A 115,343-nucleotide genomic window follows, 5' to 3' on the forward strand; every position below is an offset into this window, starting at 1 on the left:
TTTTTTGTGGCCTTCTTGCAGGTGAACGAAATCTACTAGATCATCACCCGATACTTGGTATGCCTGACCAAAGCCTTTAACGAACAGGCCGTTCTCTGCTTTAAGGTTGAACAGAGAGAAATCTTGAAGCTGGCTCAAACCATCGATGATCTCGCCGAAACGCTCTTGCATCTGGCCGATCACTTGAGTCCAAAGCTCTGTTTCACGTTCTACAACGCTCGCTTGCGCATCAAACGTTAGACGCTTACGCGCGTAAAGCTGCTTCGAGCTCTCTTCGTCTTCAATCATCATCAAAGACACTTGAGGGTTAGCTTTCAAGTTACGAGCATGACGAGCAATATCAGAAATTAGAACAAAGTAACCTTCTTGGTTCTGAACGAAAGGTGCATAACTTACGTTTGGGCGACCTTCTTCATCAACTGTTGCAAGTTGAAGGGTACGGCGCTCTTGGCGAAACTCTTTAATTTCTGGACCTAGGCGACCTTGTAGACGTTCTTGTTTTACTTGCTGTTCCATGGGTAATTCCTTTATTCACTTTCTCTGATTTATTATTTTTGCCCGAGGTTGAGCGATCATTAGCGAACTAAACGATCCTCGAGCATCGATGTCTATTAACTATTACTGCTGATTCTGTTTAAGCTTGTGCTTTTAGCGCTTTGAAGCGTTCTACTTGGTCGGCAATAAGCTCACGCTTTTCATTGCGGCCTAGGTAGATCTTAAAAATGTTCTCGCCCGTTTCACTGAAGAAACCGAAGTAATGACTTTCACGGCCCATGAATGCTTTGCTCACCAAACCGATCTGTTTCACGTTGTCGAGTTTCAGGTGACCATGAAGCTCGCCTTCTTTGCCCATAAGGTTGTAGTAACCACGTGCTACTTTGCCTTTAGGGAACGGCGCTTTTACTTCGAAGATTGAGCCGAATGAATGCACGATAGTGGTCACTGGGCCCCAGCCAACTAAACCTTCAAGAATTTCTTGAGCACGGCTGCCATCTAGCATCACTGCCATGTCGTTTGGAAAAGCAGCAACCACTTCAACCTCTGAAACACCGAGCTTCTCAGCAATTGCAGTAGGAAGCAGTTTTGGCTCTTCTTCTAGAATGCGAGCGACACGTTGTTCTAGAGTTTCTGTCATTTCTAATGTTGTATCTGTCATTGAATATGTTTCCGTATAAACGAGTAATTTACGTAAGTTCTAAATTTAAAATTCGATATTAAGCGTGCTTCAAGCTTGCATGCGGGTGAACGCCCGAACCTGATGCTTTCGGCGCTGGGTGCATCGCTTGATATTCAGCGTTAAGCACTTGAATCACACTCTGAGCCAGGCTTACTGCCCAGAAGCTGCCAGCAATAGTCAGGCTCAAGTAATCTTCCGAAAGCTCAACCAAGCCATTCTTTTCCCAATGTGAAAACAGAGGCTTCAAGTAATCAAACGTGTCTTGTCCCATAAAGGTCGGCAACGTACTTCTTCTAACAACACCAGAATCAAAGCCTGCCTTTAATGTCGAGAAGATTGGCTCTAATGAGCTTTGCTTCGTCATCATCGCAATCGGCAACTGACCTTGTTTTATAGACTCCATGTAGCTGTCTAAAGTTCGATGTTGCATCACACCGTGGCCGCCAATATTGCCACCAGCACCACAACCAATTGGAAGCACCTCGGCATAAGTTTTCGCTAAGCTGTTGTAAATGCTGCGTTCGCGGTTATCGCGAGTCCAGTGATTCACACTCAGTTGTTTAACTTTGTGCTTGGCCATGAACTCAACACCCGCCAAGTACATGCTCGCCTTATCAGGCGTATTGGCCGGCGGTGGGATTCTTCCTTTCTCAACAAGATTAAGCATAGGAGCATTGCCCCCAACAATCAGTTGGTAGAGGTCGATACCGTGTGCACCAGTAGACATGTAGTCTTCTAAATCTTGTTGGAACACTTCCATAGATTGGTATGGTAATCCGTACAGCAAATCCAGAACGATGGGCGCTTGCTCAGTACGACTCAAAGCACTGATACGTTCCAACACAACCTCTCGGTCGTCTAAGCGCTTGGCACTGCGTCGAACTTGAGTGTTGAAACTTTGAATACCAAAGGAGAAACGGTTGAAACCACCTTCAAGCGCACGATCAAACATCTCATCGCCAAAGCGATTGATGCGCCCTTCCAAGGTCATTTCCACATCGTTCGCTAGAGGGAAGTATTGGCGAATCGCTTTACCTAATTGCTCTACCTGCAGAGGCGATAGATCGGTAGGTGTTCCACCACCAATGTAGACGGCGTGAAATAATCCAGACTGAGCCCAAGGCGTTTTGGCTTTTTGCTTCAACTCAACCATCAGAGCATCGAAGTACTCATCCACTAATTTGCGGCTTGCGGCATTTTGGAAGAAGTTACAGAACGTACAGCGCACACGGCAGAAAGGAATATGGATATACAAGCAACGCTTATCCTGTTTCTTCCCTTCGCTTAGCATCAGTTCATCAAAGAGCTCCAACTTCTTGCTCGGGTCGACCGGAATTGAACTTCCTCCGGCATGTGCAGAATGCTTTTTCGCAAACGCAAAACGAAGCGGATCAGGGCTAGAAACACCCAAGATTGATTCGTCAAATTTATAAATATTAAGACTCATATAATCTCTCTAAACACTTACATAGCAAAGTCTGGAAGACTATTCGCTAAAAACTGAGAGAATCATAAATAGAGCCAAATGATAATGCAATTGATAATTGATCTTATTTAGATTCTAAGCAATAATCCGATACAGAATTTTGATTTGGTAAAGGATTGATTGTGAACGTTCCTAGATATGTTATTGCAGGCGGTGCATCGTTGGTGATTCATGCGGCGCTGTTGTTTGTCGCTCAAGAATCCAAAGTATTTGCGATGCCTGCAGGTAGCCAATCGAACACGGTATCGATCAACTTCACGCCTAAAAGCGCTCCTTCGCAAGCTCAGCAAAAAACGGTTACAGAACCCGTTGAACCAAAACCAATTGAGGAGACGGTTTCACAAGCCGAGCCTAAACCTGTCGAGCCGAAGGCCGTTGAGCCAAAGCAAGCCAAACCGACACCAAAGAAAAAAGCGATCACCAATAAGCCTCAACCGAAGAAAGTAGAGAAAAAGGTTGTTGAAAAGAAAGTCGAGAAGAAGCCGGTTCAAAAGAAACCTGTGACTGAGAAAAAGGTCGTGAAGAAAGAACGCCCAGAACCAGCCACTCAACCAGAGAAGCTGGCCGACAAGAAAGTCGATAAGAATATGGACGAGTCTGCCAACCAACCTCAGGAAGTAAACCAAGGCGTATCAAACCAAGAGCCGGTGCTAGTGACTAAGCCTTCTTTCTCTGCACGCCCTACACCGCCGAATTATCCTCGCCAAGCCAGACGTCGTGGCGTTGAAGGTGTCGCAACTTATGAGATCTGGTTAGACGCAGAAGGCAAACAAATTAAACAAGCATTAGTAAATTCATCAGGCGCACTAATGCTCGATAACGCCGCTTTAGATGCCATTAAACAATGGAAATTCTCACCTCATACTGTCAATGGTCGAGCGATTGCTCACCGAGTACAAATACCTGTTCGTTTTAGGTTGGATTAATCATGCAACAAATCAGTTACTTACAAGATCAACTGGGCTTAATGACTTGGCCTCTTCTTATCTGCTCTGCATTAACAGCAATGATCATCGCAGAACGTGTCTTCCAAGTTATGTTAAGCATTGGCGTTGGCAAACGTGCTATTCGTCGTGAGCTCAATCAGATCTCACCAACCAATAGCAAAGAGATTGAAGCGCTCGCTCAGTCGATTTCAGGTAAACGACCGCTACTGTACAAGGGCGTTTCGATGTTGCTTGCTCACCACTCTTTCTCAAAAGGTTTACGTGAAGATGCAGCGGGGATCTGGCTACAAGAGAAACGCCACCAATTGCATGCGGGCCTAAGATTGCTTGGTTTAATCGGTGTGATTAGCCCATTGATTGGACTGCTTGGTACGGTACTTGGCCTTATTGAAATGTTCAAAGGTGTTGCCGCGACTACTGGCAGCATCACACCGAGCGATCTGGCCGACGGCCTTGGACTAGCAATGAGAACGACAGCTGCGGGCTTGATGATCGCACTTCCTGCAATTTCAGGCGCACAGCTATTAGGCCTTTGGGCTGACCGAGTGCTTGCTCAGCTAGAACATACCCTGAACTATGTGAATGTGTGGCTAGAAGGCATGTCGATTCAAACCAATCAATCTGATGATACTCAAGGTAAGCCTGTCAACAAAACCTCTATCGGTGATGTGAGCCAAGCATGATTAAGACGCCCCACTCATCTCACACACAGAGCCTAGCGCCGGACTTAACACCGCTGCTCGACATCATTTTTATCGTGATGGTTTTTCTATTGCTTACGGCATCAGTAAAGCTGGAGTCACTAGAAGTTGAACTGCCTAGTTCTGACGTTAAAAACGTTACTGAAGTCCACAAAGACTCGATTAGCGTCAACATTCTAGACCATGAACCTTACTGGGCGATTAACGGCCAAGAGTACATCGACTGGGAAAACTTCAAGATTGCCTTGTTAGAAGAGACAGGCTCAACAGATAAAAAGCCGATCATCATTGGCGCGGATAAAGCTGCCAACGTTGAAAACTTAGTGAAGCTGCTTTCATTCCTTCAAGAGAACGGAATACCAGCGACTCAATTGCTCACTGACGATGGCTAGAACAAGACTCAATTTTCACGAGGTTTGGCTTCTGACCGATAAGACTAAACAATCAGAGTTAAGCCTCTCTATCGACTCGAACTCACAATGCGAATGGACTGCTCACTGAGTATCTTCGCGATACAAAAAGAATCTATAAAGAACTTATTATGAACAACTTAAACGTGCTCAATAAATTAAAGACCAAGACACATTTCCTTTCAGTAGCCGCTATGAGCTTGGCATTGACTGCACCAACTGCGATGGCAAACGACGTTGAACAACCCCGCATCATCAGTGCAGGTAGTGCAGTTACCGAATTAGTTTTAGCGCTTGGCGCAGAAGAACAGTTAGTAGGTATTGATGTAACTAGCCGCTTCCCTCAATCTGAAAACCTGCCAAAGATTGGCTACCACAGAAACCTGTCAGCTGAAGGTTTGCTTGCCCTAGAACCAACCACATTGATTGGCTCTGATGAAATGGGACCAGACAACGCTATCTCTCAATTAAAATCGGCAGGCGTCGATGTCGAGATCGTGAACACTGAAGCAAACGTTGAAGGGCTGTTAAAGCGTATCGACCAAATCGCAAAGATCACTCATACCGAAGACCACTCTCAACAAGTGAAAGCCGAAGTGAATCAAAAGATCGCAGCACTGAAAGCTAATCAGGTACCGAGCAACGAAGCGAAGAAAGTTCTGTTCCTGTTACTGCATGAAGGTCGCCCTGCGAACGTTGCTGGCGGTGAAACATCACCAAACGCAATCATCGAATTAGCTGGCGGCATCAACCCTGCAGCTCAGAGCTTAACGTCTTACAAGCCACTTTCAATGGAATCACTCGTTGAGATGCAACCTGATGTCATTTTAGTCAGCGGCCGTAGTTATCAAAAAATGGGCGGCGCAGATGCCATCCTGAAATCACTACCTATGCTAGCGGCAACGCCTGCAGGTATGAACAAGCAAATCATTACCGTAAATGGCAGCGCTTTGGTTGGCGGGCTTGGCCTAGAAAGTCTCTCTGAAGCTAAGCGTTTAAACGCACTTATCTACCCGCTATAACTCAACCACCCTATTTCTGCTATCGCTAATTCACTTCCCTTCACCAACTGACTCATGCTGTTGGTGAAGGTGATTAAAGTTAGCGATAGATATTGAGGCCCTTTATGTTGTTACGATCCGTCCCACTGAAAACGTCGATGTTAGGCCTAGGAGCTACCCTAGCCTTTGTCGCACTGTACTCGATCACTGTTGGGCCAATGAACATTAGCTTAGCGGACAGCGCCACAAGCTTAATTCAACCAAACAATGACTTAGCACCTCACATCAACTTAGTCATTCAAGAAATTCGCTTACCTAGAACCATCTTGTGCATGCTGATTGGTGCAATCCTCGCCTTATGTGGCGCGGTAATGCAGGGTCTGTTTCGAAACCCACTTGCCGAACCTGGCATCATCGGTGTGTCTGCGGGCGCAGCATTAGGTGCTGCACTGGCTATCGTTCTGTTCTCTGAACTTTCACTTCAATACCCGGCCTTCATGAACTTTGCAGCAGTACCTGTGTTTGCCTTTTTGGGCGGCGCTTTAACCACGCTGCTGGTTTACAAGCTTGGTACTGGCAAATTCGGCACTTCAGTAACCATCATGTTGCTTGCAGGTGTGGCAATCAGTGCACTATCAGGCGCAGGTATTGGCTTCTTAAACTTCATTGCTGATGACCAAATGCTGCGTGACCTTTCACTATGGTCGATGGGTTCACTGGCAGGCGCAAAGTGGTCGGGTATTTTGCTTGCTGCAGTTACGCTCGTTGGTCTGTTTGTTGTGTTCTACCGCCAAGCGATGTCTTTGAATGCTCTATTACTGGGTGAATCAGAAGCGCAACACCTTGGTATTCCGGTACAAAAGTTAAAACGAAAGCTGATTCTACTGACGGCTGCGGGCGTTGGTATCACAGTGAGCCTGTCAGGCATGATTGGCTTTATCGGGCTTGTAATCCCTCATTTAGGCCGCATGTTAGCGGGGCCAGATCATCGAGTGCTGCTTCCCCTGTCAGCGGTTCTAGGCGCATTACTACTAACGGCTGCAGACATGTTCTCACGCGTGGCTTTGGCACCAGCTGAGTTGCCAGTAGGTATTGTCACCGCAATCATCGGCGCTCCATTCTTCTTGTATCTATTATTCCAACAGAAAGGGAGAATCCTTTAATGTTTCCTGCAGCGTTAAAAGCAACCGACATCGAAGTGAAGTTCGGCAGCAAAGTGATTTTAGATGGCGTTTCTATTGAGATAGAAGCAGGAAAGGTAACTACACTGCTTGGGCCAAACGGCGCAGGAAAAAGCACGTTACTTAAAGCCTTATGTCAGGAGATATCGAGCACGGGTGATATCCAGTATTTTGGACACACCAAGGACAAGTGGCCTTCACAGAAGTTGGCGAAACACCTGGCGATGCTTCCTCAGCACAGTACCTTGACCTTTCCATTTCTGGCGCACGAAGTTGTCGAGCTTGGTGGTATTCCTCTACAAGAATCTAACAAACAGCTCACGAGCATCGCTAGCCAAAAAATGGAAGTGGCTGATGTCACTCACCTGAGTGAAAGGCTCTACCCTTCCCTATCTGGCGGTGAAAAACAGCGTGTTCACTTAGCTCGAGTGTTAACCCAGCTTCACCACTCTGGTGACCAATGCATCTTAATGCTTGATGAACCGACATCAGCACTGGATCTCGCCCACCAGCACAACACCTTAAAAATTGCGAGAGAGTTAGCCGACAACCACAATGCCGCCGTTATCGTGGTTTTGCACGACCTAAACCTAGCCGCTCAGTATTCTGACCGACTGGTAGTATTAAAAGACGGTAATTTGGTTTGCGATGGTAGCCCTTGGGAGTCGCTTGAACCTTCTATGATCGAGGATGTGTACGGCTACAAAAGTATTGTAGAAAAGCACCCAACCATGAGCTTCCCTCAAGTTCACCCAGCCCAATAGTCTCGATTTAAAACCTATTCGTTGTGAATATTCGCTCCTAATAACAATTAAGTCATTATAAGCCTCGATTTTCTCGAGGCTTTTTATTGGCTCATAGCCTCTCTCACGCCTTAAACTTAATTTTACTAGCAACCATAGCAATGAACCCCAAAACGTCTCACCCTGAGCGTTTGAGGCTCTATAAGTGAACATTATCAATTAGGGCTACTTAGCTTTTCACCGTGAGAGTGAAGGAAGGGCATGAATGTAAGCGGTTAAAAAGAATAGAAATAACGCCGCTGTACACAAACAAGCAGATGAGAAAGAGCAGTAAATTCGATAGAAAAAGAGCAAAAGCACAAACGATAGGCACAAAAAAAGCCCCCTCAGGAGCTTCTTTCATTGTGTGTTGATTATTGGCTCATACGAATCAATGACTTACCAATCAACCACTCTAGTTCTTTACCGCTAGTATCGCCAAACTGAGTTTCAGTCAGTTTGTATAGACGATCAATACCGTTTGCCGCGAACTCATGTGCGCTTTCAGCAGTAACGATATGATGGAAAAGTAAACGTAAGATTGCTAGGAACTCAGCGTCTTCAAGTGCTGTAACCCAGCTAGCAGAGAATGCATCCAGACCGTTTTCGAAATCAATGTGTTCCATGAACATCTTGAAGATTCGACCGTCTAGAGCAGCTGTGAAATCTGTTTTCTTTGGAAAGTGGTGGCTTATACCTGTACGAGAAACGCCCGTTTGCTGACTTAACGTCGTGTATGACATCTTGTCGTAACCCAATCTTAGTAGCTGGTCTACAACGGCATCCATGATTTTCTGGATAGTGATTTCTGTATCTTCTTTACTACGCTTTGGCATATTCAGGCTCTTCTCTTTGTAAATCCATCTAACTCAATCAAATGAAGTCAGAATGAAAATCGTTATCAGCATTATGTGAGCAAGGTATTTTTTCGCAAGTATTTCCATTAAATACCGACAAATACTTTGTACGAACAATTTTACAGTGCTGCCTCTTTGGGCACTTTGTCTAATTATCCTTCGAAAGTCACCTTACCGCTCTAAGTGGTTAATCTAAAATAACTACTTAGAATATCAAATACCCAACGATAAATTCATTGTATAAATACCTATCAAGCAATAGATAGTCTTATAAAATCAGTTACGACGCAACTAACTGAATGATATTCTGACAAATTAATGACACTGCTTTTCAACAAAACATGAGATAGATCACATACATATTTGTCGGCGCGAATGTACATATTCATTTAACCCCTTAACAAACAACATAGCATACCAGTATAAATTAGTTCAAAGATTTTAATTTTTGTAGATACAGTTCAAATTGCTCGTTAGAATAACCTCAGACTTTGTAAGAGGATTATTTATGAGCCAAGATATGGGTAACAACGATGTATGTGAGGCTTGCGGATGCGCAGGTGAAATCGGGTTCATCATTAAAGAAGGCGACGATGTTGCTGAAGTAACGGTTTACGGTAACTCTAAAGCAATCATTGAAACTGAGTTTGCTAAGTACGTTGAACTTGCTAAACAAGTGTCTAGCAACGTTGAATTTGAAGCGTCAGAGATGACAGAAGAAAGCACGGAATTGCATGCTCGCTTTAAATTTGAAGTCAGCGCTGAAAAGATTATTTTTGAACTTAAGACTCGCTCTCTAGCGCGTTAATATAAGCATTCATATTCTTATTAAAAGACGAGTAACTTTACTCGTCTTTTTTTATTTCAATCCAAGCCAGTGAACCGTTTTGCTCAAAATCGTTTTCTGCAGCGCACCGAATCACGACACCACCAACCGCTAACACTGCACCAACGCTATAAGCCTTATCATCGTAATAACAAACTCGTTGCTGTTGTCCGCCTTGAGTCACCAACACTGCAGCCTTTGCGGGTGTTGAAATTACTTTGTTCGCACTTACAGACATAGAGCCAAACAGCGAAGCTGTAACCAGAAAGACCTTAATTATTTGTGTGTTTACTCTAATCATTGATTTACCTGCCATTATCGCTTAATTCCTCTTTCACCTACCGCCAAATGGGTAAAACACTATGCGAGAATAATTTTTCCATTATAGTGTTAGCGTCTATCGTAATAAGAAGCCCGTTATGCTCAGAATAATTGCACTTATTATTGGTTCCCTAACCATAACAAATGTCAGTGCTGAACCACTCGATCACTATCAAATATTGAACCATCTCGATAATTACGGAAACTTATATCTACGTAATAAGCCTTATACCTCGCTTCCTACGGGCTTAGTGGTCGATGGCAATCTCAATATCGAAAACACAGCGATCACTCGCCTACCTAAAGGCTTAGAAGTTAACGGCAGCCTTAAAGCGTCTAACAGCCAGCTAGCAAGAGTTCCAACTGGGGTTAAGATCAAAGGTTATGCCGATTTGATTGGCAGCCAAATCACTAGCTGGCCAAGAGGTGTACGAGTGGGCGGGTTTATCAACCTCACCGACACCCCACTGCAAAGGCTACCAAACGGCTTTAGAGTAAAGGGTGACTTGAGCGTGATTCGTACGCCTTTAACAGAGCTACCCAACGGAATCGTGATTGACGGTGATTTATACATCGGAGGCTCAGCTATTACAGCGTTTCCCGATACAATGACAGTCAGAGGCAACATCTATCTGGGCGGCAACACTGTAACTACATGGCCAACCAATTTAGATCTGGGTGGCGCAGTCGCTCGCTAATCTATCCGACAGTTCATCCTCTTTAAATGCAAAGATAAAGCAGCAAAAACAAAAAAGGAGCCCAAGGCTCCTTTTTCAATTCAATCAATCAATTAATCAACTGATGCTTATTAAGCAAGATCTTCGCTAACCAATATTCTTCACTGGGTTCGCATAGCTATCAATCAGATACTGACGCGCACCTTTTGGCAAGCTCGAAAGTTTCTCTTCAAACTCTTGCTTAACCGCAGCAGTAATCGACTCGTCTTCTTTTTCTGCCGCCAATAGGTTTACTGGGAACAGTTTGTAGTTCTCGTGGATCTGACGATCGATCTCTTCAGCCAATGCTTCTGGAGTATCAAAATCTTGGTCGATAACCTGACCGAAACCAACATGCACGCGACCTTTATTACCGATGATGCCCTGAATGATACTTTCGATATCTTCAAACTCACCTTTTTCGTAGCTGCCGTTAACGTCTTTTTCAAAAAGTTCGATGGCTTTAGCCGTATCACACGGATCATTTTCGTAAGAAATAGCGACCGGTACAATCTTCAATGATTTCACATACTCAGGGAAAGCGATCTTCTGCTTACGCCCTTCAACGTGGAACATTTTCAAGATAGCAGGCTCTGTAAAATCATTACCGTCTTTCGCTCGGCCTTCTTTTTGAGCGATCCAGATAGAGTTACCAGTATCTAGAGAGTGCTTAATGTAAGAAGACAACTGGCCTAGTGCTTTCATCATTTCACGCGGTCCTTTCAAAGAACGCTTAACGATGAAACTCTTGTTCAGACGCATCAATTCAGTCGCACATGGCTTCTTCAACAGGTTGTCACCAATCGCGATGCGACAGGTCTGATGATTATTTTGATGCAGAGCGTAATTTACTAACGCCGGATCCATAGCAATGTCACGATGGTTTGATACAAACAGGTAAGCTTGATTCGCATCCAGTGATTCTACACCCGTGTACGTCACACCGTTTGTAGTTTTAGCAAGCGTGTCACGTAAGTACTTTTTCACTTCAATCTGAATGGACTCAACGCTAGTCAGCTTGCTCCACTTCATTTTTAAGTACACACGTAAAATTGGACTCATTAATGCTTTGAACCAAGACGCATGGTTTGAAAAACGGTAGTGCAGTATCGCACTGATAAATTCTTCATCATTAATAAGGCGGTTTAGTGCCGCTGGAATTTCATCATCGCCGTAAGGACGAATATCAACATATGGATCGGTTGGAGAGGTCATTTTTTAATTCATATAATAAAAAGCTGGCTCATTCTACGCGTTGTTTTGACTTCTCGCAGCTACAGAGCCCATACTTTTGACAAGGTCAGACCAGAAACATTGAAAATCCCCTGTTATTGTTGGCATTCTTTGAGATTAACGGTAATCTTGACGCCCCAAAATTAAGGTACTATCTATGAATTTCGCTATTGAATATACATCGGCTTACTTTTCACACTTGGTGATCACACCACGCAAGAAAGTACTTAAACATAGCCTTGTATCCGTTCAAAGTGGCTTGGTTTTGATAAAGCTGGGTAAACAAGAGTACGCCGTTGAACCAGGGCAAAGCATCTGGATCCCATACGACTGCTTAACATCACTGACCTACTTTCCAAACACTCAGATTAATCGCGTCGACTTCTCTGTACGCTTGACGGATTCATTCCCAAGACAAGCGGGTTACATCACTCAAACCAACCTATCTTTGGCACTACTCGAAAAACTAGAACTGACTAAGTCTCGTACTTCAAGTGCCAACAATACCGAGCAAGCCTGTAAAGATATGCTGTCTGTATTGAAGCAAGAAGTGTTGTCGTTTAAGCCACTGCTTTGTGAAAGTGCCCTGTCTCAGCGATTCAATCAATGGAACATTGATGACTCTAACCTGCCACAAGAGCACACCTTGGTGATGGTCATGCGTGAAGCGAAGAAGCGTATGCAGTCAGGTCAGAAGCGAGCTGCTGTGATCGATGATTTGTTCTCAGGTAAAGAAGAAGAGTTTGAACAGCTGTGCATGCTTGTTTTTGGTGACGACCTATAAGCGCCAAAAGACTGAAAAGACTGAGAAGACTGAAAATCTCGTCCATGACCCGTCCTGATATGGGTTGACACTTGATTGACTAAAACGCTCGATGTATTTCATCGGGCGTTTTGTATTTTAGAGCTGTGTGAGGCCTATATTCATTATATATTTTTACTGATTCAGCGACCATTTTCTTTGCTTCATCTAAATCATTCGGTTTATTCAACAGATACTCCATCTTCAATATTCCGTTGATCCTCTCTGCCAACGCATTCTGATAACAGTCATAGCCATCAGTCATTGAGCAAGATACATCATACTGCCGATGCAACTCTTGGTATTCCACCGAGCAGTATTGAACACCTCGATCTGAGTGATGTACAAGCTCACCTGTATTCTTCCGCTCTTTCAACGCGTTTAAAAAGGCCAGCTTGATCGTGCGAGCTTTCATATCATCACCTATGTGATAGCCCACAATTTTTCTTGAGTAAGCGTCCGTCACTAAACTGAGATAAGTACTACCACACCGCGTTGCTAGATAAGTAATATCGGCAACCCATAATTGCTCTGGTCTTTCCGGTCTTAAGCCTTCTTTGATTCGATTTGGATGACAGTAAAAGCGATGATTACTGTTGGTGGTTCGATGATAAGCCCTTCGATTCTGCACTAACAATCGATTCATTCTCAGCAGAGAGAATAAGCGGTCTCGCCCGATTTCAATATCGTTCTGAGCAAGTAAGTACTTGAGCTTACGAGTTCCTATACGAGGGTGCATCATCCTTTGCTCCTTCACAAAACCGAGTACTGATTCATCTTTCTTTGTCTGATGAATTTCTGCAACACAGCGCTTGTAGAAAGCTTGTCGTGTAATACCGATGAAGTGACAAGCCTTAGTGACGGTCAACTTTCTGACCGTTTTTTCCTTAATAACTCGGCCTTGCGCTTCTTTGAAATTCGGACTCCGAAATCTCTATCCATGACTTTTACAACCGCTTCAAAGAACTCAGCTTTGAGCTGAGTCTCTTCTAATTGCTGCTCGAGTTCTTTGATTCGTTGCTCTGGGGTTTGAGTTGAGGAAGAGTTTGACATAGTCGCTCCTAACGCTCTCGATTGTTCTGTTCCTTTAGACCAATCTAGTTGACCATGTTTGCGAAGCCAAACTAAAACGGTAGAGCGACCTTGGATCCCATAACGTTCTTGAGCTTGCTTATAAGTCATTTCGCCTTTTTCAACTTGGCTTACGACTGACAATTTAAAGGCAAGAGAATAATCTCGTTGAGTACGTCTACTTGTTGTTTTCATGACACTCTCCAATTTCATGTTGGAAATGTGTCAACCATATTTAGGACGGTACACCAGATACTAAAAAGCCGCAAAAACTGAGTCTTTGCGGCTTTTTTAATTCTTTAACATCTGTTTTAGGTTCAGAGCAAACCTTCGGTTTTTTCCCTTAAAAAGGCAATTCAACCTGCATCATTAGGTCGGCATCACGCGAGTCGTGCCAACGGTAGTCAAAGCGCATACGAGGTTGCCCTTCGACCTTCTCACCAAAACCAATGCTGAGTTGTAAGCCGTGGTTTAGCAGCCACTCCTCTGTAGACATATCATACTGCTCATCTTCCAGATCTTCAGGAAACCACATCCCCAAACCTACATAGTTTGATTCAATGCTTTGTGTCAGTAGCGGTGCGTCTTTACTTTGAAGTACCCAGTCAGACCAATAATCAGGTGTACTCTGCGCTTCTTCATCGCTGAGCCCACTGATTTCCATCATACGTTGGCCGAAAGACTCAATGCTCGAAGAAAAATCCAAACAGTTGTCGTCATCAGAAGTCAGCATGATCGAATCTAAGCTAAAAAAATCACATTCAGCATAAGCAGGCATACTGCATGCTGCCATGATCAACGTCGCTGGTATCGCGCTCTTTAGCATAGTCCTCTGACCTCTTGATTAGTGAACTCACATTATCTGATACAGTCCACTATCTTGCAACATCTTTGTAACTGACTTAGTACTCAATTTTGTAACATCGCTTCCACTTATCAGCGCATTACGTATGTCAGTACTACGTATTTTCACTTTTTCAGGGCAAGCCATTACAGACCAACGTTCAGTAATCTCATCGGATTTATAGAAAGATGAGAACTTAAAGAAGTTATCCGGCCCAATCACAAACGTCAGTTCAGCGTCACGATGTAACTTTTGCAGTTCACTGAGCACTGCATATGTGGTTACGCTTTCACCAGGTGTAAATAGGCTCTTTTCGATCAAAGAAAGCTCAACTTGATCCAATGAAAGATCACTGATAAATGCGTTAACTAACTGACATCTCGTATCAAAGTCTAGCATCTCTTTTCCCCAAGCATGGGCAATACTTGGAACGAGTAGAATTTTGTCAAAGTGAGCCAACGAATCAATCACACTTTTATGCCCTAGGCTCGGTGGATTAAACGCACTACCGAAAATGGCTATTTTTTCCATTATTTATTACTGCCTTCTCTTTCTAAGCTTGTGCAAAGAGGTTTTTAAATCGGATGATTTAGGTATGATAACACTAGATTTTTAATTTGCTTGCAGGAAAGGAATACGAATGGAACAGTTAATTCGTGACGAAATGCGCGTACTACCTTCAATTGACCCTCACTTCGAAGTGACTCGTCGTGTGGACTTTATTAAAACGAAACTTCAGCAGTCAGGCTGCAAGTCTCTCATCCTTGGTATCAGTGGCGGTGTAGACTCAACGACCTGTGGCCGTTTGGCACAGATGGCCGTTGATAGCCTGAATGAAAACTCTGGCAGCAACGACTACCAATTCATTGCGGTTCGCCTACCTTATGGCGAGCAAAAAGATGAAGACGAAGCACAGCTTGCTCTCTCTTTCATCCAGCCTTCTCAATCTGTTTCTGTAAACATCAAAGCGGGTGTTGATGGGCTTCACGCTGCATCTCACGTTGCACTTGAAGGTACAGGTTTACTACCAACAGACTCAGCAAAAATCGACTTTGTGAAAGGTAATGTGAAAGCTCGCGCTCGCATGATCGCGCAATACGAAATTGCTGGTTACGTTGGCGGTCTTGTAATTGGTACTGACCACTCAGCAGAAAACATCACTGGCTTCTACACCAAACACGGTGACGGTGCCTGTGATTTAGCGCCTTTGTTTGGCCTAAACAAGCGTCAAGTTCGTGAACTTGCAGCAACGCTAGGTGCGCCAGAACTATTGGTTAAGAAAGTTCCAACTGCCGACCTAGAAGAGCTTGATCCACAGAAAGCCGACGAAGCAGCATTGAACCTTTCTTACGATCAAATCGATGATTTCCTTGAAGGTAAAGAAGTCCCTCAAAATGTGTCTGACCGCTTAGTAGGTATCTACAAAGCAACACAACACAAGCGTCAACCGATTCCAACGATCTACGATTAATTTACTGAATTAGTCTCAGAATCAAAAAGGCCGGAAGTTCATTTCAGTGAACTTCCGGCCTTTTCTATTAAATGCGCTTTTCTTTCCGGTCTTCCGGCCTAACGAGTTAGTCTACGACTTCGATATCAGTTTGAGGCACACTGCAACACGCTAGTATTTGCCCCATGTTGCGTTCATGCTCTTGCAACGCCGGTACATCCGGTTGATGAACTTGCCCAGACTCAAGGGTCACTTTACAAGCACCACAGAAACCCGCGCGACAGCTTGATGCGATAGACACACCCGCCGACTCTGCTTGCTCTAGCAAGGTTGACTGGTTATTACCTTCGAACAAGTAGCCATTCACACTCAACTGAAGTTGCTTCACAGCTTCCTCGGTCAATTGAGCAACACCAAACGCTTCTTGATGGTAATGCTGAGGGTTCAGCCCCATTTGAATCAGCAGTTTCTTGGCATTATCCATAAAGCCGTCAGGGCCACACACGAACGCTTGGCGCTTATGTAACTCATCAATTTTTGCAACATGAGACACGCTCAAACGACCAGACAGACCATCCCAATCTTTCGTTGGTTGGCTTAGTGAATAAATCACGCGAAGCCCAGCATGTTCGCGAGCGATCTTATCAATCTCAGCTTGATAAGGGATATCTTCTTCACTGCTGCATTGGTGATAGAACACCACATCATCAATCTGACCATGGTCGGCTAAGTAACGAAGCATCGACAACATTGGTGTGATGCCACTTCCCGCTGACAACAGTAGTAATGGATGAGTTGGGTTATCTTCCAAATAGAACGCGCCATCTGGATTTTGAGCGACTAGCGTGTCACCCACTTGAAAGTGATCATTTAACCAATTAGAGATTTGGCCATCATCGACACGCTTCACTGAAATCGCTAAGCGACCCGCTCGTGACGGACTAGAAGATAAGGTGTAACGACGAGAGACCTTCTCGCCATCAATCACCATTTCAATCGGTAAATGTTGTCCCGGTTGATAACTTGGCAGTGAGTGGGTTTCTTTTGTAGGTTCTAACCAAAACGTTGTAAAGTCGCGAGCGATCTCTTCACGTTCAACACAAGTTAAGTGCAGCGACTCAACCCATGTGTCTTCGTAGTGCTCTTTCTCTTTGGTTTCGAGCACCTCAACCACATCACCGGCTTTGATTAAACCTTCATTTTTTGCCACTAGGTTTTGACCAAAGAACACGCCACCGCGCTCATTGGCTCTGAAAGTCGAGAAGGTATTCAGCGGCTCTTTTGTTGCTCTAAATTCGCCACGCTCAACATCTACCGTCGTCAGAATACAGCGCTCACAAGGTTTCACTGCTTCAAATTCAACCTCGCCGATTCGTATGCGCTTCCAACCATCTTCAGCAAAGGCTTCTGTATTAGAGACAACAAAGTTAGTGCGGAACTGATCCATAGAATGGACTTCAGGGCTTCGGCGATTCAGCTCATCAAGGGATGCTTGGCTGATCACCAACATTGGATAGCCATCAGCGAAACTTACGTTCTGGCCGAGCTTTTCACGAACACGATTCGATTGCTCGCCTGAGAACAATAACTCAACACGAACACCCAACACATCACTGAACCAATCATCGGCTTCATCGTTAGTGGTGTAAGCGGTGAAGCTGTCTTTCCAAACCGTTGCTGGCGCTTCTTGCATCTTGAAGTTCGCGTATTTTAGTCGCAGCGGTTCTTTGCCTTCATAAGTGAAAATCAAACCGTCTGGTTGCAAGCTTGAAGATACCTTAACCATCTTCGGGTACTTACGTGCCGTGACCATTGAACCGTCAGCCAATGCCAACATAAAACGTCTGTCGAAGGTAAGGCCTTGTTTTTCGACCCAAGCAGAAGAGAGCGAGATGCCGCCCACAGATTTTACCGGAAACACATTGATTTGAGATAAGGAAGGCTGTTGACCTGAAGATAGCTGCGACATAACGATTCCAATGTTTTGTTGTTTGTCCCAATGCTAACAAATGGTTATAAATAGATAAACTGGCAGGCATTAAACACTTGATACTAAGCTAATATCTTGAGATGTTTAAACGACTGTCTTCTATACATAAAAACAGCAATGCATTAACACTCTCCGGACGTTCTATAATATGATCACGGTTACCGCATTGAACTTTCATTGAATAAAAAGGATTTATCATGAACAAACTCGTCATTATCATTTTATGTGTACTGCTTCCGCCTGTTGGCGTGTTTTTCGCTCGTGGCGCAGGTAAAGATTTGCTGATCAACATTGTCCTTACCTTCTTCTTCTGGGTACCAGGAATGATCCACGGGTTGTGGGTAGCGACTCGATAATCCATCTTCAAAAATAAATACCGAATAAAATACCCAGAAAAACAAGCTCCTAACCCTGAAGAGTTAAAAATAGGATGAAATGAAAGTGCTTTTCCACTATCATCCTGTCGCCTAAACGTAAGCGATTGCTTTCACAGATTTCGCCGAGTTTAGGCTCCAACTACATAACACTTCAAATGGTGGGAGCCTTCAATGACACAACTTACGATTACTCGTCCTGACGACTGGCACGTTCATCTACGCGATGGCGACGTATTAAAAGATACAGTGCGCGATATCAGCCGCTACAATGGTCGAGCGTTAATCATGCCAAACACCATCCCACCGGTAACCGATACCGAAATGGCTCTTGCTTACCGTGAACGCATCATGGCAGAGCAACCAAGTGAACAGTTCCAGCCTCTAATGGCACTTTACCTAACAGACAACACGACACCTGATGAAATTCGCAAAGCGAAAGAGTCTGGCGCAGTGGTTGCAGCTAAACTTTACCCAGCTGGCGCAACAACAAACTCTGATTCAGGCGTAACCTCTGCTAAGAACATCTACCACGTACTAGAAGCAATGCAGGAAGTTGGCATGCTACTTTTGGTACACGGTGAAGTAACAACTCACGATGTTGATATCTTTGACCGTGAGAAGCAGTTCCTAGACACAGTACTAGCACCGATTGTGAACGACTTCCCTAATCTGAAGATTGTTCTAGAGCACATCACAACAGCAGATGCTGCGACTTTCGTGAAAAACGCAAACGACAACGTTGCTGCGACTATCACCGCTCACCACTTGCTTTACAACCGCAACCACATGTTGGTTGGCGGCATCAAGCCACACTTCTACTGCCTACCAATCCTTAAGCGTAATACTCACCAATTAGCACTGATTGAAGCGGCAACAAGCGGCAGCAAGAAGTTCTTCTTGGGTACAGACTCAGCACCACACGCGAAAGGCGCTAAAGAGTCAGCATGTGGTTGTGCGGGTTCTTACACTGCGCACGCAGCAGTAGAGCTGTACACAGAAGTATTCGAGCTAGAAGGTAAGCTTGAGAACCTAGAAGGTTTCGCGAGCCACAACGGCCCTGACTTCTACGGTATCCCACGTAACACAGACACCATCACGCTAGTTAAAGAAGAGTGGAATGTATCTGAGACGATGCCTTTCGGTTCAGACATTGTTGTGCCAATCCGTGGCGGCGAGACGATTGCTTGGACTGTTAAATAACACAGCACCGTTTTAAACGAGATTTCTTGTTTAAATCAAAAACTTCAAAGCCCTTCACATTAAGTGAGGGGCTTTTTTAATTATGTCTTAATTCCCTTGATTCTAGGCCATTAGCGCCTAATCTTATTCCATACAATGCATAAATTTACATGGATAGTGATGAGTTTAGGCTTAGACGTTCGTACTCTATGTTTAATTATGGTGTTCCTTTCTGGGACCTATTGCATCGGGCTAATAATTAAACAAAGAAATCAAGCACCGGCTCAAGGTACTCGGAGCCTGTTCTATGCCGTATTTTTTTTAATGGCAGGATTTTCCCTGCTCAGCTTTGGCGATGATATTTCCTTCTGGCTTTCAAAAGTCGCTGCCAATTTCTGTATTGCTTTAGGGTTCGCTTTGGTCGTACTCAGTTTACATCAAATCAGACATGCTCCCTTAATCTACCCACTGGCTGTTTTCTCTTGTTTACCATTGGCGTTAGCTGCGTTGATCTATTATTCCGTCATCGAACCTTCTACGAATGCGCGTGTGGTTGTCATCTCTGTGTATGTCACTCTTTGTACAGTTTCAAGCGCGATTGTCGTCAATAAAAGCCAAGTAGAAGACCTAAAACTGCCGATCATGCTGCTCACAGGCGTGCTTGTCATCCACTCTCTATTTATGCTGTTTAGAATCTGGTGCACCCTACGAGAACCTAATATCGGCGACTTCCTTCATGCCGGTAATGTCCACCAGCTCGCTATCATCATGACTGCGGTTCTTCTAAGTACTCTTGGCTTTACTTACAATTGGATTCTTAATGCTCGACTGATGGAGTCACTCTATAGCTCTTCATTAAAAGACAGTCTCACACAGCTTTATAATCGAAGAGCGATGAACGAAATGACCAGCCGAGAATTGACACGTAGCCTGCGGCATAAACACGCTCTGTCGGTGATCATTTTAGACATCGACCACTTCAAGCAGGTTAATGATGTTTATGGCCACCAAGTCGGTGATCGTGTTTTACACAACCTTGGTGAGATACTCATCAACAATCTAAGAGCACACGATGTGGCATTTCGTTACGGTGGTGAAGAGTTCTTAATCATGTTGCCAGACACAGCAATCAATGATGCATGTACAGCAGCAGAGAAACTAAAAGTACTAATAGAAAGTCACACCTTCTGGAAACAGCAAGAAAAGCCATTAACGGCGAGTTTTGGGGTCGCTCAATTACACCCTAATGACCAACGAACGAATCTGATTGAACGTGCAGATAAAGCCTTGTACCACGCAAAAGAACAAGGTCGGAATACCGTGTGCAAAGGTGAATTCGAAGGAACAGTCTCCGCTTAACCCAAACATCTTCATCAAACATATCAAGGGCTCCTCTCACTTAACCATCACCTGACTTGTACTGACATATGTTATTTGGAATGTTGGCCGTCATTTACATACACAGGTTCAATAAGAGTTGCACGATGCCATTCTGCTGATTATTCTCACTTCATCACAACGTACCCCACAGAGATAAAACAATGGAAAGTACCTACACCTACCCTATTGGTGAGCCAGGAAAAAAATGGCAAGAAGCAGAGCGTCAAGCATGGTTTGCGAAAAGAACGGTTAAGCGTGAATACCAACAAGAAGTCGTGCCAAAGATTAAAGCACTGGCAGACCGCTTTGACATCGAGCAATACGGCGCACTGAGCTACGACGAAGCTCGCTTCCCACTCTTCGCTATCAAGAGCAAAAACTGGGATGCATCAAAGCCAACTATCCTCGTGACAGGTGGTGTTCACGGTTACGAAACCAGTGGTGTACATGGCGCGATCAAATTCGCTGCAACTCAAGCGGGAAAGTACACTGCGCACTTCAACATTGTTGTAGCACCTTGTGTGAGCCCATGGGGTTACGAAGTCATCAACCGCTGGAACCCAAATGCTGTTGATCCAAACCGCTCTTTCTATGACGGTACGCCAGCTGAAGAATCAGCAAACCTACGGGCATTAGTGGCGTCTTTGCCAGAAGTCTTGGTTCACGTTGATCTTCACGAGACAACCGATTCTGATGAAACTGAATTCCGCCCTGCACTCGCTGCACGTGATGGTATTGAATACATCGAAGGTATGATCCCAGACGGTTTCTACACAGTGGGTGACACTGAAAACCCTCAGCCTGAATTCCAAGCAGCGGTCATCGCTTCAGTTGAAAAAGTAACGCATATTGCACCTGCGGATGACGAAGGCAAGATCATTGGTTCAGACGTCACTCAACACGGCGTGATCAACTATCCAATGAAGAAGCTTGGCTTATGTGGCGGTGTGACGGATTGTAAGTACGGTACGACTACTGAGGTTTACCCAGACAGCGACAAAGTAACAGACGAAGAGTGTAACGATGCTCAAGTTGCTGCTGTTGTTGGTGCTTTAGATTACGTTATTCAGCACGAATTGAACGCATAAGCGCACACCCGCTAATTAGTACCTAATAGCAAGAACTAAGAACTAAAAGAGCCACAAGTGACTACTCACTTGTGGCTCTTTTTTGTTTCTCTTTCGTTGATTTCTTCACGGCATAAAAAAGCTCCCTTGCACGCGGTGCCAGGGAGCTTTGAATCTGCTGATTAGAGTAACCCCCTATCTAGAGACTTACTGAGTTCACTATTTACTTGGTTGCCGGAGTAACCGTTTCTTGCCCTTTACCGACTTCAGTCAGTAGGCCTTTCAGCAAGCTTACACAGCCAAGCAGAAGAATGATCGTAAACGGCAGTGCTGCAATAATCGTAATAGATTGCAGTGCTTGAATTGATTGAGTACCACCAATCCACAGCATCACCATTGCGATAGCGCCTGAGATAACCGCCCAAACCACTTTCTGTTTCACTGGTACTTCAAGTTTACCACCCGCAGTCATGCCATCGATAACGATAGAACCAGAGTCTAGCGTTGTAACGAAGAACACGATGATCAGCGCGACTGCGATAACAGACAGGATGCTACCAAACTCGTAAGCATCTAACATGTAGAACAAGCTTAGAGATACGTCTGTGATGCCTTGGTCAAGGCCAAGTTGCCCCACCTGATTAATCACTTGTTCGATAGCCACGCCACCGAAGATAGACATCCAAGCTGAAGTAACTAACGTTGGAATGATCAGTACGCAAAGTAGGAACTCACGAACCGTACGGCCTTTAGAAATACGTGCTACGAACATACCGAAGAATGGTGCATACGCTACCCACCATGCCCAGTAGAACACAGTCCAACCGTGCAGCCATGTTGTGTCTTCACGACCCGCACTTTGGCTCAGCGCTACGATATTTTTCACATAGCCAGTTACAGCCGTTGCCATCGAATCAAGCACAGTTGTGAAGTTCAATACTGCGATAAGACCAAGGAATACGAACGCAATAACCATGTTCAGGTTACTTAGGAACTTAACACCGCCGTCCATGCCACGCAGAACAGAGATGATCGCCAAGCCCATGATCAGAACAATGATCGATTGCTGTAGGAAGATGTTGTTGTCCAAGCCGAACACGTGGCTGATACCACTTGCTGCTTGTGTGCCACCTAAGCCCAATGAAGTCGCAAGACCGAACAGAGTAACTAATACAGTTAGTACGTCGATAACATCACCGGTTTTGCCCCATACTCGCTCACCCAAAATTGGGTAGAACACAGAGCGCATAGATAGCGGCAGACCTTTATTGTAAACAAAGTACGCTAGGCAAAGTGCCGTCATGCCATAGATAGCCCATGCATGAAAACCCCAGTGGAATACGGTTGCACCCAATGCTAATTCACGACCAGCGGCTGTGAAAGGTTCTGCGTCTAATGGTGTTCCGAACCAGTTAGTGAAGAACGCTGTTGGTTCTGCAACACCCCAGAAAATAAGTCCAATACCCATACCTGCTGCGAATAACATCGCAATCCAAGATGCCATTGAATAGTCCGCTGTCGCGTCTTCACCACCTAAGCGAACTTTGCCTAGAGGTGAGAATGCAAGAACAACGGCAAAAACTAACATGATGTTGGCTCCCCACATAAACAGGAAGTCAAACTTTGATAGAACAGCACCCTTAATAGAATCAATTGCAGCTTTAGCGTCTGCAGGAGGAAGAGCAAGAAGAGTGATGATGAAAAGAAGAGATAAGCCAACTGAGGCTACGAAGACGGTGTTATGGACATCCATGCCCCATTTACTGACGTTGTCTTGACCAACTTGATAGTCAGTAGAATCGATACTGTATTTTTTTGATTTAAAACTCATAAATTATGATGTTCGCATATCCGGTTCAACGAATATAAGGACGCTCTCCATATCCAACTACTACTTGATTGGCTCGCCATTTCACTAAAATAAAACGTGATAAAAACCACCGAGCAAGGTGATAAATGGACTTACTGGCTCAATCCCAGGACGCGCATTATAGCACAGCACGAAGCATTTTGACTGAGTTTTTGCTCAATAGTCACTCAACGCCCTGTCATTTATGGTCATTAAGCCTATAAAAAACCAACTCAAGACAACATAAAAACCATTAAATTACAAATACTTAAACACACAAACCTGTCAGCGTGAGTTTTTGAAAACTTTTGTGAGATAATTTTAAGAACCGCTTAATTTACTTATAGCTCTAACAAAAAAGCCCCGCTATAGGGCGGGGAAATTACCAAAGGTAAAAGAGAAATCGATAGTGCGATTTTAGCGCCACGTATCGCAGCGCTAAGATATTAAATCGCTATAGAGAGCGTTAGATTGCGAAGCAAAAACCTAGGTTGTAGTCTTCGCCATTTTTCGCTGTGAACTCTTTGTCTTCACTCGATGCATTCGGGCGGCCACTTTCATCGCCTTTTACTAAGCTCACCCAGTGACGGATTCCTGAAGAACGGCTAGCCTCAGTTTGGCCAAATGTAGTACACGTCTCTAGCTGAATATCTTCAATATCAACCAATTCCAAGTGACCCGTGCCTTTACGAGCGCCGATTGTCACTTCAACGTGTGTGCCGCTCTCATCACGGAACAGAATTGAAGCAGGTTTAGACTTATCACCCGTGTAAGCCACAAAGTGTTTAGCGCGTTTCAGACCTGTGTGTTCACCGTTTTTGAAGTAAACCTGAACGTGTCGGTAATCAATCTCGTAGCTCACAACATCTTCGTGAGAGCCCGACTCAAGAGGGAATAGAGTATCAAGCAACTGTTTCGCCATTTTCTGCTTTTCGAGTTGCTTGTCTGCTTTCACCATTTCGACGGCAAAGACAGCTTCAGCAATAAAAGTTGAATGGTTTCTGTGAAGTTCTGTTTTGTCTAGTGTCAGCATATTCATAGTCTATCCCTCGTACGGCTTTAAATTTCATTAAGGTCAAACATCCCAATTGACCCTTTTCAAAATTGTTCTTTACTGTGTGGTTTCCATGTTTTTCATACTACTTGTATTTTTGTCACAATTTCACAACAAAAATTTCACAGTGTGAATTTTACTAAATTGCTTTTTTACACACTCCTATTTTCAGGGGTTAAATGAGTCGTAAGTTATTAATTTAAATAGACTTACGAATATCAAATACTCGTATTTACGTCTTGTTTGAATTTGTGTAATAACCGACCCCAACTAACTTATTGTCGATAACACGGTAATAAGTGTGCTTGGTTTCGACTTTACTCGACAGCGGATTCAACCAACGATAAGTGTAAACACCTCGGCCGTTTTCTTTGGCAAGGTTCAACATCTCAGTAAGAATTGGTTTGTCGTCAGGGCTTAAAATCTCATTGTGTGAACGCCCAACAAGCTCAGGAGAGACTCCATGCGCCAGCAGTTTTCCAGAGCTCATATCCATCACAAACACATATAAATCCCCTTCTACAAAGCTGCCATCGGCATCATTGAACTCATTTAGGCTCTCTTGTTCTGACTCCACTATCGCGGTCATCGCTCTCGCCAGTAAATTCTTAGCCTCAGCCGCACTCGAACGTTCTGGGTAATAACCGACAGCGACAATCACATCGCCTACTCGCTCAAAGAACGTGGTTTTCGGCTCACCCATGCGGTCGGTCGGGTTGGTCCAGTGATACTTCACTTCACCAAAACCGTTATGTACTGCTTTGGTGATCATTTCACGGAAAAAAGGATTACCATAGACGTCTTGCGTATCTAAAACACTGTCACCCACCAGCACCATTGACGAACCGCCGCTAGCGAGGAATTGGCCATCAATGCCCAACGCAAACACATAAAGCTCACCATCGATATATTCAGGGTCACTCATGAAGTCTTTGACGCTATCGTCACCCTCTTTTTGAACGTGGACCACTGCCTTGGCAAGCAAGGTTTTAGCTCTTCTTTCAGCCTTGCTGACAACATGTGGTTCAGAAATATCGAGCACATTAACAGGCTTAGCTTCTTTCTCTGTTTCAGAATGTTCGGCACGTAAACCTATGCCATTCACTACAGCAAACACGGCACAACCAATGAGGATGATTCTGGCTAAATTCATGGTTATCTCTCCTAATAGCCGACTAAGGACGGTAGCCAAAGTGTAATTTGTGGGAAGAAAGCGATAACGAAAACGCCCACAACAGAAGCAAGAACAAAGGGATGGATCTTCGCGGTGATTTGCTCAACCGTGGAGCCCCCTATTCCCGATGCGACAAAGATATTCTCGCCAAGTGGCGGCGTTGCAAAACCTATCGATAAGGTACACACCACCACGATGCCCACGTGAGTAGGATCAGCACCTAGCATGTACATGATTGGTAGTAACACTGGCACGATGATCATGATCGCCGCCAAGGTTTCCATGAACATGCCGATGAACAACAACAAGGTAATGGTTAGCGCCCACACCATGTACATGTTGTCGGTAAAACTAAGCAGCGACTCAGCCACGACTACTGGAATTTTTTGTTCAATCAATAGACGACCAAATACGGTAGCGGCAAAGAGGATCAACAACACACGTCCGGTGATCCATGTCGTAGTCGACAGAGATTTCATCACGCTTTTGAACGACAGTTCTCGGTGAATGAAAAGCCCCACAAACAATGAATAGAATATCGCTACAACCGCGGATTCTGTTGGTGTGAACATGCCGCTGTAGATACCGCCAAGAATTAAGAACGGCGCTAATATCGACCATAGTCCGCGGCGTAGATAATGCCTTACATCGCCAAACGACCACGTTTCAGTCAGCCCTTTATAGCCTTCTCGCTTAGCAATGAAGTAGTTGGTCACTACCAGCGTCGACGCCATGATGAAGCCAGGTACAACCCCAGCGACAAACAGTTTTGGAATCGACAAAGATGCAAACTGGCCGTGTTGAGCAATGGCTTCTGGTGGTGCCATTAAGCCCATTGCTGAGATACCAAAGATAACCAAAGGAATGGACGGCGGAATGATAATCCCTAGCCCTCCGGATGCTGCCGTAACGGCCGATGCGTAGCTCTTATCGTAGTCACGCTTGACCATCGCAGGCACCATTAGCATGCCTACCGCGGCGGTGGTTGCAGGGCCTGAACCCGAGATAGCACCAAAGAAAAGACACGCCATTACCGTTGCCGCGCCAAGGCCGCCTGTTACCGGCCCAGCTAAGCTTTCGGCGATATCCACCAGACGTTTGGAGATACCCGCCGCCTCCATTAATGCGCCCGCAAGAACAAAGGCTGGCAGCGCCATTAACGGGAAGTTACCCACCGAGGTAAACGCGATTTGTACTAAAGCGATGGGATTTTTGTCGAGCAACATATAGGCCGCCATCGAAGCGCCGGCCAGTGATACTGTGATTGGTGCGCCTAGGATTAACAGGGTTAAAAAGCCACCAAATAAAATTAGAGTTAAATAGGATTCCATTATTACATCTCTCTATTACGACTATTCTCTGTGATAACTATTGCGCGGACTTTTGTGCCGTCATTTTGCGCAGCTCTTTGACTTCTGGATCTTCGTTGGTTGCGCCTTTGAATAAACGCTCATAGTTGTTCCAGATAATTCGAATCATCATCAGTGAAAACGCGATAGGTAAAATCATGTAGAAGTACTTCATCGGTATACCTGTGGTTTGAGACTTCCAAAATAGATTCATTTTGTTGAATACGAAGTCGTAGCTGAGGTAAACGAAGTAGCCGTTGAAACAGAGCCATAAGAAGTCAGCGATGGTTTCACTCACGGTCTGCACGATTGGCGGAAAGAATTTAAAGTGAAAGCTCACTCGGTTGTGCGCCGACATCTTGGCCGCAACAACAGCCCCTAGATAGGCAAACCAAACGAACATGTAAGTAGCGACCTCATCCCCCCAAGGGATAGAGTAATCAAAGAACTGACGAGTAAGGATTTGTGTGAACAGCAATAGGACAAAGCTTGCGAGCAGCAGACAACATGTATATTCCTCAATGTTGTTTAAGTGCTTTTTTATTGTTTTAGCGACTGACATATAACCTCCAATGTTGATTTCCACATGACAACCAGTCGCTCACGGTCCTAAAAAGATCAGGTACAGAACAGATCAACGAGTACAGCCATGTAAATGCCCTATCTCACTGTTCTATCGCTAGGTGATTAAGTAGCGGAGAACAGCAGATAGGGCGAATCTAATCGTTACTTTCTACCTAGTAACTCAAGAACGTCGTCTAGCTTGTCTTTGCCTCCAATGCTTGAGTAGAACTTAGGCCAAACTGACTTAGTCACCTTGCTGATCCACTCTTGCTCGTTATCTGCTGGGTCTGTGAATACCATGCCTTTCGCTTGTAGTTCTTCGCGGATCTTGTTTTCCGTATTTTCTAGATAAGCAAAGCTGTGCTCTGTCGCTTCCTGACCCGCTTCAAGAATGATCTTTTGCATTTCAGGTGTCTGTTGTTGGAAGACCGTTTCACTCACGATTAGAGGTTCTAAAGAGAAAATGTAGCGAATGTTGGTCACGTACTTTTGTACTTCGTTGAACTTCATCGCGTGGACTGTGATGTAAGGGTTATCTTGTCCATCTACCACGCCTTGTTGCAGGCCAGTGAAAGTCTCAGACCACGCCATTGGCGTTGGGTTTACACCCCATGCTTGATAAGACGCGATCATGATTTCGTTACGAGGAACACGAATCACTAGCCCTTTCAAATCTTCTGGTGAAGCAACAGGCTTTTTCGAGTTAGTCAAAACCCTAAAGCCAGAATAAGCCCAACCGACAATACGAACACCAGCATCACGAATCGTGTTATCGACTAAGTCTTGGCCTACTTGACCTTGAGTCAGTAGCACTGCTTCTTCTGCGCTTTGAATCACATAAGGCATGGTCAATAGACCAACAGTTGGAGAGAAAGGCGTCACGTTGTTGATCGCCAGTACAGAGAAGTCGAGAAGACCGATTGCCGCATCGTTTACGGTGTCTTGTTCATTGCCTAATTGGCCGTTCGGGAACAGATCGATTTTCACTTTACCGTCTGTTTTTTGCTCCATCAGCTCAGAGAATGAGGTCGCTAATTCCCATTGCGTACCACCAGCAGCATCGCCGATAGCCATTTTAAAATTCGCTGCTGCCGCGGTGTGAGATAACACCGCTGTTGCTACAATAGTGACACCAGCAATAATTTTATTTTTAATCAATTTCATAGTCTTAACCTTTCCTATCATACAGACTTCCTGCCTGTACTTTGCTCACAAGGTGACCTGGTACAACTTTCCTGGTCGTAGTTCTATTTCCCTATTTTGGAAACAATGTTCGGGTAGTTACAGCCTTTCATCCTTTAACGAATACCACTGATAAAGGAACCGCTGCCCCATTCTTCGAAACGGTGCAAACATCTCTGATTCCACCACTTCCCTCACGTTGGGGAACGGAAGTTTTGATTCAAATATTGGTAGGTCGAGCTTGTGACCTTCACCTGCGATCCACTGAGCAAGGCGTTTACCTGCTTGAGCGGAATACATCACACCATTGCCGCCATAACCCAGTGCGTAGAAGATGGATTGTTTTGGATTCGGCTGATAAATTCTCGGCATCATGTCGTGGCTAACATCCACCCAGCCCCACCATGAATAATCGATTTGGATCTGATCGAGAGACGGGAATTTTCGGGTTAAATCCGCTCTCAACATGTCTTCATATTTCTTTTCAGGTGCGTTCTTGCCACTGATGGCACTGCGTGTACCAATCTGCACTCGGTTGTCCGGTAACAAACGGTAGTAGTGGCGCAAAATTCGAGTATCAGTAATCACTTGATTGGTTTTGAAATTACACGCGGCGATTTCGTCTTGAGTTAAGGGACGTGTCACCATCGAGTTAGAAAGTACTGGTAACAGGCGATTCTTTAGCTCGGAATGCAAACCTTGGCTGGTATACCCACCCGTACAAACACCAACAGAACGCGCCTTCACAACACCACCTGGCGTTTTCAGGTAATGCACACCGCCACGAGTTTCCCAACCCATAACCGGGCTAGATGGGTGAACTTTAACGCCGAGTGCTCGCGCCTTTCTTAGGTAACCAAACGCCAACTTCCCTGCATGGATGCCAATCCCTTCGGGTTCATGCATCGCGCCTGCCGCTTCTTGGTCGCCAACATAATCACGCTTTACGGTTTCCGCATCTAAGATCTGCGCATCGTAATCGAACGTGTCACGCAGCAACTTGGCTTCTTTTTCTAGTGTTGCCATCACTTTTGGACGGTGAGCCACATATAGGTGACCACCCGGCTGTGGGTCACAATCGATGTCTTTGATCAGTGACTTGAACGTTTCCATACCATCCACACACTCGCGGTGCATTTTTAGCGCCGTTTCTAGGCCCCAGCGTTCAATCCACTGAGAACGCTTCAAACGCCCAGAAGCACACTGTGCTTGGCCACCATTTCGGGTACTGCAGCCCCAACTCATACGGTTAGCTTCAATCACAGTCGCTTTAATGCCGTACATTTCAGCAAGGTGAATCGCGGTACTCAGACCTGTGTAGCCCGAACCGATAATCGCCACATCGACATCCATGTCTGACGTGATTGGGCCATCATCTTCAGGTGGTGCGCCTGCGGTATCTACCCAATAAGTCGGGGCGTATTCCTTGCCGTGACCAGGGCTCTTGTCTTTAAGTGGATCGTATTTTGGATCGTATTTATCTTTTGCTTGGGTACTTTCTTTTACTTGGGTGCTTTTCACCTTTGGCGACACATCGGCTGCCGGTTGTTCCATTACTAAACTCATAATTCGACTCTCCTAGTCATAACACGTGAACGGATTGTGGTTTCGTGTCTAGCTCTTGGGAGTGTTGTTAGGAGTCAAAAGAGGTCGTGTTTTGCGGAAGGCATTTTTTACGCTGATTTTTCCATCTTTCAGGGTAAACACGTCGACCATGCGAGCTTCGATGACACTGCCATCTGGGTTCGTCGCAGAAAACGTTGATTCACTCACAGCGCGGTCACCGCACACAAAGTGGACAGGATCGCTCCAAGCCGCATCTGGAAAGTTCTGCCAAACCAATTCAAAGCTATTTCGAACCGCTTCGTACCCTTCGATAGTGTTTCCAAGCAAGCCTTCTCCTGCCACCGTGTGGAATACACAGTCTTCAGTCATGAAAGACATCAGCGCTTCAATATCATGGTTATTCCACGCATCACTAAAAGACTGTAAAAAGGCGGTGTCGACTTGGTTTTCCAGCACGAATGTCGCTGCATTGGTTTGCATATTCATATTCCAGAATCCTTTATGTTTTCGTTATTGGTTTAAATTTCAGTAGCTTTGCGCCACTTTTTTATTAGAGTGTTTAAACTAGATCTGTGAAAATTTAACAACTTGATAACAAGGTTCATCACTCTAACTTCGAGTTAGGTTATAAACAATCTCTAAGCTCACAGATTTCATCTTTTTATAAATTAATTAGTGTTCTAATTTTATTTACCCGATTTTTCACTCACGATATAAGAGGTATAATTAAATTAGAACGTGTTAGCCTTTAGTCGAAATCAAAGTCTTGATGATACTTTCGACCATACTGTTCAAGTTGACGATCATGAATATTAACTTGCAATTCGATATTGCCGTCACCTTTATTTATGACTTGGTTATTATCTGCATGTGCTTCGTTTTTTAAATCCGTTAGTTTCTCTTCGACATACTCTGTCGGTTCATTTAAAACGTTCATGGATATTAACTCCTTTATCAGGTTTACTTTCACTGATGGAAGAATATGAACGGACACTAGACCGTTTGAATATTCTTTCTCATCGTACAAAGGCTGAATGGCATCATTGCCACCTTCCTTAAATGGGTGAATGGAATACCACTTGTCCTTACGTGGCTCTTGCTTATCGCAATCCGCCACATTAAATATCTGAGTTTTGTTGAGATCACACGGCGAGCGAAAAACACTAACCCGCTGATAATCAATAGCTTTAATTATGTTTATGCAGTCTTTACTTTGGCTGTGACACACCGACCAAAGCGCATTTAACAGGTTATCAGTCCATTCCAGTAAACGGGTGGGAAAGCCCTTCTTCTTGGCTAAACACATCAATAACCAGTCGTTTATGTCGTGTGAGCTCAGCGAGTGACCACCGTAAACTCTCACAGTTGAAAGCAGCTCTTGTTCGACACGGCGTATGTTCTTACGATTAGAAAGGCCTAAACTTGGCATTAGATTATTATTTTCATAATCACACACGTTATACATCAAACCACGTTGGTCACTGCATTCAGCCATTAATGAATCAATTATTTTATACAGTTCTTCGAGTGTGCTGATATAACGTTTATTGTTCATATTTGGTTCCAACCACTCGACAATATAAATAACTAAATTAAAATTTATTCGTTAAAAACTGACATGTAATAAAATACACAGACTAAAGTCTAATAACTCCATCGACTTATCGGTAATTACTATTTAAAAGCAACTCATAATAATTATTGATAAGTCTCTATTAATGAAACCGAGCACCTATTCACCTTAGTCATTTCATTAGGGCTCTAATATTTAGAGCTAAATAATAGAAATATATGACCCAATACTTAGATATCAGTACTATTAAGAGTCTTTGAAAAAAACACTATTAAGAATCTTTAAAAACAACTCGCTCGTTGAGCCATTCTGTTTCATCATCCAATTTGCCACTAATAGCTAGTTTTGGATCCTAATTTGTTTGCCCGACCACATTCTCAATAACTCTTTATCTAGCGCTCATGAGACTGTTTTGGCCAGGCAAACTTCCTATGACTTATACGTAGTCTTTGTACTTATCTAGGAAACGAACCGGCGTTGATAGTGCATCTCGGCGGAACGGGTCGCCCAGCTCCTGAGTACACATGATTTCAATGATGGTTGTTTTGCCTTCGTTCATTTGCATGTCGATGGCTTTTTGCAGAGTTGGGCCTACATCTTCTAGCTTATCAACCGTGATACCTTCAGCGCCCATTGCTCGTGCGATTTCCGCAAAGCTTTGGTTGTCCAGTTCACCAGCAACAAAACGTCGGTTGTAGAAGTCGACTTGGTTCTTCTTCTCTGCACCCCATTGACGGTTGTGGAATACCACCGCAGTCACTGGAATGTTATGACGAACACATGTCATGGTCTCCATCAAGCTCATGCCCCACGCACCGTCACCTGCATAAGAGATAGCAGGACGATGAGGTGCTGCCGCTTTAGCACCAATGATGGTAGGGAACGCGTAACCACAGTTACCGAAACTCATTGCCGCGAAGAAGCTGCGTGGTTTTTCAAAGCGTAAGTAGCTGTTTGCCACTGAGTTGATGTTACCGATATCCGTTGAGACCATTACGTCTTCTGGCATCGCTTTTTCTAGTTCACGCAATACTTGGCGAGGGTGTAAATATTCACCACCAGAGAACGGAGTCTCATGGGAGTTTTCTTCAATCATATCCAAGCTGAACGAGTCACGTTCGTGCGTCCACTCATCAAGCTCTTTTTCCCACAACGCTTTTTCTGTTGCTACTGTGTCTTGACGAGCGCCTTTGTTGTCATCACACAACAGTGCACGACCTTCTAGTCTTTCAGCTAATGCCACAGCCGCTGCTTTTGCGTCGCCACAGATACCAACAGAGATCTTCTTAACGAGGCCAAGCATCTTGTTGTCTGCATCGATCTGGATGATTTTCGCGTCTTTCGGCCAGTAATCCATGCCATGTTGAGGCAAGGTACCGAATGGACCAAGACGTGTACCCAAAGCGATAACCACATCCGCTTGAGCCATCAACTTCATTGCTGCTTTCGAACCTTGGTAGCCTAAAGGACCACACCATAATGGGTGACTAGCAGGGAAAGAGTCATTGTGTAGGTAGCTGTTTACTACCGGTGCGCCTAGTCGTTCTGCCAATGCCGCACACTCTTGGACTGCATCAGCCATTACTACGCCACCACCAGAAATGATGACTGGGAATTTCGCTTCAGCAATCAGGTCTGCCGCTTCATTCAGAGACTTCTCACCACCCGGACCACGGTCTAAACGCGCTGGTTTAGGGATCTCGGTTTGAGTTTCACCGTAGAAATAATCACGTGGGATATTCAGTTGAGTCGGACCCATTTCGCTCATTGCTCGGTCAAAGCATCGGCCCGTGTATTCTGCCATACGGTCTGGGTGCGTTACGTGTCCTTGATACTTAGTAAACTCTTGGAACATTGGAAGTTGGTTACACTCTTGGAAACCACCTAAGCCCATTGTTTTAGTGCCAGTCTCTGGCGTCACAATCACGACCGGGCTGTGTGCCCAGAATGCCGCTGCAATCGCAGTTACACAGTTACTAATACCTGGGCCATTCTGCCCGATAACCACACCATGGCGACCAGATACACGAGAGTAGCCATCTGCCATGTGAGCAGCACCTTGCTCGTGTACCACTGGGACCAATCGAATGCCAGCAGGAGCAAAGATATCCATTGCGTCCATAAATGCTGACCCCATGATGCCGAACATGTCGGTAACATCATTAGCAACCATAGTTTCAACGAACGCTTCTGATGGTGTCATTGTTACTGTGCCGGAAACAACCGTACGTTTTTCTTGCTCACTCATTCTTCCATTCTCCTTGAGTTAACCAAAATTTCATTTTTCGGAATGAATTGTCTCTTTTTCGAATTCATTTTCACCTTAGTAGTAGATTTTTTGCGCGTCAACTTTTTATATTAAATTGGAACAATTCATTCTAATTAATAAAACCAGATCACATTATTGATAGTTTTTCGTACAAAAAGTGCCGTTAACTTAGAGTGAGCTGTTAATAATCGATGACATACCGCCCATCGCGGCAGTCAATGGAAGCTATTAAGAGGGATGAAAAATGAATGATGCGGAATTGATACCAACGCAACCAGTAAGTGTGAGAGAGTGTTTTGGCATCGACAGCAACCTAACGGTATTGGCGTTTCAACATGCGGGAGAGTATGTACCCAAGGTCGATCCTAACTACTGTTTTGATCCTGAAGTAACACTAGCGATATTGGCGGGTTTCACCTCTAATCGCCGCACGTTGATACAAGGTACACACGGAACAGGTAAGTCTTCCCACATTGAACAGATTGCTGCGAGATTGAACTGGCCGTGTTTGAGGATCAACCTAGACGGACACTTAAGCAGATTGGATTTCATAGGAAAGGACAGCATCGTCATTAAAGATGGAATGCAGGTGACAGAGTTTAAAGAAGGCATTCTTCCGCAAAGTATCCAGCAACCCATCGCTCTGGTATTAGACGAATACGATGCAGGACGACCAGATGTGATGTTTGTGATCCAACAACTCTTAGAGCAAGACGGCAAATACACCTCTTTAGAGCAAAACCGAGTGATTACGCCTCACCCTTCTTTTCGCCTATTTGCCACCTGTAACACGTTGGGGTTAGGTAATTTCTCGGGTTTGTATTCCGGTACTCAAGTGCTTAACCATAGCCAGCTTGACCGATGGAACATCATCGCTACGCTTAACTATTTAGATCCGCAACATGAAACCAAGATCGTGTTATCCAAGCGCCCAGAGCTGAACAATGAAAGTGGTCAGCAGTTAGTTGAGAAAATGATCGCTACTGCTGGTTTAACGCGAAATGGTTTTAGAGCAGGCGATCTGTCGACGGTAATGTCTCCGAGAACCGTGATCACATGGGCTGAAAATATCCGAATATTCGATAACGTAGCCACAGCATTTAGGCTTTCATTCCTTAACCGTTGTGAAGATGAAGAGAAAGAGTTGGTGAGCGAATATTACTTCCGCTGCTTTGGTGAGGCCCTAGAAACGCCTACTCAGAGTTATGCGCAGTCGGAGTCGTAAACCATGGCCAATGTTTCTTCTCAGCAGAAAAAGATCCTCGACCTTGGTGTGTCTGTCGCTAGAGCGATCAGTGGTGAATTGAACCTAAATTATCGGGGAGAGCGTCTCTATAACGGCAATAGCCCCTGCTATTATCAGTCTGCACACACCAACGATCTCACCTTTGTGTCTCGCCACGAGCTGACAAACAGCAAGCTCTCAATGCAAGGCAAGATCGATTCATCGGCGCTGCGACTCTTGCTGTCTGACTCTGCTCTTCACTGTTCATTGCGACCGAAAAACGAAGTCGAACGTCTGTTATATGATTTCTGCGAACAAGTACGAATCGAATCACAAGTCCCGTCTTATCTAAAAGGCGTGACTAAGAGCATTCAGTTCAACTTTGCGTATTGGAGCGAGCAATATCATCAGAATGGCTTCACCGAATCACGAATAGGCATGTTGCTCTTCACACTGATGCAGGTCATCCATACCCGCTTAACCGGTGTTCCAGTTTCAGAGCCGATTGCTGAAACCATTGAATCAACTCGTGCAGGCATCGTGCCTATTTTCGGAAGCAGCTTGAAGCGCTTGAAGGAGCATCGAGCCGACCAACTACATTTTGCTCACTGCGCCAATGAACTCGCCTCTGTAGCGCAAGAGCTCATCAACCAAGAACAAGAGAGTAATAACTCGCCGACACCTACGGTTGAAGAAGACATCAAGATCCTTGCTCAGCTGGCTCTTATCGTTGATGGCGACATTCAAGATGAAGACGTCGATACCGACATAACAGGCAGCAGCAAGGTGTTTGAACTTTCGGGCGCCAATTATCAGGTCTTTAATTCCGAATTTGACCAAGTGGTCTCCGCAGATAAACTCGTCAGGCGCGCCTTATTACTCGAACTTAGGCAAAAACTCACCGATGACATCATGGCGAGACAAGTAAACACTCGCCGCTTGGCCGCTATGCTCACCCGCTTTGTTGCGACGCCACAAAGGAATCGACGTCAGGATCATTTGGAAGAAGGCATTGTTAACGCCACCGCCATCACTAAGCTCGTCACTTCGCCGTTGGATCGTGCTGTCTTTTATCAGCCAGAGATTGGCGCATCCCATCAATGTGCCATCACGTTTTTGATGGACTGCTCAGGGTCAATGCAAAAACACAGTCATAAGCTCAGCCTACTGATGGATACTATTCTCAAATCCGTCGGGCTAGCCAACGTCCCTTTCGAGATTATCGGCTTCACCACCAACAACTGGAATGGTGGCAAGGTCTATCGACAGTGGCTCAAGCAAGGTCAACCGAAACACCCAGGTCGTTTAAACGAAGTTCGACACATTGTGTTTAAGGATTTTGATACCCATTGGAGACGGTCTCGCCTTGGCATTGCAAGCCTTCGCAAAGCAGACATCTTTAAAGAAGGGATTGATGGCGAAGCTGTTCAGTTCGCTAGCCAGCGATTGCAGCAACATAGCGCACCGCGAAAGGTGTTGATTGTATTCTCAGACGGCTGCCCGATGGATACCGCCACCAGCACAGCCAATGATCAGTTCTATTTGGATAACCATCTCAAACAAGTGATTGAACGCGAGTCGGCCAAAAACGGTATCGAAATTCATGGCGTGGGGATGGGCGTCGATTTAAGCCCGTACTACCGCAGTAACATAACTTTAGATGTGCAAGAGAGCTGCTTATTTGGGTTATCTAGGAGTATCTTTGAGATGCTAAAGCGTGTTTAAACAGAAAGGCTTAGGCTAGCGAATCACTAGCCTCCTTTGCCGAAAGTGGTTTTACGAAAAGCCAAACAACGCCCACGCAGAAACAGCCATCAAATACCCACCAATCAACATCAACACCATAAATACTAACTTTCTGAGTTGGTCATTCGACAATGGCGGCGGGAAGCGCCGAGCAAACATAGTGACAAGCGCCACCAAGGGAACGGCAATCGCAGACAACCACAGTATGCTCGCTTCCATGTCACCTGCCGCGTAGACATTGACGGTACGAGACATCGACGTACAAGCGAACACCATCAGCAATGTACTTCGTACCAGATCGAGCGTAAAAGGCTGTCGATAGAGGTGATACACAATCGGTGGACCCGCCATCCCAAACAACCCGCCCGCTAGACCAGAACTAAAACCAGACAACAAGAAAGATACGGTTGCCGAGCGGTCTTTTCTGGTTTTAGGTTTGAACATAAAGCTCAGACCTGCGAATAACACCATTGCCCCCAATAGCCCTCGCAGAATATGCGTCGCCGACACACTCAACTCGTCCAGTAAAAACACTCCCAACGACACGCCGGGGATAATACCGATCACTAACACCACCAGAATTTTGAGTTCCCCAAGCAATGGCTTGCCCATCAACGCGACCAAACAATTAAACAAGGTCACGATACTGACCACGGCGGCAATCACGGGCAACGAAACCAGATTCAGGCTGACCGTAAGACCAATCACAATGATACCAAGCCCAAACCCCGTGACTGTTTGGAAATAGGTACCTACCGCAATAGTGGCAAGAATGGCGAGTAAAACAGGTAACTCCATTGGCAATCCTAATTAGCTGTTCTTTACTTAGTATGAGTGCGAGCTTTAAGTGTGAGCCTTAGTACCTAAACTCAAATTCCGATTCTGCTCTTTCTTTAGCTTCTTGATCCTCCGAAACTTTTTGATCTTCTGGAGCTTCTTGAGCATCAGCGTCAACATCCGTCGTTGGGTTTGCCGTTTTACTTTGTTGTGCTTGCACGGCAGTCACCGCGATTACGTTAAAGATATCTTCGGCACTGCACCCTCTGGATAAGTCATTGGCTGGTTGATTCAGCCCTTGCAACAACGGACCAATCGCGACTGCACCACCTAGCCTTTCAGCAAGCTTGTAACCGATATTGCCAGCTTCTAAGTTAGGAAATATCAACACGTTAGATTCGCCCTTCACCTCGGAATCGGGCAGTTTTTTCGCCGCAATTTCAGTCACAATCGCCGCATCGAGTTGAACATCCTGATCAACCGCAATCCCCGGGCAACGCTGCTTCACTAACTGGGCGGCATTACGCACCTTATCGACCGATTCATGCTTAGCACTGCCATTGGTAGAAAACGAGAGCATTGCCACTTTCGGCTCTTCCATCAACAGCGTTTGTGCACTGTTTGATGCCGCCACTGCAATTGATGCAAGTTCAGTTTCATTGGGGTTAATCACCAAGCCACAATCACTGAAAATCATGCCACCTTTAAGGTTATGGAAAGGCTCGCACAACATCATTAAAAAGAAGCTCGATACCAATTCACTGTCTGGTGCTGGCCCAATGATCTGCAACGCAGCTCGCACCACATCAGACGTGGTATAAACGGCGCCATTGACCGTGCCGTCAACCAGCCCTTCCCTTACCATCAAGTTGGCAAACATCAGTGGGTCTTTAACCTTCCCCAATGCATCTTCATAAGTCATGCCTTTGGCTTTTCTTAACTCATACAGTCGTTCAGCCAACACAGCTTTCAGTGCTGATGTTTGTGGTGAAACAATATGAATGCCCGCGAGGTTAATATGATGCAACTGAGCGGCTTCGATAATCGCCTTTTCATCGCCCACCAGCGTGATATAAGCGAGCTGTTTATCTATCGCTAATCGTGCAGCCTTGAGTACACGAGGATCTTCAGCTTCACTCAAAACCACACGCTTACGATCTAAGTGCGCCTTATCAATAATCCGTTCAATTGCTTTCATCTTAAATTTCCATTTATTGAGATTAATTGTTCCATAATTTATATTTATATTATTGGAATAATAAAAAAGGTCAAATACACGCGTAAGATCGTCGGCAGCGTCAGATGTGTATAAGAGACAGATATTGATTTGGTATGTACACTCTTACACATAGACATATCGCAAGGATGAATCACTGTATGCAAACAGAAACACCACAAGTTCAAGGAGATACGCCCACTCTCCGACTTTTTGCACTATTAGAGGTGATAGCGCAAAAAGACGAGTTTATTTCCCTTCAAGGGCTCGTTGAAGAAACAGGACTACCGAAACCCACTCTGCACCGTATGCTGCAACAATTAGAATCCGCAGGCATCATTCAAAGAGACGGTGACGAAAAGCATTACAGCTCTGGCATTCGACTCAGAAAGCTCGCTGAAAACCTTTTGTTCAACAGCACCATGCACAGTGCTAGACGCACGATTCTCGAAAACCTTCGAGCGGAAGTCGGCGAAAGCTGTAACCTAACCGCACTATCGAGCGGTGAGATCATCTACCTTGACCGTGCAGAAACCGAAGCACCCCTTCGCTTCCACCTGCAACCCGGCTCTCGTGTTCCTGTTCACTGCTCTGCGACAGGTAAACTGTTTTTGGCTCACATGTCGAAATCACAACGTAGAAGACTGATTGAAAACGTGCCACTGACTCAGTACACAGTCAAAACCATCACCGACTACTCAGTGTTAGAACAAGACATCGAAGAAGCGAAGATCCAAGGCTTTGCAATTGATGACGAAGAGTTTCTGCCGGGTTTGGTGTGTATTGCGGTACTCATTCCATCGCCAACGGGCCAATCTAATCTTGGCTTAGCAATTCAAGCACCTGTGATTCGAGTAAAGCCGGACGAGGCGATCAAATTCCTACCTGCTCTACAAAAAGCCGCGAAAGCACTGGCGAAGATAGAAGCAGACAACTGGGCGCAAGAATAACCTTGGTAGGCTAAAGCGAATCATCAGCACTGCCATAGACATCAACTCAATAACAGCACCAACACGTGTTAAGTAATCATCGAGAAGGAATCACATGCTAGAAATTAATAACCAGCGCTTACTCTCTTTTATGGTGACAGAAGCGAATAACGCGGTTGCCGTGTCCAATCCAGCAACAGGTGAGCTTATTGGGTATGCGCCTATCTCATCTGAGGCGGAATTGGACAGTGCTATCGAGCGAGCTCATATTGCGCAAAAAGAGTGGGCGAAAATTCCTGCTAAATCTCGCGCTGCGATACTGAAGGCTTGGCATCAACTGCTCCTTGAAAACAAGGATGACCTTGCTCACTTAATGACGATAGAACAAGGCAAGCCATTGGCAGAAGCTGCAGGCGAAGTGGTTTATGGTGCAAGTTTTATTGAATGGTTCGCCGAAGAAGCCAAGCGCACTTATGGCGACTCGATTCCAAGTGCCGCTGGGGATAAGCGTTTAGTGACAATCAAGCAGCCCATTGGCGTCGCATGTGCCATCACTCCGTGGAACTTCCCGATTGCGATGATCACTCGTAAGGCTGCGCCTGCTCTAGCGGCTGGCTGTAGTTTTATTGTGAAGCCTTCTGACGAAACGCCACTTTCTGCGTTTGCTGTTGTTGAGCTGGCTTACCAAGCGGGTGTCCCTAAAGATCTGCTTCAAGTGGTATTAGGTGACAGCCCAGAACAGATTGGTGAGCTATTCACATCACATCCATTAATCAAGAAGATCTCTTTTACTGGTTCTACTCGCGTCGGCAGTATCTTGATGGCTCAAGCGGCAAAAGGCATCAAACGTACCTCGATGGAGCTTGGCGGTAATGCTCCGTTTATCGTATTTGACGATGCCGATATCGATGCTGCGGTTCAAGGCGCAATGGCTTCGAAATTCCGTAATGCAGGCCAAACCTGTGTTTGTGCTAACCGATTCTATATTCACAGCAAGGTGCACGATGAGTTTGTGGCTAAATTCGACCAAGCGGTGCAACAACTAAAAATTGGCAACGGCTTAGACGCAGGCGTCAACATTGGCCCTGTGATCAGTGAAAGAGCGAAACAGAACATCCAAGGTTTGATTGACCGCGCCATTGAACAAGGTGCACAGCCTGTCACCCCAACTCAAGAGCTTGCGGGATTGTTCATTCAGCCTGTCATTCTTAAAGACGTGAAGCACAATATGGACATCGTTCAACAAGAGATCTTTGGCCCTGTCGCTCCGGTTATGAAGTTCGACAGCGATGAAGAGCTGATCGAAATGGCGAACGACACCATTTATGGTTTAGCGTCTTACTTCTACAGCCAGAATATCCACCGTGTGTGGAAGGTAGCAGAAGCACTAGAGTACGGTATGGTTGGTATTAACGACGGCATGATCTCTACTGAAGTAGCACCGTTTGGTGGGGTGAAACAGTCGGGCATTGGTCGTGAAGGGGCAAAAGAAGGTATCGATGAGTACATGGATATTAAGTATCTATGCTTCGGTGGCAACTAAGCTTCGGTCGGAACTAAGGTTTTGGCGAAAATTAGGTTTGATGATAGATAAGATAACTGCTTTTCATTTCTAACCTCTGATTCCGCATCTAATCTCAGACCCTCGCACTAACTAACAGCTAAAAAAAAGCCGCGCTATAAAGCGCGGCACCTTGGGCTCGGTTAAAGGGGGTTTCTTTTTTTAGTATTTTTCTTTCTCTGTTTTTATTATTAGATCACTTTGCTATTTCAGTGATTTAGGCTTTTTGTGCTTTCGCTTATCTGCGATTTAGCACTTTCCGACTCAAGCACTCTGCGCTTTCAGCTTTAGACGCATCGCGTGTAACACTGGCTCAGTATAACCACTCGGCTGAGCGCAGCCTTCAAATACCAACTGACACGCTGCTGAAAAGGCAATGCTGTTTTCGAAATCAGGCGCCATGTTTTGGTAGCTTGGATCCCCAGCATTTTGCTCATCAACCACAGCTGCCATGCGCTTCATGGTTTTCATTACCTGGGCTTCCTCGCAAATACCGTGACGTAACCAGTTAGCGATGTGTTGGCTTGAAATACGCAGCGTTGCACGGTCTTCCATTAGTCCTACATCGTTAATATCAGGCACTTTCGAACAACCTACGCCTTGGTCAATCCAACGAACTACGTAACCAAGAATGCCTTGCGTATTGTTGTCCAGTTCATTTTGGATATCTTGAGCTGTCAGCTTTTGATTGCCTAACAGTGGGATAGTAAGAATATCGTCAACATTTGCTCTCACACGCTCACGAAGCTCTTTCTGACGGCTAGGAACACTCACCTTGTGATAGTGCAAGGCATGCAGAGTCGCCGCAGTTGGAGAAGGAACCCAAGCGGTATTGGCACCCGCTTGTGGGTGTCCAATTTTCGCGTCCATCATCTTGGCCATGTTATCTGGCTCTGGCCACATACCTTTACCAATCTGGGCTTTACCTTGCAGGCCACAAGCTAAGCCAAGATCAACGTTTTGATCTTCGTATGCGCCAATCCATGTCATGGTTTTAAGCTGTGTTTTAGGAGCAAAAGGACCCGCTTCCATACTGGTGTGGATCTCATCTCCCGTTCGGTCTAGGAAACCTGTGTTGATAAACACAACACGATCTTTGGCTGCGCGAATACACTCTTTCAAGTTCACAGAGGTACGACGCTCTTCGTCCATAATACCGACTTTGATTGTGAAGCGGTCTAAACCTAGTGCATCCTCAATGCGACCAAACAACTCATTGGTAAAAGCCACTTCTTCAGGGCCATGCATCTTAGGTTTTACAATATTGATGCTACTTGCGGTCGAGTTTTGGTAAGGGCTATTCCCCTTTAAATCGTGCATCGCGATCAGCGATGTCACCATGCCATCCATGATACCTTCAGGCACTTCATTACCTTCGGCATCAATAATCGCAGGGTTAGTCATTAGGTGGCCCACGTTGCGTATGAACAACATGCTGCGACCTTTAAGGGAAATTTCACCACCCGTCACACTGGTGTATTGACGGTCTGGATTCAGGTTACGAACAATGGTCTTGCCGTTTTTCTCTAGCGACTCTTGCAGGTCACCCTTCATTAAGCCTAACCAGTTGCGGTAAGCCAATGCTTTGTCTTCACCATCAACGGCGGCTACAGAATCTTCGCAATCCATAATCGTGGTCAGTGCCGATTCCACCAATACATCTTTAATACCCGCCACATCGACGCTACCAATTGGCGCGCTCGGGTCGATTTGAATTTCGATATGGAGATTGTTGTGTTTAAGCAGGATACAAGAAGGCGCGCTTGCGTCTCCTTGGTAACCAATAAACTGGTTGCGATCAATGAGAGTGACTTCTTCGCCATTATCTAGCGTTGCTGTCAGCGTGTTGCCAATACTCACATTACTGATGCTATATTTCGTCACGTCTTTATGAGAAACACCATTCAGCGGTGCGGCGTCGTCAAGGAAACCGCGAGCATAGCTCACTACTTTAGCGCCACGAACAGGGTTAAAGCTTCCACCTTTCTCGGCACCGTCGCTTTCACTAATCACATCAGTGCCGTAGAGCGCATCGTATAAACTGCCCCAGCGCGCGTTTGCTGCGTTAAGTGCAAATCGCGCGTTCATGATAGGCACCACAAGCTGCGGCCCAGCTTGTGTTGCGATTTCAGGCTCTACGCTTGCGGTAGTGACTTGGAAGTCCTCGCCTTCAGGTACAAGGTAGCCAATCTGCTGTAGGAACTGCTTATACTCTGCTGCATCCAATGTTTGACCAGCACGCTCTTGGTGCCACACATCGATTTGATGTTGAAGATCTTCACGCTTGATAAGCAACGCACGATTCTTTGGTGCCAGATCTTTAAGGATGGCTGCGAAAGATTGCCAAAAGTCCTCTGCGACAATGCCTGTTCCAGGAATGACCTGCTCATTAATTAATTGGTAGAGGGTGCTATCAATGCTCAAGCTTCCCTGTTGAATACGACTGCTCATAAAATCTCTCTCAAATTAACCGCTGACTACTAAATAAATTTACGTAACTGACGAAAATTTAGCTAATTTATGCCGTTTATATTGGATATTCACAAAAGAAATACCACAAAAACTGTGTTATCCCGTCACACCACTTTCGATTTCATTGGCGACACTTTTGATTAAGCGACGCATCCACTGGTGGTCTGGATTGGTTTGTAACAATGGGCTCCACGCCATCTTCACCTCAAAAGGTTCAATCGCAAATGGGGCTGGTTTGATTAACAAATTAGGATTGTTGCGCTGCAACTGCGCGGCTTTGGTTGGAATAGTAAGGATAAGGTTTTTCTGTTGAGCGAAGAGAATCGCAGACAGGTAATGTCGGGTAAATACCGTGATGTTGCGGGTTTTACCAATGCGCATTAATGCTTCATCTATCCAACCGAGCTTTTGTGCTTCACTTGGGTTGATCCCCACTCCGGTTCCCATTCCCGTCTTACTTACCCAAATATGTTGCGCCTTTAAATAAGACAAGATATCAAAGTTATCGGCTATCGGGTTATCACAGCTAAATAGGCAAGAGAACCCGTCGTGCCATAGGCTCATCTGGTGAAAGGACTGTGGAATGTCATCAAAACGGTTGATGATAATGTCAACGGTGCCTTGTTCTACATCTTGATAGCTCACATCACTTGGCGTCATTATATCCAGTCGTATTTTCGGCGCTATCTCGCTCAATTTTTTCAATAGCGGCTGAATAATAGTCGACTCTGCATAGTCACTCGCCATGATACGAAACACGCGTTCACTGTCTTCTGCATTAAACTCTGTGGTCGGTTGTAGTGTCTTTTCTACATTCGCCAAGATGTTGCGAATCAGTGGTTGCAACTTTTGCGCACGCTCGGTCGGCACCATCCCTTCACTGGTTCTCACCAATAGTGGATCTTCAAACAGATCACGCAGTCGGCGCAGTCCATTACTCATGGCTGGTTGAGTTATTCCTAATTGATTTGCCGCTCGTGTAACGTTTCTTTCACGTAGCAACATGTCTAAATACACAAGCAAATTAAGGTCTATACGAGCAATATTCATAAGAAAAATACCGAATATAATAACTATAAATTAACAAAATTATCACATGCGTGGTTATTCTTTGTCCATAGCAAAGTTTTAATCCAAGCCAATTTGGCAACCATACCCCACGTGAAACTAAGGAATAGTTATGTCGCAAATTACACAAGATATCGAAATGATAGAAGTTGCAAAAAGCGCTGCAGGTGCTCCATGGGATGCAATCAATGCTGAATCTGCTGCTCGTATGCGAGCTCAAAACAAATTCAAAACAGGTCTAGATATCGCGCAATACACGGCAGATATCATGCGTGCGGATATGGAGGCTTACGATAAAGACAGCTCTCAATACACTCAGTCTTTAGGTTGCTGGCATGGTTTTATCGGTCAACAAAAGCTGATTTCTATTAAGAAGCACTTTGATGGCAAGACAGATCGCCGCTACCTATACCTTTCAGGTTGGATGGTTGCTGCACTTCGCTCAGACTTTGGTCCACTTCCAGACCAATCAATGCATGAGAAAACATCGGTTGCAGGCCTAGTAGAAGAACTATACACATTCCTGCGCCAAGCTGATGCACGTGAACTGGGTGGTTTATTCCGTGAGCTAGACGCTGCACGTGAAGCGGGCGACGTTAACCAACAAGACCTTATCCAAGACAAAATCGACAATCACGTAACACACGTGGTGCCAATCATTGCAGATATCGATGCAGGTTTCGGTAACGCAGAAGCGACTTACCTAATGGCTAAGCAGATGATTGAAGCGGGCGCATGTTGTCTACAAATTGAAAACCAAGTTGCCGATGAGAAGCAATGTGGTCACCAAGACGGCAAAGTAACGGTTCCACACGCTGACTTCCACGCAAAACTTCGCGCACTTCGTTACGCTTTCCTTGAACTGGGCATCGACAACGGCGTTATTGTTGCTCGTACCGATTCTCAAGGTGCAGGTCTAACAAAAGAAATCGCAGTAGTGAAAGAGCCGGGCGACCAGGGTGATATCTACAACTCATACCTAGATGTTGAAGAGATCGATGTTGCAGATATGGCAGAAGGTGACGTTTGCTTTAACCGTGACGGCAAGCTAGTTCGACCTAAGCGTCTACCTTCAGGCTTATACCAATTCCGCCAAGGTACTGGTGAAGACCGTTGCGTATTCGACTGTATTGAAGCAATCAACGCGGGTGCTGACCTACTTTGGATTGAGACTGAGAAGCCACACATCGGTCAGATCAAAGAGATGATGGACGGCGTTCGTGAAGTTCACCCTAACGCGAAACTGGTTTACAACAACTCTCCATCATTCAACTGGACACTAAACTTCCGTCAGCAAGCTTACGATGCATTGGTTGCTGAAGGTAAAGATGTATCAGCTTACGACCGTGCAAACCTAATGAGCGCGGAATACGACGAAACTGAACTGTCTGCAAGTGCTGACGAGAAGATTCGTACATTCCAAGCGGACGCATCTCGTGAAGCGGGTATCTTCCACCACTTGATTACGCTACCGACTTACCACACTGCAGCGCTGTCTACCGACAACCTTGCGAAAGAGTACTTCGGCGACCAAGGCATGTTGGGCTACGTTGCTAACGTTCAACGTCAAGAGATCCGCCAAGGCATCGCATGTGTTAAACACCAAAACATGTCTGGCTCAGACATCGGTGATGACCACAAAGAGTACTTCGCTGGTGAGAATGCACTAAAAGCAGCGGGCGAAGCGAATACGTCTAACCAATTTGATTAATCGCTAACGCTTATGATTAGTCGCTAAAACTAAAGCCTCCCCCGCCCTTCTCTCTTACTTCGGTAAGATCCGGGGGAAGGCTTTGAGATAAAGCTTGTACTGCCGGCTTTATCTCAAAGTCTAAGAATTGTGTTCTACACCACGGTCAGCTAAGCAACATCTGTTTAAGCTAACTGTATTCATGTTTGTTGAAATTCCTGTTTGTTGATATTTCTTTTGATTGAGAGTGCCTATGACTTCAATACCTAAACACCTACAAGATGCAAAAACGCTGCTATCAGAAAATGGTTTCGCAACGGGTGATACTTGGTATCACGGCACGTCTTCAGCCTTGCTTGCTTCAATTAAAGGACAAGGACTGAAACGTTCTGGAGACAAAGCACTCAACGAAGCCGCTTCAAAAACCATGGCAACGATTGGCAATAACTACACCGAGTCGGTTGAACCTGTGTTCCTGACTCAGAGTAAAGAGCTGGCGTATTACTGGGCGCAACAAACCGTTCGTGAGCGCAGTGTTCGTTTCGAAGGAGAAGAACAACCTATCGTGTTAGCGGTAAACCTGTCTGAAAAGCAACTTGCCAAAGTAAGACCGGACGTGGGCGCGATGAGCCTGTTAATGATGAGTGTGGGCGAGCAGTTCATGGCTCACATGGCTAAGGTTTATCAAGAGAACAACATCGCAGGCCCAGACATTGAACTTCGCACTGCTGATCGTATGGATTACTTGAACAAGCTGGGAATGGCTTACATTGATGAAGACATCAGCCGAGCGTGTGTACAAGAACTGTCTGAGCCTAATATTTCTGAACCAGAGCTTTCTGAACCTGCGCTAACGGATTAGGAACGTCTTCTGTTGGACGTAATAAGCTAACCTTATTAGAATCAAAAATGGCTCCCAATTGGGAGCCATTTTTCTTATTCGTTAATCGAGCCTATTCAGTAATCTGACTCAACTCTCCAATCAACTTACTTATTGGCACAAACGACCTTGCTGTGCAGCCTGCATCATTTCGATATCACCTTGAAGTGAACGATAAACAACCGTATTCCACACCTGACCATTATCCATTTCAAACTCGATCGCGTAGTTCAAACCCGCGACAACCTGAGTGCGAACGCTCAAGATTCTTTCAAGCTTTGCTGAGGTATTCATTTGTCCAAGAACCACATCTAAAGCTTGCTTGGCTTCTGGGGTAATATCACTTTGTGACCAACCACCTGTCAGGTTCTTAGTGCTACAGATTGGATTTGCAGTCTCTTGTGCTTGTTCTGGAACCTCAGATTTCTGACTGCACCCTGCTAACGCAGCGACACTAAATATGGTTACCAATAGTACTTTCTTCATAATTTATCTCTACCTCTATCACTCGCGAGAGGTTACTCGCAATGATGTTTCATATGCAGACAAGCTTAAACCTCGAATGTCATCACTTCATCAGAGATTATGGTGTAACTACTCTATAAACACAGAAGATTGTCAGAAAAACAAAGCCAGACACTGATGCCCGGCTTTTATCCGTCTACTTTATTGATATTTAACCGATTAGTTTAGTGACATTGTCGTTAATACAGCTTGGGGATGCCCCCTTTTTTAATGCCAATTACCTAACGCCTATTCTGTCAGTGAAAATACACCAACATCTCGACATCATCCCCTTGCTGATCTGCACTCAATAAGAAGTGTATATAGCCTTCTTCTGTTATAGGGATTTGCAGATACTCATTGCTTCCACGGTAATCAGACGCGTAGTCATGCTGCCCAGCTGTTGGCCAATATGAGTGGCTGGCGAACAGATCAACGTTACCCGAATTCGATTGTTCGTTTTCAGCAGTGTCGCTCTTATCGCTGAGCCATACTCGCACCTCTTGTACGCCTTCCGGTACATAGACAGCGGCATAACGTCGTTGGTGCACGGTAAGCACTTGAGCCTGACCGGACTCCAATACCACAGGCGTTAAATCATCTTGCTGTTGAGTTGGAGGCGTTGGCGTTTCTGTGACTACCGATGCGATTAGCGACACCTCATTAAAATCGGTACGCCCCGTGACACTCATGTAGTAGCGACCCGACTTGATGTAACCCGAAGGTTCTTGTTCAAACGTCACCACTTCATTGCTGCCATTGCCGTACTGGCTGAATTCAAAGTCGTAGTAATGCACTGGTTTGTTGTAGCTCATGTAGAGGTCAGCATCACCTTGAGTTTGCCCCTCAATAGACACTTCAAAATGCGTCGTGTTGTCTGGAATATCGACATAGAACAACTGCTCACTATACGCTTCACCACTCAACACCACACTCTGGTTTGCTGTAAGCACTATGGCTTGGTCTGTTGGTTGCGTAGGATCTGTCGGTTCAGTGGGATCAGTTGGTTCTGTAGGCTCTGTGGGTTCACTTGAAACCGAGTCTAACCAACGCTCAAACTCCCCGTTGTATTGCTGCCCTAGCACTTTTACTTGTTGTGCCCATTCGGAAAATTGGCCAGTACGAGACAATGCCAGTAAACCTTGTACCTCTAGAGGATGCTCTTCCAGCATGAAGCGTACCGCCAAGTATCCCCAGCGATATATTCGATTAGAATCGTGAGAGTAAGTGGTCGCAAGCACATCCGACAGGCTCATCTTCCCACTGCTAATCAAACCAATCGCTGCATCGTAGCCTTGCTTGTAATGCATAAATTCGGCAAAGCCCTCTAACCACCACACCACATAGCCATGTGCTAGGTTGTCGTTGAATGAGCCATATTGGTTAAAGCGAGCATCAAGATAGTGAGTGTATTCATGCTCTAAATTGAGAATAGAAAGATCATCACCATTGGCATAGCGATAAGCCACAAAGCGAGCGACGTTACCGACTTCTGCAGGATTACCCTCTAAATACTGACCGCCATTGTCTGTGGTATTGCCAAACAAGAACGATGAATAATCAATGTAACTGCCTTTGCTGCCAAACACCGCGACTTCTACTCGCTCGTTGTTATCATCAGCGGCAGGTTGTTGACCCGTATTCACGACTTGGTGGAAGTCGGCCTCTTTGGCAGCCAACACATCACACGCCTCCATCGCTTGTGACTCCGTTAGATCTTGAGAGCGAATAATCGCAGGTCCTTGGCACTCATGACGATGGGGAAGTACACGCGTTGCCAAGTCGCGTTTCGCTTGCTCTAGGTCTAACCTATTCAAGCCTTCTGGTGCGAAGTAACTCATCATTTCGACGGCTGCTAGCCATAGTTTATCGTGCTCGGTTCCCAGTGGATTTTGCACCATCACTTGCTGCATAACCCGCATCGCTTTGTCTTTGGTTGCTTTGTCCGGACTGGCTAACAAGCGACCTGTTTCACGCACGGCGTTATAAACCAGAAAGCTCGCATCCGTATCCAACGCCCACGTGTTATCACGAGCAAAAGTCGCCAGCGTTTCGATATGTTGGGTGTGGTTTGCCATGTAATCGTAGAAATCATCTAGAGCGGCATGCCCTGCCATTGCTCGGAATAGATTATTAAGACCATCGACCCATTGTAAATCCTGCACTGTTTCACGGTTAAAGTGATTCAATGCCGCAAGTTGCGCCCCCATGGTCAGTGGAAGTTGCTTAACATTATCGACCATCAGCGTCAGGCTTTTCATCGCCCCAACTTGCTCACTGCCTTGATCGAATGCATTAGGGTTCGCCAGAAAAGCATTAATAGATTGAGCGAAGCGCTGACTTAACGCCTCAGAGAAATCCTGCGCTCGCGCGTTATAGCGAACGTAATAAGCAGCGCGAACAAATTCGCCAAGGTTTTCAAGTTTACGAGCCTGTTCAGCATCACCTCGGTAACGGGCAATTTCTAGGTTAAGTGCTACTTGAATACGGCTTAGGCTCACTTCGCTATAGATATTGTTTAACGAACTATCTTGAGCAGAGAACCAAGCGCCATAGCAACTGTTGTCTGCTGATGAGACAGCGAGAGCAAGGTCAGACGCCTGCTGAAGATCAAGCACCTCACACTGACTTTGAGCAAAGGAGAAACTGGAAACACTGGCTAGCATGCAAGCGAGAGCCAAACGATGACGTGGAAATAAACGGTTATGAGACATACAACACTCATTAGTTAATTATATATTTGGGCTCGCCGTTATATTCCTTACGATCAATAAGGTGAATTCAGTTGCGTATGATTTATGAGCTTAGTTCAAAAAATAGATATTTTACGTTAATTTATAAATTCAAAGGATTATGCTCAATTGATACAGGTCAGACTCGGGGCAAGGTTAGGCTCTAAGTGATTGAGAATATTCTAATTTAGCAACTTATAAACTAGTAAATGTTCTGTTGTTAAGGGGTAGCGCAAGTAGTAAACTTACGCTCGATTATGCAACTTGTTTTTAAAAACTATAGACACAATTAGAGTTACTCAATCTCAACAAGGTAACTTTATATCAAATAACTTAATAACAATTCGTGTCTGGTTAACGAGTGCAAATCCAATAAAAATAATTATATAAACCTAGGCTAGGTTAACACCATGGAATTAACGTCGTCTTTAGTCTCACTGTTGGCTAGCAGTCTGGCTATCGAAAAGAAACAACACGCGCTTATCGAGCTCGTGATCAACACTTATCAGCCACAAGATCGCACTGCGCTTTTCCAAACCGTCACAGACTACCGTAGACGACTGTTGGAATCGTTCTTCCCAGAACATCAACACAAAAGCCTCTCCGTTTTATTTGAATTGATGGACTATCGCGATCTCATTCAACGCTATCCAAGCAGCTTATCGACCGAGATGGCATTGTTAGAGGAAGCGGCAGGTCAGTGTTACATGCATTGGTTAGACTTTTGGTGCGAATGCGAAATTGCCGCCATCAAGGCCAAGTCGTCGCTCGATAGTCGTTCACCCTCTGGTATCGTTCTGCCGATTAAAGACAGCGCTTATTACAGTGCGATCATCGATCAAATAGAAGATGATCAACTTGTGGTACAAACACCCAGTCACCCACAAGGAATGCCTATCAGTGATGCCATCGCTTTAAGCAACCTTGAGGTTTTCATCAAGGGTGAAAAATGGTTTGAGATGCTGCCTTTATTACACCTGTCACAAACGGGTAAGCACTTTATCCTGCTCAAACACCCAGACGATGAAGCCTTCCCGACATTAGTTTCTTCCGCCTTGATTCAAGATTGGTCAAAAAATGAAACCTGGCTAAGCTACGCGCCGCCGTTCAGCAATGATCACTGGCAATACTGCTTACCAAATCATGGTTACGATTCGCTTTCAGGCTTACAGCTATTCACGCCACCAATATTGTCAAAATGTGATTCTCTGCCAAAATTCGATAATCAGTTTCAGTTACAACTATCCGAAACTCGAGCCATATGTGAAGTTCTGCGCTTAACCGTCAGTGGAAATACCCAACAAAAACTCTACTTCCTCTATCTCGCTCAAAAAGAGCTGATGAGCGTCTTACATCAAGTTGGCTACAAAATTGGCTTCACCATCATTGAACAACCTTTCATGCTTCAGTTTTATCAAGCTATTGACCCAAAAGCGTATTTCCATTCGGGATATTGCGAATTGAACGATGACGGCACCACCATTTACCGTGGCTTTTGGAATTTCGAATTGATGGTCAACGTATTTAATGACACCGATTTTAAAGGCTACAAACGCGCCGTGCGTAACAGCAGAAAGCTTAGCTCAGCAGAAAAATTAAGCTCTGTTCAACAGCCAGATCCTCTGCAACAGCCAAGCTCGGTAAATAAGGACGAACATGTTTGATTTCGGCTTAGAAGCCATCATCCACGCCAAAGCCATAACGCTTCTTGCGACGGTTGCTGTGGTCGTGATGTGGTTACTCTACTATTGCTACCGTCTGAAACTAAAGAGCGAAGCAATCGCAGGTACACACCACGTTGCCTACATCGCCTACTCGGTCTGTATTGTTGCTTGGATCAGCAGTAATGCTTACTTCCATACCGACTTATTGCCAGAGCTTGGGCCATCAGCAGCTGTGTTTGCAGCCAAATTTGCCAACCTCGCCTCTTTCTTTGCGTTTGCCTTCGCGTATTACTTCTCGTGTCAGCTTGCCGCCGAGCAACGCAACGGTAAGGTGCACCTATGGCAACAAGCGATTTTCGTCACCCTAACCGTCTACTCCTTGTTTATTAATTTAAGTCCGGGCTTAACCGTTGAAGACGTTATCATTGTTGGCCCAAGTCAGTTCGTGATTGAATTTGGCCCGCACACTTCGTACTTCTTCATCGGCATGATCAGCTTTGTGGTACTGACACTGGGTAACCTAGTGGCAATGCGCGCCAACAGTAGCAAGCTTACGCTGACCAAAACCAGCTACATGATTGCAGGTATCTTGGTGTTCATGTTGTCCACAGCAACGATCCACCTAGGTATGACTTACTTCTTGCGTGATTTCTCACTGACTTGGCTACCACCCGCCTTATCGATTAGTGAGATGTTGTTCGTTGGGTATGCTCTGCTGACTTCTCGTTTCTACAGCGTGAAATACCTCGCGTACATGAGCCTAAACGCCCTGTTGGTGTGCGCGATTTTAGTGATACCGTTTGGTGCGATATTCATCCCGCTGACCGAAGATAATCAATGGCTAATCGCCATTCCAATCTGCGCGCTGATAGGCATTACTTGGCATGTGCTCTACAAACGAGTGAGCCGTTATGCCTCCTTCTTTGTCTACGGGAACAAGAAAACGCCAGTACAGCAAATCCTTGCTCTAGAAGAAGATTTCAAGCTATCAATTGATGATGCAATGCGTCGTTTGGGTAGCCTACTGCAAATCCCAGAAGATAAACTGCGCCTTGTTAACAGCAACTACAACGAGACTTTCTACGAAGACTACTTGTCGACCAACAAGTCTGTTTTGGTCTTCGACGAACTGTCTGAAGAGCTCGATTACACTGCGCCAGCAAAACGTTCGATCAAGGCGCTCTATGAGAAGATGAGTTCGAATAACACGGCGTTAGTGATGCCTCTGTTTGGTCAAGGAAAATCGGTCACGCACTTGTTGGTGTCATCACACAAGAGTAACGATCAGATGTTCTCTAACGAAGAGATCTCCGCACTACAAACCTTGTTAACTCGTGTGCAAAGTACCATCGAAGCGGATAGGCGCATTCGCCAAAGTCGAGCTCTAGCTAACTCCATCGCCCATGAGATGCGTAACCCGCTTGCTCAAGTGCAACTGCATTTCGAAGTACTCAAACAGCACATCGATAACCAAGCGCCAGCGAAACAGATCCTACTTGATATCGAGAACGGACAAGCTGCGATCCAACGTGGTCGACAACTGATTGATATCATCTTGCGTGAAGTCAGTGATAGCTCACCTGAGCATGGCCCTGTCACTATGACCTCAATCCACAAGGCAGTGGATCAAGCGGTCAGTCATTATGGTTTTGAGAACGAAAAAATCATTGAGCGAATTCGCCTACCACAACACGCTGATTTTGTAGCAAAGCTGAACGAGACCTTATTTAACTTCGTTATCTTTAACCTGATTCGTAACGCAATCTATTACTTTGATTCGTATCCAGACAGCCAAATCGAAATCAGCACCAAAACTGGCTCTTACGAGAACGTGCTTGTTTTCAGAGATACAGGTCCAGGGATTGATGAGACCATCGCCCATAAGATCTTCGATGACTTTTTCTCTTACCAAAAGAGTGGCGGTAGCGGCTTAGGTTTAGGTTATTGCCAACGTGTTATGCGTTCATTTGGTGGCAGAGTCGAGTGCAAATCCAAGCTTGGTGAGTTTACAGAATTCCACCTGTATTTCCCTGTTGTGCCGAATGCGCCAAAAGCCGATGACCTGCGCACGCCTTACTTCAACGATTGGAAACACAACCAACCGACAGAAGATCAAGCCGAAGCAGAAGTGCAGCCAGAGGCCCCAGCGCCAAGTGCTGATAACGCTCCTGAGTCAGCACCTGAAACTGCACCCAAAACTGAGCCAGAAAAGACACAAACAACAAATCCACCAGCATCAAACCATCTCGCGCCAACCGTGCTTATAGTGGATGACAAAGAAGTACAACGCACACTTGTTCAGATGTACTTGAGCAGGCTCGGCGTAAACAGCTTACAAGCCAAGAACGGTGAGAATGCGGTTGAACTGTTTAGGACTCATCAAGTTGATTTGATCTTGATGGATGTACAGATGCCAGTCATGAACGGCTTTGACGCAAGCCAGATCATCAAGGCACGCTCACCTAATACACCAATCATTGCTCTGTCTGGCGAATCGGGACAACGCGAACTCGATATGATCAGCAAGTTAATGGATGGTCGCCTAGAAAAGCCAACGTCATTGGATGCGCTGCAACATGTACTCGACAACTGGTTGAAGCAAGGCAAAACATCCAACGCTTCTAAGCAAACAGAAAACGAGTAGCGACTCGCTGATTTACCGTTAACTGTCAGCCATTGGCAATAAGATAAACGCAAAAAGTCCCCTCAAGAACCTATCTTGAGGGGACTTTTAATTTAGGCATGTACCGCTATAACGACTTAGCTAACGACTCAAAAGCTTCCACTCTCACTTTTGACTCTTCACGCGCTGCATTCGAAGCGCTCTCTGCTGAAGAGAAAGTTGCGATGACGACATTCTTGTCTTGGTTGATATACAAGAACTGACCAAACACCCCACGGTATGTCGCAATGTTTTTGTCTGAGTCATGTACCCAAAGGAAGTTTTTGTAACCCTCTAAGTGTGCATCAAAAACTTGAGCCTCAGTATCTTTGTAGACACTGTTCATCATGTGTCGATTTTCTTCTGGCGTGATATTGAAGCTGTCTTTGACCCACTTTTCAGAGAAGACTTGCTGGCCGTTGTATTCGCCATTGTTGACCATCGCCAGCCCAACACGTGCAAAATCTCTTAGCGTAGTATTGAAACCGCCAGTTGCGACTGGGTTGTAGTTCATGTCCGTCATGAAGAAGGCATCATGCTCCGTACCAAGCTTGTTCCAGATGTTGTCAGCAATAAATTGGTCAAGCGTTTGACCGGAAACGCGCGCGACAACCCAGCCAATAACATCAACGTTCGGGCTGTGGTATTCAAACTTATCGTTCACCTTTAAATCTTCATTCTGTTCAAACATCGCAGAGAAGCTCAGCAAGTCACGAGGCTTATCTGTCTTTGTTGGATCCAATGCCAGCAAGTCATACGCTGGAATAAACCCTAATCGGCGGAAGTATTCGAAATGCACATCACCCGGTGCCATGTTGACGTAGTCTTCGCTGTAATCAATCGCAGAGGTCATGTTCAGTAAAGTTCGTAAAGTCTGCTCACCAAAGTGTGTTCCTTTAAGCTCTTCGATGTATGTGCTGAGCTTTTTCTCAACATCAACCTTACCTTGCTCAACCAACAAACCTAAAGCTTGCCCAACCAAAGATTTGGTACTTGAAGCCCACAGGTGGTGATCTCTTGCTGTGAAGTCACCAAAGTACTCTTCATGCAGTATCTTTCCATCTTGAATAATAATGTAACCATCAGTGTGATCATTAATCATCGCATCACGAAAAGTCAGCTCTTCTCCGGCATAAGTAAATTTGTGCTGAGCGACTTCCGCATTCAATGCTTGTGGGATCTCGTTGATTGCACCATCTCTAGAAACCATAACCGTTGGATGGATTCCCATGTTCTGGAAAGCCCATTTATTGAATGGCGCATGCGTCCAGTTCTCCAGTGTGACTTGCTAATTCGCTTTTGCTGGCACTGTAGACATAGGCTTGATATCCGCCATTGCGGTTGTCGAAAATAAGCCCGCAGTGACCAATGAAATAATCGACTTTCTCATCTGAAATCTCCGTTAACAATCTTGTGTGTACGGATGTAGAGTACTTTGCTAATTTCAAACATATAAATCCAAAATGTACGCCTAAACAGTACAAAGGTATTCAGATGATGATTTCGAATGAACAGGTGGCATGCTTCACCAGTGTCTATGAGCTTCAAAGCTACAGTGCTGCCAGTAAAAGATTAAATAAGGCGCGCTCTACGGTGCGAGAGAGAATCAATGCATTGGAAGATTTGATGGGCATGGAGTTGTTTTCTATCGAAGGGAAAAAGGCGGTCGCAACGGACATTGCTCATCGTCTGTATCCAAGAGCACGGTTACTGGCGAGACAATCGTTAGAGTTCGAAAACATAGCCTTATCTGCCTACAAAGGCGAGCTCAACAACATCACTGTTTATCACGATAGCTCGATCCCTTGTCAGCTATTACTTAGCATTGAGTCTTCGATCAAGGCTCTTCACCCTCACATGCTGATCAACTGGCTACAGCGAGACAGAAACCACTGTTTACAGCAGATAGAGGACGGAGATGCATTGTTTGCCATTATGCCTGGAATGGGCAACTTACACCCGAGCGCGGGTATCGGCAATATCAACCTCGGATCTTTTCAGTTGAGCCTGTTCACTTCCGTTCACTCTAGCATTCCAAACCGAACGATTTCGATTGCTGAACTGGCCACCTTTCGTCAATTAATCACTGAGAATGACATTGCAAACGAGCTTAGGCACACCAAGATCAGTAGCGAGTTTGAAGTGGTCACATCACAAAGCCTGCTCATCGAAAAGTTAAAGCAAGATGGATGGGTTGTGTGTCCTCGAGAGAACCTAGCCCTATACATAAAAAGTGGTGAGGTACGTGAAATCGAGCTCCAAGAAGCGCCAAATATGATTCAGCAAGATTGCATTATGTTTTACAACCTATCCTCTAAAGCGTCGGAGCAAGAATCTCAAATCATCGAAGTAGCCGCGAAAGTGATTAAGAATCAAGTACTCCGTAACAAACCATCTTTCTGATGAAAGCCAATATTCGAACTGCCATTTCATGAACGTTCTAGCAAAAAAACGCCCTCAAGAAGCCAGTCTTGAAGGCGTTTTAATTTGAATCAAATCAGCCTAAAGATAATAATCTAAATAGAGAGTCACCTAAATAAAGGGCAATCTAAAGCTCTTTAATCTCAATCTGACGTAGCGTTTCCATGTACTCCAAAGTTTCATTCACATCGACTGGCTCGTATAAACGCAACACTCCCGCCCAACCTTCAGACACTTCAAAATCATAAGCTTCACCTGAGCCACAGTTGAATGTCACTGACACAGTACCATCACCGTTATCACGCATAGACTCACCCGACGCATAAAAATGCTCAGAATCAATCCAACCGTCTGCACCATAGGTTGTCAAAGAGTAATAACCACCACGCCCTTCAAAGTCCAAGTTTGGTGTTGGAATCGTCCATTCTTGGCAGGTCGTTTTGCCTTGTCCAGGAACACGCTCTAAATACTGTGCAGTGTCTGCTGGTAGTCCGGCATAACCAAATGCCGTCACGTATTTAAAGTGGTGATCTTCTACGTCATCCAAAGTCGCACCAAATCCTTTCAATCCTTCAATAGGCGCGCCATGTTTCATCACGTTATTGATCAGTTTTAATCGGTAGTTTTCAACGTCACTTGGGTTGTAGCCTTTGCCTTGATAAGGCTTGTTAGAGTTCGCTTTGATAGACAGTAGACTCTGACGACGCTTGGTATCTTCGATTGATTCAGCGATACGTGTTCTTGCTAGTACATGAACATGAGTACCCATCGTTAGATCATCGGCGGTCAGATTGAGCGTTTCACCACGGCGAACCACTTTATGAACAAGGTGGTTTTCGTCCATGATATGAATAATTTGGAAGTAGTCATTGTCCTCGTCCGGCACATGGAATGTCGCACCTTCTGATACATCCACAACCATGGTTGAGTAAACGACATCGCGATTAGAGCGAATCACCGTTTGTGCGTCTTTAGATACAGGGTCAGCGTGCAGCCAATGGTTTACACCGACTTTGTTTTGCAGGCCAAGGAAGTTCCAGTCAGACTCCGCTTCAGGGTAGTTATCCCAATTAACACCGCCGATAGCCGCGTGGTCATAAACCTCTGAACTGCTATTGTCTGCAGCCGTTGCGCCGAATGCGGTTAACGCCAAGAACGTCACTAACGTCGTTTTCTTCATAATGGTTTCTCATGTTTGTTTCGATGAGCTCAGTATGTAGATGCTGCGTGATATGCTCCAATTGATTATATGAAATCAAGATATACAATATAGGTATATCTTAACCATTTCGATGATGGAGTCCCGCGATGATGAGTAACCGGTTTAAACAACTAGATCTCAATTTACTTAAAGTATTGAAGGTGTTGATTGAGGTGAAAAATACCCGCAAGGCTTCAGAGTTGCTGTTTACCAGCCAACCTTCAATCAGTCGCTCACTACAAAAACTTCGTGATTACTTTGGCGATGAGCTGTTCATACGCTCCCAACATGGCCTAGAACCGACCGCCAAGTTGCTTGAAATTAAGCAGACTTTATTACCCGTGTTATCGCAGTTAGAACAAGTGCTTGAACCAGAATCTGAATTTGACGTTGCTCAGTTTGATGGCACAGTGAACATCGCGATTAACGGATTTATTGCCAACAGCATCTCAGCAAAGCTAACTCAGATATTGTTAGCACAGGCACCACAGGTAAAAGTGAATATTGTAGATTGGGGAACCCATACGTTAGATTTACTCACCTCAGGCGAGGTTGATTTAGGGGTCAATTATTACCCACTAGAACTATCTAAACAGGTTTACCAAAAACGTGTCGCAAGTGATGATTTTGTATTGGTATGTCGCACAGGACACCCGCTTGCCAACACATTATTGAAAAGTGACCAGCAAGAACCTTTGCAATTAGCGAGCTTGGTCGTCAGTGATTGGAACGACAATATTGCTTTAGCACCGAACGTGTTAGCCGATGTCGGCATCAAGACTGAGGTCAAAATACGTTCGACTTACTTACACAGCTTATTGTCTATAGTGAAGCAGAGCGACGTGTTATTCCCATGCTCAAAACTACTGGCCAATTCGCTTTCAGATGAATTTTCCTTTGTGCAGTTTCCTCACATGCCCAACATGCCAAATGGCGATATTGGCATGACTATCGGGCGTAAACATCGCAATCAACCGAAAATGCGCTGGTTAGAATCGTGTATCGAAGACGTATTCAGAGGTTAGTTACTGCAGCTCTGAAAGTGTAAAACAAAGCTAGCCTTACTGATGATTAGCCTCTGCCATTGCCGTTTCAATCAAATCCAACAGCCATTTGTATTTGGCTGAGTGCTGGTTTTTCTTATGAAGATAAGCGAATACCTCCATCTCCTCGGTTCCCTCTTCCAGTCCCTCAATCACGATTGAGCGTAATACCCCTTTGTGTTGTTCAATCACCGGAGGCATGCAAGGGGCGATAATATTGGAATGCTTGATCGTTTCGATTAACCCGACAATAGAAGTCGTTCGCAGTGCCATGTTAATTGTCTTACCTTGGCTCAACACTTCCTCTTCCAACCGTGAATGTTTGTTTTGGTCGAAATAAGCGAGGTCAACGTGAGCAAATGGAAACGACAACAAATCATCAATCGTCGCGATGGACGCCTTGAAAGGATGATCTTCTCTTACTGCCAATACAAACTTTAAGTTCACGAGAGGGACGGCAATGATCTCAGCAGGCAAATTCTTAGCTTCGAAATGAATGACAAAATCAATCTCGTCACTCTTAAGCCTTTCTAAAGAGTTTTGGGAACTCGTATGGCTGATCAATCTTGAAAGTGGACTTTCTACTGATAGCTGATGAAACAGAGCCGGAGTCAACCAAGGCAGAACATGAGGATTCGCCTCAATCTTAAAATCTTCACTGAGGTCCGCGGGATTAAACTGTTTTCCTTCTTCTATCGCCGTAACCAATCCGTCCAATAGCGGGAAAACGCGTTGATAAAGGTCGTCCGAATAAGGCGTCGGTAAAAACTGCTGATGAGACAGCACAAACAATTCTTCACCTAAGGATTCCTTAAGCTTCTTGATGCTTTGGCTAACCGCTGGTGTCGAGACAAACAACCTCTCAGCCGCTTTTCTCAAGCTCTTCTCCTGATACACCACCACAAACACTTTCAATAAGTTCAGATCGACATTGTTCAGTTTCATGAGACACCATAAAGCATTGCTTAACGAATGGTTAAGTTTATATGAATTAACTTAACAAAGTCCACTTTGTATAGTTATCCCACCTTCACGAAGTACACGGATGTAGTGAGATAACTCTATGAGGCAGCTATGTTATTACAACGTTCGATCCTTTCTCTAACCCCTCTTCTGTTAGCTAGCGGTGCTATCGCTGAAGAAACAGAAGTTCAAGATATGTCAGACCCATTAGCGGTCTACACACAAGCAGGCTTCGGCTACACCGACAAAGGCTTAAACCTAAAAGTCGGACAAACCTACGACACTGGCAATGATACCACCATGGGCATGAATGTGTTCGAAATCAAAGGTATCGCTGGTGAGGCGATTGGTTGGAACGGTCGAGGTGCAGACGACAGTATTGATTCCTTCCGCTTTAGAAACTTCGGTGTAGACCTAACTAATGGCCGAGGCTCGCAAGTTGATATGTCTTGGGACTTCGATAACAACCAAGGCAGCGCGTCTTACAGCTTTATTCAAGCTTTACCACAAATGGGCATGTTTAACTTTTACCCACTCGCTGGTGTCGGTATCGCAGCAGGTGAAGAATTGGTTGAAGGCACTGGAGGCGATCTCGATGCCGATCAACTTCGCGACCGCTACAACATGCACGGTACTTTCTACGTCGCAGGTATGTACGCCAAGATGCAACTGACTGACAAGATTTGGCTGAACTATAACCCAATGTATTTAGGCACAATGTCGGGGTCTTCAACGTTCAAAGATTTTGGCTTTGAGGGCAGTGACTCCGTACTCGCGCATGAATTTGCAGCAAGCTATCAGATCACTCCAAGAGCCAACGTTCGTTATTTCGCAAACTGGACTGAAAACACCAGTATCGAAGACGGTGATCACCGCATCGAATTTAACTATCAGTTTTAACAAATCAGTTCTAACCAATCAGTTTTAGCAAAGCCGTTTTAACTGAGCGTTTCTAACGAACGGTTTCAATTTCTAAGAACAGTTTCTAATTTTTGAGGACACAACATGAACATTTTATCTAAAGCGATAGCCGGTACTTTCACCTGCCCACTGCGATCGACAGCGATGCTCGTTTCTGTAACGGCTTTGTTTTCTGCAACAGCGATTGCTGGGAACGATAACCCAACAGAAACCCTTCAAACACGTGCGGGAGACTTCACCTTCGAAACCGACTTTCTTCATGGTATTCCAACACAAGAAAGTTCAGCGAAGTTGTTTGAACTGATGGACTATCAACGTGCGTCACAAGCTTACATTTGGTCGGTTCCTTTGGTTTCAAACTACGCATGGAAACAAGCTTATGCCGACATGGGTGCAGAGGACGGTCAAATTACTTATGTTGAGTCCCATGAATCTAAGCTAGGAGGTTTAACTTACAACACCTCTACGCCTTACGCGATAACTTGGTTTAACGTAGAAAAAGAGCCAGTCGTTATAGAAATTCCCACAGATGAACTGCGCGGTGCAGTACACACTATGTGGCAGATCGGAATTTCTCAGATGACCGAACCGGGCGTCTACGTGGTAAAAGCCAAAGGAGCAGAAACACCAACTAACCTGCCAAAAGGCGCTAAGGTTTTTGAGTCTGATACCAACTACGTTTTCTTCGGCGTTCGTTTAATGGCAAATTCAGACACACAACGTATGAAAGACTTAGAGGCTCTCAAAATTACCGACCTCAACGGTAAGCCGCTGAGCAATAACGGCGTAAACTTCCCTGAGCGCGGTGAAGATGCCAAACACCCAAGAGGCATGGCATTTTGGAATACGTTGAATGAAGCGATTCAAGCAGAACCAGTAGCAGAGCGTGATCGCATGATGCACGACATGCTACGCCCACTGGGTATTGAGAAAGACAAAGCATTTGCCCCATCGGCCCAGCAGCGTGAGATTTTAGAGCAAGCTGTCGTGATGGGAGAAGCGATGGTTAAGAACATCGACTTCAACAAAACAGAACGCTTGCCACACGCGGCTTACGGTAAAGAAGGCAACTTTTGGGAGGTCGCAACGGCTTCCACACCGAACCAAGATCGTTACTACGGTATGGATCTCGATGGTCGCGCAGCATGGTTCTATGAAGCTGTGACGAATGACGTTGCAATGCACGGTTTTGAGAATGGCGGTTGGGGCCAGATCTATCTAGACAACTACCGTGATGACAGCGGTAAAGGGCTTAATGGCAGTAACCACTACACTCTGACTCTGGATGGTGATGTAAACTTCGCCGATTTGTTCTGGACAATCACTGTTTATAACGTTGAGAACCGCGCCATTATCGACAACGACATTGAGCGTGCCGATGTAGGTTCAAACATCGAAGGTACGGTCAAAGACGCACAAGGTAATTACACCTTCCACTTCTCGCCAACTAAGCCAGCAGGTGTGAATGAAGCTAACTGGGTGCAAACTCGAGAAGACGAAAACTGGTTTGTTTACTTCCGCGCATACTCACCAAGTAAAGCGTTTGTCGCGCAGCAGCCAGAAACCTTGTTGCCTAACTTCAAGCGTGTGAACTGATCATCTAGAGCGAGTCATATATGACCTGTTCACGCCAACAATAACTAATCAGGCTCACAGAGCAAAACAAAAAGAGGAGCCTCAAGGCTCCTCTTTTCTATTTTGTAGCTTCTATCTTCACCTAGCAGCCAAATAAGCTCTTAATAGAATTAATCTAAAAGTGAGCGAACATAATCCGCAATGTCTGGATTTTGGCAATGATCAAAGAAGCATTGTTGGAAACGCTCACTGCCAACCGCTGTTTTCACGAGATCTTGGTCGATTGCTCTTAGCGAATCAATAAAGTTGTCTTTTACCACCGCCGCTTTCACTTCATTCAAAATCGCTGCGTTACGCTGTTGTGGTTCTGCGCGCTCTAACGGGTAACCTTGGCCACGTTCACCTGTGAAAGCTTTTTCGAATATATAACGGATATTCAGCTCACCAGCCCAGCCAAAGCCTTTAGCAAAAGCAAGAGCGATAGCATTGCCGTTGTTGATTTGATTAAACAAGAACGCATCTGATGGCTCTAGGCAGTAACCACAAACCACACCCGGATGCAGGTTCAGTGACATCAAAGCCCCTTGACCTGTACCGCAACCTGTCACAACAAAGTCCACAGCCTTTGAGTTGATCAGAATGCTCGCCATGATACCGAGATGAATATACGTTAAGTGGTGATCGTTCTCGTCTGTCATGCCTAAATTGAAAACATCGTGACCAATGCCACCTGCCACTGACTCTAGCTCAGCTGCAACCATGGCATTTTTACCTGCCTGACTGTTTTCCATCATTAAAGCGATTTTCATTTATCTTCTCCTGCAAGATTGCTGCAAACTCAAAATTTAGAATAAATAACCAATTAGCGTGCTAACCAACCACCGTCAACAGCAATGGTGTAGCCGTTAATGTAATCCGATGCTGATGATGCTAAGAACACACAAGGGCCTGCGATGTCTTGCGGTTTCCCCCAACGTTCAGCCGGAATGCGCTCAAGGATCGCTTGATTGCGCACGGCATCTTCACGTAGAGCTTGAGTATTGTTCGTTTCCATATAGCCGGGTGCTATCGCATTCACATTGATATTGTCGCGCGCCCATTCGTTCGCCATCGCACGTGTCACTCCCATCACAGCACTTTTTGAAGCCGTATAAGAAGGAACTCGAATGCCTCCTTGGAATGAAAGCATCGACGCAATGTTAATGATCTTTCCGCCAGTGCCTTGAGTCTTAAACTGCTTTGCAACCGCCTGAGACATAAAGAACACAGTCTTGGTGTTCACATTCATTACGTCATCCCAATCTTGCTCTGAGAACTCAATAGCATCTTGGCGACGAATAATTCCGGCATTGTTCACGAGGATGTCGACTTGACCAAACTCAGCCAAAGTGCGCTCTATAACCCCGGGAATGCACGCTTGATCGAGAAGGTCAGCACGAACGTTTAGGAACGTATGGCCTGCTGCATTCATTTTCTCAATAGTCTCTTCAGGTTCCGTACGGTTAACACCGACAACTTTGCAACCTGCTTCTGCTAGGCCTAATGCAATACCCTGCCCAAGCCCTGTGTTACAGCCCGTCACTATCGCTACTTTCCCTTCCAGACTGAATGACTCTAAGATCATGCTCGCTTCCTCAATTACATTGGATTCATTGCGTATCGTTATTACCAATAATTAAATCATACAATAAGATGTAAATGCGAGAGCGACGTTTTAGAAGTTCGATCTTGAACCAAAATCCGTCTTACAAGTTGAAACGAGCACAACAAAATGAATGGATGAGATAATGATATGAAGAGGAGTAAATCTGTAACCGCAGAGGAATAGAGAGCCCGAAGATTCTCTAAATCAGATAATTTTGGATTACGGCAACAATTCCATGATTTATAAGGTAAAAAGGTTTATACATAATAATGTGTTATTTAAAGTGCTGAAATTATCATGACGCTCAAAGAAATCCTGAAAATTCCCAATGTCCGCTACTTCTTGATGTTCAGAAGCAGCTACTTTGCGCGTTTTTATTACCCTATTTTCACCCTACTCTATTTAGATTACGGCTTAACCCTTTCTCAGTTTGCCATGCTCAACGTAGTTTGGGCGGCGACCATCGTGCTTGCAGAAGTCCCATCAGGGGCGTTCGCCGATACCTTAGGGCGTAAAAAGCTTGTGGTGTTGTCTTCGATTGTCATGTTCATTGAGATAGCGATGATCGCGCTCGTGCCGACCGGAGACGCTAACTTGGTGTTCATGGTCTTCTTGGTCAATAGGATACTCAGCGGGCTAGCGATGGCATTAGCAAGCGGTGCTGATGAGGCACTGGCTTACGACACCTTAAAAGAACAAGGTAATGAAGAGTTGTGGCCGCGAGTATTACAAATACAGCTCCGTATCGCCTCTAGTGTCGGTATCTTTGTCACCTTGATTGGTGCTGCGATGTACGATGTGAACTTCATGGCGAACATCTTTCATGCTCTTGGACTAGCCGAGCCAGAAAGCACCAAAGACCTGATGCGTATTCCTGTATTTGCTACGCTATTGGTCGCGTTGCTCGCGATTTATGCCGCAGTAAACATGCGTGAAGCAAAGAAGGTGATGCCAAGCGATCAAAGCAAACTAGCAACGACTATCGCCAGCCTCAAGTTAACGGCTGATACAAGTAAGTGGGTACTTGCTACGCCTTACGTGCTATTCATCTTGCTCTATTACAGCCTGTTCGAACACACTTCACGCATGTTCTTAACCATGAACAGCCAATACTATCTCGCTATCGATATTCCTATTATCTATTTCGGTTTTATTGGCGCGGGAATCAGTTTGCTAAAAATCATTTTAGCGGGACAAAGCCGCAGGTTGGCAGAAAGTATCGAGCCAAAAACCTTTATTATTGTCATGGGCTTAGCAAGTATCGCGACCTACTATTGGATCAGTTTAGGGTGGTCAATTTATGGAGTGATTCCAGCTCTGGTACTTATCTTTATCATCATGACGATGAACATTTTCATCAGTTATCACCTGAACAAAAAGACCGAGTCACACAACCGAGCCACGGTTCTTAGTTTCAAAGGTTTGATGTTTAACCTCGGATACGGACTGATCGGTATTTTGTATGCTTACTACTACAAATTGGTCTCAAATAATTACACCGAGCAAGAAATAGAACAGAACCTCGCCTTCTTAGCATCGCTGTCTTCGTTCTGCTATTACTTCGCCTTATTGTTCGCTTTGATTAGCGCGCTGTTCTATTTCAAAAACAAGAAACAGCCGATCTTCTGAAGAAAGCATCGAACTGTTGAAGAGATCTTTACTGCCGAATTAAGAATAAAGGTGAGCCTGTGGCTATAAACAGATCATGACACTTCTTATCATGTGATTTTTTGTTAGTATCACCATCAAATTACATCACACATGGAAGCGTCATGTCTTTTAGTTGGATCGCCTTTACCCTGCTTGCTGCCTTCAGCCAATCTTGGCGCAATGCCTTTCAAAGCAAGCTAGCCGGCACAATGAGTGTGGCAGGCGTGACACTGGCTCGTTTTATTTGGGCAGGGCCAATTGCACTTCTCTACCTCTACGCTTTATATCAATGGCAGCCAGTGTCAGCGCCTAATTTTTCCGGTGAGTTTGTTTTCTACATAGTCGCTGCGGCAATCATGCAGATCCTTGCGACCGGCTTGATGGTGATGCTGTTTAAGCTAGAAAACTATGCGATTGGTGCTGGGCTTGCCAAGTGTGAGGCTCCGGTTTCGGCAGTGCTTTCGGTACTCTTCTTTGGTACGGCATTAACCGTAACAGGCTGGATAGGCGTGTTAATTGGTACCTTGGGTGTGCTCATCATGAGTAGCGCTTCCGGCTGGCGAAGCCTCTCTCCTAAAGTCTTTTTGTTGGGCATGGCATGTAGCACCGCCTTTGCCTTGACCTCGCTTTGGGTACGTGAAGCGAGCCTAAGTATTGGACTCCCTTTCCCTCATAGCGCTGCTTGGGTGCTGTTTCTGGTGATTACCCTTCAGACATTCATCATCTGTACTTACCTCTTCTTCAAAGAACGCGACACATTACGCCAGATATTCAAGAAGTCGAGACTGGTTGTGATGACAAGCCTAGCCAGTGTGATTGGCTCTCTTGGTTGGTTTAGCGCGATGTCACTTCAAGCCGTGCCATATGTGAAAACACTGGGACAAATTGAAGTGGTCTTTATGGTGCTGATTTCTTACTTCTGGTTGGGACAAAGCATCGCTCGCAAAGACATTCTTGCGTTAATCTTGCTTTCAATCGCCGCAGTCTTGGTGATGTGGCAATAGTTTGACCAACACTACCGAGGTGAGTCCTGGCAAACAAACGTAAGTGAACCGCCCTTTATCCATACTCATGATAAATACATCACGACATCATATAAGTTTTATGATGGCGTAAAATGATAAGAACCACCTTCACATAATTTTTATAGTGCCCGTATCAGCTATTTGTAATTACCTTTACTCAATAGGATACAGCCAAATGAAAACACTCACTCAAATCGTACTAGCAACAATCGTATTTACAACCTCACTAATGGCATTCGCTGAACCGACGACCACCAACGAAGCTCCATCAGAAACGCCGACCATAACGGTAAAACATGAAGCAATGACAGTGACGCTAACAGATAAACATTTTGTGCCTGCAGATGAAGCTGAATCCGCCGAGGCTCAGAAGCTAACGCAAAATACCGACTCAAAGCCACAACCAACAATATAGTGTGAGCACCAGTAAAGACTGGTCACAGATTTACTCATCATCGAGAACGTTCACATCGACTTAGGTGTGGACGACATCGTTGAGAACGCAACAACAATCAAGCAGTTCAGCGCTACCGTTAATTTATGGTCAGGAAATCGATAAGCATAGCTCTGAAGGCTAGAATTAAGCCAAGATTCAACCATAATCTAATTATTGTTAACGTTAGCTTAAATGGTTTATGTCATGGATCTTAATCTTCTCAAAACTCTCGATGCGGTAATGAAGGCACGAAGTGTTAACGTTGCGGCGGAAGCATTGGGCATTTCAGCTCCGGCAGTAAGCCAATCCCTTAATCGATTGAGGGAGCAATACAACGACCCTTTATTTATACGAGAAGGACGCGGGATTGCGCCAACAAACTTTGCCATTGAGTTGCACGCGGAAGTACAAGAGCCTTTGAATTTACTCTTGAATGGTTCTAAGTCACGCCAACATTTTGATCCCAAGAATAGTCGCCGCACCTTTCGAATATCCAGCCACAAAGACATCGACATATTAGTCGTTCCTACATTAACCAAATATCGAAACGAACATGCTCCCAATACCAATATCGAAGCCGACATTGAACACCTTGATGAGCAATCTCGACAAGCCGATTTAAGACAACGCAAAGTCGATGTGATCTTGTCTACCGTTCCCCTAGAAGAACACGGTTATGACAACGTGAAGCTGTTTGAACAGCGCCTTGTCGTGGTACTCAATGCAAGTCACCCTCGCATTCAAGGCAACATAACGATGGAACAGTTTTTTGCCGAAGAACACATCATTTGGCAAACACAAAGAATGAATGACTACACACTCAACTCGGTCAGTAATGTTCCACTGCCCGTGCGTAAAGTCGCTTACACGACAAGTTCCGCGCTCACTGGGTTGGTATTAGCCAGCCAAACTGATTGGCTATGTGTCACCGCGAGTTCCATTGCAGACAAAGTGTCAAAAAGCGATAAATATCAGATCATGGAATTACCCTTCTCAACTGAGCCCGTTCCCATTTATATGACTTGGCATCATTCTCAACGCAACGACAACGGTCATAAATGGTTTCGCGATGCTCTAATTACGTCGACTCAATCTATCAACTAAACAATACCCTCCCCTTCAATTAAGCCAAAGCGTACTTTCGATTAAGCAATACTTAAATGTCATTTAACCTTTACCCTATCGATTGGGTAAGGGTTCGCTTTTATGCTTTCTGATACTGCTGAAATTAATGGTCGATTTCATCCGTAATGGAGAGAGCCTTATGAACCTTACTTTAGATTACTTATCTTTGGGTATTCTGATCCTCGTACTACTGATCTTAGTGTACGGCCTGATTGTGATTCACGATATTCCTTATGAGATTGCTGTAAAACGCAATCACCCTCATCAAGATGCCATCCACGTAGCCGGTTGGATCAGCCTATTTTTCTTACACGTCATGTGGCCGCTGCTCTGGGTTTGGGCGATGTTGAGTGAACCATTGAGAACGACGAATGCAGAACAATCAAAGCTCAATGAGCTCGAACAACGTATCAATGCGCTGCAAGCAAAAAGCGAGGGGGAACAGTAATGGAAACCTTGATCATCCTAAGCTATATCGCACTGTGTGTGATTGTATTTCGAGTCTTAAAGCTGCCTAAAAACAAATGGACAATTACCACCGCAACTGTCATTGGCGCCTTCTTAGTCGGTTGGATATTTTTATACATGGCGATGTACCAGCCAGTAGCAAGAGTGGCCGGTGTGTATAGTGTGACTACCCCAATCACCTCAGAAGTTTCAGGTGAAGTCACCGACGTTTTTGTAAAAGGCAATGTTGCTTTGAAGAAAGGCGATCCTCTGTACCAAATCGACCCAACGCCATTTCAAGCAACAGTAGACAGAGCCAAAGCAGAAATCACCGCGGCAAGCGCCACCATTGATGAATTGCTTCTGTCTAAACAAGACATCCGCGAATCCATCAACAAAACGCAGGCTCAACTTGTCTTCAATGAAAAGGAATTAAGCCGTTTTAATGAGTTGGCAAAGAGCGATTTTGCTTCTCAAACAAAAGTAGACAAATTTACTGACTCGATTGCAGAACTCAAAGCCGTTCAGGCACAAAATCACATTCAATTAGACGTGGCTGATTCAAAGATTGCACAACAATTGGCCGCAAAAAATGTTTACCTATCTGAGCTCGATAAAGCTCAGTTCGACCTCAATAAAACATTGGTTGTCGCACCGACAGATGGCTACGTTACACAGGTGGCATTACGCCCTGGCATGAAAAGCCGTGTCGTCCCTTTCCAAGGAAACTTAACCTTTGTGCATGACGAATCTAAAACCATTGTCGCGGCATTCAAACAAAACCCAGCGCGTTATATCAAACCCGGGTACGAAGCAGAAGTGACTTTCAAAACCATTCCCGGCCATGCTTACCGAGCAAAAGTCGTCGATGTAATGGACATCTTTAAACAAGGTGCCGTCACGCCATCGGGCAATCTGAATGACCCAATTGAGAGAGTCGGTGGCCGCGTGTTAGTGAAAGTCGAACTTGTTCAACCAGAGTTATTGGATGGTCAGCCTATCCCTGCAGGCACAGACGCGCATGTCGCTGTGTATTCACCGAAGTGGGAAATGTTCTCTATCGTACGTAAAGTGATTCTACGTATGCAAAGTTGGCAAAACTGGGTTTTTGAAGGTTAGAAATAACCTATAAAAAAGTATTTATCAAAAATAACATTTAACTTAACAGAGAAAACAAAATGAACTTGCAACACATCACCAACAAAGTAGGAAAGAGCGTATTCGTCGCGCTCGTATTGTTTGGTGTAAGCATGGTGTTTAGTGATATTAACGCGCCATTCACGACTAACGCCTATCTAAAAAAAGACATCATCTCAGTAACAACAGGAGCAGAAGGCAACGTTAGTGAGATCTTTGTGAAAAACGGCGACTACATCAAGAAAGGCGCCCCAATTTTTGCCATTGATGAGCACGATTTGGTTGAAAATAAAGACATCGCTTACGCCAATATGGTGGTTATTCAGCAGCATCTGACTCGCTTAAAAATCGAAATAAAACAAGCAACACAACAGGTGGATCAGCAACAAGAAATTGTTGATAACGCACGAACGCATTATCAACGCTTCAAGGCACTACTTACCAAAGGAACCATCAGCCAAGAGATGTTTGATGATGCGCATTTAGCTTATTTAGACGCTGAAAAAGAACTTAAAAAGGACAAACTGGAGCTAGACTCCAAAACGGTTCAATTGGGAGAAGAAGGTGAAAATGGCGGGCTAATGTTAGCGCAAGCTCTACTCAATAGAGCGGATAGAAAGATCTCAAAAGCGATCACGTTTGCTTCGGTTTCAGGCTGGGTCACGAACTTACAACTTAATGTTGGTGAGTTTATTAATAACCGCAACCCTCAAGTGGCTATCACGTTAGATCACAATGCCAACCTAGTGGCGAACTTCAATGAAAAGGCACTAGGGCGACTAGAAGGTGCAACCGTCATGATCGTATTTGATGCCCTACCCGGTGAGATATTTACTGGAACAATCAAATCCAAAGACTCCGCAGTGCAAGTGAACCAGCGCAACGATAATGATATGGGCAAAGAAGCATTTGTGCAGCGTGATGAGCGTTGGATAAGAAAAAGCCAACAAGTAAGAACAATAATTGAAGTTGAAGACTTACCCGCTGAACTCATATCAGGATCTAAAGCCACTACGATGATCAAGCCGGAAGGCTCCGGATTTTGGAGCTTGTTCTCTGTCACCGTGATGAAGTTCATCTCCCTATTTCGCTACATCTATTAGATCTTGAACCATGAATATACGCCCAGTTCTTCGAGCTAGCCTATTTTTTACCGTCGCCATCGTAATTGCAGAGTTATTAAACATGCAGCAAGTCGTGCTGTGTGTTTTCCTAGGGCCTGCAATCATCAGTGGTCACAAATTTAGCCTTAGAGTGTCAGTCATTTTCCTGATGCGAATCTTAGCTTTTGTGGTGGTAGGCATGTTGGTTGGGGAGATGTTTTATAACAACCAGATGTTTGCAGTCATGTTGAGTGCCTCATTATTCTGGTGCTTGATGACTGGCATAAAATACCCATCAAAAATCATGGCCTATACGTCACCCGTTTTTCTGTATTGTTACGCCTTTATCAATACAACCAGTGGCTTAATCGTCGAAAATACAATTCTAGAGTTACTACAAGGGGTCTCATTTATGATTCCGCTCGGGTGGCTCTGCTTTAAACTGTTTCCGTCTGACAACGAGCTTCCCAAAACAAAAAGCACAGCCAAGGAACCTACGATTTCAGAACTGCATAAACTGCTGATAGTTGTCCTGATAACGTGCGCTTTAGTCACATTTCTGACCATGGATATTGGTGGTGCTATTTTTTGTCTTTCCGTCGTAATCAATGCCGCGCTACGAAGCAGTATTAAGCAAGGTAAATTGGTCGTTCAATCCATTATCCCAGTGCAAATTACAGGCTGTTTAATGGCACTACTATTCCACCTTTTACTGCTTGGTCATCCAAACAACATTACGCTCTTTGCCTTACTATTGTTTCTATTGACTAGCGTGGTTCACTACTTTTCATTCCATAAAGAGTTGCGACACAAAGATATCCCAAACTTCGAAGTGGGTTTTATGTCTGCGGTATTAGTCCCTGTGACCCTCTATACTCAATCAAATGGTTTCCATGTAGAGCCTTTTGTTGAACGAATGTTTGATATGGCATGTATTTGGGCGGTCTTAAATGTCATCGTGTACTTCGTGCTACGACATAAACGTAAGAATCATCCGGTATCCACTAATTAACCTCGATTCACTTCGCCATTAGTTATTGTGTTACTCATGGCGTGATTGGCTACGCTCGACATCTAACAAAACAGGGCTTCAGGATTAATGGCAATATCTCACAGTACTAAGTTACTATTGTTATTCTAAAATCGAAAGCTCATCCCCACCAGCTTAATGCAATAACTCCATTTTAAACGATAAATCGAAAGCTTCGATCTCTTCATTACTATTCCGATTATCAATATCGACCATTTCATTCAGTTTTTTAGTCCGTGTAACATGTTGTTTTATTGAAAATAATTGAACACATGCTGATCGTATTCAATCTAAATTTATCGCCATCCTCCCCCAATACATGCAAATGCAAACCCTTTTTTTTCACGCAATAATCTTCTACAAATCCACTTTTGCACCAGTGCAATTATGAAGCGTAATTCAAGATATTTATCGAAAACAAGGTGGTGAATATACTCTCTCTCAACAACACGGCACTACGCCAAATTTTAAATTGAAAGAGAAAAACATCATGAAACTTAATACCACAACAACCGCTATCCTAATTGCTTCACTGGCTTCAACTAGCGTTCTAGCAGCTAGCAATACAGACACTTCTTCTGTTTCCGCAGGTATTGGCTTTGACAACTACGGCGCAAGCGTAAAAGTTCAATTCGATGACCAAACTGAAGCAAACCAAACCAAAAGTATTATTGAAGTAAAAGGCATTGCAGGGGACAACCTAGGTTGGTCTGGCTCAAGCGAGCGTGATGATTCAATTGATAGCGTTCGAGCTCGTTACTTCAATACTGACAAGGCATCGAACATCGGTAGCTACATTGATACCGAATATGACGTAGAAAAAGAACAGCTTGATCTATCAGCAAACATCACTTGGAAATACCAATACAACCGCATTGAAGTTTTACCTTATGCGGGTGTTGGCTTAACCATCATGAACGGCGAACTGCCTCTTGAAGAAAATGGTTACCCAATTGATGACCACGTTACAGGCTACACCCTACCAGGTACTTACGGCCAAATCGGTGCGTACGCAAAAGTGAAAATCTTAGACAACTTGGATTTTATGTATAACCCAGAATGGCGCAGCACATTGGGCGGTGCAACGGTTTACACAGATAACTATTACAACGGTGAAGACACACTATTCACGAACGAAATACGCTTAACGTACCAAATCACCGCAGATTTAGACGTTCAATACCATGAAGAATGGGATTCAGAACAAGACTACTCAGACGCAACACGTGGATTTGAATTTAACTACAAATTCTAACAACGAGAATCAACCTCATTAATTTTAATCACTATCAATCCTAATAAATAACATTTCATAACCAATGAGTTAATTGAATATTTATTAGGATAGGAGACATACCATGAATACACATATGACAAAAATCGAAGCACCAACATGGCTGCCAAAACTGTTTCAGGCAATTGATACATTAGATTTTTCTGAAAATTCAGGCTTCGAAATCTTGCGTGACGATATTGTGATGCAATTTGGACAGGAAAAGATCATCGGCCTTGAGAACGTGAAAGCTTACTTCAAAAAAATAGATGAACCCTTCATCACTGAGCATTTTATTCACGACGTTTACCAAGTGGGTAACGCGATCATTATGAACGGTGGTGCAAAAATCACAGAAAAACAGAACCTTGATAATGTCATTTCTTTTGATTCGTTATTGAACATTCTGTGGCTTGATGAAAATAACTTAGTTGAACGTTATGTCGTCGATTATCCGCCAGAACTTGAGCAGCACAAACCGAAAAACTAAGCGCCTTAACAAAACAAATTCCATTGGCAGCGTTGCCGTTATACCCAGCAGCGCTCAATAAAGTAAAAATTAGAGACAAATATTATGAATACGAATCAACACAAAGTTTATCAACATATTGCAGATACACTTAACCTATCTACACCAGCATCAGACATCAATGTGGTTCAAACACCGACTTACCTAAAAGAAGATCTAGCAACTGCAGATTACATTACCGGTGTGATTGCAGCATTTGGGGCTAGCTTGGAAGAGATTGGCGAACTACGAGGCCTGCCAAAACAGAGCGTAACCGTTGACCGACGCCATGCGACCATGAGTTTGAACGACCCGGCATACCATTACCTAAATGGTACACTAATTCTTGGTGGTGAAATCGAAGTTCCAGTGAACAGCATCCAACAATCGAAAGACGGTCAATGGATGTGTATGAATGGTGCTTACCCGCATTTACGCGATGGTATTTTAAATTACTTCGATTCAGCAAATAACTACCAAAGCTTGAGCGACCAAGTTGCTAAAGTTGACATTGCAAAAATTGAAGCCGATTTTGAAGAGCAAGGCCTATGTATGGCGCCGCTTTACACACCAGAACAATGGCTAGCACATCCGCAAGGGCAAGCTATGGCTAAGCATCCTCTGGTATTGGTTGATCAACAAGGCGATGCAAAATCTAAAAAGTTAACTCAAGCAAAACATCGTCCACTTGAAGGGCTTAAAATCATTGATGTCACTCACGTGGTGGCTGGCCCATGGTCTACTCGTCAGCTCGCGGAATACGGTGCAGACGTCATCTCGGTTCGTAACCCTGAATTTCCGTTCTTGTACCCAGTAATCTTTGAGCAAAGTTACGGTAAAAAGCAGATACAACTCGACTTGAAGCAGCAACAACACAAAGAGAAGTTCACTGAATTGTTGAAAGATGCCGATGCACTCGTATGGGGTTACGGTCCAAACTCTCTAGAAAGACTAGGATTCGATCAAAAAACACTAATGGAGATCAACCCTAACCTCGTTGTTACTCAGATCTCTGCATACGGTCCAACGGGCCCTTGGAGCAAACGTAAAGGTTGGGAGCAATTGGCTCAAACTTGCACTGGCATGACACACATCGCATCGCAAGGTCGCGACCAATACCACCTTGTTGGCGCTCTCGTACTGGATTTCAGCACAGGGTTCTTAGCTGCAATCGGCACGATTTCAGCACTGATCCAACGTGAGAAGAAAGGTGGATTCTGGAATGTAGAAACCATGCTAGCACGTTCAGCAATGGAGCTTTTAAGTTTAGATGCCCAAAAAGAAGAAGTTGTGCCGATTTCAATGGCTGACATGCGCGAGTACTTAATCGACCAAACCAGCGAATCAGGTTCGGTGTTCACTCGAATTACACCTTATGTACAGTTGTCTGAGACCCCAGCTTACTGCCAAACAGGACCTTCCGTGATGGGCGCACATGATCCAGTCAAAACAACATGGAGCGACGAACCCGCAGGAAACGGCGCAATCACTCACCGTCCATCAGAAGTCGTTAACCGAGGCTTGTTTGGTTTCATACCGGGCTATGGCCACGAAGACATCATGCTACGCTAAGTAAACGTTCTTCATAAAAACAACGAGCATTAGCGATAAGACTGGGGGTTTCGTCCCCCACCCTGCCCACACAAAAACGAAACGAATTATGAGTCACCAAAGAGACGGGATAAACATAGGAACTTATGTTTATCCCGTCTCAATTTTATTTGACTATATGCCTACACATACCGGAAATAATTAGACATGAATTCAAGGAAATATTCAGTCCTCATAGGTTTAAGTTTCCGTTCTGGATACAACATATTAACCACCGTTTCAGAAAAAATCTCACTCTCTAATATCGTCACTAATTGTTGGTCAGCGTCATATTTATTGGCCATCGATTTCGTAATATAAGCAAGCCCAAGGCCTGCTATACATGACTGAAGTACCGCATAACTGCTGTTTACCGCAACCGAATACGGTAGGTGTTTTATCGCGTTTTTATCTTTATAATTAAACGGGTTTTTGTTTAACACTTGTCGGTGAGGGGGAGTCATTTCGTCAATCGAATTAATGTCACCGTACTGAGCTAAATACTCTTTCGAGGCCATTAAATAGCGTCTGTGTGTCATAAGATGTTTTGAAATTAAACTTTGATTCGATGCTTCACCGATACAAAACCAAACATCAACGCCTTCTTCAACGATATCTACGGAACGATTTGAAAACTCTAAATCTAACACCACTTTTGGGTACTTAATCGCAAACTCATTGAGCGCATTGTTTAGCGCCAAGTTACCGAGATCAACTGGTATCACCAATCGTAACACCCCTGTCGGCTCAACTTGCGTATTGGTTATCTCGTTTTCCGAACGAACCAACAAGTCTTCGATGTTCTGGCAGTAGCCATAAAACGCCTTACCTTCCTCAGTAAGGGTGAGTGTTCTGGTTGTTCTCAGTAGTAGCTTAACCCCATAAAATGATTCGAGATCTGATATTTTTCGACTCACAGTTGATGGATTAATGACTAGCTCTTCCGCTGTCTTTGAAAGCGAATTTAGCTCTACAACTCGCCTAAAAATAGTCAACGTATTTAGATCAAAATTATTATTGCTTCTGTGCAAAACTCTTCCTCATTCCAGGGGCTTTATCACAAATATAGACTTAAGTAAGCTGATTATCTATCTCAAAAACATCAAAGGTTTATTTATGTTACATGGTCTAGAAAACTTGAAAAAAATGGTCGATATCGAAATATCGTCAGACATTGAAAGTATTGATACGAATTACGAACCGAGCTTAGATGAATTATCACCGTACAGCATGTCGGATAGTTTCTCTTCTTTATTAATGATGAACGGTTTGTTGGTTGCAAATATTTGGAAACACAAAACAGGCGAAGCTCAAACCATCACCGTCGATCATAAAAAAGCGATGGAAATGCTTTATCGACCTAACTTCCTTCACATCAATGACCAGCCACTCTCGCTAGATGCTTTCAAGCGTTTTGAATCGCTCACTCACAAAACAAAAGATGGATATTTTGAGACCATTACTGCACTGGAGCACTTACACGACAAGACTTTAAAAGTATTGAACTGCCCACCAGAACAGGAAGCTATTGAGGCCGCCTACTTGTCTAAAACAGCGCAAGAGTGGGAAGATATCTTTAATGAGCATGGGTTAAGTGGCACCAAGATTCGAACTCAACAAGAATTTCAAGCGCACCCACAAGGCCAAGCTCTAAGTAAGCTTCCACCAATTCAAGTCAAGGCTCTCGGCACGGGCTCTAAGGTTCCGTTCAGACCAAGCGAAAGACCGCTCAGTGACGTAAAAGTGCTAGACGTTAGCCATATTATTGCCGGGCCCTCAATGTCGACCTTTTTGGCGGAACAAGGCGCTCAGGTTTTGCATATTGCCAACCCTTCCGCCGAGCGTATTACGTCAAACTACCTTGATACTGGCTTTGGTAAACGCAATGCTTACCTGAACTTTAATAAACAAAAGGATCTCGAGACGTTCTATCAGCTGATCACAGAAACTGATGTGTATGTAAATGGCTATGCTCCAGGTCGGCTTCAAGAGAAGTTTGGTTTAACAGAAGAGAAGTTATTATCAATTAACCCTAACTTAATCATCGTAACCAGTTCGGCATTTGGCGAAGTTGGACCATGGGCGAATAGGCACGGGTGGGAAAACATCGCACAAGCGGCTGTTGGTTCAGCCTTTGATCATGGCACCGAGAACCAGCCTATTCTATGTCCTTACGGTTTCATTACCGATTACGGCACTGGCTTAATGGGTTCTATCGGCATTCTGAAAGCGCTTCACAACCGTGCTTTCATTGGTGGTTCCCAACGTGTCAGTGTTTCATTAGCCCAAACTTGTATGTGGTATCAAAACCAAGGTTTGAATTCGAACCCGCAGAATCAACAAAGAAGTCAAAAGAAAGACCAAGAGAACATCGATAAGAAATTCGCCACAATACATAAAGTAATTTCCGGTGGAAACATCAGCGAGAACACCATAAAAACGCCAACGCCATTTGGTGTGATCACTCATTTAAAACCAGTCTTAGAATACTCACGCACACCGGCTTACTGGGATAAACCAACCTCACCTCTAGGCTCAGATTTCCCGACTTGGAAGTAACAATATCTAAGAGGGAATAATATCTAAGCAATCAGTTGCGAGTTGGCTTTTAGCATTAAGAGTAAATCCAAAATAAAGAACACCTTACGTTAGAAAAGCGTCTTGCTTTACTAATGTAAGGTGTTTTTGTATTCACCAAAACAATTAATAAGAGACAACCATTCACTATTGCAGCAATGCAAAAGTGAAAACCAATTTCAGATATTTTTCGCCTTTATCCTCTTGATTATACTTCTCCCATCTTAGCGACAACGAGCATTTACAGGCTTGTTCACTATCACGTTGAGTCTACGGAATAACACTTCAGGCCATGTATTTGCCCGACACGGAATGACAAAACATAAGCACTCGTTTTATGTGTGCGGACTTTCTAAACAAACAAGATGTTAAGAAAACCTGCGTACGTTCAGTTCACCCATTTATTAGGTCATTCCTATGAAAAAAATAAACAAATTAGCAAGTTGTGTTTCTGCCATTTTATTATGCAGCAGTATGGCAGCACAGGCAGACATTACGGTTCACGAAAATAAAGAAGCGTATTTCGGTAACTTACACGTCCATACTGGCTGGTCTTTTGATGGCTTTCCGCAAGGCGCAACCTTCAACCCTGAAACGGCGTATCGCTGGGCTCGTGGTGAAAAAATTGTTGATGAAAACGGTAATGTTTTCAAAATCCAAGGTAAACCTCTTGATTGGTATTCAGTGACAGACCACGCCGAATTTTTAGGCGTATTCCAACAAATGGTCAACCCAGAAAGTGACCTTTATGACTTGGACATATCTAAGCGTTTGGCATCAAAAAACAAAGTTGTGGCTTGGGGGGCCTATGCTGACATCTTCGACTGCATGAATAAAAACAGCTGCGATCCTCGATTGGTTGACCCTAAGCTCGCAAAATCATTATTCGCGCAAACAGTCGAGATCACAGACAAATACAACACACCAGGTCAGTTTACGACTTTTGCTGGCTTCGAATGGACCTCAGGCCCTGAAGCTCGCAACATGCACCGTGTATTGATGTTCAGAGATACTGACCACATTCCAGAAATACCGTTTACCAGCTTCGATTCGAAACGACCAGAAGACCTTTGGGCTTGGATGGACAAGCAACGTGAGAATGGCTCAACACTGTTAGCGATCCCTCACAATGGTAACGCCAGCGATGGTTTGATGTTCCCTGTCGATACCAGTTACGGCGGCTCTAAAGTAGACAAAGCTTATGCAGAAACTCGTATGAGAAATGAACCACTTTACGAAATCACTCAGATCAAAGGCACATCAGAGACGCACCCTGAGTTGTCTCCGAACGATGAGTTCGCAGGTTTTGAATTGTGGGATTATCGTTTAGATATGCACGGTCGTCTAACAGACAAACGAGTGGGTGGTTATGCACGCGACGCTCTACTGCGCGGTATTAAGCAAGAAGCAGAAGGTCAAGGTAACCCATACAAGTTCGGTTTCATTGGCGATGCCGATACCCACAACGGAGCAAGCACTTTCCAAGAATTCAACTTCACCGGCAAATTTGGGGTTGAAGTTCATCCAGAAGAACGCATGTACGGTTCACCGGGTAACTCAGGTCGTAACATTGAAGAAATCCGTAAGTTCAGTACGTCTGGTTTAGCTGCAGTTTGGGCAAAATCGAATACTCGAGAAGAGATTTATGATGCGTTAGCAAACAAAGAAGTTTACGCAACAACAGGAACTCGCATGAAAGTGCGAACTTTCGCAAGCTTCGACTACCCACAAGAATTGCTAAAACAAGCAGACTGGGAAGCAACGGCTTACGATGAAGGCGTGCCAATGGGTAGCGACCTAACCTCTGCAGATATTCACGGTAAAACAGCACCAACCATTATAGTCCAAGCTGAAAAAGATCCTGATAGCGGTAACTTAGACCGAATCCAGATCATCAAAGGCTGGGTAAAAGACGGCAAAACGTTTGAAAAAGTCTACAACGTTGCGATGTCTGATGGTCGTGTTGAGAATGAACATGGCAAAGTGCCTGCCGTAGGTAACACCGTGGACGTGAAAACAGCCACCTTCACCAATGATATTGGCGCTGAGTCACTTCAAGCTGAATGGGTCGACCCTGACTTTGATGAATCACTGCATGCGTTCTACTACGCTCGTGTACTAGAAATCCCAACTCCTCGTTGGAGCACATTTGATGCAGTAGAAATGGGCACAACCGTTCCTGAAGAACTGCCAGTTTCTATTCAAGAGCGCGCGTTTACCTCGCCAATTTGGTATACGCCTTAGTCTTATTGAGACTCGTCGAAAACTAAGTTTAACCTAGCTACACAATAGCACCATAGAGCCGCTCTGTGGTGCTATCCACTCAATGGATTTGATGCCCTATTTATCTGTTAAAAAGATTACTTTCATGAAAAATTTAACTGTACGTTTATTGCGCCAACCTCTAATGCATTTTTTCCTAATTGCTGCCGCACTTTTTGCTTACAACCATTACTCCGAACAACAGAAGTTCAATGAGGAGAATGTGATTGTTATTACGGAAGATAAACTTGAGCAAATCCATCTTAAATACGTAAAACTGTGGCGCAAACAGCCTACCCCTCAAGAACTACAAGCGTTAGTTCGTGACTACGCACTTGATGAAGCTTACGCACGAGAAGCAAGAAAAGTCGGCTTTGATACTAACGATGCCGTCATCAAACGTCGCCTCAAACAGAAGCTTCGCTTCATGATTAATGACGTTTCCGTGATGGAGCAACCAAGCGATGAGTCGCTGTATGAGTTTTATCAAGCACACATCGATAACTACAAGAAAGCCGATATCTATAGCTTTGAGTTCATCGCGCTGGACAGCACAAACGGAGCAATCAACATCAGTCCAGATTTGATTACAAGTTCGGACTCTAGCGGAAATTATTCAGAACAACCCAATCCGATCGCAGTTTCCAATTGGGATTCTTACGACGTAGATAAACGCTTCGGTTCCAAATTCTTAGAACAGTTGGCTACCCAACCTCTGGATCAATGGTCGTCACCTATCAAAGCGACATCGCAGTATTTCCAAGTGAAAGTGACGAGCAAGACAGAGAATGACTACTTCTCGTTTGATAATGCCAAAGCTCGAGTATTAGACGATTGGCGTATTCAGCGCAATCAAGAAAACCTAGACACTTACGAAAGCAAACTGCTGAACGACTATCAAGTTGTGATGAGCAACTCCGACGCCAACTCTTAAGGAAACCGTGATGAAAAAGCTAATCTCGTTACTTTTCTTATGTTTGATGACCATGTCACTGGGGGCTTACGCCGATGACATGCAATCAGCTTCGTTGCTGATCAAACAAATCGACAGCACGCACTCCGACTTTCTGTGGAAACGCCCAGTAAAAGGCGACAGAACCGTCGACCTTGATATTGTTGTTGATGGACAGAGCCAAAAAGATCACGCCAATATGCTCAGCTCGGTGATACCCGGAGCCTATGTTCAACAATGGACTATCGAGCGAGAGAATGGCTTAAAAGGGTTACAACTCGATATTGATGGTTTAACCAAGTATCAAGTGGATGTGATCGTCCGGATTGAAGATGCCGAAAACAACATCATTTCACGAGTGCTAAACGTTAGTGACCACCAGCTAAAATTGGCTGATGAGTTTAAATCTGACAACGTGATGACGGCGTACGTTAAGTTGGGAATTGAGCATATTCTGGAAGGCTACGATCATCTGTTATTTATATTGTGCTTGATCTTCATTGCGCGAACACCCAAGAAGATCGTAATGACTATTTCTGGCTTCACGATTGCTCACTCCATCACATTGATCATGTCTTCAATGGGTATGATGAACATCAGCATCGCTCCCGTCGAAGCCAGTATCGCGTTGAGCATTGTGTTTTTGGCCTACGAAATTGCCTCCAACAAAACTGATAGTCTAACGTTTAAGTACCCGTTATTGGTGTCGTCGAGCTTTGGTCTATTGCATGGCTTTGGGTTCTCCTCCGTGTTAAGCGAAATCGGCTTGCCACACAATGAGGAGCTCATGGCGCTGGTCAGTTTTAATGTCGGTGTCGAAATCGGACAAGTAATTTTCGTTGCGGCGTCTTACCTGCTTATCCAACTCATCACCAAAAAGTTGACGCTGGTTTCTAACACCATGGCGAGAAATTCAATCAGTTACTTTTGCGGGATCACATCGATGTTTTGGCTAATTCAACGCGTCATCGCTTTTTAAGACCGAACGACTATGCCTAAACCTCACTAGCTTTAACCTTTCAAATCACATGACTAACTGGAAGGTTATGGTTGGGATGGCAAACATTAATACAAAACTCACATTCCTTAGAGTCAACCATGAAAAAATTTCCTCGAAAATACCAATACCCACTAATGATTTCGATGGTACTTCCAACCATGCTACTCAGCATGCCAGCCATCGTGGCCGCCAAGAACCTACCACAAGACGATGTTTTTGATGCGTGTTTTTGATACATGGATAGCTGCTATTGGTCAGATGCTACCAACTGCCTTGTTAGTGTTTGCTGTTGTCGCACCAATCGTCAGACTATTCGTGACTAAGGTTCTTTTGGAGCCAATCAATAACGAGTAGCGTTAAGTGTTATTACTATAACAACGGATTATTACCTCATTAGTTACTTGGTTGAATGACGCCAGTCTGGCATTATGCGCCCAAGAAATACGTGGTTATTACACGGTACAGAATGAACGAAGGTAATCAGTGGTAGAAAACGGCCAACAACTAAGTAACCAATACGACGAACATGGTTACTTTGTTATCAGAAATTATTTCGATGAAGCTCAGATTGCATCGCTTAGAGAAGTCGTGCTCAAATTCCATGAATCATGGAAAGCAGACAACGAAGAGTTCTATCAAGAAGAGGCATTTAACTCATCTTTGATTACAGGCAGCGAGTATCTACCCGCCGACGATAGAACCGTACTGTTTGACTTCATCAGCTCAAAAAAAGTCATGGAAGTGGTCGATGCGGTAATACCGAACAAACCTGCATTCATGAACACACAACTGTTCTTCAACCCTGTGAACCCGCAACAAAAAGACTTCTGGCATCGTGACTGTCAATACGACTATGACATTGATGACCAAATGAAAGTCATCATGGAAACCCAAGTATTACACCTCCGTGTACCAATATTTGATGAGCCAGGGATGGAACTTATCCCCGGAACACACAAACGTTGGGACAACGAAGAAGAATACAACGTTCGCCAAGAAGTAAATGGAAAGGTAAGCAGCGATGACATCTCTGGCGGTAAACAAATACCGTTAGAAGCGGGCGACTTGTTAGTCTTTTCTGCGGATATGATCCACCGAGGCCGATACGGGCTGGATCGTTTAGCATTGGATATTTTGATCTTTGACTCGGCGGCAGACTATGTCGACTACGTTGATGACGACTGCTTACCAACACCAGCGATGCTAAGCAATATTACCGATCCAAGACTGTTTATGAACACGCTACACTTAAAGTCGATGCAGTACTCATAAACCACAAAGGTGCCCGAACCATGACTGACACTAAGCAAAATACCCGAATTAGCCAGTTCCGTTTCGGGCAGCCGAAAGAGTCTCTCAAGCTAGAACATGTCGCTTTAGGCGCACTTGATAAAGATAAGGTGCGAGTACGAATTGAAGCGACCAACATCAACCCTAGTGATCTATTGTCGATTTACGGTGTGGGGCAATACAAACACAGCCACCAGCCACCGAGAGTTCCGGGGTTTGAAGCGGTCGGAAGGGTTGTGGATTCTGGCCATTCTGAGTTTCCTCTAAACCAGCGAGTGCTTGTAGCTACAAGTGGTACATGGCAGAACTATGTCGATGTGTCACCAGACAACCTCTTCCACATTCCTCAACACCTAGATAATGGCTACGCCTGTCAGTTATATATTAATGCGCTCACCGCGTGGGTGCTGACGACAGAAGTGGCGAAGTTGACCAAAGAAGATGTGTTGATCATCAATGCTGGCAGTTCAGCCATTGGCAAGATTTTCTCTCAGTTGTCGAAATCACTTGGGTTTCAAATCATTGTCGTGACGTCACAACCTGAGCGCACTCAAACCACTCCATGTTATGTGCTGGATGCCAAAAGTGATTTGGTTGCACACATTCAGCAACTCGGTTTACCTCAACCAACAGTGGCCTTTGATGCGATTGGCGGAACGCCCGGAACCGAACTTATTCGTACCCTTGGCAGCCAAGGGCGTTTTATCAACTATGGCACGCTTTCACTCGATTTTTATGAACCGCGATTCTTCAAGCACGCAAAAAACCAAGCTATCGATTTCAGTACTTTCTTCTTACGTTATTGGGAAGAGGCTGAGGGGAAAGATGTTCGCTGTGATAAGTTCACAACTATGCTAGATCACTTCATCACAAACGACATAAAACTCGACGTTGACCGCTATCTGCCATTCGATGAAGTTCAAACCGCGATTGATCTCATCGAATCGAAAAGTACGCGGTTAAATGGCAAGATAATCTTGCTTCCGATGTAAACGAATCGTGGGGGGCAGTTGGAGCACATTATGTCTGTCCAATTGATTCAAAGAACGACTAGGCAGTTCAATCTGACTTTCGATGGCATGGCGTTTTATAAACAAGTTAAGTCTCTGTTTGAAAATGCATAGGTGATTGATGAAAAGTATTGCTCGAAAGCAAGCGTGGTAAGGAAATGATGCGTTGCTGCTTCAGCATCATTTGGGGCAATACAGCTCACCGAACCTCTCACTGAGTTTTGCTAAATACATCCAGAGATAAAGTATTGAGATTATCTTCACTGAAAGCCCATTATATCTTACAGAGACAAGCTTTGATTTAGCATTCTACCTGGCAGACTCTCCGCCCAGAGGTGACGTGACACATCACATTAGCTCACTGAACATAAAGAAAATACCGGTCGATCACCCATGATGAAACGCTAGCTTCCTGTTGAGCATATGTTGTTTACAAGAAAAATCTCAGTCCTACTGTAAAGTTAATATCCGTTGAATTATCTTTATTGCCCATATTCTCAGTGGTTGATATCTCTACAGCTACCCCATCAAATGTTCCTCTTAAACCCAGTACAAACTCCTTTGAAGGTTCGGAGAACGCACTATTGTCATCCAGCACACCTTGATAATGGTGGTATTCAACGAGCATCTCATATTGTTTGAGGAACTGGAGCGAATAACCAGCTGCAAATGACATCGTGGTATTACTTACGGGTATAGAACCCAAAGCAAGATCGTCTTTTCTGTGCGTTGCACCTAAGGTGCTAAAACCCGTGTGAACACCTGAATGGTAGGAATAGTTTAACTGCAGACCTTGCTCAAAGCTTATATTTGAAAACTCAGAATCATCAACATGGTTATAGTAAAGAGAGCCTCCTACGGATAACGCATGTTCACTCGTTTCAAAGAATTGATAAGACAAGTAAGAATGCAAAGCTTTTGCCATAGTCTCACCCTCAAAGTCCTCTATAGCAGAGCCATAAGATGAACCAATATTGAACTGATCATCATCCACTTCATCACGCCCATTTTGCGCTATACCAAAAGTGTTGTGAAAGCCTGCGACTAATGAGTCAAGATGATTATTGCCAGCCCAAGAATACTGCAGCATGATTTCTGCAGAAACCTTGTTGTTTATTGGGACTTGAAAACCACTAAAAACTTGATTTTGATAATAATCGAGTTGGAAGTCATTACTTTGAGCCCAGACACTCGCTATGGATGAAGTAATGAAAACCTCGGTGGTATCGACACTAAATGCACTTCTTAATTGGGTAGATAGAGAAGTCGATTGATAAGGAGAAGTAGCATAAGTTCTTAGTGGTGTTGACTCCACCTGAGCAAAAACAAAGTTATGGTAACTTAAAAGAATTAAAACCAATAAGAGTGCTGCGTTTCGCTTTAATAACACGAGGATGTCTCCGATATTGTCAAATATGGTATTGGATCCATCCGATGGATGTGTGCCTGAAATCTTGAGACTGCTTTGTCTGTTGGATTTTCGTTTTGGTCGGAAGAGTATATTTATTGAGCGAATAGCAATAAACCTCTCGGTTTAGCTTTGACTATTGCATTGAGGCAAAAATCTAGAACGTATTTGAAGGAGATCTGTGGTTATGGTTATGCAACTGTGGGAGCTCTACTCCTTAGAAAATAAGCAAAGCCGCACAGTTAATGAATAGATTATTGGTAGACGAATAGAAATATGACTTTAAGTCTCTAGAAGGAGCAGCCTAGTTCAAGACTTTATATCCTCGGCCGATCATGCACTGCCTCTGCACATTATTGACACCCTCTTCGTGCTGGGCTTGATTGTAAGCAGCTGCGTGCCTATGATGCAGTAACCCTCCAACAACACCAACAGCTGCCCCTACTTTTGCTCCATCACTACCATGCCCTCCAGCAATAGCCGTACCTGCCGCGCCAAGAGCAGCCCCTCTGGCAGCTGAACCTGCGACAGAGCGACCAACTCCCTTAGTTTGCTCTTCTTGAACTTGGGTTGATAATTGTTGGCATTCCAGTAAATCTATGTTGTATTGCTCCATATTGACACCTTTAGTATCCACAATTAAGTTTGCAGAACTGAATGTCGAAAATAGAGACAATGACATTAGTATAATTATCTTATTTTTATTCATGGTATATCACTCTATTTATTTAAATAATTAACACATTATTCATCGTTTAGATTTTTATCTCTTAGCTTTATTTGATGCCCATCTATAAAAGAGGCCGACCATAACGTTCCATTCTGTGCCTTTTCATATCCATATTCGTAGAGTTTGTTCATATACTCTTGGTCAAAAAATAAATCCTCACTTGGTTCGACGTCGAAGTCTTCTTCTATATAACTAAGATACGTATTGGCTTGGGCTTTATTTGTCACATAAACCTCTTTGTACAAATCGCCTCTAGTTTGAGAGAATATCAAATTATTAACACTTCTCTCACTTAGAGAAAATACATTATCTTCTACTTTTTCAAAGTTGTTCTTTAAATACCCATTTCGTATAATATAGATATTAGGCTTTTTTGTTATTCCGTAAAGTTCTGATATTTCTTTCAAATCAAAGTCATAAGAGTTAAAAAATAATTGATGAGATAACCCACCATCAACGTGCATTTCTTCATATTCATGTCCATTAGAATAAACAGTAAAATATTGCGGAGGAAAGAACCCTGGAATAGATGAGCTTGCCATTAGTACTTTATGAATAATTTCAATTTTATTAGGTATGTCGCTGTCCGCAATGCGGCCAATGTTCCAAACCATTTGTCGACCAGAATCAAAGTGAGTTGTTCCGATTTGGAGTCGTTTACCCTTTCGGTATTCACGAGCAATGGCTTCAATTAATTTATCATCGTAAGTTTTCTCTATGAATTGATAGAACTTTTTCCCTTCAACCATTGATGTACTGTATAGAGGCCATAGAGCGCTTCTCTTGTCCAAAAGATCTTGGTCATTTAAAGCAAGCATTGCCGTTTTTAATTCATGAATATATTCCCCGCCAACAAATACAAAAGGTGCGGTTAACGCTCCGGTACTAACGCCGGTCACCATAGAAAATTCTGGTAACTTTCCACTGTCATATAGTCCATTAATAATTCCAGCACCGTAAGAGCCTCGTTCTCCACCACCAGAGAGGACTAACACGCTAAATTGGTCGCCCACTATACGCGGAATATTATCTTGGTTTACAATTTCACTAAGCTTAGGGTTATCTCTTACTTCCCGTAGGTACTTAGGTGTTTCATCACCAAAGAAGCGATATGGCTCATCATAAATACTATTAGTTTTAGGGGTGCTAATAATAGAAGCACTCTCATAGTTATCTTCAGTGACTCTTTTATCTATCGAGTGTGTACTTGAACATGCTACTAACACCATTGGTAAGAGCATAACTATGATTGATTTAATTTTTTTCATTGTGATTTCTCAAACTAACAATTTATATTAGATATTATCCATCCAGACTATTAACGCTAAAATTAAACAGAGACTAATCTAGAACAGCTTTAAAATCTTCGATTTAATGTAGATACGAATTGGTGTTTACGATCGCTTACCCACCCATATTCAGCAGATACAGACCAATCCTTATTGAACGTATAATTAGCACCAACCAAACCGGACCATTTATCGACATTACTTTGCTTTACGTTGTAATCTATCCCAACACCTTCATAGGTATAAGTTCCCGTTAGCGTTAAAGTACTATCGATATATGTTGCACCAGTATATAGCGCAATAGATTGGGATCCTTTAACAGGAAATACTTTACCAATACGAGGAGTAATATTAACAATTAAGCCTTCAGCATCATTTTTACGCATATCTGCGTAGGTCGCCGACATCGGTACAGTAAAGAAATAATCATGCCACCCAGTTGCTAGAATAGTTCCGACCGTATAGTTGGTGCCTCTCAGGTCAGCAGTGACGTTATAAAGTGGATCTTTACCCCTTAAACGACATACAAAGGGCTTAAGCCTTCCACTACAGTCTGTTCCAAGTTGCCCAACAAGATCGTCACCACTAAATTGAATACCAAGATCAGCTGTACCACTTATTTTCCCAACCGACCCAAACACATTCATAAAAGGGAACAACCAAGCGTCCAATTTTAATTGGGGAGATTGAGTGTCATTACTGCTGTTGTGAAAGGATACAAAATCAATTGGGTACTTTTTGGAACCGTTGATACCTACATTTAAACCTGTGATGTCCATATACTGGTAAGTATCTGTATAAACGACACTGACCCCGAAAGGCTTAGGCAATGAATAGCCTTTATCAATAACGTTTTGTGCATAAAATGGAAGAGCACGATTCCAATTCTTGGCAGTTGTTGTCTTTTCAACTTCTTTGTTTGCAGTCTGACGATCACCCAAGCCAGTCTCAGTCAGGTCATAGTTGATGGACGTAGACATAACTTGTGCACTTGTCCCCGCAGAAGCACCAGAATAATCGAGTAGATATACTGGAACATCAAGGTCACCATCTAAAATAGTGGCTTTTGATCTTCCACCACTGCCACCAAGGTTAGCATTTGCTGCAAAGGATAAATGCCAGTTACCCTCTTTATAGGCTTCCAACTGTTCCTCAGTATCAAATATGGCAATGCCATCATATTGATGCAGCGCAAGCCCCGCACCTAAGTCATATTTATCGACGTCAATATACGTAACAGTACCATCAGTATTGTTGTATATGGATCCAATCCCTGATGACTTACCTAATATAGGAAGTTGAACCTCAGACATTCGCACAGTCGCGTACCCGTAGGCATATTCCATCTGTTCCGGAACCTCAACATAGTGCTCGCTGATCCTGTTAACGACCTCATTTGAAACTTTGTTGACCTTTTGGCGAGCTTGTTCACGATCAGCCGGAGAGTCAGGAGAACTGCATCCAACCATCAATAGTGTCAATGATATAGTGACTAATTTTTTCATTATTTTTCTTACTGTTAATTACTGATGACACAAGGAATAAGAACGAAGTTTATTAGATTCAATCTCAAGCAATTCATAGGTGTCTGAAGGTTAAATCAAGGATGAATGAACCCCGCCTAGCCGCAGCCGTCGGTGGTCTTTCAACGCGATCCTTGATTAACGCTTTATTCGATAGTCGATTTAGGGAGAGAGTTTATTTTGTGTGCAGGTTTAGATAAATGGCTCGAAGTCGTTTTGATTATTGCTTGAGTGCAAGAATAAAAAGAATGAAATTTCAGCTACAAGCAACGCAAAAGAATTGAACAAATTCATCAACTACCGCTGCGTGAAATCTTGATAGAGCACGAACCTTTCTTCCTTGGAGCGAAAGTTTACGTATCAGGTATGACTATACCAATTGACACGGATGAAGACGGGAATCGCATCTACGAAGTCATGGTTTCTAGCGAGCACGCTACAACCAAATACTCAATCGTTGTGATCGAGCATGACTCCAAGCTTAATGCGATCAATGATAGCCAACTTATCGAGTGCAACTTTAAAAATAGCGACGCTGAAATAACCGAGGCAATCTTGGAAGTCATGGGGGAATTCGTAATCGTAATTACCCCCCTTGTATTGAAAATACCTAGGATACGACTCACTCTTCAATTTAGAGGAAACTCAAATGCCAGAGACTTGATCTTCCAAAGGAGAGTAATCCAAACAAAGAAACCTGCCGAAGCAGGTTTTTTTCTATCAGGTCTGTAATAAACCTCTAGCTTCACAATAGTTGACACACTCCCTGCGAACATTACGAGGTTATTCGTATGGTTCAACTTCCAAGCCTTCCAAAGAATATCCCACTCTATTTGCTAACTCGTTAACCGTAACCTCTGCCTTGATGGTCCCACTCACATAAATGACGCTTTGGAATTTTTCTATAGGCATTGGCTCTTTGAATTGCACATAAATGATTTGATTTTCTGGTGGCGGTGGCACATGAATGCACGCACCCGCATAGGGAACGAGTAGGATTTGCGAGATCGTTTCACCATCAGATTCTAATGGAACAAAATATCCGGCAATCCTAATTTTTCTCTGATTCAACTCAGGGCGAATTGCATGTCTAACTAGAGATTGCTTAGCGGAAGCTTCGCCTCCGAAGTTATATTGCATCGTCTTTTCACTTTCTGGAATAAGGTCATCCCAACTGAGCTCTTCATAGGTACTGGCATTAGCACCGAACGCTGCACCCAGTAAAATCAATGTGAAGGCAATAAGTTTTTTCATGATGATGTTCGCTTTCCAATTCTAACTTAACGTTGCGAGCCGATGCTTTAAACAACAACCCACCCAAATCAATTTTAACGACGGCCATTGGAATGATTAATACCTCCAAATACGAATTAAAATTGCAACAGTGCAAGAATGGGAATGACGCTCTTCAAAGAGCAATACAGTTAGAATACAAAGCTCAAACCGAGAGCACACTGAAGAAAGCTGATGAAAAGCAATATGCCAACCCTCCTGCGGAAAGGAGTTGCCAACTTACACATCTGTGGTTGCTAATGTCTCATCGTTGCCTCTCAGAGTGGCAGCTACACACCATCACAAGCCCAAAAGAGGCAGCAGAAGCAAGATCGCAAGATCATCTTGCTTCCGGTTTAGGTTTGCATGGATCTAAGAAGGCACTTTCAACCCCAAGAATAGAGATCGAAAGTGCCCGACTGATTGGAGCTTGGAGCCGTTCCTAAGCTCCATTTTTGATGAGTTTCCCTGATTCAATAAACAAGCTACTTGCGCCAAACAAGATATAAGACAAACAACCCACCTAGCGCCGCTGTCACAATCCCAACAGGCAATTCTTGTGGCGCTAATATGGTTCGACTGACTAAATCCTCAAACAATAAGAGAACCGATCCCCACAAGGCGATCAAAGGAATAGCTCGCTTGTGAGTCACACCTGAAAACGGTCGAACAAGATGAGGCACCATCAAGCCAATAAAGCCCACCACGCCCGTCATTGAAACAATCGATGCAGTGCAAAACGCACAACAAAGAAAAATCTCACTTTGCAGGCGGTGAACATTGATCCCTAATGAGCTTGTGGTCTGTTCACTCACTAACAAAGTGTCGAGTTCGCGATAACGTTTAATCACTAAAACAATAAGACACAACACGCCAATTAAGGCAAAAATTAAGTTATTCCAACGAGCAAGCCCTAAGCCTCCCATCGTCCAAAATAAAATCGAGCTTGCCGCTCTTTGATCGCCCGAGTAAATCAAAAAACTCGTAACCGCCCCTATCAGTTCCCTATTGGGAAGGTCCTATTGTGATTGAAGGAACATACTCAGGTACTGGATATATGGAGCTGACGGGGTACTAAATCAATAAAACAAACAACACAAGGTAAGAACTAACACAACCGGAGAACTAATCACCTTAACTTGTTCCTTTTCTTTGTAATCAATAGTAAATACGCACGCTGCCTAAGTTGTTGGGGAAGAGCCTTCATCCTTTTCCAAAGACCTCATAATTTATCAAAACAAAAACCTGAGCCTTAACCCTGCCTTAACCGTGTAGCTGCTATTCTTTTTCTTATATTTGTAATTATGCTTCTAGGATAAGGTTTCATTATGTCTCTACCCCACGCGTTAAGATTGCCTTTGGGCCTGCTTCTCTCTAGTTCTTTATTATTGGGCTGTGGCGAACAAGCTATGGAACAACGACCAGCTCCAGGTCCTATTCATGTTGATGTTTTAGACTTGACCCCAACAACACTGCGTTTAACGACCGAGTTGCCAGGGCGAATTGCTGCGTTTAAACAAGCAGAAGTGAGACCTCAGGTAACGGGTATTCTCAAAAGCCGTCTATACAAAGAGGGTTCTCAGGTAGAAGCCGATGAAGTACTTTATGAAATTGACCCAACCACTTATCAATCCAACGTTAATAGCGCACAAGCCCAATTAGCGAAAGCACTCACGAGCGAAGATACCGCTCGAAAAACGGCACTTCGTTATAAAGAACTATTAAGAAAAAAACTGACCAGTCAGCAAGATTTTGATGATGCCGATGCGCTTTACAAAGAAGCTCAAGCTGAAGTCGCGATCCGCCAAGCGGAATTGGATTATGCCAATATTGAACTGTCTTACACCAAAATCAAAGCACCTATCTCAGGTCAAGCAGGCCTATCTTTGGTATCGGAAGGTTCTTTGTTGACCTCTGAACAGTCTTCTTACCTGACGACAATTGTGCAAACCGCGAATGTTTACGTGGATATGCAGCAATCTTCGTTAGCGATTACCAAAATCAAAAAAGAGTTTGCGACCTTCACCGACAAAGATGCGGAGATTCCAGTAACCATCACGTTAGAAGACGGCAGTGCGTATGACGAAGCAGGCCGTTTAGAATTTTCCGATACGCTGGTTTCGGACTCAACAGGTACGGTAACGCTGCGCGCCATTATTCCAAACCCTGACAATACTTTACTAGCAGGCATGTACGTACGCGCCCATATTTCAATGCCAGAAGCTCGTGGCTACCTTGTCGTTCCTCAATCAGCTGTGGTAAGAAGCCAATCTGGTGAGCCTTCCGTTTTTGTGGTGACCGAAGACAACAAGACCGTAAAAAAATCAGTGATTCTCGGTAATGAAGTGGGTAACGGTTGGGTAGTTAAAGAAGGACTATCTAGCGGTGAGCAAGTCGTCATAACCAATATCATCAACATGAAAAATGATATTGCGGTTGTTGTCGATAGCAGTACAGACAGTGCTGTTCCTGCTTTGGCGAGTGAGGAATAAACCATGTCCTTATCGAACTTTTTTATCAACAGACCGATCTTTGCTTGGGTGATTTCCATTGTCATTATGCTTTCAGGCATAGCGGCTATCGTCTCTTTGCCTGTCGCGCAATACCCAACAATTGCACCGCCAGCCGTGACCATTTCAACGTCTTACCCTGGTGCTTCAGCAAAAACAATTGAAGACAGCGTTACTCAGGTCATCGAACAAGGCATGACAGGGTTAGATAACTTGTTATACATGGCGTCTAAAAGTGACTCTTCTGGTAGTGCGAGTGTTACCTTGACGTTTAGTGCAGATACCGACCCCGATATCGCTCAGGTACAGGTGCAGAACAGCTTACAGCAAGTGAGTAATCGCCTGCCGACAGCGGTACAAAATCAAGGTACTTCTGTCACCAAGAGTACGTCAGGTTTTATGTCGGTAACCAACTTATATTCTCCTGACAGCAGCATGAGTGCGGGCGACATTCAAGATTACGCTAACTCAAACATTAAGGACATCTTAAGCCGTGTGAACGGTGTGGGCGAAGTGACTATTTTCGGCCCATCTTATGCGATGCGTATCTGGTTAGACCCAGCCAAGTTGAACAGCTACAGCCTCACGCCTGTTGACGTTTCGAATGCGGTATCGGTTCAAAACAGCCAAGTCACGGTTGGACAATTAGGCGGAACGCCTGCTGTTGATTCTCAGTTAATTAATGCCAGTATCACGGCGCAAAGCCTACTAACCAGCGTTGAAGAATTTGAAGACATCTTAATAAAGGTCGACAGTGACGGCTCTCAAATTAAGCTCAAAGACGTCGCACGTGTCGAGTTAGCCAGTGAAGAATCTTCATCTATTCCTGCTTACATGGGTAAGGACTCTTCTGGTATTGCTATCACCCTTGCTACCGGCGCGAACTCGTTAGACACACAAAATGCGGTTGATGCAAAACTTGAACAACTTTCAAAAGGTTTTCCGGATGGACTAGAACTGGTTAAAACCACCGACAATAACTTATTTATCCGTTTATCCATCAGTGAAGTGGTCAAAACCCTTTTTGAAGCGGTTGGGCTTGTATTTGTCGTAATGTTGCTGTTTTTGCAAAACTTACGAGCAACTTTAATCCCAACCATAGCCGTACCAGTCGTACTGCTTGGCACCTTCGGTGTTATGGCTATGCTGGGGTTCTCGATCAATACACTCACCATGTTTGGTTTAGTCTTGGCTATCGGCCTTCTGGTTGATGACGCCATTGTTGTTGTGGAAAACGTTGAACGTTTAATGCATGAAGAGAACCTATCTCCTCTTGAAGCAACCAAAAAATCAATGGGACAAATTACCAGTGCCTTAATCGGTATTACGATGGTGTTGTCGGTTGTATTTATTCCTATGGCCTTCATGTCAGGGTCAACGGGCGTTATCTACCAACAATTCTCTTTGACGATTGTTTCAGCAATGGTGTTATCTGTTGTTGTGGCATTGATTCTGACTCCCGTATTGTGCGCAACGCTTCTAAAGCCTGTCGATAAAACATCGAGCAATAAATTTTTTGCACTGTTTAACCGAGGGTTCGACAAGCTCTCCAGCCAATACCGAGGTTCAGTTAAACACGCTTTACAACGTCCACTGCGCTTCGTTTTTGTTTATCTAATGCTTTTTGCCGGCACGGCTTACCTATACAACGTGCTACCAAGTTCATTTTTGCCAAATGAAGACCAAGGTGACTTCATGGTGATGGTCACCACACCAACAGGGACCACATTACAAAAAACGCAAGAAGTGATGTTGGATATCAAAGATTATTTTGAAGAGAACGAATCACATACTGTCGACCACGTGTTTACCGTGTCTGGATTCAACTTTTCAGGCTCTGGGCAAAATGCAGCGATGGCATTCATTGGCATGAAAGATTGGTCAGAAAGGACAGAACCCGGAACCGATGTGGATTCCATTATCGGCCGTGTCATGGGTGAGTTTTCAAATTACAAACATGCACAGATCTTTGCTTTTAGTAGCCCAGCAATTCGAGAACTTGGTACTTCAACGGGTTTTAACTTCTACCTAGAAGACGTGGGGGCTGTTGGCCATGACAAACTGATTGAGTTCAGAAACCAGTTACTGGCGGCGGCGGCTCAAAGTCCATTATTGCAAAGTACACGACCAAACGGCCTTGAGGATACCGCGCAACTATTCCTTGATGTCGACTATGAAAAAGCGAAAGTTCTAGGTCTAGAAATTGATGACATCAACCAGTCATTATCGATTGCTTGGGCATCGTCATACGTGAATGACTTCATCGATCGTGGTCGCTCTAAGAAGGTTTACATTCAAGCCGATGCTGAATATCGAATGACACCAGAAGACCTGAACTTATGGTTTGTGCGTAACAACAACGGTGAGATGGTGCCAATCTCAGCTTTCAGTACTTATCACTGGGGTCAAGGCTCACCACAGTTACAACGTTATAACGGCAACCCTGCAGTAGAAATCGTCGGTGAAGCAGCTTCTGGTTACAGTACTGGTGAAGCGATGGATGAAATCGATAGATTAGCCGCAGAGATTTCAAACGATGTACAGGTGAGCTGGACGGGAATGTCCTATCAAGAGATCGAAGCTGGAAACCAAGCGCCAATTCTGTACGCGATCTCCATCTTGATGGTTTTCCTCTGCTTAGCCGCTTTGTATGAAAGCTGGAGCATTCCAATTGCGATTATTCTGGTGGTTCCATTAGGGATACTCGGCGCACTGGCTGCGATCATGTTGCGAGGGCTAGAGAACGATGTTTACTTCCAAGTGGGCGTTTTGACTACTATTGGTTTAACCGCCAAAAACGCAATTCTGATTGTTGAGTTTGCAAAAGAGCTTTATGAAAAAGGCGTCAACATTATTGATGCAACGGTACAAGCCTGTGAAATGCGTCTGCGCCCGATAATCATGACATCACTGGCGTTTGGACTCGGCGTGTTGCCATTGGTACTAAGTACGGGAGCTGGTGCTAATGCTCGTAACGCGATAGGTACGTCTGTTCTGGGCGGCATGATGGGTGCGACATTATTGGTAATTTACTTCGCTCCGCTATTTTTTGTCTTGATCTGCAAATTGTTCAAATCAGATGATAAAGCAGCAATAGCGAACAACGCCGAACAGCCAAACTGAGTACTAACAAAATGAGGAGATGATGAGCCTCGGAGTGGCTCATCATTACTCGCTGAACACTTTCAAAGGATAGAAAATGACGAACAGCCGTACCTCTCGTATTGGAACACTATTATTAGTCATCGCTTTTTCCGCTGTGCTAGCGGTTGCCGTGATGATCTTTGGGGCGCGTTTGGGCTTGTGGGATCCCATAATTGGCTTTGGCTACATTCGAAATTATCTCAACCCCATCGGCCTATCTTTACTCGCTATAAGTACACTCGGGCTCATCTACCAATGGATTACTCGTAATCGCACTGGTGCGCTCAAGTCTCTGGTCGCTGTATTCATAGGGCTTAGCCTCACCGCGCCAATGATCCACGGCATGATTCAACCAGTGAAACGTGGACCTGCAATTCATGACATTACAACCGATACCATAAACCCACCTAAATTTTTGGTGCTGGATGATACGCGTGCCGGTGCCAAAAACTCTCTGATTTATGCAGGGGAGGAAGTTGCAGCAGTACAGAGGAAGTTGCACCCATACATTAAGCCAATTCCGTCTAGCCTCTCTGCTGAAGATGCATACGAAAAAGCTCTGGATGTTGCGCAGAACAAAGGTTGGGAAATTGTTGCAAGATTTCCTGAAGCATTACGCTTTGAAGCGATAGCTCAAACAACTTTCTTTGGCTTTATAGACGATGTGGTCGTTAAAGTCACACCGATAAACAGCGAGAGCCGTGTCGACATTCGTAGTGTGTCTCGAATCGGTCGCAGTGATAAAGGAGTCAATGCAGCTCGAATTGTAGAGTTCACCGAAAGTTTCAACCAGTAAGCCGTTTTAGTTACAACACCGAAATTTATTAAAGGATGAAATAGATATGAAACTGAAAAATGTAGCCAAAGTCATTGTGGCATCTAGCTTAGTTGCTGCCCCTTCATTTCTCTTTGCAGCAGAGCCGAATGTGCCGACAGAGCCTCCATACATTGTATTAAGTGATAATTTAGATGAGCCAAACGGTTATGGATTTTGTATTGATACCTACGGCCCTGGTCAATCCGAATTAATGCAGACCCACACCTGTAAGCCCAAAGCGCCCGAAGGTTCTCCTCGTAACTATTCTGGTCATGATGTGAGATTTGAATACGACAATGAAACAAATAAGATTCAATCTTATGCGTTTGAAGGGTTATGTATGCAAGGTCTTTTAGCTAAAGGAAAGAGCGAACTCGCGTTACTAGAGTGCAGCGATGCAAAACACCAAGGTTTTGTTTATAGCGAAAATGATCAGACTATTCGATTGAAAGCGGATTCTAGTTACTGTTTGGCTGTGACATCAGAAACTCAAGAAGCCGGTCCTTGGGTAAAACGTCCACTTGAACTGATTCAGTGTGAGGAAGCAGAGCCAGTTCTAATGAAATGGACGGTCGTATCTAAGTAATACACACTTTTTGGCAAACCTCATCGTTTCACAACTCAATGCCTTATAGGTGACATTGCATACATGTAATGTCACCTTTATTGTTGAATGAAAGATTGAGATTTTCAATATGTCACTCTACTTGAGTATTAAAAACACTAACAAGCTATGGAAAAAAGATATGTTAGGGATACAGCTTTCACTCGCCTTATCCTCACACAAAATAATCTTCATCCAGATACCAAGCGTTGGAATTGGCTACCCTTAGATGCCGTAAAAAATCTTCTAATAAATAACCCAAGGCGATGTGATTATTCAAAGACCCAACGAGAGTTCGAATTCCACCTCTCACTGATCTATTTCTCTCTTATCAAAGTATAAGTTATTAATAATTCGATATAAATCGCTCTATTATTTGAAATTGTTGTCTACAGTTTGATAGTCATTGTTGGATACAAGGAGAGGAAATGGAAAACCCAGTTGTCACGCTAAAACAGGCCAGTAAAAGCTTTGTTGACGGCAAAGACACCCATAGCGTGTTGGATAGTGTCGACTTCACTTTAGCGACGGGCGCTAGTGTGGCTTTGACAGGAGTAAGTGGCAGCGGGAAAAGCACTCTACTTAATCTCATTGCGGGTTTTGAACCGCTCTCAAGTGGCGAGTTATGGCTCGATGGTGACAACACATCGGTTTGGAAAGACCAACAGTGGAGCCGCTTCCGCCATCAGAAACTGGGCGTTATCTTTCAGCAGTTCAACTTATTAACCCCACTCAACGTAAAACAAAACATCGCGTTCCCGTTGCATTTGAATCAACAAAAATGGGGCGACTGGTGTGATTATTTGGTGGAAGCGTTAGGCATCAGTGAACTACTCGATAGACATGTATCAGCGCTCTCTGGTGGGCAACAACAACGAGTAGCCATAGCTCGCGCGCTGGCTCATAAACCAAAACTGCTGCTTGCCGATGAACCCACAGGCAACCTTGACCACAAAGCTGGTTTAGAAGTCATGAGGCTACTGAACGAAATCACCACACAAGGCAACACCGCTGTCCTACTGGTTACACACAGCCCGGAATGTGCCAGTTTTATGCAGACACAACTGGTGTTAGATGATGGAGAACTGAAGCGAGTCGATCTAAACCAAAAGCTAGCGAGTGGCATTTCTTATGTTGAAAGCTAAGCGGACACCCGAATCAAATTGTCTCAAAATCGCTCACACAAAACTTACGCTAAACCTATTCGCTGCGCACTATCGCCAATCCCCTTTGCAAGCTGCTGCGATCTTGGTTGGTATTGTGTTAGCGGTCACCCTGTTTGTCGCGGTGCAAGCGATCAATCTCAATGCCAAACGCAGCTATGCAGAATCCACCGAGCAACTTAGCGCTAAAGCTCTAAATCTGATCATCCCACCAGCGGGGCAAAACTATTTGCCAGAATCGCTCTACTTCAAGCTAAGACAAAACGGACTCAGCGCAATACTGCCCGTGATTGAAGGGCGAGTGAGAGACGAACAAGGTCGTCGTTGGTCGGTACAAGGTAGTGAGCTAATCTCTGCTCTCACCTCAAGAGCTCGCTACTCCGAAGAGAACGAACAAACAAATCAGAACCAACAAAATATATCCCTGTTCGATAATGCCCTTCCCCTACCTCAACTACTGGCTGGCAATCCCATCGTGATGATGAGCCAATCGCAACATCAAAACTTAGGCAAAGTAGAAACACTGACCCTCGATGAAGTCGTCACAAAAGTTGTGGTGCTACCTGATGAATGGCAACTGGGCAGCCGAATGTTGATGGATATAGGCTTCGCCCAACAACTACTGAACAAGCAAGGTCAGCTGAGCTACATCGCCGTATTTGATACTAATAGCCAACCACACGACAACTGGCTGAATCTCATCGCAGAGCAAGGGCAATGGATCACCAATAATCAGAGTACCGATCTCGGTTCGATTACCGACAGCTTTCACCTCAACCTAACGGCCATGAGTCTACTGGCTTTCTTGGTTGGTTTATTCATCGCTTATAACGGTGTGAAATACAGCTTACTGAAGCGTAATCGGTTGTTAGTACAAATTCAGCAAGCGGGCGTTGCACCAAGCATCGTGTTTTCTGCCTTGCTCGTTGAGCTTACCGTTCTGGTAACCGCAGGCGCTTCACTCGGTTTCATTTTAGGGATTCAATTAAGCCATTGGCTTCACCCCACCGTTGCGATAACCCTTGAACAACTTTATGGCGCGACACTTTTGCCCGGTACATGGCAGTGGTCATGGTTAGCACAGGCCTTATTGCTTACGTTAGCGGCTACGCTTGTTGCATGCTGGCAGCACTTTAAGCAACGCGTTAGACAACCGCTTTCTTCTCATGGCGGTTTTTACCAAGCGCCAGAAAACTCGAACGAAAACCAATTGTTTGTCATTGGTTTAGCGCTAACCGTTATCGCATTAGTTGGGTTGTGGCTTAGCGAACATCATCGCTTCACGATGGCGTGGCTTGGTGTATTAGTGGTATCGATTCCTTTATATCTGCCCAAAACGCTCAGCGTGTTAGCAAATTGGAGTGAACAGCGAACCCAATCGGGGTTGATGCAGTACCTGTTCGCTGAACTGCGAGAGCTGATATCTCCACTCTCCCTTGCCATGATGGCACTGCTGCTTGCGGTTACCGCCAACATGGGAATGAATACCTTAGTTGGCAGCTTTGAATCCACTCTAAAACAATGGTTAGAGCAACGCTTGCATGCCGACATTTACGTTAGCCCCGCTCAGGGTGAAATCGCTAATGTCGAGCGCGCATTAGAACAATTTGAGAACGTTGAAACCGTTTTTAAGCAATACTATGTCGACGATAACTTGCAGGGCCTGCCCACGTTACTTGGCACTAAAGACAAAGATACATTAGAGCAAACCATGGTGTTCCAATCGCAGCTGGATAACTTTTGGCAGCGCTTCTATCGAGGGGAACTCGTGGCGATCAGTGAACCTACCGCGGTGAAGCTTGGCTTATCACTGAATAGCGAATTTAAGCTCGACTCCATCCCTGACCAATCACTGGTGGTTGGCGCTGTTTTCCATGATTACGGCTCACCCAATGGCGAAGTGTTACTTGCCCCTAGTTTGTGGCTTGAAAGCGGCTTTACGGATTTGCCCACTAGCCTAGGTATTAAAGTCTCTGGCGACCAGCAACAGGTATACGAACAGTTACGCCAACAACTGAATTTGCATCCAAGCCAACTTTACGATCAAGCACAGATCAAGTCCCTCGCTTTAGATATCTTTTCACAAACCTTCGCCATCACTCGCGCGCTTAATGGCGTCACATTGATGGTCGCCGTCATTGGCTTGTTCTGTGCGTGTTTCATGTTGCTTGATGCGCGTAAGGCCGCTATCGCAAGATTGTATGCACTTGGCGTGAGCCGTAAAAAGCTGATGGCGATGGTACTCGGGCAAATCGTTGTGTTGGTGGCTTTTACTCTGGTTATCGCCATCCCACTCGGTGCTATGGTGGGCTACGTACTAACAGACATCGTCACCCTACGCGCCTTTGGTTGGAGCTTAAACTACCAATGGAATTGGAGCGATGCGCTCAGCATTTCCTTCATCACGATTATTGTGGCTGTGATTGCGACACTCATCCCCTTATGGCGTTTGGTCAGTAAACCTGTGGTATCTAGCTTACAAAGTGAGGTGTTGTGATGAACATTGATATGAAAAGTAAGCTAATCAAACTGTCTGTTCTCTCACTTAGCCTACTTTCTCTATGGGGTTGTGAAAAAGGCGATCCAAATTCCGCTCAAAACATGGGTTCAATACTTGGAGGTAACAATGAGCAAAATGATCAATTCACTCCCGTAGTTAAAGGCGTAGACATCAATTTCCCTGCTGACCACCAAGCGCACCCGAGCTTTCGCCATGAATGGTGGTATTTAACCGCCAACCTCACTGATGAAAATGGCAATGAACTAGGTGTGCAATGGACACAATTCCGCTTTGCCGCAGCTCCAGAAGATAACGCCGAACAAACCAAGCAGCTTAAGCAAACAGCATGGCAAAGCCAACAAATCTACATGGCGCATAGTGCCATCACGACCAAAGACAAACACTATGCCGATGAAAAATGGTCGCGCGACCAAGCAGAATTGGCAGGCGTAAGTGCTTCACCATTTCGGGTCTATCTTGATGATTGGCAGTGGAACTCATCAACCAATGATCTATTCCCTGCCACGTTGAACGCCAACTCAGAACAATTTGGCTACTCGTTGACACTCACCAGCGACGCTCCCTATCAAAAACAGGGTGAGCAAGGCTACAGCACAAAAAGTAGCGACGGAAAAGTGGCTTCCTATTACTACAGCCAACCATTCATCGATGTATCGGGTAACGTGACGATTGATGGCGTGACGCATAAGGTTTCTGGCAAAGGCTGGATAGACAGAGAGTGGAGCTCGCAGTTCTTACTCGACTCACAACAAGGCTGGGATTGGTTTGCACTGAGGCTCAATGATGAGACTAGCTTAGTCGTGTTCCAACTACGAAATTCAACAACAGGCGAAGCCAGTTATGCTAGCGCAAGGTTGATGCAACAAGACGGTTCTGGCATTGCGATTTCACAACAAGACATCACCCTAACCGCCGTCAAGCAAACAGTAATCGACGGACGCGATTATCCAACAGAGTGGCAGGTTTTAATTCCAAGCCAGCAAATAGAGCTGACAGTCTCGGCACTCAATCCCAAAGCAAAAATGCCCCTATCGGTTCCCTATTGGGAAGGCCCTATTACGATTGAAGGAACACACTATGGTACGGGTTATATGGAGTTGACTGGGTATTAGATATACCAATAGCTACGGTGCCATAGACTACTTTTTAGCACCATTGTGCCCTTTACCTCATGTTAATAACACTTCTGGCGACCTAATTCGTATCACGACTTAGGCTCATTCAGCTAGACTTTAGATTTATGCTTGGGGCGCAACATGTGGTGGATTGTTTTCAAGTATTTAACGACAGCAGCAATTGTCGTTCTTATCTCTGAAGTCGCCAAGCGTAACGACAAACTCGGGGCTTTGGTCGCAGCCTTACCAACAGTTACCATTCTCGCGTTGATATGGATGTATATCGAAGGCCAAGGGCCGGACAAACTATCAAACCATGCCTTCTATACGTTCTGGTTTGTCGTGCCGACACTTCCAATGTTCCTACTGTTTCCCTATTTACTGAGCAAATATTCCTTTTGGGCGACGTTATTATTAAGTTGTTTTATATCAATCATTTGTTTTGGTGTCGTAAATACACTGGCCAAACATTTTGGAGTTAATCTCTTATAGTTGATGAGTCCGTGATAAACGTTGAGCCACTATCAAAGTGACACTCAAGGTTCGGCAATTTCCATTCAGATTAAGGGTTGTGTTTATCGAGCTGATGTTTAGGCTAGTGATTAAAAGCCATCTCTAAGATGGCCTATTTATTTTTCAGGGGTATAGCTACAGATTAGTTTTGTTTAAACGACTCATTACCCGTTACATCTACTGCTATAAATGTCGTTCACCCAATTTGGGGTATCAATGAAAGGGTTGCGGTTGCCTTGCCACTTAACGGCTTTTTCATGGCGGTTACGTTCCCAATCGTCCACCGGATCCGCGTTATGCCATTGAAGTAAAGTGCATAACTTTCCAACCTTAGGTTGACCTGACGTACTCGACATATCATCAACCAGATACAAGTCAGGCATTGTCGCGTTATTTCCTTCATAGCGCACGGCCATGTAGAAAAGCGAACGAGCGGTATCCCCTTTAACAACATCTCTAGGTTCAAAGCTGTCGTAATCCGTCTTGTTAAGCGGTGACTTTTTCAGTGGCGACCCGCCAAAATCAAAGTCCTTGTTTGAACGAATTGAGTTAATCTCTGCATCGGTTGGCTGCAGGTGATGAATATCGGTATAGCCCCATTGGTCTTTGCGCTTAAACCCAAAAGATTTAGGCCAAAGATGTTCACGGTTCCAAGCATTTTTGTCGTTGTTACCCGACGAGGTAAAACCTTTAGATTGTGAGCGACCGCTGTAATACAGAATAACGTTATTCGAATTATTCGGATCTTCATTCGTGTCTTTCAATGCAGACCAAACTTGGTTATACGACAATTGCTTTTGTCCACGAGCAGCAATCACACCGAGCATGTCTTTTAACGCATTTCCACTCAATCCTTCAGCTTCTAGGTAGTAACCATTGGGGTATGTAGTATTAGCAAGCGCAACTGGACTAAGAGCGGTTGAAATCAGCAGAACGCTGAGATTTAAACGCATTTTCATTGTGTTGAGTATCCTTATTATTGTTGTAATGCCCCACCGCTGGTGAGTGCCACTCATACTCTACAAAACAGGGTTTATATGCAATCTGTTTATTTTACAAAAATATCCGGCTGGATATTTATTATTCAAAAAGCAAATATCCAGTGTTCGACGTTGATGTCTACCGAAACAAAACCTACAACAAGCGATTCTTATATTGCTCCGGCGTTTGACCGGAATACTTCTTGAACATGCTAATAAAGGGGCTCGCTTGGTTGTAGCCTAATGTGAGGGCGACCTCTTTAACCGACTGGCCGTTTCTTAACAGATCCATTGAGTACAAGTAACGCACTCGCAGTCGCCACTCAGTAAAGCTCATCCCTAATTCACTTTGGCAATGACGTGACAAAGTTCGCTCGGTTGCGTGCACTCTCTCTGCCCAATCCTTTAGCGAGATATCGTCTGTTGGGTTCTCTTCTATCGCTGCCAGAATAGGCGCAAGATACTTGTTATCGGTTGAAGGTAAGAAGTGATGCTCGACTTGGCGTTCTGCCAATTGGTCCAACAGCACCTGTACAAGCCTTTGATCTTGTTCGCTTTGGGCGACATTGATGTCACGCTGGCGAAAGTCATCGATAATCGAAGATACGATCGGCGTAATCTTAATAAGGCTGGTTTTCTCAGGCAGGTGTTGAGTTAACTCACGTGCAATATTCAAAGAGCAGTAGTCCAATGGTTTGCGGTTATAACTGCAGTGCATCACTCCAGCGGGTACCCAAATCGCTAAATGTGGCGGTGCGAGAAAGCGTGTTCCCTCAGCTTCCATTTCAAGAATCCCACCGCTGATCAACTGAACCTGCCCCCAAGGGTGACTATGCACACGAGTTTCGGTGTTCGATAAGAACGCTTCGAAATTCATAAATACGTTGGATGGTGCCTTGTCGATTGATAAGGATGGGTGAAGGTTTCTTGAGTGTTTTTTCAATCTTGTCTTCCTATCGCGCCTGATGTCTTTTTAAAGATATCTGTAAGTATAACGACCTGTCAAACTAGCCGCATCAACTCATTTGCGACGGAAACCACATGCATTATCTTTTACCATTTTTCACAGTCTGTATCTGGGGTGCTAATGCGATCGTCAATAAGCTGGCCGCAAGCACTATCGAACCGAGCGCGATGAGTTTTTACCGTTGGTTCATTGCAATGTTAATCCTGACGCCTTTCTGTATCCGCTCGGTTATCAAGCAGTGGCCAATCATTAAACCTAACTTGTCGAAATTAGCATTCCTTGGCTTTTTGGGCATGGTGTTAAACCAATCATTGGGTTACTACGCGGGCCTAACTACAACGGCTTCTAACATGGCATTGATAACTTCATTAGTGCCGTTGATCAGCGTATTCCTGAGTGTTCCATTGCTCAACAAATCGATTTCTAGCTTGAGTATTGTCGGCGGTGTGTTATCTCTGTCTGGATTGGCCCTGATGCTTGGTAAAGGTGACCCGCTGTTCTTTATTCATCAAGAACTGACTCAAGGCGATGGCTATATGTTAATCGCAGCGTTTGTTTACGCCTCTTACTGTGTGCTGTTGAAGCGTTGGAAAATGCCAATCAGTAACTGGGTGGTGATCTATATGCAGGGGATGTTCGCAGTCGCAATGTTGGCACCACTTTGGCTGACCAGCGACCAACTGATTCCTTCGCAACAAGCAATTCCTTTGATTGCGTACGCAGCGGTTGCGGCTTCTATTCTGGCGCCTTGGATGTGGGTAAAAGCGATTGATACCATTGGTGCCGATTCCAGTGCGATGTTCATGAACTTGCTGCCTGTTGTTGCGATTGTATTGGCTGCAACCTGGCTAGGTGAAGAGATTAACCAGTTCCATATCATTGGTGGTGTGATGGTGATTTCAGGCGTTATTCTTGCTCAAATTAAACGAAAACCAAGGCTTGAAGCGCCCCTGCCTCAGCAAGCTAACTAAACTTAGCTTGGGTTAGATTAGAGTAAATTAATTAGACGACCAATAATTCGCTAATCAACCTTTCACCACAGTGCCTGCTTTATCGCAGGCATTTTTATTTTGTTCACAACACTTTCAAATTCCTTTAATACGCACTTACTGTTGTTGCAACCAACGACCGACTCATGTTTAATGCATCGAGTACTGTTTAAGTTGTAAAAGGAATTACAATGACCCAATCAACTCTGCCTGTGATCATATCGTCACTGCTGGCTCTAACGTCTGCATCAAGCTTCGCTGCCTCTATCACAGCTGATGCTCTGTTAGCTGAAGAGCAACATTTTGTTCGTGGTAATGGCGCAGAACCCAATACTCTCGACCCAAGTTTCATCAATTCAGGCATGCCAGGAGACATCATCGTCAATGACATGTTTGAAGGCTTCGTGATCGAGAACAGTGATGGACAGATTATTCCAGGACAAGCTGAAAGTTGGACGTTCAGCAACGGCGGTAAGACGGTTACGTTCGTTTTGAAAAGCGGCCTTAAGTGGTCGAATGGCGAACCAGTCACCGCATCAGACTTTGTGTTTGGTTGGCAGCGTGCCGTGTCTCCGAAAACGGGCAACAACACCGGATTTGTGTTCTCGACGGCAAATATCGTGAACGCCAGCGAGATTCTTGCAGGGGATAAAGATCCATCAGAGCTTGGTATTCAAGCACTAGACGATCGCACGGTAGAGATCTCGCTTTCAAAGCCTACGCCCTATTTCATGAGTTTAATGAGTATCAAGACCTTCTTCCCTCTGCCTTCTAAGTTGGTTGAAGAGAAGGGAGACCAATGGACTCGCGCCGAAAATATCGCAACCAACGGCGCTTACACACTCAGCAAATGGGTACCCAATGAATACGTCGAAGTCACCAGAAACCCAAATTACTGGGATAACACTTCAACGGTAATCAATAAGGTGACCTACCTAGGTTTATCCTCTCAAAACGCAGAGCTAATTCGTTACCAGTCTGGTGAGATTGATATGACGAACCGCGTTCAGCTTGAGTATTACCAAAAGCTTGTCAAAGAGAGCCCTGAACAGATTAAGGCGCAAGCGTTATTAGGGTCGTATGTTTATTCGTTCAATACTCGCCAACCTCCGTTTGATGATGTCAGAGTTCGACAAGCACTGAGTATGGCGGTCGACCGAGATATATTGGTCGATAAAGTAACAGGCCAAGGCGAACCTCAAGCTTACAGCGTGACACCTAATAATATCCCGAACTACACGGCGCCTAAGTCTTTATTCGAAGCGCTTGATAGCTCACAGCGCCAAGCAAAGGCCAAACAGTTACTCGAAGAAGCTGGGTACAACAAAGAGAACCCACTTACATTCACACTCACCTATAACACTAGCGAGAACCACAAAAAGATCGCCATCGCGATTGCATCGATGTGGAAACCACTTGGCGTGAAGGTAGAACTCGAGAATATGGAGTGGAAGGCGTATGTCGCAGCTAAAGGGGCGGGAGATTATCAGCTTGCTCGCTCATGGGCATTTGGTGACTACCCAGAACCCTCAGCACTACTAGAAGCCTTCACATGTGGCCACACAGCTAACGAGAGTGGTTTCTGTAACACTGATTTTGATGAGCTGTTACAGAAAGCGAGCAAAACGGAAGATCAGGCTAATCGCTTTGCTTTATACCAGCAGGCTGAGTCACTACTTAACGAATCAGCAGCAGTTATGCCTTTATATCACTACAATCACACTCGATTAGTGCGAAATACACTCAAAGGCTTCCCTAACAATAATCCGAAAGGAAATATCTACGCGAAGGATCTATACTTCATAAAAGAGTAAAAGTGAGCTGAAGAATAAATAGTTTTAACTACCACTTTAGTGGTAATTACGATAAAGTCACTTTAACTAAACCAAACAAGCAACGGTTAGTTGGCAAACAATAAAAGGTACCGACATGAGTACCTAAAGGCTTAGAAACACCTAGCATTACGCTAGGTGTTTTTTTTGCAATCAACCCTTTCTTTTAGCTTACTCTCGATTGTCTTTCCGTGTTTATCTCTCACCTTGAAACTCAATAACCATCAATGTTCATCGGTTCGTCATCCGTTTGAAAAAAATAGTCTTAACCGTGAGATTATCCGCTTTAATTTCTATCGTCTTATGTATATTGTTATTAGCAAGTAACAAGCATGTTATGCAGCACAATAATAATGAAGGAAGATAGATGAGCAGTAACAATAGCCGACAAGATGGTAAACGAGACGTTACTCTGCGTTTTTTAGCTGAACCCGGGGATGTGAACTTTGGTGGTAAAGTTCATGGTGGCGCAGCAATGAAGTGGATCGATTTAGCTGCCTACGCTTGTTCTGCTGGGTGGAGTGGCAAATATTGCATTACGGCTTACGCTGGTGGTATTCGATTTGTTGCCCCAATCCATGTAGGCAACCTAGTAGAGGTAAGTGCGAAAGTCATCTATACCGGTTCGTCTTCTATGCACATTGCGATCGATGTACAAGCGAGCGACCCTAAAGAATTGAATAACCGTCTAACCACTCACTGTATCGTGATTATGGTGGCAGTTGATGAAAACGGTAACCCGACTAAGGTGCCTGAATGGGTGCCAGAAACACCAGAAGACATCGAATTGAGAGATTCCGCTATCCGCCTAACGAACATGCGAAAGCAAATCGGCGAAGAGATGGAAGCGCACGTGAAGTACCTTAAATAAGGTTAATCACTAGCCCTGCCTTGCAACCAAGCTCTTTCAATACCCACTATTTCAATGCCAAGCAGCCGCTTGGCATTTGTTTATCTAACGTTCTCAACCAACGGCGAAGCACTCAATACAGCTTCTAGAGCGTGATACTCAGCCAAAGGTTGAAATGAATCAACGCGAGTTCAAATAATTATTTTGACTGTCATAAAGTCGTCATTTAGCTCTGATTAAATACCGCCAATCATAATGGATGTATTTGAATTTCCCGGAGCCACACTTGAGCGTCACACGCCCCACTCTTAGCGAATCTACACTGAACAATTTGAAGGCTGTTGAGTATCAATGGGTTAGAACCTTGTACGTCGAGGGCTACGACAGTAATGAAATTAATCACTACATCCAGACGTGCTTCGGCGGTGACCCTACGTTTGCGGATCTATTTCGTCGTGTCGCACTCGATCAAGAAAGCATCTATGTGTTGTTACAACACTTGGGCTGTGCACCTTCAAACAAAGAGTTCTAGCAACTAGAACTCATTACTCACATTCTATCACTACCCATTTCAAGTTAATCCAGCCTAGTGCTTTTATTGTTAACCTTCAGCTATAGCTCCAACACCATTCCATCAGCCTGAGTTATGACCTCTTTAAAACTCACAGCCACATCCCGTTTCTATATGCACTTTCTGTGCAATTTCCGCACTTGTTGCATACAAATCATTGAAGTATCACGCATTGGATTATTAGCAATATATCAATAGATCAACAGCCCCTTATACTGAGTGTCTGATTTGTGAGACTCTTTCATGCCTTCAAGTAAGAGGAATGAGTCAAGAAAGGTGTAGGAGAGAAGTGACTCGAAGCTTTTAATATTAAAGCGGTTATCAGCACAATAACGGTGATGGATACAAGAGTTGACGAGTAAAGCAGACACAAAGACAAAGCAAAAAGTAGCAGGCATAAAAAAACCCAAGTAAGTACCTGGGTTAGAGTTACAAAAACCACTAATCATTAATAGCGTAAGGAACCTGATTAGTAGCCAGCTATGCGTAACCTGAGGGTTATTTTTATTACTGATCGGCGGCCAAACCAAATGATGTAATAAAAATGCCAATATAGAGCGACCACGAAGGTCGCTCTTTTTCTTTCTTATGGGATACAGCTTATCCTTTTACACCACCTGCCGTCAAACCGCCAACTAACCAACGTTGAGCAAGTAAGAACACGATAGTAATCGGAAGTGCTGAAAGTACAGCCGCTGCCGCAAAGTCACCCCATAGGTAGTTCTGAGGGTATAGGTATTGCTGCATACCTACTGCTAGCGTGTAAGAGTTCACATCGGTAAGTAGGATTGACGCTACTGGTACTTCACCTACTGTTGCAATGAACGACAGAATAAACACAACTGCTAGGATTGGCACAGACAATGGCAGTAGAACCAGTCTGAATGCTTGCCAAGGCGTTGCACCATCCAGTGCTGCAGCCTCTTCCAAAGAGTTATCAATCGTTTCAAAGTAGCCCTTAATCGTCCAAACGTGCAGTGCGATACCGCCTAGGTAAGAGAAGATCAGACCGCCATGCGTGTTCAAGCCTAAGAACGGGATGTATTGACCAAGTTTGTCGAACAACGCGTAGATAGCCACTAGAGCAAGTACCGCTGGGAACATTTGGAAAATCATCATCGCTTTCAGGATAGTTTCTTTACCCTTGAAGCGCATACGAGCAAATGCGTAAGCCGATGTCGTAGACAGTGCCACAATCAAGATAGACGTCACACCCGCTACTTTAACCGAGTTCCATAACCACGTTAAAACAGGGAATGGAGGTGGCGTTACCGAGCCATCTGCGTTCGTTACTGAAATACCTAGTGCGAGTTTCCAGTGCTCCAGTGATGGATTTTCTGGAATCAAGCTACCCGTTGCGAAGTTACCTTCACGGAATGAGATCGCGATGATCATCAGAAGTGGGAAGATAATCATTGCCAAGAAGCACCACAACACTGCATGCGTTGCCCACACTCGGTATTTAAGGCCTTTACCTTGTACCATAGCCATTGTCGTGCTCCTTAATCTTGAGACAGTTTAGTGAAACGAAGGTTTAGTAACGCTAGTGCACCAACCAATAGGAAGATAAGCGTTGCGATTGCACTTGCTAGACCGAAGTCTTGACCGCCGCCGCCTTCGAATGCAATTCGGTACGTGTAGCTTACAAGCAAGTCTGTGTAACCCGCTGGCTCAGAAGTACCAATCATGTTCGGGCCACCATTCGTCAATAGTTGAATCATTACGAAGTTATTGAAGTTAAAGGCAAACGCTGCAATCAGTAGCGGTGTAAGCGGTTTAATCATCAATGGGAATGTGATGCGCTTAAAGTTATCAAGGAAGTTCGCACCGTCAATTGCTGACGCTTCGTATAAGTCATCAGGAATCGCTTTCAGCAAGCCCATACATAGAATCATCATGTAAGGGAAACCTAGCCATGTGTTAACAATCAACACCATGGTTTTCGCTAGGATTGGGTCTGAGAACCAGTTCGGGCTTAAGCCGAAGATATTCTCGAGCACCATGTTGATCTCACCAAAGCTCTGGTTGAATAAACCCTTAAAGATAAGAATCGAGATGAACGCTGGTACTGCGTAAGGCAGAATCAGTAGAACACGATAAATAGAGCGGCCTTTCAATTCTTCCCACTGTACGATGTTCGCCAGTACAAGACCGATGACAAGTGTGAACACTACGGTACATACAGAGAAGATAACCGTCCAAATAAAGATGCTGATGAAAGGTTCTTTAATGCCTTCATCTTTCCACACACGTTCAAAGTTATGTGTACCAATGCTAACAACGAAGCCCGGAGAGATTGTGTTACCTGTAAACTCACCATTGACATCAACAGGTTGGTAGAAACCTAACTCCATATTTGGCTTGAGAACATCACCCGTTTCGTTGTTGATTAACGTTTCGTCATCATCCTGAAGGGTGTAAAGCGGAGCAACAGAAGCGAACTTACGTAAGCCACTCATGCGGATGTCACCACCGTCCGGTAGATTGAAATCAACACCACTGATCGCTGCTCGGTTTTGGATGATCGCTTTGATCTTCTCTTTTTCACCTTGCGTAGACTCGATTGCAGATAGGTCCATTTCTGTCGCTGTCATATTGTCTAAAGAGAATACGTCAGTCGCTAATAGTAGGTCGCCATCTTTAACCACGATCTGGTGACCGTCGTCTGTTTTGTACAAAGTGAATGGGTAGCTATCACCACTTTGGAAAGTGCGGTCTAAAAGAACGGTTTGAGTACGTTCTAGAGAAAGCTGGTTTTTTGCGCTGTAGTTTGTAAACGCAAGCCCTACGGTGTATGCCAATGGGAAAAGAATGAACAAGATCATTCCGGCAATACCTGGGTAAATATAACGGTGGGCGTAAGTTTTCTTACTACCAAAAATGTAAAGTGCCAAAGCCGTTAAGATCACTGTAAGCAACGCAAAAGCGAGCTCACCGCGAGAATACATTAGAATTGTAGCGTAGCCGTTAATTAAGCCAACGCTACCAAGCAACCCCCATTTGATGAAGACGCTTTTACTGCCTGGAAGGCTTGATGGTGCTGGGATAGCATCTGTACCTTGAACTGACTGCATAGAGGAACCTGCTAGCGATATAGATAAAAAATAGAAAAGTAAGGAGAGGTTGCCCTCTCCTTAAAAGGTAGTGCTTGGTTGTTACTTAGTCATACGACCTTCAGCAGCTTTTAGTGCTTGGTCTACTGATTGACGGCCGTCAACTACGTTGCCGATCGCTTCTTCCATGCTGTACCAGAACGTTGTGAACTGAGGGATGTTAGGCATGATTTCGCCGTTCATCGCGTTGTCCATTGTTGCTGCAATACGAGTATCGCTGTCTAGTTGACGTTGGAAAGAGTTAAGAGCAACAGCGCCTAGTGGCTTGTCGTCATTCAGGCTCTTCATACCTTCATCAGTTAGTAGGTAGTTTTCCATGAACTCAACAGCTAGGTCGCGGTTTGGAGAAGCTGTGCTGATACCACCAGCCCATACACCAACGAAAGGTTTAGACGCTTTACCGTTGAACTTAGGTAGCGTTGTTACGCCGTAGTCTACGCCAGCTTTCTTGATGTTTTCCCAACCCCAAGGACCGTTGATTGTCATTGCAACGTTACCTGCAACGAATTCAGACTCAGCTACTGAGTAATCCATGTCTGCAGAGATAACTTTGTCTTGTACCATCTTCTCGATGAAACCTAGAGACTTCTGAACACCGTCAGTCGCTACGCCCGCATCTTTAATGTCGTAACCTTCTGCAGTCTGTTTGAATGCGTAACCGCCGTCAGCTGCAAGTAGAGGCCATGTGAAGTAAGCGCCGCCACGTAGAGGCCACATGATCGCTTTCTTGCCGTCTTTCTGAAGTTCAGCGTTAAGTGCTGGGATTTCTTCCCAAGACTTAGGTGGATTAGGAACAAGTGCTTTGTTGTAAATTAGAGAAACTGACTCAACCGCTACTGGGTAAGCAATTGTTTTACCTTCGTAAGAAACAGCGTCCCATGCGAAGTCTACGATACCTTCTTTAGTCTCTTTAGAAGGTTTGATATCTACAAGAAGACCCGCTTCTGCATAGCCGCCAAAACGGTCGTGTGCGTAGAAGATCATATCTGGGCCGTCGCCAGCTGCTGCTACTTGAGGGAATTTCTCTTCTAGCTTGTCAGGGAAAGCAACTGTTACTTTAACACCAGTGTCTTCTTCGAAGCGTTTACCTACTTCAGCCATGCCTTCATAAGCTTTGTCACCACCTACCCAGATTGTTAGTTGTCCTTCTTCGATAGCAGCGTTTGCACCAAAAGAACCCAGAGCAACCAATGTACCTAGAGCTACAGCGCTTAGAGCGTTTTTCATGTGAATATCCTTTTTATATTTATACGTAGGGCACATCTACCAAGACGAGCCAGTTTTCGGAGGTTATGATCTGAGAAAACAGACCCTAGCTCATCATCCTAGCCACTACGCCCTAGCTATTATGGCTTAAATTCGTGATCGCCATCCGGTCAGATTAGAGACTAGAATCACAAAACACATACTCATCGTGATCAACATCACCGTTATGTGGTGGATTTATTTGAACTGGATCGCCAATTATTATTAACCCCCTATATCTACTCCTCCCCTCCTACTCCCCCTAGTTAATTTTCTATTAGGAGGATGTACCCTTCCGCCAATTCACGGAAACTGCATTCATCCAAGAGTGGATAGTAAGAACCCTTTACCAGCAAGTGTCGTGTGTAACCACATTGTTCATTAAGCTGGCTTCACTGCCCGCTGTTGTCTTTATTAAGCATCGAGCTAAATCTGTGATTGAATCACGGGGGAGGTTTAGCTGGATGTGGGGGAAATAGGCACCAGTTTGGCTATGACG

Annotated in this window: 100 protein-coding genes and 3 pseudogenes (1 of these 103 running past the window's edge); 59 read left to right on the top strand and 44 right to left on the bottom strand. The window is 44.5% G+C overall.

What is annotated here, in order from left to right; translation table 11 throughout:
- The 3 genes from hutZ to hutW all read right to left on the bottom strand — a co-directional run.
- Nucleotides 1–516, bottom strand: the 5' portion of a protein-coding gene (gene hutZ, locus FLM53_RS22275; RefSeq protein WP_004731858.1) for a heme utilization protein HutZ. It extends 15 nt beyond the left edge of the window; only the first 516 of its 531 coding nucleotides appear in the window; it begins with the start codon at nucleotides 514–516; its stop codon lies off the left edge, out of view.
- A 118-nt stretch (nucleotides 517–634) separates the two neighbouring features.
- On the bottom strand, nucleotides 635–1,156 hold the full coding sequence (gene hutX, locus FLM53_RS22280) for a heme utilization cystosolic carrier protein HutX (protein ID WP_008215687.1): 522 nt from the start codon (nucleotides 1,154–1,156) through the stop codon (nucleotides 635–637).
- A gap of 58 nt (nucleotides 1,157–1,214) precedes the next feature.
- Entirely contained in the window at nucleotides 1,215–2,624 is a 1,410-nt protein-coding gene (hutW, locus tag FLM53_RS22285) for a heme anaerobic degradation radical SAM methyltransferase ChuW/HutW (RefSeq protein ID WP_176679360.1), read from the bottom strand.
- 161 nt (nucleotides 2,625–2,785) lie between these two features.
- On the opposite strand from hutW, the gene FLM53_RS22290 reads away from it, so the two are divergent.
- From FLM53_RS22290 to FLM53_RS22315, 6 genes are all read left to right on the top strand, one after another.
- A complete protein-coding gene (locus tag FLM53_RS22290) occupies nucleotides 2,786–3,589 on the top strand; it encodes an energy transducer TonB (RefSeq protein WP_176679359.1) in 804 nt (267 codons plus the stop codon).
- Nucleotides 3,590–3,591: 2 nt separating this feature from the next.
- Complete coding sequence (locus FLM53_RS22295; protein WP_176679358.1) at nucleotides 3,592–4,293, top strand: MotA/TolQ/ExbB proton channel family protein; 702 nt, start codon at nucleotides 3,592–3,594, stop codon at nucleotides 4,291–4,293.
- Nucleotides 4,290–4,703, top strand: a complete 414-nt coding sequence (locus tag FLM53_RS22300; protein ID WP_176679357.1) for a biopolymer transporter ExbD — start codon at nucleotides 4,290–4,292, stop codon at nucleotides 4,701–4,703. The genes FLM53_RS22295 and FLM53_RS22300 overlap by 4 nt, the downstream gene beginning before the upstream one ends.
- 149 nt (nucleotides 4,704–4,852) lie before the next feature.
- Nucleotides 4,853–5,743, top strand: coding sequence for a hemin ABC transporter substrate-binding protein (locus tag FLM53_RS22305; RefSeq protein WP_176679356.1), 891 nt, complete (start codon nucleotides 4,853–4,855; stop codon nucleotides 5,741–5,743).
- Nucleotides 5,744–5,847: 104 nt separating this feature from the next.
- Complete coding sequence (locus FLM53_RS22310) at nucleotides 5,848–6,885, top strand: iron ABC transporter permease (RefSeq protein ID WP_086712827.1); 1,038 nt, start codon at nucleotides 5,848–5,850, stop codon at nucleotides 6,883–6,885.
- The gene (locus FLM53_RS22315; RefSeq protein WP_176679355.1) at nucleotides 6,885–7,667 is read left to right on the top strand and encodes a heme ABC transporter ATP-binding protein; all 783 of its coding nucleotides are present in this window, start codon (nucleotides 6,885–6,887) and stop codon (nucleotides 7,665–7,667) included. The genes FLM53_RS22310 and FLM53_RS22315 overlap by 1 nt, the downstream gene beginning before the upstream one ends.
- Before the next feature lie 392 nt (nucleotides 7,668–8,059).
- On the opposite strand, the gene FLM53_RS22320 is transcribed toward FLM53_RS22315, so the two are convergent.
- Entirely contained in the window at nucleotides 8,060–8,521 is a 462-nt protein-coding gene (locus tag FLM53_RS22320) for a TetR/AcrR family transcriptional regulator (RefSeq protein WP_017105619.1), read from the bottom strand.
- Nucleotides 8,522–9,050: 529 nt separating this feature from the next.
- Here FLM53_RS22320 and FLM53_RS22325 point away from each other — a divergent pair.
- Nucleotides 9,051–9,350: a YfcZ/YiiS family protein gene (locus FLM53_RS22325; RefSeq protein WP_176679354.1), complete on the top strand. Its 300-nt coding sequence runs from the start codon at nucleotides 9,051–9,053 to the stop codon at nucleotides 9,348–9,350.
- A 37-nt stretch (nucleotides 9,351–9,387) separates the two neighbouring features.
- Here the strand turns inward: FLM53_RS22325 and FLM53_RS22330 are convergent, their stop codons facing one another.
- On the bottom strand, nucleotides 9,388–9,684 hold the full coding sequence (locus tag FLM53_RS22330) for a YnjH family protein (protein WP_176679353.1): 297 nt from the start codon (nucleotides 9,682–9,684) through the stop codon (nucleotides 9,388–9,390).
- A 103-nt stretch (nucleotides 9,685–9,787) separates the two neighbouring features.
- On the opposite strand from FLM53_RS22330, the gene FLM53_RS22335 reads away from it, so the two are divergent.
- A complete protein-coding gene (locus tag FLM53_RS22335; protein ID WP_176679352.1) occupies nucleotides 9,788–10,387 on the top strand; it encodes a hypothetical protein in 600 nt (199 codons plus the stop codon).
- 126 nt (nucleotides 10,388–10,513) lie between these two features.
- Here FLM53_RS22335 and FLM53_RS22340 read toward each other — a convergent pair whose 3' ends face one another.
- Nucleotides 10,514–11,620, bottom strand: coding sequence for a 1-acyl-sn-glycerol-3-phosphate acyltransferase (locus FLM53_RS22340; RefSeq protein ID WP_176679351.1), 1,107 nt, complete (start codon nucleotides 11,618–11,620; stop codon nucleotides 10,514–10,516).
- A gap of 175 nt (nucleotides 11,621–11,795) precedes the next feature.
- Between FLM53_RS22340 and FLM53_RS22345 the strand changes: the two genes are divergently transcribed.
- Nucleotides 11,796–12,422, top strand: a complete 627-nt coding sequence (locus FLM53_RS22345; RefSeq protein WP_176679350.1) for an AraC family transcriptional regulator — start codon at nucleotides 11,796–11,798, stop codon at nucleotides 12,420–12,422.
- 79 nt (nucleotides 12,423–12,501) lie between these two features.
- Here FLM53_RS22345 and FLM53_RS22350 read toward each other — a convergent pair.
- The 3 genes from FLM53_RS22350 to FLM53_RS22360 all read right to left on the bottom strand — a co-directional run bounded on the left by FLM53_RS22350 (nucleotide 12,502) and on the right by FLM53_RS22360 (nucleotide 14,886).
- Nucleotides 12,502–13,706 (bottom strand): IS3 family transposase gene (locus tag FLM53_RS22350; RefSeq protein WP_176679349.1). Its coding sequence is split into 2 segments (ribosomal slippage): nucleotides 12,502–13,319 and nucleotides 13,319–13,706, totalling 1,206 coding nucleotides; the frame shifts between segments, so codons are not numbered across the junction.
- A gap of 148 nt (nucleotides 13,707–13,854) precedes the next feature.
- On the bottom strand, nucleotides 13,855–14,337 hold the full coding sequence (locus tag FLM53_RS22355; protein WP_017633379.1) for a hypothetical protein: 483 nt from the start codon (nucleotides 14,335–14,337) through the stop codon (nucleotides 13,855–13,857).
- Nucleotides 14,338–14,364: 27 nt separating this feature from the next.
- Nucleotides 14,365–14,886, bottom strand: a complete 522-nt coding sequence (locus FLM53_RS22360; protein ID WP_176679348.1) for a nicotinate-nicotinamide nucleotide adenylyltransferase — start codon at nucleotides 14,884–14,886, stop codon at nucleotides 14,365–14,367.
- 109 nt (nucleotides 14,887–14,995) lie between these two features.
- On the opposite strand from FLM53_RS22360, the gene nadE reads away from it, so the two are divergent.
- Nucleotides 14,996–15,826, top strand: a complete 831-nt coding sequence (gene nadE, locus FLM53_RS22365; RefSeq protein ID WP_176679347.1) for an ammonia-dependent NAD(+) synthetase — start codon at nucleotides 14,996–14,998, stop codon at nucleotides 15,824–15,826.
- Between the two features lie 106 nt (nucleotides 15,827–15,932).
- On the opposite strand, the gene FLM53_RS22370 is transcribed toward nadE, so the two are convergent.
- Entirely contained in the window at nucleotides 15,933–17,774 is a 1,842-nt protein-coding gene (locus FLM53_RS22370; RefSeq protein ID WP_176679346.1) for a hybrid-cluster NAD(P)-dependent oxidoreductase, read from the bottom strand.
- 218 nt (nucleotides 17,775–17,992) lie between these two features.
- Between FLM53_RS22370 and FLM53_RS22375 the strand changes: the two genes are divergently transcribed.
- The 4 genes from FLM53_RS22375 (at nucleotide 17,993) to FLM53_RS22390 (ending at nucleotide 21,819) form a co-directional block, all read left to right on the top strand.
- Nucleotides 17,993–18,151: a YqaE/Pmp3 family membrane protein gene (locus tag FLM53_RS22375; protein ID WP_008215717.1), complete on the top strand. Its 159-nt coding sequence runs from the start codon at nucleotides 17,993–17,995 to the stop codon at nucleotides 18,149–18,151.
- A gap of 192 nt (nucleotides 18,152–18,343) precedes the next feature.
- On the top strand, nucleotides 18,344–19,372 hold the full coding sequence (pyrC, locus tag FLM53_RS22380; RefSeq protein ID WP_017633383.1) for a dihydroorotase: 1,029 nt from the start codon (nucleotides 18,344–18,346) through the stop codon (nucleotides 19,370–19,372).
- A gap of 303 nt (nucleotides 19,373–19,675) precedes the next feature.
- Nucleotides 19,676–20,710: a GGDEF domain-containing protein gene (locus tag FLM53_RS22385; protein ID WP_176679345.1), complete on the top strand. Its 1,035-nt coding sequence runs from the start codon at nucleotides 19,676–19,678 to the stop codon at nucleotides 20,708–20,710.
- A 182-nt stretch (nucleotides 20,711–20,892) separates the two neighbouring features.
- Complete coding sequence (locus FLM53_RS22390) at nucleotides 20,893–21,819, top strand: M14 family metallocarboxypeptidase (RefSeq protein WP_176679344.1); 927 nt, start codon at nucleotides 20,893–20,895, stop codon at nucleotides 21,817–21,819.
- A gap of 202 nt (nucleotides 21,820–22,021) precedes the next feature.
- On the opposite strand, the gene FLM53_RS22395 is transcribed toward FLM53_RS22390, so the two are convergent.
- The 10 genes from FLM53_RS22395 to xsc form a co-directional block, all read right to left on the bottom strand.
- On the bottom strand, nucleotides 22,022–23,629 hold the full coding sequence (locus tag FLM53_RS22395) for a BCCT family transporter (protein ID WP_176679343.1): 1,608 nt from the start codon (nucleotides 23,627–23,629) through the stop codon (nucleotides 22,022–22,024).
- 484 nt (nucleotides 23,630–24,113) lie between these two features.
- Nucleotides 24,114–24,686 carry a hypothetical protein gene (locus FLM53_RS22400; protein ID WP_123284843.1) on the bottom strand — a complete coding sequence of 191 codons (573 nt, stop codon included), beginning with the start codon at nucleotides 24,684–24,686 and terminating at the stop codon, nucleotides 24,114–24,116.
- 247 nt (nucleotides 24,687–24,933) lie between these two features.
- The gene (locus FLM53_RS22405) at nucleotides 24,934–25,854 is read right to left on the bottom strand and encodes a cache domain-containing protein (protein ID WP_176679342.1); all 921 of its coding nucleotides are present in this window, start codon (nucleotides 25,852–25,854) and stop codon (nucleotides 24,934–24,936) included.
- An 11-nt stretch (nucleotides 25,855–25,865) separates the two neighbouring features.
- Nucleotides 25,866–27,206, bottom strand: coding sequence for a TRAP transporter large permease (locus FLM53_RS22410; protein WP_017057942.1), 1,341 nt, complete (start codon nucleotides 27,204–27,206; stop codon nucleotides 25,866–25,868).
- Nucleotides 27,207–27,243: 37 nt separating this feature from the next.
- Nucleotides 27,244–27,786, bottom strand: coding sequence for a TRAP transporter small permease (locus FLM53_RS22415; RefSeq protein ID WP_017064289.1), 543 nt, complete (start codon nucleotides 27,784–27,786; stop codon nucleotides 27,244–27,246).
- A 164-nt stretch (nucleotides 27,787–27,950) separates the two neighbouring features.
- A complete protein-coding gene (locus FLM53_RS22420) occupies nucleotides 27,951–28,952 on the bottom strand; it encodes a TRAP transporter substrate-binding protein (protein ID WP_017059971.1) in 1,002 nt (333 codons plus the stop codon).
- Nucleotides 28,953–29,069: 117 nt separating this feature from the next.
- Entirely contained in the window at nucleotides 29,070–30,536 is a 1,467-nt protein-coding gene (locus FLM53_RS22425) for an FAD-binding oxidoreductase (RefSeq protein ID WP_176679341.1), read from the bottom strand.
- A gap of 48 nt (nucleotides 30,537–30,584) precedes the next feature.
- Nucleotides 30,585–31,022: a nuclear transport factor 2 family protein gene (locus FLM53_RS22430; RefSeq protein WP_017633372.1), complete on the bottom strand. Its 438-nt coding sequence runs from the start codon at nucleotides 31,020–31,022 to the stop codon at nucleotides 30,585–30,587.
- 262 nt (nucleotides 31,023–31,284) lie between these two features.
- A complete protein-coding gene (locus FLM53_RS22435; protein WP_176679340.1) occupies nucleotides 31,285–32,091 on the bottom strand; it encodes an FRG domain-containing protein in 807 nt (268 codons plus the stop codon).
- 454 nt (nucleotides 32,092–32,545) lie between these two features.
- Complete coding sequence (gene xsc, locus FLM53_RS22440; RefSeq protein ID WP_050643312.1) at nucleotides 32,546–34,357, bottom strand: sulfoacetaldehyde acetyltransferase; 1,812 nt, start codon at nucleotides 34,355–34,357, stop codon at nucleotides 32,546–32,548.
- A gap of 265 nt (nucleotides 34,358–34,622) precedes the next feature.
- Here xsc and FLM53_RS22445 point away from each other — a divergent pair, with 265 nt between their 5' ends.
- Together FLM53_RS22445 and FLM53_RS22450 are read left to right on the top strand one after the other, a co-directional pair.
- The gene (locus FLM53_RS22445; RefSeq protein ID WP_176679339.1) at nucleotides 34,623–35,603 is read left to right on the top strand and encodes an AAA family ATPase; all 981 of its coding nucleotides are present in this window, start codon (nucleotides 34,623–34,625) and stop codon (nucleotides 35,601–35,603) included.
- Nucleotides 35,604–35,606: 3 nt separating this feature from the next.
- Entirely contained in the window at nucleotides 35,607–37,328 is a 1,722-nt protein-coding gene (locus tag FLM53_RS22450; protein WP_176679338.1) for a cobalamin biosynthesis protein CobT, read from the top strand.
- 51 nt (nucleotides 37,329–37,379) lie between these two features.
- On the opposite strand, the gene FLM53_RS22455 is transcribed toward FLM53_RS22450, so the two are convergent.
- Both FLM53_RS22455 and pta read right to left on the bottom strand, forming a co-directional pair.
- On the bottom strand, nucleotides 37,380–38,147 hold the full coding sequence (locus tag FLM53_RS22455; protein ID WP_176679337.1) for a sulfite exporter TauE/SafE family protein: 768 nt from the start codon (nucleotides 38,145–38,147) through the stop codon (nucleotides 37,380–37,382).
- A 58-nt stretch (nucleotides 38,148–38,205) separates the two neighbouring features.
- Nucleotides 38,206–39,324, bottom strand: a complete 1,119-nt coding sequence (gene pta / locus FLM53_RS22460; protein WP_176679336.1) for a phosphate acetyltransferase — start codon at nucleotides 39,322–39,324, stop codon at nucleotides 38,206–38,208.
- A 179-nt stretch (nucleotides 39,325–39,503) separates the two neighbouring features.
- Here pta and FLM53_RS22465 point away from each other — a divergent pair, with 179 nt between their 5' ends.
- Together FLM53_RS22465 and FLM53_RS22470 are read left to right on the top strand one after the other, a co-directional pair.
- Entirely contained in the window at nucleotides 39,504–40,292 is a 789-nt protein-coding gene (locus tag FLM53_RS22465) for an IclR family transcriptional regulator (RefSeq protein WP_061038008.1), read from the top strand.
- Between the two features lie 94 nt (nucleotides 40,293–40,386).
- Nucleotides 40,387–41,814 carry an NAD-dependent succinate-semialdehyde dehydrogenase gene (locus FLM53_RS22470; RefSeq protein WP_176679335.1) on the top strand — a complete coding sequence of 476 codons (1,428 nt, stop codon included), beginning with the start codon at nucleotides 40,387–40,389 and terminating at the stop codon, nucleotides 41,812–41,814.
- 282 nt (nucleotides 41,815–42,096) lie between these two features.
- On the opposite strand, the gene FLM53_RS22475 is transcribed toward FLM53_RS22470, so the two are convergent.
- The gene (locus tag FLM53_RS22475; RefSeq protein WP_176679334.1) at nucleotides 42,097–44,283 is read right to left on the bottom strand and encodes a malate synthase G; all 2,187 of its coding nucleotides are present in this window, start codon (nucleotides 44,281–44,283) and stop codon (nucleotides 42,097–42,099) included.
- Nucleotides 44,284–44,400: 117 nt separating this feature from the next.
- Complete coding sequence (locus tag FLM53_RS22480) at nucleotides 44,401–45,354, bottom strand: LysR family transcriptional regulator (protein WP_061038005.1); 954 nt, start codon at nucleotides 45,352–45,354, stop codon at nucleotides 44,401–44,403.
- Nucleotides 45,355–45,484: 130 nt separating this feature from the next.
- Here FLM53_RS22480 and FLM53_RS22485 point away from each other — a divergent pair, with 130 nt between their 5' ends.
- A complete protein-coding gene (locus FLM53_RS22485) occupies nucleotides 45,485–47,083 on the top strand; it encodes an isocitrate lyase (protein ID WP_176679333.1) in 1,599 nt (532 codons plus the stop codon).
- Nucleotides 47,084–47,315: 232 nt separating this feature from the next.
- Nucleotides 47,316–47,924, top strand: coding sequence for a hypothetical protein (locus FLM53_RS22490; protein WP_256099314.1), 609 nt, complete (start codon nucleotides 47,316–47,318; stop codon nucleotides 47,922–47,924).
- A gap of 129 nt (nucleotides 47,925–48,053) precedes the next feature.
- Here FLM53_RS22490 and FLM53_RS22495 read toward each other — a convergent pair whose 3' ends face one another.
- Both FLM53_RS22495 and FLM53_RS22500 read right to left on the bottom strand, forming a co-directional pair.
- Nucleotides 48,054–48,428: a cystatin domain-containing protein gene (locus FLM53_RS22495; protein WP_176679331.1), complete on the bottom strand. Its 375-nt coding sequence runs from the start codon at nucleotides 48,426–48,428 to the stop codon at nucleotides 48,054–48,056.
- A 275-nt stretch (nucleotides 48,429–48,703) separates the two neighbouring features.
- Nucleotides 48,704–51,160 carry a M9 family metallopeptidase gene (locus tag FLM53_RS22500; protein WP_176679330.1) on the bottom strand — a complete coding sequence of 819 codons (2,457 nt, stop codon included), beginning with the start codon at nucleotides 51,158–51,160 and terminating at the stop codon, nucleotides 48,704–48,706.
- A 428-nt stretch (nucleotides 51,161–51,588) separates the two neighbouring features.
- On the opposite strand from FLM53_RS22500, the gene FLM53_RS22505 reads away from it, so the two are divergent.
- A complete protein-coding gene (locus tag FLM53_RS22505; RefSeq protein ID WP_176679329.1) occupies nucleotides 51,589–52,842 on the top strand; it encodes an acyl-homoserine-lactone synthase in 1,254 nt (417 codons plus the stop codon).
- Nucleotides 52,835–55,486 (top strand): hybrid sensor histidine kinase/response regulator, encoded by a 2,652-nt coding sequence (locus tag FLM53_RS22510; protein WP_176679328.1) that lies wholly within the window; start codon nucleotides 52,835–52,837, stop codon nucleotides 55,484–55,486. The genes FLM53_RS22505 and FLM53_RS22510 overlap by 8 nt, the downstream gene beginning before the upstream one ends.
- A gap of 106 nt (nucleotides 55,487–55,592) precedes the next feature.
- On the opposite strand, the gene FLM53_RS22515 is transcribed toward FLM53_RS22510, so the two are convergent.
- Nucleotides 55,593–56,735, bottom strand: a complete 1,143-nt coding sequence (locus FLM53_RS22515; protein WP_256099313.1) for a serine hydrolase — start codon at nucleotides 56,733–56,735, stop codon at nucleotides 55,593–55,595.
- Between the two features lie 263 nt (nucleotides 56,736–56,998).
- Between FLM53_RS22515 and FLM53_RS22520 the strand changes: the two genes are divergently transcribed.
- Complete coding sequence (locus tag FLM53_RS22520; protein WP_176679327.1) at nucleotides 56,999–57,907, top strand: LysR family transcriptional regulator; 909 nt, start codon at nucleotides 56,999–57,001, stop codon at nucleotides 57,905–57,907.
- A gap of 145 nt (nucleotides 57,908–58,052) precedes the next feature.
- Here FLM53_RS22520 and FLM53_RS24100 read toward each other — a convergent pair whose 3' ends face one another.
- A complete protein-coding gene (locus tag FLM53_RS24100; RefSeq protein ID WP_243653156.1) occupies nucleotides 58,053–58,328 on the bottom strand; it encodes a hypothetical protein in 276 nt (91 codons plus the stop codon).
- A 441-nt stretch (nucleotides 58,329–58,769) separates the two neighbouring features.
- Nucleotides 58,770–59,105: pseudogene (locus tag FLM53_RS24105) on the bottom strand (DUF1254 domain-containing protein); the annotation flags it as partial.
- Nucleotides 59,106–59,233: 128 nt separating this feature from the next.
- Between FLM53_RS24105 and FLM53_RS22530 the strand changes: the two are divergent.
- Nucleotides 59,234–60,151 (top strand): LysR family transcriptional regulator, encoded by a 918-nt coding sequence (locus FLM53_RS22530; protein WP_176679325.1) that lies wholly within the window; start codon nucleotides 59,234–59,236, stop codon nucleotides 60,149–60,151.
- Nucleotides 60,152–60,187: 36 nt separating this feature from the next.
- On the opposite strand, the gene FLM53_RS22535 is transcribed toward FLM53_RS22530, so the two are convergent.
- The gene (locus FLM53_RS22535) at nucleotides 60,188–61,114 is read right to left on the bottom strand and encodes a LysR family transcriptional regulator (protein ID WP_176679324.1); all 927 of its coding nucleotides are present in this window, start codon (nucleotides 61,112–61,114) and stop codon (nucleotides 60,188–60,190) included.
- A 129-nt stretch (nucleotides 61,115–61,243) separates the two neighbouring features.
- On the opposite strand from FLM53_RS22535, the gene FLM53_RS22540 reads away from it, so the two are divergent.
- Together FLM53_RS22540 and FLM53_RS22545 are read left to right on the top strand one after the other, a co-directional pair.
- Nucleotides 61,244–62,032, top strand: a complete 789-nt coding sequence (locus FLM53_RS22540; RefSeq protein WP_176679323.1) for a hypothetical protein — start codon at nucleotides 61,244–61,246, stop codon at nucleotides 62,030–62,032.
- 105 nt (nucleotides 62,033–62,137) lie between these two features.
- Nucleotides 62,138–63,649 (top strand): DUF1214 domain-containing protein, encoded by a 1,512-nt coding sequence (locus tag FLM53_RS22545; RefSeq protein ID WP_176679322.1) that lies wholly within the window; start codon nucleotides 62,138–62,140, stop codon nucleotides 63,647–63,649.
- Between the two features lie 149 nt (nucleotides 63,650–63,798).
- Here the strand turns inward: FLM53_RS22545 and FLM53_RS22550 are convergent, their stop codons facing one another.
- The gene (locus tag FLM53_RS22550) at nucleotides 63,799–64,437 is read right to left on the bottom strand and encodes an RpiB/LacA/LacB family sugar-phosphate isomerase (protein ID WP_102307642.1); all 639 of its coding nucleotides are present in this window, start codon (nucleotides 64,435–64,437) and stop codon (nucleotides 63,799–63,801) included.
- Nucleotides 64,438–64,490: 53 nt separating this feature from the next.
- Nucleotides 64,491–65,252, bottom strand: coding sequence for a 2-dehydro-3-deoxy-D-gluconate 5-dehydrogenase KduD (kduD, locus tag FLM53_RS22555; protein WP_176679321.1), 762 nt, complete (start codon nucleotides 65,250–65,252; stop codon nucleotides 64,491–64,493).
- A 318-nt stretch (nucleotides 65,253–65,570) separates the two neighbouring features.
- Between kduD and FLM53_RS22560 the strand changes: the two genes are divergently transcribed.
- The 11 genes from FLM53_RS22560 to FLM53_RS22610 all read left to right on the top strand — a co-directional run bounded on the left by FLM53_RS22560 (nucleotide 65,571) and on the right by FLM53_RS22610 (nucleotide 76,579).
- Nucleotides 65,571–66,902 (top strand): MFS transporter, encoded by a 1,332-nt coding sequence (locus FLM53_RS22560; RefSeq protein ID WP_176679320.1) that lies wholly within the window; start codon nucleotides 65,571–65,573, stop codon nucleotides 66,900–66,902.
- 143 nt (nucleotides 66,903–67,045) lie between these two features.
- Entirely contained in the window at nucleotides 67,046–67,927 is an 882-nt protein-coding gene (locus FLM53_RS22565) for a DMT family transporter (protein WP_176679319.1), read from the top strand.
- Between the two features lie 196 nt (nucleotides 67,928–68,123).
- Complete coding sequence (locus FLM53_RS22570; RefSeq protein WP_176679318.1) at nucleotides 68,124–68,363, top strand: hypothetical protein; 240 nt, start codon at nucleotides 68,124–68,126, stop codon at nucleotides 68,361–68,363.
- Nucleotides 68,364–68,588: 225 nt separating this feature from the next.
- Complete coding sequence (locus FLM53_RS22575; RefSeq protein ID WP_176679317.1) at nucleotides 68,589–69,488, top strand: LysR family transcriptional regulator; 900 nt, start codon at nucleotides 68,589–68,591, stop codon at nucleotides 69,486–69,488.
- Nucleotides 69,489–69,648: 160 nt separating this feature from the next.
- On the top strand, nucleotides 69,649–69,957 hold the full coding sequence (locus tag FLM53_RS22580; protein ID WP_176679316.1) for a DUF3302 domain-containing protein: 309 nt from the start codon (nucleotides 69,649–69,651) through the stop codon (nucleotides 69,955–69,957).
- Nucleotides 69,957–71,075, top strand: coding sequence for an HlyD family secretion protein (locus FLM53_RS22585; RefSeq protein WP_176679315.1), 1,119 nt, complete (start codon nucleotides 69,957–69,959; stop codon nucleotides 71,073–71,075). Before FLM53_RS22580 ends, FLM53_RS22585 begins: the two co-directional genes overlap by 1 nt.
- Nucleotides 71,076–71,134: 59 nt before the next feature.
- Nucleotides 71,135–72,196: an HlyD family secretion protein gene (locus FLM53_RS22590; protein WP_176679314.1), complete on the top strand. Its 1,062-nt coding sequence runs from the start codon at nucleotides 71,135–71,137 to the stop codon at nucleotides 72,194–72,196.
- Nucleotides 72,197–72,206: 10 nt separating this feature from the next.
- Nucleotides 72,207–73,208, top strand: coding sequence for a hypothetical protein (locus tag FLM53_RS22595; RefSeq protein WP_176679313.1), 1,002 nt, complete (start codon nucleotides 72,207–72,209; stop codon nucleotides 73,206–73,208).
- Nucleotides 73,209–73,716: 508 nt separating this feature from the next.
- On the top strand, nucleotides 73,717–74,481 hold the full coding sequence (locus FLM53_RS22600) for a hypothetical protein (protein ID WP_176679312.1): 765 nt from the start codon (nucleotides 73,717–73,719) through the stop codon (nucleotides 74,479–74,481).
- A gap of 103 nt (nucleotides 74,482–74,584) precedes the next feature.
- On the top strand, nucleotides 74,585–74,989 hold the full coding sequence (locus tag FLM53_RS22605) for a hypothetical protein (RefSeq protein WP_176679311.1): 405 nt from the start codon (nucleotides 74,585–74,587) through the stop codon (nucleotides 74,987–74,989).
- Nucleotides 74,990–75,073: 84 nt separating this feature from the next.
- Entirely contained in the window at nucleotides 75,074–76,579 is a 1,506-nt protein-coding gene (locus tag FLM53_RS22610) for a CoA transferase (RefSeq protein WP_176679310.1), read from the top strand.
- Between the two features lie 161 nt (nucleotides 76,580–76,740).
- Here FLM53_RS22610 and FLM53_RS22615 read toward each other — a convergent pair whose 3' ends face one another.
- Nucleotides 76,741–77,628 carry a LysR family transcriptional regulator gene (locus FLM53_RS22615; protein WP_176679309.1) on the bottom strand — a complete coding sequence of 296 codons (888 nt, stop codon included), beginning with the start codon at nucleotides 77,626–77,628 and terminating at the stop codon, nucleotides 76,741–76,743.
- Nucleotides 77,629–77,713: 85 nt separating this feature from the next.
- On the opposite strand from FLM53_RS22615, the gene FLM53_RS22620 reads away from it, so the two are divergent.
- The 7 genes from FLM53_RS22620 (at nucleotide 77,714) to FLM53_RS22650 (ending at nucleotide 85,670) form a co-directional block, all read left to right on the top strand.
- The gene (locus FLM53_RS22620) at nucleotides 77,714–79,156 is read left to right on the top strand and encodes a CoA transferase (protein ID WP_176679308.1); all 1,443 of its coding nucleotides are present in this window, start codon (nucleotides 77,714–77,716) and stop codon (nucleotides 79,154–79,156) included.
- A gap of 435 nt (nucleotides 79,157–79,591) precedes the next feature.
- Complete coding sequence (locus FLM53_RS22625; RefSeq protein WP_176679307.1) at nucleotides 79,592–81,418, top strand: DUF3604 domain-containing protein; 1,827 nt, start codon at nucleotides 79,592–79,594, stop codon at nucleotides 81,416–81,418.
- 124 nt (nucleotides 81,419–81,542) lie between these two features.
- Entirely contained in the window at nucleotides 81,543–82,370 is an 828-nt protein-coding gene (locus tag FLM53_RS22630; protein ID WP_176679306.1) for a peptidyl-prolyl cis-trans isomerase, read from the top strand.
- A gap of 10 nt (nucleotides 82,371–82,380) precedes the next feature.
- Nucleotides 82,381–83,367 carry a HupE/UreJ family protein gene (locus FLM53_RS22635; RefSeq protein WP_176679305.1) on the top strand — a complete coding sequence of 329 codons (987 nt, stop codon included), beginning with the start codon at nucleotides 82,381–82,383 and terminating at the stop codon, nucleotides 83,365–83,367.
- Nucleotides 83,368–83,486: 119 nt separating this feature from the next.
- The gene (locus tag FLM53_RS24110) at nucleotides 83,487–83,621 is read left to right on the top strand and encodes a hypothetical protein (RefSeq protein WP_256099312.1); all 135 of its coding nucleotides are present in this window, start codon (nucleotides 83,487–83,489) and stop codon (nucleotides 83,619–83,621) included.
- A 250-nt stretch (nucleotides 83,622–83,871) separates the two neighbouring features.
- Nucleotides 83,872–84,660, top strand: coding sequence for a phytanoyl-CoA dioxygenase family protein (locus tag FLM53_RS22645; RefSeq protein WP_176679304.1), 789 nt, complete (start codon nucleotides 83,872–83,874; stop codon nucleotides 84,658–84,660).
- Nucleotides 84,661–84,680: 20 nt separating this feature from the next.
- A complete protein-coding gene (locus FLM53_RS22650; protein ID WP_176679303.1) occupies nucleotides 84,681–85,670 on the top strand; it encodes a zinc-dependent alcohol dehydrogenase family protein in 990 nt (329 codons plus the stop codon).
- A 448-nt stretch (nucleotides 85,671–86,118) separates the two neighbouring features.
- Here the strand turns inward: FLM53_RS22650 and FLM53_RS22655 are convergent, their stop codons facing one another.
- The 4 genes from FLM53_RS22655 to FLM53_RS22670 form a co-directional block, all read right to left on the bottom strand.
- Nucleotides 86,119–87,078, bottom strand: a complete 960-nt coding sequence (locus tag FLM53_RS22655; RefSeq protein WP_176679302.1) for a DUF3187 family protein — start codon at nucleotides 87,076–87,078, stop codon at nucleotides 86,119–86,121.
- A 322-nt stretch (nucleotides 87,079–87,400) separates the two neighbouring features.
- Nucleotides 87,401–87,712: a glycine zipper family protein gene (locus tag FLM53_RS22660; RefSeq protein ID WP_256099311.1), complete on the bottom strand. Its 312-nt coding sequence runs from the start codon at nucleotides 87,710–87,712 to the stop codon at nucleotides 87,401–87,403.
- A gap of 128 nt (nucleotides 87,713–87,840) precedes the next feature.
- Nucleotides 87,841–89,094: a patatin-like phospholipase family protein gene (locus FLM53_RS22665; protein WP_218113442.1), complete on the bottom strand. Its 1,254-nt coding sequence runs from the start codon at nucleotides 89,092–89,094 to the stop codon at nucleotides 87,841–87,843.
- 89 nt (nucleotides 89,095–89,183) lie between these two features.
- A complete protein-coding gene (locus FLM53_RS22670) occupies nucleotides 89,184–90,620 on the bottom strand; it encodes a hypothetical protein (protein ID WP_176679300.1) in 1,437 nt (478 codons plus the stop codon).
- A 384-nt stretch (nucleotides 90,621–91,004) separates the two neighbouring features.
- On the opposite strand from FLM53_RS22670, the gene FLM53_RS22675 reads away from it, so the two are divergent.
- Entirely contained in the window at nucleotides 91,005–91,370 is a 366-nt protein-coding gene (locus tag FLM53_RS22675) for a hypothetical protein (RefSeq protein WP_176679299.1), read from the top strand.
- 51 nt (nucleotides 91,371–91,421) lie between these two features.
- Here the strand turns inward: FLM53_RS22675 and FLM53_RS22680 are convergent, their stop codons facing one another.
- Entirely contained in the window at nucleotides 91,422–91,892 is a 471-nt protein-coding gene (locus tag FLM53_RS22680) for a DUF3299 domain-containing protein (protein WP_176679298.1), read from the bottom strand.
- Nucleotides 91,893–91,984: 92 nt separating this feature from the next.
- Here FLM53_RS22680 and FLM53_RS22685 point away from each other — a divergent pair, with 92 nt between their 5' ends.
- Complete coding sequence (locus tag FLM53_RS22685) at nucleotides 91,985–92,356, top strand: hypothetical protein (RefSeq protein WP_176679297.1); 372 nt, start codon at nucleotides 91,985–91,987, stop codon at nucleotides 92,354–92,356.
- A gap of 39 nt (nucleotides 92,357–92,395) precedes the next feature.
- Here FLM53_RS22685 and FLM53_RS22690 read toward each other — a convergent pair.
- Nucleotides 92,396–92,911, bottom strand: a pseudogene (locus FLM53_RS22690) (FecCD family ABC transporter permease); the annotation flags it as partial.
- On the opposite strand from FLM53_RS22690, the pseudogene FLM53_RS22695 reads away from it, so the two are divergent.
- The 9 genes and pseudogenes from FLM53_RS22695 to FLM53_RS22735 form a co-directional block, all read left to right on the top strand.
- Nucleotides 92,902–92,988, top strand: a pseudogene (locus FLM53_RS22695) (lipocalin family protein); the annotation flags it as partial. The pseudogenes FLM53_RS22690 and FLM53_RS22695 overlap by 10 nt on opposite strands.
- Before the next feature lie 250 nt (nucleotides 92,989–93,238).
- On the top strand, nucleotides 93,239–94,402 hold the full coding sequence (locus tag FLM53_RS22700; RefSeq protein ID WP_176679296.1) for an efflux RND transporter periplasmic adaptor subunit: 1,164 nt from the start codon (nucleotides 93,239–93,241) through the stop codon (nucleotides 94,400–94,402).
- Nucleotides 94,403–94,405: 3 nt separating this feature from the next.
- Entirely contained in the window at nucleotides 94,406–97,543 is a 3,138-nt protein-coding gene (locus tag FLM53_RS22705) for an efflux RND transporter permease subunit (RefSeq protein WP_176679295.1), read from the top strand.
- 76 nt (nucleotides 97,544–97,619) lie between these two features.
- Nucleotides 97,620–98,360, top strand: coding sequence for a DUF1499 domain-containing protein (locus FLM53_RS22710; protein WP_176679294.1), 741 nt, complete (start codon nucleotides 97,620–97,622; stop codon nucleotides 98,358–98,360).
- 46 nt (nucleotides 98,361–98,406) lie between these two features.
- Entirely contained in the window at nucleotides 98,407–98,967 is a 561-nt protein-coding gene (locus FLM53_RS22715) for a ricin-type beta-trefoil lectin domain protein (RefSeq protein WP_017633198.1), read from the top strand.
- A 446-nt stretch (nucleotides 98,968–99,413) separates the two neighbouring features.
- Nucleotides 99,414–100,130, top strand: coding sequence for an ABC transporter ATP-binding protein (locus FLM53_RS22720; protein WP_176679293.1), 717 nt, complete (start codon nucleotides 99,414–99,416; stop codon nucleotides 100,128–100,130).
- Complete coding sequence (locus tag FLM53_RS22725) at nucleotides 100,117–102,645, top strand: ABC transporter permease (protein ID WP_176679292.1); 2,529 nt, start codon at nucleotides 100,117–100,119, stop codon at nucleotides 102,643–102,645. Before FLM53_RS22720 ends, FLM53_RS22725 begins: the two co-directional genes overlap by 14 nt.
- Nucleotides 102,645–103,781 carry a lipocalin-like domain-containing protein gene (locus FLM53_RS22730; protein ID WP_370779480.1) on the top strand — a complete coding sequence of 379 codons (1,137 nt, stop codon included), beginning with the start codon at nucleotides 102,645–102,647 and terminating at the stop codon, nucleotides 103,779–103,781. The genes FLM53_RS22725 and FLM53_RS22730 overlap by 1 nt, the downstream gene beginning before the upstream one ends.
- A 144-nt stretch (nucleotides 103,782–103,925) precedes the next feature.
- Nucleotides 103,926–104,276 (top strand): DUF3147 family protein, encoded by a 351-nt coding sequence (locus FLM53_RS22735; protein WP_176679290.1) that lies wholly within the window; start codon nucleotides 103,926–103,928, stop codon nucleotides 104,274–104,276.
- Between the two features lie 185 nt (nucleotides 104,277–104,461).
- On the opposite strand, the gene FLM53_RS22740 is transcribed toward FLM53_RS22735, so the two are convergent.
- Together FLM53_RS22740 and FLM53_RS22745 are read right to left on the bottom strand one after the other, a co-directional pair.
- Entirely contained in the window at nucleotides 104,462–105,256 is a 795-nt protein-coding gene (locus FLM53_RS22740) for an endonuclease I family protein (RefSeq protein ID WP_176679289.1), read from the bottom strand.
- A 175-nt stretch (nucleotides 105,257–105,431) separates the two neighbouring features.
- The gene (locus tag FLM53_RS22745; RefSeq protein ID WP_176679288.1) at nucleotides 105,432–106,220 is read right to left on the bottom strand and encodes a helix-turn-helix domain-containing protein; all 789 of its coding nucleotides are present in this window, start codon (nucleotides 106,218–106,220) and stop codon (nucleotides 105,432–105,434) included.
- A 98-nt stretch (nucleotides 106,221–106,318) separates the two neighbouring features.
- Between FLM53_RS22745 and FLM53_RS22750 the strand changes: the two genes are divergently transcribed.
- The 4 genes from FLM53_RS22750 to FLM53_RS22765 all read left to right on the top strand — a co-directional run bounded on the left by FLM53_RS22750 (nucleotide 106,319) and on the right by FLM53_RS22765 (nucleotide 110,447).
- Entirely contained in the window at nucleotides 106,319–107,215 is an 897-nt protein-coding gene (locus tag FLM53_RS22750) for a DMT family transporter (protein ID WP_123283567.1), read from the top strand.
- A 209-nt stretch (nucleotides 107,216–107,424) separates the two neighbouring features.
- Entirely contained in the window at nucleotides 107,425–109,047 is a 1,623-nt protein-coding gene (locus tag FLM53_RS22755) for a peptide ABC transporter substrate-binding protein (protein ID WP_176679287.1), read from the top strand.
- 385 nt (nucleotides 109,048–109,432) lie between these two features.
- A complete protein-coding gene (locus FLM53_RS22760; protein ID WP_176679286.1) occupies nucleotides 109,433–109,936 on the top strand; it encodes an acyl-CoA thioesterase in 504 nt (167 codons plus the stop codon).
- 238 nt (nucleotides 109,937–110,174) lie between these two features.
- Nucleotides 110,175–110,447 carry a hypothetical protein gene (locus tag FLM53_RS22765; RefSeq protein WP_370779476.1) on the top strand — a complete coding sequence of 91 codons (273 nt, stop codon included), beginning with the start codon at nucleotides 110,175–110,177 and terminating at the stop codon, nucleotides 110,445–110,447.
- A 639-nt stretch (nucleotides 110,448–111,086) separates the two neighbouring features.
- Here FLM53_RS22765 and malG read toward each other — a convergent pair.
- The 3 genes from malG to malE form a co-directional block, all read right to left on the bottom strand.
- The gene (malG, locus tag FLM53_RS22770; RefSeq protein ID WP_176679284.1) at nucleotides 111,087–111,977 is read right to left on the bottom strand and encodes a maltose ABC transporter permease MalG; all 891 of its coding nucleotides are present in this window, start codon (nucleotides 111,975–111,977) and stop codon (nucleotides 111,087–111,089) included.
- An 11-nt stretch (nucleotides 111,978–111,988) separates the two neighbouring features.
- Nucleotides 111,989–113,560, bottom strand: a complete 1,572-nt coding sequence (gene malF / locus FLM53_RS22775; RefSeq protein ID WP_176679283.1) for a maltose ABC transporter permease MalF — start codon at nucleotides 113,558–113,560, stop codon at nucleotides 111,989–111,991.
- Between the two features lie 81 nt (nucleotides 113,561–113,641).
- Complete coding sequence (gene malE / locus FLM53_RS22780) at nucleotides 113,642–114,826, bottom strand: maltose/maltodextrin ABC transporter substrate-binding protein MalE (protein ID WP_176679282.1); 1,185 nt, start codon at nucleotides 114,824–114,826, stop codon at nucleotides 113,642–113,644.
- Nucleotides 114,827–115,343: the final 517 nt, after the last annotated feature.

The organism is Vibrio sp. Scap24 (assembly GCF_013394185.1).
GTDB classification, from domain to species: domain Bacteria; phylum Pseudomonadota; class Gammaproteobacteria; order Enterobacterales; family Vibrionaceae; genus Vibrio; species Vibrio pomeroyi.

Excerpts from the sequence above, each read along its gene's own strand:
- FLM53_RS22295 (WP_176679358.1), top strand. The coding sequence starts at position 3,592 with ATGCAACAAATCAGTTACTTACAAGATCAACTGGGCTTAATGACTTGG.
- FLM53_RS22410 (WP_017057942.1), bottom strand. The coding sequence starts at position 27,206 with ATGGAATCCTATTTAACTCTAATTTTATTTGGTGGCTTTTTAACCCTG.
- FLM53_RS22475 (WP_176679334.1), bottom strand. The coding sequence starts at position 44,283 with ATGAGCAGTCGTATTCAACAGGGAAGCTTGAGCATTGATAGCACCCTC.
- FLM53_RS22670 (WP_176679300.1), bottom strand. The coding sequence starts at position 90,620 with ATGAAAAAATTAGTCACTATATCATTGACACTATTGATGGTTGGATGC.
- FLM53_RS22700 (WP_176679296.1), top strand. The coding sequence starts at position 93,239 with ATGTCTCTACCCCACGCGTTAAGATTGCCTTTGGGCCTGCTTCTCTCT.
- FLM53_RS22320 (WP_017105619.1), bottom strand. The coding sequence starts at position 8,521 with ATGCCAAAGCGTAGTAAAGAAGATACAGAAATCACTATCCAGAAAATC.
- xsc (WP_050643312.1), bottom strand. The coding sequence starts at position 34,357 with ATGAGTGAGCAAGAAAAACGTACGGTTGTTTCCGGCACAGTAACAATG.
- FLM53_RS22765 (WP_370779476.1), top strand. The coding sequence starts at position 110,175 with ATGTATTTGAATTTCCCGGAGCCACACTTGAGCGTCACACGCCCCACT.
- FLM53_RS22315 (WP_176679355.1), top strand. The coding sequence starts at position 6,885 with ATGTTTCCTGCAGCGTTAAAAGCAACCGACATCGAAGTGAAGTTCGGC.
- FLM53_RS22390 (WP_176679344.1), top strand. The coding sequence starts at position 20,893 with ATGGAAAGTACCTACACCTACCCTATTGGTGAGCCAGGAAAAAAATGG.
- FLM53_RS22610 (WP_176679310.1), top strand. The coding sequence starts at position 75,074 with ATGAATACGAATCAACACAAAGTTTATCAACATATTGCAGATACACTT.
- FLM53_RS22455 (WP_176679337.1), bottom strand. The coding sequence starts at position 38,147 with ATGGAGTTACCTGTTTTACTCGCCATTCTTGCCACTATTGCGGTAGGT.
- FLM53_RS22630 (WP_176679306.1), top strand. The coding sequence starts at position 81,543 with ATGAAAAATTTAACTGTACGTTTATTGCGCCAACCTCTAATGCATTTT.
- FLM53_RS22600 (WP_176679312.1), top strand. The coding sequence starts at position 73,717 with ATGAAACTTAATACCACAACAACCGCTATCCTAATTGCTTCACTGGCT.
- FLM53_RS22340 (WP_176679351.1), bottom strand. The coding sequence starts at position 11,620 with ATGACCTCTCCAACCGATCCATATGTTGATATTCGTCCTTACGGCGAT.
- FLM53_RS22575 (WP_176679317.1), top strand. The coding sequence starts at position 68,589 with ATGGATCTTAATCTTCTCAAAACTCTCGATGCGGTAATGAAGGCACGA.
- FLM53_RS22510 (WP_176679328.1), top strand. The coding sequence starts at position 52,835 with ATGTTTGATTTCGGCTTAGAAGCCATCATCCACGCCAAAGCCATAACG.
- FLM53_RS22310 (WP_086712827.1), top strand. The coding sequence starts at position 5,848 with ATGTTGTTACGATCCGTCCCACTGAAAACGTCGATGTTAGGCCTAGGA.
- FLM53_RS22535 (WP_176679324.1), bottom strand. The coding sequence starts at position 61,114 with ATGAAACTGAACAATGTCGATCTGAACTTATTGAAAGTGTTTGTGGTG.
- kduD (WP_176679321.1), bottom strand. The coding sequence starts at position 65,252 with ATGATCTTAGAGTCATTCAGTCTGGAAGGGAAAGTAGCGATAGTGACG.
- FLM53_RS22755 (WP_176679287.1), top strand. The coding sequence starts at position 107,425 with ATGACCCAATCAACTCTGCCTGTGATCATATCGTCACTGCTGGCTCTA.
- malF (WP_176679283.1), bottom strand. The coding sequence starts at position 113,560 with ATGCAGTCAGTTCAAGGTACAGATGCTATCCCAGCACCATCAAGCCTT.
- FLM53_RS22605 (WP_176679311.1), top strand. The coding sequence starts at position 74,585 with ATGAATACACATATGACAAAAATCGAAGCACCAACATGGCTGCCAAAA.
- FLM53_RS22570 (WP_176679318.1), top strand. The coding sequence starts at position 68,124 with ATGAAAACACTCACTCAAATCGTACTAGCAACAATCGTATTTACAACC.
- FLM53_RS22515 (WP_256099313.1), bottom strand. The coding sequence starts at position 56,735 with ATGGGAATCCATCCAACGGTTATGGTTTCTAGAGATGGTGCAATCAAC.
- FLM53_RS22530 (WP_176679325.1), top strand. The coding sequence starts at position 59,234 with ATGATGAGTAACCGGTTTAAACAACTAGATCTCAATTTACTTAAAGTA.
- FLM53_RS22450 (WP_176679338.1), top strand. The coding sequence starts at position 35,607 with ATGGCCAATGTTTCTTCTCAGCAGAAAAAGATCCTCGACCTTGGTGTG.
- FLM53_RS22680 (WP_176679298.1), bottom strand. The coding sequence starts at position 91,892 with ATGAAAAAACTTATTGCCTTCACATTGATTTTACTGGGTGCAGCGTTC.
- pta (WP_176679336.1), bottom strand. The coding sequence starts at position 39,324 with ATGAAAGCAATTGAACGGATTATTGATAAGGCGCACTTAGATCGTAAG.
- FLM53_RS22335 (WP_176679352.1), top strand. The coding sequence starts at position 9,788 with ATGCTCAGAATAATTGCACTTATTATTGGTTCCCTAACCATAACAAAT.
- FLM53_RS22435 (WP_176679340.1), bottom strand. The coding sequence starts at position 32,091 with ATGAACAATAAACGTTATATCAGCACACTCGAAGAACTGTATAAAATA.
- FLM53_RS22325 (WP_176679354.1), top strand. The coding sequence starts at position 9,051 with ATGAGCCAAGATATGGGTAACAACGATGTATGTGAGGCTTGCGGATGC.
- malG (WP_176679284.1), bottom strand. The coding sequence starts at position 111,977 with ATGGCTATGGTACAAGGTAAAGGCCTTAAATACCGAGTGTGGGCAACG.
- hutW (WP_176679360.1), bottom strand. The coding sequence starts at position 2,624 with ATGAGTCTTAATATTTATAAATTTGACGAATCAATCTTGGGTGTTTCT.
- FLM53_RS22465 (WP_061038008.1), top strand. The coding sequence starts at position 39,504 with ATGCAAACAGAAACACCACAAGTTCAAGGAGATACGCCCACTCTCCGA.
- nadE (WP_176679347.1), top strand. The coding sequence starts at position 14,996 with ATGGAACAGTTAATTCGTGACGAAATGCGCGTACTACCTTCAATTGAC.
- FLM53_RS22445 (WP_176679339.1), top strand. The coding sequence starts at position 34,623 with ATGAATGATGCGGAATTGATACCAACGCAACCAGTAAGTGTGAGAGAG.
- FLM53_RS22385 (WP_176679345.1), top strand. The coding sequence starts at position 19,676 with ATGGCAGGATTTTCCCTGCTCAGCTTTGGCGATGATATTTCCTTCTGG.
- FLM53_RS22660 (WP_256099311.1), bottom strand. The coding sequence starts at position 87,712 with ATGGAGCAATACAACATAGATTTACTGGAATGCCAACAATTATCAACC.
- FLM53_RS22490 (WP_256099314.1), top strand. The coding sequence starts at position 47,316 with ATGACTTCAATACCTAAACACCTACAAGATGCAAAAACGCTGCTATCA.
- FLM53_RS22540 (WP_176679323.1), top strand. The coding sequence starts at position 61,244 with ATGTTATTACAACGTTCGATCCTTTCTCTAACCCCTCTTCTGTTAGCT.
- FLM53_RS22420 (WP_017059971.1), bottom strand. The coding sequence starts at position 28,952 with ATGAAATTGATTAAAAATAAAATTATTGCTGGTGTCACTATTGTAGCA.
- FLM53_RS22635 (WP_176679305.1), top strand. The coding sequence starts at position 82,381 with ATGAAAAAGCTAATCTCGTTACTTTTCTTATGTTTGATGACCATGTCA.
- FLM53_RS22595 (WP_176679313.1), top strand. The coding sequence starts at position 72,207 with ATGAATATACGCCCAGTTCTTCGAGCTAGCCTATTTTTTACCGTCGCC.
- FLM53_RS22305 (WP_176679356.1), top strand. The coding sequence starts at position 4,853 with ATGAACAACTTAAACGTGCTCAATAAATTAAAGACCAAGACACATTTC.
- FLM53_RS22355 (WP_017633379.1), bottom strand. The coding sequence starts at position 14,337 with ATGCTAAAGAGCGCGATACCAGCGACGTTGATCATGGCAGCATGCAGT.
- FLM53_RS22590 (WP_176679314.1), top strand. The coding sequence starts at position 71,135 with ATGAACTTGCAACACATCACCAACAAAGTAGGAAAGAGCGTATTCGTC.
- FLM53_RS22505 (WP_176679329.1), top strand. The coding sequence starts at position 51,589 with ATGGAATTAACGTCGTCTTTAGTCTCACTGTTGGCTAGCAGTCTGGCT.
- FLM53_RS22485 (WP_176679333.1), top strand. The coding sequence starts at position 45,485 with ATGTCGCAAATTACACAAGATATCGAAATGATAGAAGTTGCAAAAAGC.
- FLM53_RS22405 (WP_176679342.1), bottom strand. The coding sequence starts at position 25,854 with ATGAATTTAGCCAGAATCATCCTCATTGGTTGTGCCGTGTTTGCTGTA.
- FLM53_RS22735 (WP_176679290.1), top strand. The coding sequence starts at position 103,926 with ATGTGGTGGATTGTTTTCAAGTATTTAACGACAGCAGCAATTGTCGTT.
- FLM53_RS22740 (WP_176679289.1), bottom strand. The coding sequence starts at position 105,256 with ATGAAAATGCGTTTAAATCTCAGCGTTCTGCTGATTTCAACCGCTCTT.
- FLM53_RS22710 (WP_176679294.1), top strand. The coding sequence starts at position 97,620 with ATGACGAACAGCCGTACCTCTCGTATTGGAACACTATTATTAGTCATC.
- FLM53_RS22620 (WP_176679308.1), top strand. The coding sequence starts at position 77,714 with ATGTTACATGGTCTAGAAAACTTGAAAAAAATGGTCGATATCGAAATA.
- FLM53_RS22345 (WP_176679350.1), top strand. The coding sequence starts at position 11,796 with ATGAATTTCGCTATTGAATATACATCGGCTTACTTTTCACACTTGGTG.
- FLM53_RS22705 (WP_176679295.1), top strand. The coding sequence starts at position 94,406 with ATGTCCTTATCGAACTTTTTTATCAACAGACCGATCTTTGCTTGGGTG.
- FLM53_RS22500 (WP_176679330.1), bottom strand. The coding sequence starts at position 51,160 with ATGTCTCATAACCGTTTATTTCCACGTCATCGTTTGGCTCTCGCTTGC.
- FLM53_RS22470 (WP_176679335.1), top strand. The coding sequence starts at position 40,387 with ATGCTAGAAATTAATAACCAGCGCTTACTCTCTTTTATGGTGACAGAA.
- FLM53_RS22360 (WP_176679348.1), bottom strand. The coding sequence starts at position 14,886 with ATGGAAAAAATAGCCATTTTCGGTAGTGCGTTTAATCCACCGAGCCTA.
- FLM53_RS22715 (WP_017633198.1), top strand. The coding sequence starts at position 98,407 with ATGAAACTGAAAAATGTAGCCAAAGTCATTGTGGCATCTAGCTTAGTT.
- FLM53_RS22480 (WP_061038005.1), bottom strand. The coding sequence starts at position 45,354 with ATGAATATTGCTCGTATAGACCTTAATTTGCTTGTGTATTTAGACATG.
- FLM53_RS22430 (WP_017633372.1), bottom strand. The coding sequence starts at position 31,022 with ATGAATATGCAAACCAATGCAGCGACATTCGTGCTGGAAAACCAAGTC.
- FLM53_RS22395 (WP_176679343.1), bottom strand. The coding sequence starts at position 23,629 with ATGAGTTTTAAATCAAAAAAATACAGTATCGATTCTACTGACTATCAA.
- malE (WP_176679282.1), bottom strand. The coding sequence starts at position 114,826 with ATGAAAAACGCTCTAAGCGCTGTAGCTCTAGGTACATTGGTTGCTCTG.
- FLM53_RS22375 (WP_008215717.1), top strand. The coding sequence starts at position 17,993 with ATGAACAAACTCGTCATTATCATTTTATGTGTACTGCTTCCGCCTGTT.
- FLM53_RS22565 (WP_176679319.1), top strand. The coding sequence starts at position 67,046 with ATGTCTTTTAGTTGGATCGCCTTTACCCTGCTTGCTGCCTTCAGCCAA.
- FLM53_RS22415 (WP_017064289.1), bottom strand. The coding sequence starts at position 27,786 with ATGTCAGTCGCTAAAACAATAAAAAAGCACTTAAACAACATTGAGGAA.
- FLM53_RS22625 (WP_176679307.1), top strand. The coding sequence starts at position 79,592 with ATGAAAAAAATAAACAAATTAGCAAGTTGTGTTTCTGCCATTTTATTA.
- FLM53_RS22560 (WP_176679320.1), top strand. The coding sequence starts at position 65,571 with ATGACGCTCAAAGAAATCCTGAAAATTCCCAATGTCCGCTACTTCTTG.
- FLM53_RS22425 (WP_176679341.1), bottom strand. The coding sequence starts at position 30,536 with ATGAGTTTAGTAATGGAACAACCGGCAGCCGATGTGTCGCCAAAGGTG.
- FLM53_RS22720 (WP_176679293.1), top strand. The coding sequence starts at position 99,414 with ATGGAAAACCCAGTTGTCACGCTAAAACAGGCCAGTAAAAGCTTTGTT.
- FLM53_RS22730 (WP_370779480.1), top strand. The coding sequence starts at position 102,645 with ATGAACATTGATATGAAAAGTAAGCTAATCAAACTGTCTGTTCTCTCA.
- FLM53_RS22300 (WP_176679357.1), top strand. The coding sequence starts at position 4,290 with ATGATTAAGACGCCCCACTCATCTCACACACAGAGCCTAGCGCCGGAC.
- pyrC (WP_017633383.1), top strand. The coding sequence starts at position 18,344 with ATGACACAACTTACGATTACTCGTCCTGACGACTGGCACGTTCATCTA.
- FLM53_RS22675 (WP_176679299.1), top strand. The coding sequence starts at position 91,005 with ATGACTATACCAATTGACACGGATGAAGACGGGAATCGCATCTACGAA.
- FLM53_RS24110 (WP_256099312.1), top strand. The coding sequence starts at position 83,487 with ATGAAAAAATTTCCTCGAAAATACCAATACCCACTAATGATTTCGATG.
- FLM53_RS22665 (WP_218113442.1), bottom strand. The coding sequence starts at position 89,094 with ATGAAAAAAATTAAATCAATCATAGTTATGCTCTTACCAATGGTGTTA.
- FLM53_RS22585 (WP_176679315.1), top strand. The coding sequence starts at position 69,957 with ATGGAAACCTTGATCATCCTAAGCTATATCGCACTGTGTGTGATTGTA.
- FLM53_RS22370 (WP_176679346.1), bottom strand. The coding sequence starts at position 17,774 with ATGTCGCAGCTATCTTCAGGTCAACAGCCTTCCTTATCTCAAATCAAT.
- FLM53_RS22400 (WP_123284843.1), bottom strand. The coding sequence starts at position 24,686 with ATGAATATGCTGACACTAGACAAAACAGAACTTCACAGAAACCATTCA.
- hutX (WP_008215687.1), bottom strand. The coding sequence starts at position 1,156 with ATGACAGATACAACATTAGAAATGACAGAAACTCTAGAACAACGTGTC.
- FLM53_RS22750 (WP_123283567.1), top strand. The coding sequence starts at position 106,319 with ATGCATTATCTTTTACCATTTTTCACAGTCTGTATCTGGGGTGCTAAT.
- FLM53_RS22650 (WP_176679303.1), top strand. The coding sequence starts at position 84,681 with ATGACTGACACTAAGCAAAATACCCGAATTAGCCAGTTCCGTTTCGGG.
- FLM53_RS22685 (WP_176679297.1), top strand. The coding sequence starts at position 91,985 with ATGATTAATACCTCCAAATACGAATTAAAATTGCAACAGTGCAAGAAT.
- FLM53_RS22545 (WP_176679322.1), top strand. The coding sequence starts at position 62,138 with ATGAACATTTTATCTAAAGCGATAGCCGGTACTTTCACCTGCCCACTG.
- FLM53_RS22580 (WP_176679316.1), top strand. The coding sequence starts at position 69,649 with ATGAACCTTACTTTAGATTACTTATCTTTGGGTATTCTGATCCTCGTA.
- FLM53_RS22330 (WP_176679353.1), bottom strand. The coding sequence starts at position 9,684 with ATGGCAGGTAAATCAATGATTAGAGTAAACACACAAATAATTAAGGTC.
- FLM53_RS22495 (WP_176679331.1), bottom strand. The coding sequence starts at position 48,428 with ATGAAGAAAGTACTATTGGTAACCATATTTAGTGTCGCTGCGTTAGCA.
- FLM53_RS22520 (WP_176679327.1), top strand. The coding sequence starts at position 56,999 with ATGATGATTTCGAATGAACAGGTGGCATGCTTCACCAGTGTCTATGAG.
- FLM53_RS22725 (WP_176679292.1), top strand. The coding sequence starts at position 100,117 with ATGTTGAAAGCTAAGCGGACACCCGAATCAAATTGTCTCAAAATCGCT.
- FLM53_RS22760 (WP_176679286.1), top strand. The coding sequence starts at position 109,433 with ATGAGCAGTAACAATAGCCGACAAGATGGTAAACGAGACGTTACTCTG.
- FLM53_RS22550 (WP_102307642.1), bottom strand. The coding sequence starts at position 64,437 with ATGAAAATCGCTTTAATGATGGAAAACAGTCAGGCAGGTAAAAATGCC.